Here is a 115,343-nt window from a genome sequence, read left to right on the forward strand (position 1 = left end):
CCGATGGCGAGCACCATGCCGAACATGGTCATCATGTTCACCGAGAAGCCCATCAGGTACATCATCATCAGCGTGCCCAACAGACACACTGGAACCACGATCGACGGAATCAGGGTGTAGCGGATGTTCTGCAGGAACAGGAACATCACCAGAAATACCAGGACCATCGCTTCGATCAGGGTATGAATCACCTTCTCGATCGCGACATCAACGAAACGCGAGGTGTCGTAAGGAACGGAATATTCCACGTCATCCGGGAAGTACGCCGACAGTTCGGCCAGGCGCTGCTTGACTGCGGTTGCGGTCTGGATTGCGTTGGCGCCGGGCGACAACTGGATCGCCGCTGCCACGGCAGGTCTGCCATTGAGACGCGAGTTGAAGTTGTAACTTTCCTGACCGATTTCCACGCGGGCGACGTCGCCCAGTTTGACCGTGGAACCGTCCTCGTTGGCACGCAGGACAATGCGTGAGAATTCTTCCGGATTGTCCAGCGTACCTTTCACCGCCAGGGTGGCGGTCAGTTCCTGCTGGCTGCTGGTCGGCGTACTGCCGAAGCTGCCGGCCGGCACTTGTACGTTCTGGCCGCGGATGGCCGCGCTGACGTCGTCGATGGACAGCCCGTAGCCCACCAGTTTCTGTGGGTCGAGCCAGACGCGCATCGCCGCTTCGGAGGAGAAGAACTGCAGCTTGCCGACACCCGGAACCCGGCGCAGCTCGTTGTTGATATTGCGCGCGGCGTAGTCGCCCAGTGCGGTGGTGTCGCTGTGCTGGGTGCCCTCCTTATAGTTCAGCGCATAGATCAGCAAGAACCCGGCACTGGTCTGCTCCACTTCCAGACCTTGGGTGAGCACGGCTTGCGGCATCCGCGCTTCAGCTTTTTTCAGACGGTTTTGCACGTCAACCTGAGCGAGCTGCGGGTCGGTGCCCGGCTGGAACGTCACCGCAATTTCGGCGATGCCGTTGGAGTTGTTGGTCGACTCGAAATACAGCAGATTCTTCGCACCGTTGAGCGACTCTTCGATCACGCTGGTGACCGAGTCCACCAGCACCTTCGCGGAGGCGCCGGGATAGGTTGCCGTCACCTTGATCTGCGGCGGCGCGACGTTGGGGTATTGCGCCACCGGCAGCATCGGAATGACCAGCAGACCGGCCAGAGAGATGAACAACGCCACTACCCAGGCGAAGTTCGGGCGTTTGATGAAAAACTGAGACATCGGAATATCCTCGCGGCGACGGCGCCCTTACTGTTTCGACTCAGGCGTCAGCGCCTGGGCTTGAGGCTGAGCAGGCGCGACCTTGGCGCCTGCCTGCAGGCCACTCAGGCCGCTGACAATCACCTGATCGCCAGCCTTCAGGCCTTCACTGATCTGCCAGCGCGAACCCTGCATGGAACCGGTCACCACAGTGCGCGCTTCGGCGCGGCCGTCGGCGCCGACCACCATGACTTGCGCCCCGCCATCGCTGCCGCGCTGCACCGAGCGCTGTGGCACGAGAATGGCCTGATTGTCGGTGCCTTGAGGTGTGCGCACGCGCACGAACATGCCCGGCAGCAACACACCGTCACTGTTGGCGAACTTGCCACGCAACGACACCTGGCCGGTGCCACGGTCAACGGCGACATCGGTAAACATCAGGGCGCCCTGACGCTCGTAAGCAGTGCCGTCGACACGAATCGACAACGCCTTGTTGTCGTCGGCGGAGAGTTTGCCGCCCTTGAGTGATTCGCGCAGACGCAGCGCGTCAGCGGCCGATTGGGTGAAGTCGACATACACCGGATCCAGCTGCTGAATCCGCGCCATCAACGTTGCGTCACCCTGACCGACCAAGGCACCTTCTGTGACCAGTGCGCGGCCGACACGCCCGGAAATCGGCGCGGTCACCGAGGCATAACCCAGGTTCAACCGGGCGCTTTGCAGATCAGCCTGGGCTGAACGCGTGGCCGCCTGAGCACTGCGCAAATCGGCCATGGCGCTGTCGTAGTCCTGCTGGCTGACCGCTTCGATCTTCACCAACGGTTCATAACGCTTGACCCGCGCCTGAGCCTCAAGGGCAACGGATTGCGCACGGGCCAGTTCACCCTCGGCGCGAGACAAGGCTGCTTTCAGCGGTGCCGGGTCGATCTGGAACAGCAGGTCGCCGGCTTTGACATCAGCGCCCTCTTCAAAACGCTTCTGCATCACGATGCCCGGCACCCGCGCACGCACTTCCGCAACGCGCATCGGTTCCACCCGGCCCGGCAGCTCTGACGTCAGTGCCAGTGGCTCAGTCTTCACTGCAAGCACCTCTACCGGACGCGCCACTTCAGCCATATCCGCCTGTTCATTCGCTGGTCCACACCCGGCCAGCGCAATGGCAACTGCCAACGACCCCGCCATCCCTACTGCACGCAAATTGCCCATAACTCACCCGAGGCTTGATTGAATTTGGTGCGAATGCTACTTTTCAAATCCTAATGAGTCAATAATGTCTCATCTGAGAAATATATGAATCTTACATTACGGTCGCTTGAGGCTTGGTGATGAACCTGATTTTCCATGAAGAACACCTGCTCAAATCGTTGACCGTGGCGGTCGTCAACCGGCCGAGGGCAACCATGAAAGAGCTGGCGCAATTGGCAGGCGTGAGCAAGGCCACCCTGCACCGCTATTGCGGGACACGGGAAAACCTGGTGCAAAAACTGGAAGAACACGCCGAAGCAACGCTCAATTTGATTATCCGCCGTGCCGGTTTGCAGCATTTGCAGGCGCTGGACGCGTTACGTCGATTGATCCGCGAACACCTCGCCCATCGCGAGTTGTTGGCGTTTCTGATGGCACATTACCGCCCCGACTTTCTCGATTTCGAACGGGGCGACACACGCTGGCAGTTTTACCTGGAGGCGCTGGACGGATTTTTTCTGAGAGGCCAGCAACAAGGGTTGTTTCGCATCGACATCACCGCCGCGATTTTCACCGAGCTGTTCATCACTCTGGTGTATGGCCTGGTGGATGCCGAACAGCGCGGGCGAGCCGCCAACGCCGATTCGGCACGCACCCTTGAGCAAATGTTCCTGCATGGCGCGCTGGCCGGTGGTCAATCGCGCGAGGACGCCTGCTTGCCGGAAAAAATGCTCTAACGCTCAAAAATGGGTGAAGGCATCACTGATGCTGGCGACCGGAGGGTGACTGGAATGATGGACAACGGTGTGGCCAGCTGGCCGGTGCTGCGAATACAGCGCACCCGAAACCAATGCGACCGCGAGCAAAGCAAACAGGAACCGACGCATCGAACACCTCCATCGTCCGGCCGCGGGCCGAACGCAGTTTTATTGTTATGGGTGCTTCGAGTCTGGCCCTCCGAGCGAGGTGAAAGCTTTGCAGATCGCGCCAGCGATTTTGCAAATCGTGCCAGTTCTTTCCGGCCAGCGGCGGCCGGTCATTCTGAGGGTTGAGCGGATGTCCACGGTTCGAGGTACTGCGCTGTTGGGGTTCAAGGCGTTTTGTGCCAGTCAGGGCATCGACCCGGCTTCGGCGCTGGCCGCGGTTGAGCTGCCTGAAGACCCTCTGGATGCTCGACTGTCCGGCGCGCAGTTCAATGCCTTGATTGACTTGTGCGCCCAGCGCTCGCACAACCCGCTATTCGGCGTGCAGTTCGGCTTGCGCCAGGGCACGCAAAGTCTCGGCACCCTGCTTTACGCCATGCGCAGTTCAGGCACGGTCGGCGAGGCGCTGAACCTGCTGACACGTTATTTCCATATCCATAGCGACGGCGCGCTCGTGCAGCTTGAGCGTCAGGCCGGTAACGCCCTGCTGCTATACGACGTCACGGATGGCACCTTTATTTCGGTCCGCCAGACCGTGGAACTGGCGATGGGTATCGCCAGTTGCCTGCTGCGCGAACTGCTCGGGCACGCCTGGCAACCAAAATCGCTGCTGTTGCGCCACAGTGCTCCGGCCAACCGCCTGGCCTATCGCGCCTTGCTCGGGGTAGCGCCGCGTTTCGACAGCCCGGTCAATGCCTGGGTGTTTGATGAGTCATTACTGACGACACCGCTGAGCACGACAGACGCCAGATACCAACAATTGGCCCGGCAACATATCGACGAACTGGCCCGCGTGACGCTGGAGGAATTGCCGTCTTACCTACAAAAAAGGCTGCGCAATGAACTGGCCCACGGCCCGGTCACGCTGCGCGACATGGCCGAGTACATGATGATCAGTCCACGCACCTTGCAGCGCTATCTTCGAGCGCAGGGCTCTGGATTTCAGGCGCTGCTGGACCAGACACGCCGGTCGATGGCCGCGCGCTACCTCTGCGATTCTTCGCTCAGCCTGACGCAAGTGGCGGGTCTGTTGGGTTACGCCGACCTGAGCGCGTTTTCCCGGGCATTCACGCGCTGGAACGGGGTCAGCCCGCAGCAGTGGAAACAACGCATGCAACACTTACCTCGGTAAATCGACATGGCTTGCAACCCGTTCATTCGCGCCATCAGCCTGACAGGTTTCGATCCATTTGCCCGGCGTCAGGGACTGGAGCCGAACCGGATGCTGCGCCAAGCGTGTCTGTCCGTAGCGTCACTGCAGCGCCCGGAAGACATCCTGTCCTTTCGCAATTACTGCCGCTTGTTGACACTGTGCCGGCAGCGCTCGAACAACGCATTGTTCGGTTTGGAGTTCGGCCTCCATCAGGGAGTCGACGTCTTCGGTGACATGTTTTTCCTGATTCACAACACCCGTACCGTCGGCGACGCGCTGCGCGAACTGCGCGCCAATTTCGCCATGTACAACGGCGCGGCGCATCTCTATCTGGAGGTGGCCGACGGCATCGCGTTACTGGGTTATCGAGCCGATGAGCAGGAGATCGACGGCCTCGCTCAGGCCGAAGAGCTGGCGTGCGGGGTCGGTCTGCGCCTGATGCAAACCCTGGCCAGTGCACCATGGCAACCCGAGGCAATCATGCTCCGCCATGCGCCTTTGGCGGATGAAGGCCTCTATCGGCAGGCGCTAAACATCACGCCGACGTTTTCAGCCGCCCACACGGGATTGCTCTTCAATGCCAGTGTGCTCGCGCAGCCGCTGGATTGCGCCAGTGAAGCCTTGCATCAGCTCATCGCTGAACATTTGGCAGGTATTGAACGTCTGTCCACCGATGCCATGCCGGGATACGTCAGGCAATTGCTGCGCAATCTGTTGCCCAGCGGACGCGCGACGATCGACAGAGTGGCCGATTGCATGGCCGTCACCCCGAGATCCTTGCAGCGCCACCTGGCTGAGGAAAACACCTCTTTTCAGCAGTTGCTGGACGAGACGCGCCAGCAATTGGTGCGCAAATACCTGCAGGTCCCGACGATCAGTCTGCCGCAGGTAGCGCACCTGCTGGGCTACGCCGATGTCAGTACATTCTCGCGGGCTTTTCATCGATGGTTTGGGGTGTCGGTGCTGGAGTGGTGCAGGCAATTCGGTGTGAACAGACAGCCCTTGCTGCTTCGAAATCGAGTGAAAGAGCGACCTTGAGCGTATTGAAACTGGAACTGTTTCGTATTGGAAGTCAGCACTTGTAGCAAGTTGATTGCAGTTAGGAGGAGTTATCGGCAAAAAATGGACGCTTGTGACAGGAAGCAATTGGACACGAGCCACCGTTGAGAATGTACCGCATCCGACCAACAGTCGCCCTTTCTCCTGGGAGAAGCTATCGGCCAATAGCGGCCTCCGGCAGCAACCGACCAAAAGCTGCCACGGTAACGGGTAGAAAGCGGGTAGAAAGCGGCAAAAAATAGTCGTTGGAGGAATGTCAACACGAAGTCGATGTCCATTTCATCGACCGCCGGAGGCGGCCGTTATGACACTCGCTGGTTTTGGCCCTAGTGACGTGAAGCTTGATGAAATAGCTTATTGGAAACGTTAGATAATTAGGAATATTCTCTGAACGCACTCATTTGAACCGCAGATCTATGACCAGCCAAGAGTTCTCTCAAGACATTAATGCTATCCACCGCATCAAAGCTGTGCCGGTGATATTGAGCATGGTCAAGCACGTCACTGGAATGCGGTTCGCCGCTGTCGCCAGGGTCACTGAAAAAAACTGGGTGGCGTGCGCAGTAGATGACTCCATTGAGTTCGGCTTGAAACCTGGCGACGAGCTGGTGCTTGAGTCAACGATCTGCCATGAAATTCGGCAGCACAGAAAACCGGTCATTTTTGGCCACGCCAGTGAACATCCCGTTTTTTCCCTGCATCACACGCCCAGTACCTATGGATTGGAAAGCTATATTTCTATTCCGATCATAAAGGCAAACGGCGAGTTTTTTGGGACACTGTGTGCCATCGACTCTGTGCCTGCTCATCTCGATGACCCGGCCATTGCCAACACACTTACGCTTTTCGCCCAATTGATAGCGTTGAGCCTCGATGCCCAGAATAATCTCGAGATTGCCCAAGCGGAGTTAGTTAATGCCCAGGAGCACGGAAGGTTGCGCGAGCAATTCGTCGCCGTACTCGGGCATGATCTGCGCACGCCATTGAGCGCCATTCGTATGAGCGCCGATCTGCTGGAAACCAAAACAACGGACAAAAGATCGCTTAGCTTAATTTCAGCCATTCGTACTAGCTCCACACGCATGGGAAACCTGATCGAAAACGTGCTGGATTTTGCACGGGGTCGAATGGGGAGCGGAATTCCAATCAAACGCCAACTTGTCGATGATCTGGGCAACACACTACGTTTGACTCTGAATGAGGTTCAAATCTCGCACCCTCGAGCTACATTTATTGAGTTGGTAGACATACCGGCCGGTGTCTATTGTGACCCTCTGCGTATCAGCCAGTTGCTTTCCAACTTGTTGGGAAACGCAGTCACCCACGGCTCATTAGCGTCGCCTATCACTGTTAAGGCCGACACTGAAGTGGACGAAATTGTTATATCTGTGACCAACCAAGGCCCCCCGATACCGCCGCACTTGTCGCCCTTGCTGTTTGAACCTTTCACCCGATCGGAGGCTGGACAACGTGGTGAAGGCTTGGGCTTGGGACTCTATATCGCCTCCCAAATTACCACTGCGCACGGAGGCAACCTGAGCGTGGTGTCCACACTCGAATCGGGAACTTGTTTCGTAGCAAGATTTCCCGCTCGTCTTAAATGTGCCTAAACAACGATCTTCATCCTTCAGATCATTGTTGAAGACGGTTAGGTCTTGATTCGGTTTCTCGCTCAGGTTCGATGGTGCTCACGAAAGCAAGATTTTATTCTGTTGGATTTAATTATAGATGAAATTATATTTCATAATGTAGCTACCTATTTTATTCGTGCGGGCACTCACCCACACGAACTGCATTCCCTGTTGTATATTTTTATCCAAATCCATTTTGTTCGTGCAAAGCTCAATCCAGCGATTTGTACTTTGATCCTCGATCCATAGACCTGCCTCGCAACGACCAAACTTACCCCTGGGAGGTCCGGGGTATCTCAGCTCATATGAAGATTTATAACTAACAATCTCGCCGGGCAAAAGATAGGCCGCGGTGGCATAACCATTCAGAGATAGAATAAATCCTAAACAGAACCATCCAGTGAAAGAGTTTAGAGCCTGTACTGCTGTCTTGCGCCCAGGCCGCTGGTAGAATGTTCGAATTGCAGCGGTAAGCCCAGTAATGGAGCTGATCAACAGGTATGTACTCCATTCGGGGATCTCGGGCATCAAAACTGTTCTTGCTGAAATTTTAGAAGCCCAACCTACATAATAAAGCCATGCGCCAAAAAGCAAAAATACTACCACTGTTAGAACTATTCTTTTTGATTTGCTTTCGGGTGAACTAGGTTCCATAAGCAGCTCTTGGGGGGGCATTAATTGTCGGAGGCAAAAATTTAAGTGGTGACGTCAGCGCGGGAAGGAAGAAGCTCATAAGTCAAGCCTGCCTCATAAAACACCGTTCGCCACTCTAGAAAACCCGGACGGTATTCGCACAGAAGACGAACGATCTGCCCATCCTCTCCGACATAGACTTCTTCCACCAAAGCGATATCTCCTGGCGCTGCCTCGCGGGAGTTAATCCAATCAGTTAAAACTATTTTCGCTTGGTCAGCGCTGATTAGTTTTATGAAATCGCCTTTAGACAGTGCCATGTACCTTCGCCTGGATTTTTACTGATAACAAGTACATGAGCCTATCGGCTTTTTAAGACAAAGTCCTTCTTTTAGTCCAAAGGCTTCCTTTAGACGATGTCCGCTTCTGGCTGTGGATTCAACCGGTCGACGCAACAGATTGGCTAAATCGTTCTGCCGGTGTTTCGTAGTCTAGCGTTTTCCGAGGGCGGCTATTTAGCTGCCTTGCCACTTCATTGAGCGTGGCTTGCGAGTGCTCCGCAAGGTCGGTTCCTTTCAGGAAGTACTGCCTTAACAACCCGTTGGTGTTCTCATTTGATCCTCGTTGCCAAGGACGATGAGGATCGCAGAAGTAGACCTTGATGTCGGTAGCCACCGTAAAGCGTTTATGGTCAGCCATCTCTTTGCCGCGATCCCAGGTCAGCGATTTGTAGAGTTCTTGGGGCAAGTTACGGGCGTTTTCAATTAGGGCGCTGATGACCGTCTCGCTATCCTTTCCGTCCAATTTCACCAGCATTACGTAGCGGGTATGTCGCTCAACAAGAGTGGCAATTTGGCTGTTCCTGCTACCGCACAGCAGGTCGCCTTCCCAGTGACCCGGAACCGCCCGATCCTTAGCCGCGGCTGGGCGTTCGCGGATCGATACCGCGTCAGTAATTCGACCGTGATTTTCTTTCTTCTGCGTGTGATGGCGCGAGCGACGCATGGCCCGCGTGCGCCGTAAATGCTCAAGCAACTCCTTCTTCAGAGCCCCGCGAGCCTGTATGAAGAGCGTGCGATAGATCGTTTCGTGTGACACCTGATAGCTCGCATCGTCCGGGTAGGTACGCTTCAACCAACCGGCAATTTGTTCCGGAGACCACTGTAATTGAAGCTTGTCTGCAACAATTTGCGCCACTGTTCGGTTCTCAACAAGCTTGCAAACCTTAGGTCGATGCGCGCGATCCCAGGCAGCCTGATCAGCTTGATTAGCCCGGTAGCATCCTTGGCCACCGTTGCGTCTGATCTCCCGACTGATCGTAGAGGCTGCTCGCCCTAGCAGCGCGGCCATGGAGCGGATCGAGTTTCCTGCCACCACTGCACGCGAAATCTCTTCGCGCTCAGCCAACGTCAGCGCCAATCTGGATCTGCGGCGTACAGAGGGTCTGATACCGCCTGTTTCCGCCAAAATGCGCTGTATCGATGAATGGTTTCGATCAAATAGTTGGGCTATGTGCTGGAGAGAGTCGCCTTTCTGCCAGTGATCCCACATCAGTTTTTTCTGGATTTCGGTGTAATAGATTCGAGGTCTCTGCTTCATCTGCAACACTCCTTCTGCTTACACAGAATTTAGTTGTGTTGCGTCGACCGGTTGAATCCACAGCCAGAAGCGGACGTTCAATTTATTCCGCTCCCGACCAACATTCGTTCAGACTAGGCGGTAGTAAACAACAGTTCAACCTATCCGTCTGAAGTGCCAAATAGCCTAAGCATTAGTGCAGCATAGAGAATTGGCGTACGGGGCATGGCATTGGAAGAAACCCGCTCAGGCTGTCATGGCACGATTGGTGGCAACTATTTGCTCGTGCGTAAACTGACTCCCGGGAGCCATAAACCTGGCGATCAGTGCGTCGCGGTTTTGAGGCGCCCGTACCTTGTCTGCCGCGTTCAGCGCCAATTTCAATTCCGGCAATGTCAATTCGGTACAGTACGCTGGTGTACCTGGTTGCTGGCGCCACGATTCTTCAAGGCTGCCAGCGGCAAGCGCGATAAAGCCAGTATCCTCAACAAGATCCTGCGCGATGGTTTCCGCGTATGTGTTTCCTCCAGCCACAGGTATGGCGAGGCGCGTTGGGGAGCCGACCGGCTGACCTTTGTCTGCGAGGGTCGCGGCGAGGACGGCGTTCCACGCCTTAACAACCGGGTGGCCAATCTGCTCACTTACCCAGATGCTTTCTGGCATGCCATCTTCGACCTCCTTGATTACCCCGTCACGCCCCGGATAATAATTTGATGTATCAATGACAACTGTCTTCTCCGGCACCTTGCTCATGATCGGTTCGAGATCAGGATAATTTGCAAAGGGAATCGAGAGGATAATCACCTCTACCCCGGAAACCGCTTCTTCCCTGGTCACCGCATGCACGCCGATTTCATTGGCAAGGCTTTGAATGCTCTGAGGGCCTTTCGAATTCGCCAGTTTAACTTCGTGTCCACATGCAGCGAGCTTTCGGGCCAAAGTAGAGCCAATGTTACCTGCGCCAATAATTCCGATTTTCATTTAAATAACTCCTCGCACTCATGTGAAATTGAAAAAAGTTCTGGCCGAGTACTGTTTGATTGGTTTGTATTCGACTATCAAGCACCATCAGAAAAAACACGGCGCGCTTATTTTATTAAAAAGCATATGCGCCTGAGACATTGTTAGTCTGCATAATGATTTAGAAACTTGATATGCATGGCGACCTTGCAGATCGTCATCCATGTGTCATCATAACGAGCTCACGCATAAATTAGCTTGGAAAGCTGAACAATGTAGTTGCGGCTTGGGTTTGTTCCAATATTGCCGAATCTCTCGTTATATACCGAAAAGAAGAGATCTTGGCGCTTTCGCGAGCGCGCCAGATCCGCGTCAGCCAGTGCCTGGGGCAGAGACTCAAGCGTCACCTCAGTGCAATAGCAGGGCGTGCCGCACTGTTGCTTCCAGGATTCAGCCAACGAACCAGCATAGTAGGCGTCGAATCCGGAATCCTCGACGAGTGCCATTGTCACAACGCGGTCATGATCACGATCAGCCGCGACAGGGACGGCAATGCGCTCCGGATCGCCAGCTGGCCTGCCAGCTTCATTTAGCGAGGCGGAGTAAATTGTATTCCAGGCTTTTGCGAGGGGACGGCCAACTTGTTCGGATGCCCATACACTGTCGGGCTGCCCATTCTCGATTGCATCCAATCGATCGTCCCGCGCAGGTATATAGTTGGATGTGTCGATGATCACGCTGTCTTCAGGAAGGCCTTCGAGAAGCGCTTTAAGATCTGGAATTCGTACAAAAGGTATCGAGAGAATTACGACGTCAGCACCCACCAAAGCCTCTTCTTTCGTGACTGCAATTGCACCCGTGGAGAGCACGTCAGGATCAATTGTATGCGGCCCGCGTGAATTTGAAACTCTTACTGTATGGCCAGCAGTGCTTAGCAGTCTTGCAAGCGTTCCCCCGATAAATCCGCTACCGATAATTCCGACGTTCATAGAGATTCCTCATCTTTGGAGCTGGATGTTCACAACATAAGCCTCAGCGAGTGCTAACAAACAGAGCCTCTCCCTACACGATCTGTTCTACAAATGCATCGCGGCTCGGAGAGCCGGTGTTTCATTTGTTTGTGGCATCACCTTAAAAGCTATGCCTCTGTCAGCTGCTTCTGAGGCAGGTATTAACTGATAGCCGGTCGCGCTAAACCCTCAAGCGTGCGATGAAGCTCCTGAAGGTCTTCGGGCGTGAGCTGGCACGCCGTTCTGATCTTGTCAGTGATGCTACGAAGTTCATCCTCCATGCCGCGGGCAGACGCCGTGAGGTCTATAAGCACTCGGCGTTCATCGACGGCATCACGTGTGCGTGTAATCACCCCGGCAGCTTCCAGCCTTTTGAGTAACGGTGTAAGCGTGCCGGTCTCCATGTCGAGACGTTCACACAAGTCGCTCACAGATCGAGGCGACCCGTTCAAGAGCTCAAGCGTGACCAGGTACTGCGAAAAAGTTAGGCCCAGTGGTTCGAGGAACGGCTTGTGCAATCGAACCATCCGGTTCGCGGCAGCGTTAAGCGCGAAGGAAAGTTCTGTGGCTACGCTTCGTTGCGTCGAACTCATATATATCGCCTGCTATTATGTAGTGTGCTACATAAATTATTCTCGACTCCTACAGGTGTCAACAGCTTCTGAAGCTTCCAATCTTTTTTCAGATGAAATGCCCTGGATCAGGCAGCGAAATTGTGAACACACCGATTGAGCGATTCGGCCTGCAGGTAAGCAGATGCAATCTGCTCACCTGGACACAGGGCGCGCTTCAGAGCAATGACTCATTCTGCCGGTGGTTTGTATCCCGCAAGCATTTTCAGCACGTCATCATGTGACCCGCTTGCCTCAGCAAACCGCAGGGGCTTAGCCCGCTCAACGACGAGTTCAGGTGGAGTGGGAGAAATCTTTAGCAGTTCGAAGACTTCATCCAAAAACTCCTCCAACGGCATCGCATGCTCGTCGTTTTCCTGGCCGAGCAATGTGGTACGCACACCCGGTGGCGCAAGTTCGATAACCTCAACTGGCGAGGCTTCCAGCTGCACTCGAAGACTTTGAGTGAACGAGTGAACTGCCGCTTTGGTTGCGCTGTAGGTGGGCGTGGCTGGCAGCGGGACAAATGCCAAAGATGAACTGACATTGATCACTGTCGCGCCAGGCTGCTTGATTAGTTGGGGAGTAAACGCATACACCATACGAATCGTGCCTAGCAGGTTCGTTGTCACGATATCTTCCGCTGTACTCAAGTATCCCGGATCAGTCAGATCCTCCCAATGCATGATCCCTGCGTTGTTGATGAGAACGTTAAGATTTGGATGGCTGATCGCAAGCGCTTCGCTGGTGCGCTGGATGGAATGAGCATCAGAAACGTCCAGCAATACTGATTCAATGCCAGGATTTTCCGACACGATTTTGTCGAGCAGAGCCTTGCGACGTCCCGCGATGATGACGTTGTTGCCCGCTTTATGAAGCCGTAGCGCCAGCCCGAGGCCTATGCCTGAGGTGCCGCCTGTAACCAGAATCGTGTTGCCAGTGCTGTTCATAGTAAACTCCAGAAACGATACTTAAGCGGACAAGTGTCCACTTGCAAACCGTACCGGACAGTTGTCCGCTTAGCAATGCAATGAGGGAAAATTATTCATGCCTGACGAGTTGGTGATGCGTTCTGACGCCAAGAAAAATCGGGAGCGGATTCTGGAGGTCGCAGTGGTTGAACTGACCAGCGATCCTGCAGTTCCGCTGAGTACGATTGCGAAAAAGGCTGGAGTAGGACAGGGAACTTTTTATCGCCATTTCCCTACCAGAGAGAAGCTGGTATTCGAGGTCTATCAGTTCGAAATGCAGCAGATCGCCTTGTTGGCACAAGAGCTGCTCGCAACAAGACCCCCGAAGGAAGCCCTCCGAGAGTGGATGGATAGCCTTGCCGAATATGCAATGACAAAGGCAGGACTCGCTACAGCAATCCAACAAGCGGCCTCCGTTTACGACTTCCCTGGCAAGTCGGGTTACGCTCCAGTTCAAGATGCAGCCGAGTTGCTTTTAAGAGCGAACGAAAACGCGGGGACGATTCGTACCGGGATCACTAACGATGACTTTTTTCTAGCCATCGCCGGCATCTGGCAAATGGATACTCAGAGCGAATGGCGATCTCGCTTGTCCAGATTGATGAACCTGGTGATGGATGGCCTATGTTTTGGGAGCCCTGAAAGCCTGAAAAACAAGGTCTAATACCCAACTGGAAAAGAGGGTCAGAGTTAATTGGGGACAGATCGCGTTCACCAGAAGCAGATGTTGCGCAAAGCTGGCTTGCCTCAGAAAACTCTCGCCGCCCCCTTACCATGTACGTCACCCGGAGAGCAGCCATATTGCCGGCAATTTTGAGCTCAATCCGCCCTACTTCTTCTTACTTCTTGAAGCGCACAAGATCCCTCGGCTGGCGACCTTCCAGACCCGCAAGCAAATTTTCCAGGGCTCGCTTGGCCATTGCGTTGCGGGTGTCAGTCGTCGCAGAGCCAATGTGAGGTACGGTGACGACGTTTCTCAGGTTAAAAAGCTCGGAGTTCGTCAGGGGCTCCTTCACATAAACGTCCAAACCAGCCGCCCGGATTGTCTTTTCTTGCAGAGCCTCGATGAGTGCGTCCTGATCCACGACAGGCCCACGCGAGATATTGATCAAAATACTTTCCGGGCCCATCAAAGCGAGTTCTTTGCGTCCGATTAGATTCCTCGTGGCGTCCGTCAATGGCACGACCGGACAAACAAAGTCAGACGCGCTTAAAAGCTCTTCCTGCGGTACAAACCTCGCACCAAGTCCCTGTTCAAGCTTTGGTTTACGACTGTTGCCGCTATACAAAATGGTCATGCCAAAACCAAAGCGGCCTCTGCGTGCGATGGCTTCTCCGATTTTTCCCAGACCGATAATGCCCAACGTCTTTCCATGAACGTCGCACCCAAATTGGGATGCATCGATGGTTTGTGTCCAGTTTCCCTCTTTAGTCCAGGAATCAAGCTCAGGAATGCGCCTTGCTGTGGCGAGGATCAGGGCCAAAGCCAGATCAGCAGTGGTTTCGTTCAGCACATCTGGTGTATTGGTCAACATGATCCCTCGGCGGTTGAAGTAGTCGAGGTCATAGTTGTCGTAGCCAACCGATATGCTTGAGACGATCTCAAGATTTACAGCCACAGCCAGCTCAGCTTCACCCAGACGACGACTTCCACCAATCAGCCCGTGAGCGTTCGAAATAGCGGCCTCGAACTGGGCGTCCATATCACCAAGCTCAGGGCTAATGATGATGACGTCGTAGTCGTCTTTGTAAGGTTCAAGCAGGCTGGGGGAGACCCGGCTGAAGGCCAGGATTGTCTTTTTCATGACGGCGTATTCCACCTGTTCCAATATCAATTTGAATCGTGCTCTGACTTCAAAAAGGTTTTTGCCCACTCACGATAACTGTCCGAGAGTGTGTATTTAGAAAGCAGCTCAGGAAGGGATAGCTCGCTCCCCTCCGTGCCGCTTTGTTCGCGTAGCGCCTCGTAGGTTGCTTTGATTGCGGACAAATAGGGGGCATGCCCATTGACCACGATCCGCACATTGGCAGCACTCAATTTTTCAACATTGCTCAGAGCAGGATTTCCATAGTTGATCAGCATGATCGGCACTCTGAGATGTGCCGTAAGTGCTTCTAGGTGCTGGAAGTCCTTAACACCGACCAGGCAAATAGCATCTGCTCCAGCCTTCTGATAAGCCGCAGTGCGAGCGATGGAGTCGTCCAAAGTGGTCACAGCCACATTCGTACGGGCGATGATGCTGAGTGCATCATCCGACCGGGCAAATCGCGCGGCATAGATTTTGGCTGCGGCTTCTTCCCTTTCAATAAGCACATGCGACTGCTCGTCGTACTTGGCCGGTAGATGGGTGTCTTCCAGTGTCAGGGCTGCAACGCCGGCCTTCTGTAACTCTGTGACTGTTCGCATCACATTCAGCGCGTTACCAAAGCCATGGTCAGCATCCCCAATGATCGGAATCTGGCTTGCCCGTCCGACCCTGGAAACCTGCTCGACATATTCATCCAGCGTGAGTAATGCAATGTCAGGTGCGCCGAGCACCTGAAGCGACGCAACGGAGCCGCCTTGAATGGCAACGTCAAAGCCAAGGTCGTATGCCATCCGAACTGAGATCGGATCGAATACGGAAGCTGCAAATTTGCAGGTGTCTCCCTGGAGTAACTCACCAAACACCTTGCGTAAATCATGATGTGATCGCTCTATCATGTTGGCTCCATCAATCTTTCCAATCAGGTCTCTCCACGCGGAAGAAGGCATGGAAAACACTACCGGTCATAACCGTTTAGATGGGAATGACCGGATCGCTTTGTAGTTTATTTATGCGCCAGCGATGCCTTGCTTGCCGCCTTTTCTTGCTTCATTGCGGCGATCTCACGTTCGCAAGCCTCGACATCGAACGAGTTGTCCCACTTGGCAATGGCGATGGTGCCGATGCCATTGCCGATCAGATTGGTCACGGCCCGCGCTTCGTTCAAGAAACGATCAATGCCCAAAAGCAAAACGAGTCCGACCAGAGGAATGGAGTGGATGGTCGTGAGTGTTGCAGCCAGCGTGACAAACCCCGCACCCGCGACACCAGCTGACCCTTTGGATGTCAGCAGGAATACGCCTAGCAGGATCATCTGATCAACGAAGGTCAGTGGCGTGTTGGTCGCCTGGGCGATGAAGATCGCGGCCATGGTGAGGTAGATGCAGGTGCCGTCTGCGTTGAAGGTGTATCCCGTTGGCAGCACCATGCCCACTACAGATTTCTTGCAGCCAAGTTTTTCAAGTTTCACCATCATGCGTGGCAGCACTGCTTCGGTTGAGCAGGTGCCAAGAGTGATGAGAATTTCGTCCTTGAAATAACGGAGAAACTGCATGAGTGGCATGCCTGACCATCTGGCCACCGTGCCTAGCACCACCACAATGAAAATCAAGGTTGTAATGTAGAGCGCGATCAGCAACTGACCGAGTGACAGCAAGGTGCCAATCCCGTACTTGCCGATAGTGAACGCCATACCTGCACCCGCACCAATCGGCGCCAAGCGCATGACCATTGCAACGATCTTGAACAGGCCTTGCAGGAACAAATCAATAGTGTTGATCAGCGGCTTGCTGGTTTCGCCCATCTGAACCAGGGCAACTCCCATCAAGACCGAAAGCAGAATGACCTGCAGCATGACGCCGTTGGAGAATGCGCCGAGGAACGTGTGGGGAATGATATTAAGGAAGAAATCAATTGTACCGCCTTGTTCACTCGCGGCCTGGCTGTACTTGCTGATAGCATTTCCATCGAGCGCGTTGACGTTAATGTTCATCCCGACGCCAGGCTTGACGATGTTCACCACGATAAGGCCTACGACCAAGGCGATAGTCGATAGAATTTCAAAGTAGATCAGCGCTTTTACGCCAATCCGTCCGACCTCCTTGATACTGCCCATTTTCGCGATACCGACGACGACCGTACCGAAGATAATGGGGGCCAGCAGCATTTTTATCAGCTTGATGAAACCATCGGCGAAGGGTTGGAGCTTGGCTCCAATATCAGGCACGAAGTAACCGATTGCTGCACCGATCACGATACCGATCAGCACCTGCACATACAGCTGGCTATACCAGCGGGACTTGGAAGTTTCCACGGAAGCACCTCATTTTATTTTTGTGATGGGCATGTGGCTTGGCATCAGTGGGTGACGCCTGACTCTGCGGCCTCCCTGAAGGAGGCCACAGATAGAGGAAAATCAGCCTTCGCCTAGCTCACGCATGACTGCGTACAAAGCGGATTTGGCTTCGAAGCCAACACCTGGAATATCAGGCAGACCGACATAACCATTTTCCACCTTGATTCCGTCAGCGAAGCCGCCGAAAGGCTGGAACACATCGGGGTAAGACTCGTTGCCACCCAAGTGCAGGCCTGCTGCGATATTGAGGGACATCTGGTGGCCGCCGTGCGGAACCACGCGACGGGAAGACCATCCCATTTCGTCCATCACTTTCAGGGTGCGCATGTACTCAACGAGTCCGTAAGACAGCGCGCAGTCGAACTGCAGAAAGTCGCGATCAGGGCGCATGCCACCGTGGCGCAGAAGGTTACGAGCGTCCTGATGGGAGAACAGGTTTTCCCCGGTAGCCATCGGCAGCTCGTAGTGATTGGCAAGCTCAGCCTGGAGTGCATAGTCCAGCGGGTCGCCGATTTCTTCGTACCAGAAGAGGTTGTACTTCTTGATGGCTTCCGCATAAGCAATACCGGTCTGAAGATCGAAGCGACCGTTGGCATCGACCGCCAGTCGACGACCGTCCCCAACCACTTCGAGTACCGCTTCGATGCGACGAATATCTTCGTCCAGTGGCACTGCACCGATCTTCATTTTGACAACGTCGTAGCCACGATCTAGGTAGCTCTGCATTTCTGCTTTGAGTTTGGTCTGGTCTTTGCCTGGGTAGTAGTAGCCACCTGCTGCGTAGACCCAGACTTTGTCATCGGCCACGCCGTTACGGTACCGATCAGCCAGCAGACGATAGAGAGGCTTGCCTTCGATCTTGGCAACGGCATCCCACACGGCCATATCAATGGTGCCGACTGCAACTGAACGTTCGCCGTGACCACCTGGCTTTTCGTTGGTCATCAGGGTCTTCCAGATGGCGAACGGATCCAGGTTGTTGTTCTCATGGTCGATAAGAGTATCCGGATCAGCTTCCATGATTCGCGCGAGGAAGCGATCACGCATCAACGCGCCTTGACCATAGCGACCGTTGGAGTTGAAGCCGTAGCCAATGACAGGTTTACCATCGCGAATCACATCCGTGACAACAGCAACGACCGAGCAGGTCATTTTCGAAAAATCGATGTAGGCATTGGCAATGGGAGAAGCGATAGAAACAGTTTTTTCGCGGATGTCTACGATACGCATGACGGGTTCCTCTTGTTGTTGGTGGCCCCACGTTATGCTTTGCGATGACACCCGCCCAATGCTATTAATGCCGCGCCCTATGCACAGGAGGCATTGCCCTTGGAACTCGTTTGGCTTGAGGATTTTTCAGCGCTTGCGGAGTACGGCAGCTTTGTGCGGGCGGCTGAAGCGCGCCACGTTACTCAACCTGCCTTCAGTCGCAGAGTCCGCGCTCTTGAGAATTGGATGGGTGTCGAATTGTTCATACGCACCCCCCAGGGGGCGACGTTGACCGAGGCTGGAAGACAGATTTTGCCTAGCGCCCAAGAGGCTGCCAGACGCTTGTACCGGATGCGCTCCGAGGCACAGGAAGTGGCTGGGATGGCCGCCAAAACGCTGCAGTTTGCAGCCACTCATTCGTTGTCATTTACCTTCTTCCCAAGGTGGTTGAGAAGTGCAGAAAATGGCGCGCCGATAGATGCCGTACGTCTGCATTCAGACAGCATGGCTGTTTGCGAGCAGATGCTGATACACGGCCAGGTTCAATTTCTGCTTTGCCATCGCCACCCCGACGTTCCACCCCTGCTGGCCCCTGATCAGTTCACCGGGAAAAAGGTCGGAGAGGATGTGCTCATACCCTTGGCGAGTGCCTCTGCCACGTTGGGTACGTCCCCGGAAACACTGCCTTATTTGGCATATACCCAGGAATCCGGTCTAGGCCGTATCGTCGCTCACCGACTCCACGGCAAGGAAGACTACCTTCACCTCAAGCCGCTTTTTAGCAGCCATCTTGCGGCGGTTCTGATGTCCATGGCACTGGAAAGCAAGGGCGTAGCGTGGTTACCAAAAAGCCTGACCGAGCAGGAAATGGCTGATGGGCGGCTGGTCAGAGCTCTCGACGAAAGCTGGGATATACCGTTAGAGATTCACCTCACTCGACCTAAAGCCCCCATTAGCTTATCTGCAGAAGAATTCTGGGCCAGGCTGGCTTAATAGATCCATCTTACTGACCTCCATTTTTCACTTTCTAACGGCGTTCTGGCGAGCCAGAAAACTTGGCTGTTAGTGACTGAGTGTCTCCTATTGGCCGATAGCAGTCGCTTCCGAGCGTCCGCTTATGGCCGATAGCGGTCGCTTTTGAGGGTTCTCTAATGGCCGCTAGCTGACACCTGCGGTTAGTCTTTAGGGTTGCTTGATGTCGGTTTTTTCTGACTCGCGGCTTGCGCTTGATCTCTGACAGCTGGCGTATCTGAATCAACTGTTGTTCTAAAGTTTCTGCGCGGGCCAACTGCGCCGCAGTACGTTGCTCCGCTTGGCTGAGCTCGCTCTGGGCCGACTCCAACCTACGTCGCAAGTCGTCGCACCTGCGGCTGGCTACTTTTGATTGGCTTACTGCGGCTGTCCCCTCCTCCCGGGCCCGATCAACCTCGCGGTGAGCCCGATCCTCAACGCCACGCAAATAGTTCTCCTGTGTGATTCGCTCCTGCTCGGCCTTGAGTCGTAGCAAGTGGAGTTCCTGTTGGAGAATTTGATTTTGCCCCTGGGCATCGTGCCGTTCACGCTTAAAGAAATCACGCTGTTGCTGGAGCTCCTCAATCTGGGCCTGCCGCTGCACCAACAGAAGGTCCAGGTCAGCCAAGCGAGATTCGGCCGCCTCAGGCACCCTGCGTACAACATGGCTGTGGCGCACCTGCGAGCGATCCAGGCTTTCTATTGCGAGGCGATTCTGGCTTTCTCGACGGTTACGCCATCTGGCTCCAAAGCGGCCGTCAAGCCGACAACCTGGTCGCCAGAATCGGCAATGCTGAAACGGCACCTTTTCCGCAGATCGATCCGCGTCCCAGTGACCTGTACCTCGCCGAGCAATTGCAACGCCCCGGCCCAGACGGCAAAAGCGTTGCCTATGCATCAAATGGAACAGGCGCTGCCACCATGCTTTTCAAGGTAGCGCTGATGTTCTTCATCTGCCTTTTGAAACTCACCCAGTGGCAGGATCACCGTAGCCACTGGCTTGCCCAACTGGCCACTGGCATCCAGCTGCTGCCTGGCGACAAGCGCCAGTCGGGACTGCTCGGCACTGTTGAAAAACAGCGCGGAACGGTATTTCGCCCCGACGTCCGCCCCCTGCCGGTCGACTGACGTGGGATCGTGCAGTGTCCAGAAGTGCTCGACGAGACGGCTGTAGGAAATGAGTCGGGGGTCGAAGTCGACTTGCACGACTTCGATCAGGGTGGCGTCGCCCAAGTCTGACCGTGCGAACCCGACGCGGGTGTCGAGCACACCCGGCAATGCCCGGAATGAGGCTTCCGCCCCCCAGAAGCAGCCGGCACCGAATGTCGCCTGCTCTGACAGAATCTCGCCTGAAAAATCACTCATGCGCGGCCTCCTCACCCTTTAGATACTGCAGGTGCAAATGCAACTGGGCGATATGCTCCGGGCCGATTCCACAGCATCCGCCGACAATGCTGGCCCCTGCGGCAACCCATGATTTCGACCAGTCCAGGTAAGACTCGGGGCCCAGATCGCGCCGAATTTCCAACAAATCGCTATTGGCCTCGGCTTTGGCACTGACAGGGGGGAAAGCATTGGCATAAACCCCCAGTTCGACAGGATGATCCAGGTTTTCAATCACAGCGCGTGCCTCAATCAAGGCCGCGGCCATCACTTCCGGCTGGCTGCAATTGAAGAGCACCGCCTTGGCCCCCAGCTCAGCCGCCACCTGAACCGCATCGGCAACGGCCTCGTTTGAGCGTAATCGCGGCTCCCGCCCCTCTTCGTCCAACAGCGTGAATGACACCCAAAGTGGCGCGGGATCCGTTCCGAGGGCTTCGACCACCGCCCGCACTTCAGCAATAGAGCTTTGCGTTTCGGCCAGCCAAACATCGACGTGCGTTCGCAATCCGGCAATCAGCTCGCGGTGGATCGCTACTGAACGCTGATGATCGAACAGATCCGGCCGGTACGACCCTAACGCCGGCGGCAACGACCCGGCCACGGTGACCTCATCGGTACTTTCGCCGGCGGCCTGCCGCGCCAGCCGTCCGGCGCGCTCAGCCAGCGCTCTTCCCTGCTCGGCAAATCGCTCATCGCCAATATGAAAAGGCACCACCGCATAGCTGTTGGTGGTGATGATCCGGGCGCCCGCTGTCACGAACGCTTGATGCGCCTGCAGCACATACTCTGGCGCTTCGATCAGTGCGAGGGCCGACCACTCCGGTTGACGGAACGGTGCGCCGATTCGCTTCAACTCGCGCCCCATGCCGCCATCGAGCACACGTACGTTCGCTCTGGTCATTGGGCTGAACTCACTTGCTGCGCCTTCCCTGCAACCCACTGGTCAACAGTAGAAGGGTTGGCTTGAACCCAGGCCTTGGCGGCGACGTCTGCTGGCTGTTTCTCCTTTTCGATCTTCTGGATCAGTCCGTTCAACTGTGCCGGGTCGATGGAGAAGTTGTGCAGGAACTCGGCAATTTTCGGCGCGCGCTTTTGCAGTGCGGTGGAAGCCAGGACGTACACCTTGGCATCCGGGAAGGCGCAGGTGATGTGGCTCTTGTTCAGCCAGTCGGGATCGACGGTCGGGCTGACGAATTTCCAGCAGCCATCCGCCTTGTAAAGAGGATCTTCTTTTTTGTTGTCCTGGGCGTAGCCATCGAACGCGGGCTCTTCCAGGCGACGCAGATCATAGGCCGAGAAAATCCAGTCAGGGGTGTAGGCGTAGAACACCACGCCGCGTTGCGCCTTGTAAGCCGAGGCCAGTTTGGCGTAAGTCACCGAGGCTTCCGTCGACACGGACTCGAATTTATCGGCGAAGCCGTAGTCCTTGGCCTTGATCTGGCCGATATACGTCGACTCCCAGCCCGCCGGCCCCACCAGCAGTTCGGCCTTGCCGCCGCCCACTGGCTCGAAGAGCTTGGCCACTTCCGGTTTTTTCAGGTCGTAGATCGATTTGACGCCGTACTTGTCTTGCAGATAACCGGGAATGTAGAAGCCTTGTTCGCCGGCATAAGGGTGAGCATTGGGCACCAGTGAGCGGGTGCCGCCGGTGACGTACTTGGCCCACGCCGCCGACTGATTGGGCAGCCAGATGTCCGTCAGCACATCCACAGAACCGTCGCCCTTGGCCGCCGCACTGAACAGCACCGGCACGTCCCCGGCCAGATACGACACATCACCGTCCAGACGGGTTTTGATCACCTCACCCAGAATGTGTTGAATGGCGATGGCCCCCGTCCAGTTCTGCTCGCCAATGACAATTTTGTCCTTGGCCATCACGCTGACCGGCACGATCAGGGAGGCCAGCACTGCAGCCGCACTCAAGTTACGCAATAGATGTTTTGCCACGATAAGTCTCACAGTTCAGTTATGCAGATGGTCTTGCTTGCGCAAGCTCGATTGAATGATTCGATCGGGGATCAATGCACACAGCACGATCGCCACGCCGGCCAGCACGCCCTCGCCGCCCTTGATATTGCGCAACGCCGTCATGACGTCGTAACCCAACCCTCCAGCGCCGATCAGGGCAGCAACCACCACCATCGACAGGCTCATGACAATGGTCTGATTGATCCCCAGCAACAGGGATCTTCGCGCCAGCGGCAGTTGCACCTTCACCAGGGTTTGCCAAGGGGTTGCTCCATGGGCGATTGCCGCTTCCACGGCATCCTTCGGGACTTCCTGAATGCCCAGGGACGTCAGACGAATCATCGGTGCCAGGGCAAAAATCACCGTCGCAATGACCGCCGGGGTCTTGCCCACCGAAAAGAACGCCACAGCGGGAATCAGATAGACAAAGGTCGGCAGGGTCTGCATGACATCCAGCAAAGGCGTGAGCAGCCTGCGGGCAAATGGCCGCTTCGCCAGCAGAATGCCGGTGGGTACGCCGATCACCAGTGCGATCAGCACCGACGAACCAACCAGCGCCAGCGTGGCAATTGTCCGCTCCCAAAACCCGAACAGGCCGATATACAACAACGCTGCGCTGCTGGTGAGCGCCAAGGCCAGGCCCGCCGAGCGCCATGCCAGCAATACCAGCGCCAGCGCGCAAACCGGCCAGGGCAGCCAACCGAGCAGGGATTCGATTCCTTCAATGACCGTGCGAACCGCAACGATCACGCCGACAAAAGCGCTCTCGAACGTCACCTGTGACCAACCGATAAAGTCATCCACGCTCTGTGCAGTCAGTAATAGCGCCTGGCGACTGGCTGGGAACTGCAAAAGCGCCTGGGTGGTATCGGGCGTCAACACCCGCCAGATCACCAATGCCTGACTGACCAGCAGCACCGCCAGCGGCAACGCCCAACTCGAAACGGCGCGCCGCACCGGTTGACGGCCCAGCGAATACGCGGTGAAACGGCTGGCCGCCAGCACGGCCAATCCCGCCACGACCGATATCCAGGATGCGCTCGCAATGCCTTGCACCGCAGTGGCCAGGGCCGCGAGTTCTGCGGCGAACCCGAGCCAGAACAACCCGCCTCGGCCCCGCGCCGCCAGCGCTGCCGGCCCGAGCAACAGGGCTTGCCAGCCGCGCAAGCCCGGCTGAACCGGTTGCTCCTTCGGTGCCGTTTCGGGAGCCTGACGTACCGCGCCACCGGCATCGTGCAATACCGGTGCGGCAGGAAGGCAATCGCGGAAAAAATCCGCGACCTCGGCATCGGCCGGCGTCTCGAGCAGCTGTTTCGGGGTGCCCGACTGCACCAGACGTCCCTGGCGCAATACCGCTATCCGGTCAGCGAGACGGACCGCTTCGGCAGGATCGTGCGTGACCAGCAACGTGGTGATCCCGCGCTCGCGTACCAAAGCCAGAAAGTGGCTTTGCAGGTCGCGCCGGATGGTCGGATCCAGTGCGCTGAAAGGCTCGTCCATCAGGAGAATATCCGGATCAGTCACCAATGCCCGCGCAAGACCGACCCGTTGCTGCATACCGCCGGACAACTCGTGGGGATAATGCTCGCCCCATCCCTCCAGGCCCATCGCCTGCAACTGTCGCGTGGCCGCTGTATGCCGGACGGCCTCGGATTCGCCGCGTAACTCAAGAGGCAACGCAACGTTGTCCAGCACCGTGCGATGGGGCAAAAGACCGAAATGCTGGAACACCATGCCGATTCGCCGCGAGCGCAAATCCCGCAACGCTTTGTGGCTCAAGCCGCTGATAGCCTGACCTTCAATCAAGACCTCACCGCTGGTGGGTTCGATCAAACGATTGATATGGCGAAGCAAGGTCGATTTGCCACTGCCGGAGGTGCCCATCAGGCACAGCACTTCGCCGCGCCGGACCTTCAAGCTGACATGGTTGACAGCCGGCAACGGCGACCCGCCTTTGCGCAGATAAGCTTTAGTGACGCCTCGCAGTTCGAGGACAACATCGCCCTCCTCGGCGCTATCGTCGATGGGTGGGGCCAATCGTTCAGGCAAGTCGATCTGTACCGTTGCCAAAGAGGTTTGAATAAGTGTCACGAGGGCTCCGGGCAACGAACCGCTGACGGCCTTATGGGTGGCCGATCAAGGGTAGAAAAAATGGACTGGGAGCTTTAGGCAATGACCTCGAAGAGGGTTGACCTGAAGCGAAAAAACGCAGCAAGCGAGGCGCCGCACGTTTCTTTTGTTAAAAGCTAAACGATCTTAAAAAGATTAAATAAATATCTTTTTGGAATGAGCTTAGGCCTTCCCGCCCGGTTTTCCGGAGGTGCTTTTCAAAGCGACTTTGTTTTGCTGCGTGCCGACGGCTGGCCGTGCTGCACACCGACAACGATCCTGTATCGCCGGCCCAAAGCTGTGCCGGTCAACGCTTGATCGACTCATCGACGGGCTGACGTCCAGCAGCAGACTCAGCCCGGTTTTGATGGAGTGTTCCGCGCCCGTGGCACGCGGCGCTCGCGGCGAATCTTCCCGTCCCCGTCAAACAGCGTTGCCGAAACGGAACGAGGCGCCATGGCGCCGACGCCGGCATCAGCTTGCCGCGTGGTTCATCTGCGGCCCAATCGGAATACGAGGATTTTTCTCGCAAGCATTGGCCATTCAGATGGCCGGGCTTCGCAGATTGACTGACGGTTGGCTGCTTCACCAGGGAACTGCCGATGCCAGGCGTCGTCCGAGCTTAAGCGTTTAAGCAAACTGCTCGCCACGAGGTTTCCGTTTGAAAGCTGCCATCGTCAAAAAATACCGCCTGATCATCAAGACCTTGGGCTACGTGGGCTGGTCTCTGTTCTGGTTGCTGCTGTGGGACATCGCCGTCACCGTCGACTTCATGCTGTTCCTCAACGCCAAGCTGAACCTGCCGCTGATGCCGCTGACCTTGCTGGGCTCGGCGTTGATCGTATTGATCAGTTTTCGCAACAGCAGCGCCTACAACCGCTGGTGGGAAGCGCGGACGTTGTGGGGGGCGATGATCAACAACTCCCGCAGCTTCGCCCGGCAGGTGCTGACGCTGCTGGACGACGTCGGCGGCGAGGTGAATCCGGTCAAATCCACTCTGCTGCGCCGCCACGTCGCGTATGTGAACTGCCTCGCCGCGCATCTGCAAGGTCAGCCTTGTCCTGACGAGGTGCGGGCGTTTATTCCCGCCGAAGAGTTCGCCCGCAGTGGCACGACCAATAACTTTGCCAACGATATCCTCACCGGCTCCGCGACTTTGCTCGCCAAGGAATACAAGGCCGGGCATCTGGACAGTATTCGCCTGGCGCGGCTTGAGTCGACGCTGGTCGACCTGTCCAACAGTCAGGGCGGCATGGAGCGGATCGCCAATACCCCGCTGCCCTACCCTTACGTCTATTTTCCGCGGCTGTTTATTTCGCTGTTCTGCTTGATCGTGCCGGTGGGACTGGTCGAATCCCTGGGCTGGTTCACGCCGCTGGCGTCGACCGTGGTGGGATTCATGCTGCTGGCCATCGAACGCATCGGCACCGATCTGCAAAGCCCGTTTCGCCACAGCGAACACCAGATTCAAATGGAAGCACTGTGCGAAACCATTGAAAAGAATTTGCAGTCGATGCAACGTGATTCGTTGGGTGATGTGCGCAGGCTTGAAGAGCACGCGTGAGGCGCTGCTTTAGCAGCAATGTGATAGCGGGTCTCCTCTTTGCTTTATCAGGTGCAGAGCGACTATTGATGAGACGAGCGGATCAACTGACCTGGGTGGAGTCAAAACCGGAGCGTACTCTATTTCCCACACTCGGCTAACACGCCCGGGCAGACTCACTACCTGCGAACAGATTCTGAATCAAGTCACTGTGACAACCGCATTCAACATCAACACCACAATCAAACCGACCACGGCTACGATGGATTGAACCACCGAAATGGTCTTGGTTGCTTCGCCCATCGTCATGCCGAAGGATTCCTTCACCATCCAGAAGCCCGCATGGTTCGCATAGTTGAAGAACAGCGAGCCGCAGCCGATGGACAAGGCAAGCAGAGGCAGGTTGAGGCCTGGATCAGCACCTGCAAGCGGCGCCAGCAAGCCAGCAGCACCAACGATACCTACAGTGGCTGAACCGGTAGATACCGAGAGCAGCATCGCAATCAACCAGCCCAGGATCAGCGGAGGGAACGCAGACTGTTGAGTCAGGTGCACAATGGCATCGCCCACCTTGGCGCTGGTCAGCAACTCCTGAAAGGCACCACCGCCGGCGATGATCATGATGATTGAAGCGATTGGCTTGAGACTCTTGCCCAGAGATTCGCGCAATTGCCCCGCATCGCCACCCCGCACGAGTACCAGACTCGCCCCTGCGAACAGAACGCCCAGAAGCATCGCTATCAGGGGATTGCCCAAGAAACTAGCCATCTTCAGGATCGCATTGCCCTTGGGTAATAGCATCTCAGCGACGGCATGAATCAGCATCAGGATCGCCGGTAGCAAGGCTGCCAGCACACCAAGGCACACGCTGGTGCTAGGTTGATCGTCGGCTTTTTCGGCGAGGGTGAACTGATCCAGCAAAACCTGATCCGGCCGAGTGCTCATACGCGGCGAAATGAATGCGCCATAAAGCGGGCCTCCTAAGATCATTGCAGGAATTGCCGCAAGGAAACCATAGAGCATTGTGGGCCCAACCGAGGTTTTGAGCGCAGCGATGGCCGTCAAGGGGCCAGGGTGCGGCGGTACCATCCCGTGCATGGCTGCAAGTGCCGCAATCACCGGAACACCTACATACACATACGCTGAACCTTTGAAGCGAGCCTGGCTTTCCAGCTTTCGCGCCACGCTGAAGATCAGCGGCAGCATGATCACCAGGCCCACCTCGAAAAACATGGGAATGCCAATTACAAATGCAACCATCATCATGGCCCAAGGAATCATCCGATCGGATGTTCGCTTGAGGATGACCTCGGCGATCTGCTCTGTGACGCCTGCGTCAGCAAGAATTTTGCCCAGCATCGCTCCAAGTGCGATGACGACCCCTACTGCCCCCAGTGTCTTTCCGGCGCCGGTCATCACGTGGGAGACGATGGCTTCCGGCTCCATACCGGTTGCAAAGCCAACGCCCACGGACACCACTAACAAGGCCAGGAGCGGGTGCATTTTGAGACGCGACACGATGAGCCCCACCAGCACCAGGACGCTCACCAATGCGGTCAGTAAGAGGTCTATATCTAAGGGAGTCATGAAAGGATCTCGGTTGGGCTGACGCTCAAACTGCAGTCAGATTTGAAAGAGAAGTTTGAAACCGTAACGCCTGTCGTTGCACGCGATAAACCAAACATCGTTTGGGTGCTTTCAACTTCGGCATTGGATGACGTGTCCATGGAATCTGCTCTGTTGTAATTGGAATTTGCTGCTACTGCACAGAACTTCTCGATGAGGCACGATAGGTTTTACTGCAACGTCGTACGTCGAACGTTCTGTAGGTATTCATTTAAATGGGTGAGATGAATGGACATCTGCGAATGCACGCGCAAGTCTCAGCTCTGGCCTTTTGCAAAACCGAATAACCTTCGAGGGACTTGTACCAGCAGCGAATCGCTAACCTGCGTCGAACACTCCAAGGCCTTTAACTGATCGACTACGGTGCGAAAACCGATGCTTTGCTCATGCTGCGTATGCGGCCAGTCGCTGCCCCACACCAACTGGCGAAGGCCAAAACTTTGTTCCAGCAGGGGTAATGCCATTCGAGCGAAATTGATGTTCTGTTGCGGCGTACCTCCCAAACGATAGATTCCCGATACTTTCATCCAGATCGAACCTTTCGACCCCAACTCCAGTAACTCGCAAAACCCGGGCTGATCGACGCCTGAATTGGCATCCGGCCGGCCGAAGTGATCGATCACCAACTTCAAACCGTACGGCGTCAATTGATGGATCAGCCCCGGCAGATCCTTTACCTCCCGATGCAACTCGACATGCCAGTCAAGATCAGCAATGTGGCTGAAAAACGCTCTCCAGGCACTGTTACGAAAATCAGGTAGCGCCTTACCCACCAGGTTCAAGCGGACGCCGACCACACCCAACTGATCCATCTCATTCAACATGACGCGACTGACGCCTGGCTCCAGCACCACGACCCCTCGCAACTGCTGTGGCGCCTGCCTCAACGCCGCCAACAAGTAGCTATTGTCGGTGCCTAGAAAGCTCGGTTGCACCAATACGCCATGACTCAGGCCATGAGCGTGCAAGTGCGTCAGATACTGCTCAAGCGTGGCGTCGTAATCAGGGGTATAGCGCCGTTCACCGATCAAATTCAGATCACGGCTGAACACATGAGCATGGGAGTCGATGCCAGTGATTGGTATAGAGCAGGTATCAGTCATAGCGTTCATCTAATAGAAGGTAATGGGCATCAGGCCCGCGCACTCTCGTTACCGTTGATCGTTACCGCCACAGATCTATTCGAAGCTTCGAGGCTGCGTCCACGGGTTTCCGGCAGACAAAGTGCCGCAATCACCGCAACGCCATAGGCAATCCCTGCGTCGATACCAATCGCAGATCCAAGGGACATGGAGTCGCTCATGTGACCGACGAGGAACGGGAACACCGCGGAAAGCACTCGGCCAAAGTTGTAGCAGAAGCCGACGCCGGCACCGCGCACGTCTGCCGGGTATAGCTCGTTGAATAACGCGCCAAGGCTTGCGGGAATACCGGCCGCAAAAAAGCCGAGCGGGAACCCCAGGAACAGCATCTGGGTATTGGTCAGCGGCAAGAACACATAACTCTGCACCGTGACGACACAGCAAAGCGCGAACAGGACGATGTTTTTGCGCCGGCCAATCCGATCGATCAAAAAGCCACTGACGACACATCCGCACCAGAACGCAAAAATGATCACCGCCAGGTAGCCACCAGAATTCAGTACGGACAGATTGCGCTCAGTCTTGAGAAACGTGGGCAGCCAGGTCATCACCGCGTGATAACCACCGTGCGCACCCAGCCCCAATAGACCGCCGAACAGCGTTACGCGGATCAAATCGGGGCGGAAGATGCCGGCCAGGGATTTGAAGAAACTTTGCGGGATGGCGTTTTCTTTTTGCAGACGCTGGAAGCTGTCGGGCTCCTCGACATTACGACGCACCCAGATAATCAGAAACGACGGTAGCAGCCCGACCAGGAACATCACGCGCCACGCCATGTCCTGCGGCACGAGGGAATAAATCAGTGTGAACACTCCGACCGCCAGCCCCCAACCCACGGCCCAGGCACTTTGTACGGTGCCCATCACTTTGCCGCGATACTGCGGATTGATGGTTTCGGCCATCAATACTGCACCCGCTGCCCACTCGCCGCCGATGCCGAAACCCTGGAGCGCCTTGACGATCAAGAGCTGGTTAAAACCGGTGACAAACGCGGAGAGAAAAGTAAAAAAGGAGAACCACACAATCATCCACTGCAGCGTACGCACCCGGCCGTAGCGGTCGGACAATGTCCCCCCTACCCAACCGCCGATAGCTGACGTGACCAGAGTCACTCCGCTGATCAACCCCGCATCGCCCTTGGTCAAGGCGAACGCGGCGATCAAAGCCGGAATCGCCAGGCCAAACATTTGTACTTCCAGTGCGTCGAGGGACCATCCGCCGAAGCAGGCCCAAAACGTTTTGCGCTCCCGAGGAGTGATTTGGCGATACCAGCTGAACATGATTCTTATCCTTATAGGCGGAACGTGAGGCAGCCGAGCGCGAACCGCGCCGCTTCGGGGCCAGTCATCTCAAACAAAACGATCAAACCAGCGGCGACCGACTCGCCGCTGAACGATCCGCTAACCAGGCACGGGGTTAGCGAATATCCACGCTGTAGCGAAAGTGTTCGGCATGCCCTCGGGAGCGGCGCCACTCCAGGGGCGTACCCGCGTAATCGCGCGCCAGACGCTCGATCACCACCACGGGGCTGCTGATCGGTACTTGCAGCAATCGCGCGTGCACCTCATTCACTGATTCAGCGGTGAGTGTTTCTTCGGCATAGGCGACGACCTGACCGCAAACCTCTTCGTAGATCGGATACAGCAGCGGCCCTTGGCGACTCAAGTCAATCTCCAGCAGCGGCTGGAAGCGGCTGCGCGGCAGCCAGATTTCTTCGGCGAGCACCGGCTGAACATCGAGCAGACGTACTCGGACAATGCGAATGACCGGCGCGTCAGGTGGCAGTCCTAGCGCCTGCGCCACCGCCGACGGCGCGATCATCGGTTCGATCGACAGGATGCGACTCTCGGGTACCTGACGTTCACCAGCAGCAGTCTGAAAACGGAAGAAACGGAATAACGAAGATTGAAATTGAGGCCGGCGAACGAAGGTGCCTCGACCTTGCTGACGCTCCAGAATGCCTTCACTGACCAGCGCGTCGACCGCTTTACGCACGGTACCGGTGGACAGCTGGTATTCCGCAGAAAGCGCGGCTTCGGTGGGAATGGCCTCCCCCGGGCGCCAGCGATTATTGGCAATCTGCTCAGCGAGGTGGTCACGCAAACGTTGGTAAAGCGGCAGGCGAACATCGCTGGAAAGAGAATTCATCGACTTTATTTACCTTGTTATCTAGTCATCTATATGAATTTTTGGTGAGTATTTCCTCCGACGACTTGACTGTCAAGAAGATGCACGGCCTCTTGCTGACGAATGGTGATCCATCGCCCGGCAAAGCCTACGTCAAGCAAGCTCTATGAGAGTCACTGCGCCCGCCACGACGCGTGACTCCCCCCTACCCTAAAGCGCCTAGTCGAAGCGGAACGAAGCCCCATAGGCCGACTCAGGCAGGTGACTGGAGCGGTCTTCCCGCAACCGCGAACGGAAAGTGCCACTCTGCGGTTGAGTCCGGTACAGCCCACGCTTTTGCAGTTCGGGAATCACCAGTTCGACAAAGTCCTCAAGGCTGCCTGGGCTGATCAACGGGTTGAGCATGTAGCCGCTGGTGCCGGAAATTCGCGCGTGCTCTTCGATGCGATCGGCGACTTGCTGCGGTGTTCCGACGAGAATCAGGTCGCTGCCACGGGTAACGCTGGCGAAGCGCTTTTTCACATCACCCGCCGTCAGCGGCTTGCCACTGCCATCGGGGCGCATGACGTATGAGGTCAGGCCTTCGGTGTGCGTCGATAGCGCATCGCTGTCGGCGTAGCGGCTGATGTCGATGCCGGTGTCGCCGGCGTAACTGACCAGTTGTGCCTGCAAGTGATAGTTGCTTTGCAGCTCGTCGTATTTGCGCTGGGCTTCGATTTCGGTTTTGGCCGTGACGATGCGCAATACCGTCAGCGATTTAACGTCTTCACGTTGACGCCCACGCGCCTGAGCCTGGGCCCAGATGTCTTCCAGGCCCTGACGGATTTCCTGCGGGTTGGATTTGGCGATGAAGATCAGTTCCGCATGCTTGGCGGCGAACTCTCGACCGCGTCCCGACCAGCCCGCCTGAATCAGCAACGGGGTGCGCTGCGGAGACGGAGCGGTCAGGTGCGGCCCGGCGACGCGATAGTGCGCACCCTCGTGATTGATCGGTCGCACCCGGTCGCCTCTGGCATACAGCTGGCGGGCCTTGTCGGCCACCACGGCGTCGTCGGCCCAACTGCCTTCCCAGAGTTTGTACACCACATCGAGAAACTCCTCGGCACGCTCATAGCGATCGTCATGCTTGATCATTTGCTCCAGCCCGAAATTGCGGGCGGCGCTGGAAAGGTAAGAGGTGACGATATTCCACCCCACTCGCCCATTGGTGAGGTGATCAAGCGTGCTGAAGCGCCGGGCGTGGGTAAACGGGTGCTCATAACTGGTGGTCACCGTGACACCAAACGCCAGGTTTTCCGTCACGGCCGCCAACGCCGGAATGATCATCAACGGATCGTTGGCCGGTGCCTCCACCGCCCATTTCACTGCCGCATCGGCGTTGCCACCCAGCACATCGTAGAAGCCCAGCACATCACCAAAGAACAACATATCGAGGTGCGCCTGATCGGCAATCCGCGCCAGGTTTGACCAGTAGCCCAGCGAATTGATCGCCAGGCGTTCGTCAGCCGGGTGCGTCCACAGACTCGGCGCACCGCCGCACCCGACGCTGGCTTGTTCATAAAGTGCAAACAGCAGAGGTTTAGGATCGGACATCTGGGTTCCTGCAAGAGATCATTTAACGGAATGGCTCAGCGCTGATGCTTGAAGCCTCTGCCGTAATGGCGTTCGAGGCGATGCTGGATCAGTTCGAGACCGATGGATAACAGCCAATAGATGGCGGCTGCGGTGGTCAGCATTTCAATGTAACGGTAGGACGAACGCCCGTACGACTGCGCCAGAAACATCACTTCCCAGACCCCCATGACCGAAATCAGGGAAGAATCCTTGAGCATCGAGATGAACTGGCTGGTGGTCGGCGGAATGATCGTGCGCATGGCTTGCGGCAGGATGATATGGATGAACGTCGCGGCCGGTCTCAGGCCCAGTGCGGCTGCTGCTTCGCGCTGACCAGGGGCAACCGCGAGAATGCCGGCACGAAAAATCTCACTCAGATAAGCCCCGTAGTTGAGCGACAGCGCGATGATCCCGGCGCTGATTGCACCCGGCACCACGCCCAACTGCGGCAGCCCCAGATAGATCAACAGGATCTGGATCAACAGCGGCGTGCCGCGAAAGAACGAGGCGTAGAAGCTGGCGATACCAAACGCCACGGCACTGCTCGACAGCCTGGCCAGCGCGGTGACAAAGCCCAGCAATAACGAAAACCAGATCGAGCAGAAACACAGGAATATCGTCAGCGCAGCGCCCTGCAAGAACCCGTTCGGGCCCAGATGCAGGCCGACCAGGTTGGGCCACTTCTCCAGAATGATCGAAAACTTCAGATCGAAGCGCATGAAAAACCACACGCCCAGACCCGACAGCGCCGCCCACGTCAGATACAGGCGCGTGCGAAAGCCGAACAGCTGACGTGTCAGTGGCGGCTGCTTTTGCGGGGTAACAGCCGCTTTGGCCGGATGCGGGTTAATGGCTGTCATTGGCTGATATCAGAACCGATCCACTTGCGGGATATTTTGCTCAGCGTGCCGTCAGTCTTGAGTTGTGCGATGACTTCGGTGACTTTCGCATTCCATTGCGGATCGCCTTTTTCGACCGCCACGACGTTCGGTTCGGCATACAGTGGATCTCCGGCAATCTTGAAGCGCGGATCCTGAGTGATGCGTTCACGCGCGGTGATCAGGTTGGTGACCATGGCATCCAGGCGCACGCCGGTACCCAGTGCGAGATCCTGGAAGGCAACGGTTTCGTTGTCGTAAGGGGCGATCTGGACATTGTCGAACGGATAGCTCAACGGTTTGTCCTCGGCCCCTTCAATGACCAGATCCTTGTTCAGATAGGCCTCATAAGTCGACGCACTGATCACACCGACTTTTTTGCCGGACAAGTCCTTGCCAGTGGCAATCTCCTTGTCCTTTGCATTGACCACGATCACCGCCGGCGACTGGTAATACTCCACGGGGAAGTCGAACACTTCGGCCCGCGCCTTGCTCGGTGTCATCGAGCACACGCAGATGTCATATCGACCGTTCCAGTGCCCCGCGGCAATCACGTCCCAGGAAGGCGTTTCAAGTTTCAGCTTGACCCCAAGGCGCTCGGCCACTGCTTTAGCGACATCCACATCAAAGCCGTCGAGCTGGTTCTGGTCATTGAGAAAAGAGAACGGCGGGTAACTCTCCATCAGGACACCGGTGAGTTCACCTTTTTGCGTCACGCGATCAAGGGTGGGCCCCGCGAATGCTGCAGAGCAACTGACGGCGAGCGCCAGGCCAAGTGTCAAATGTGTCGGGATCTTCAAGTGCGAATGCTCCAATCAGGAAAAACCTGATTAGATTAAAACGCACTATAAAATTAATATGAACTTCGTTTTGGGAATAAAAAGCTGCGCTTGGGCTATATGGAATCCTGGCCCTCAGCCTTAACCGACGCGCCTCCAACGCCAAGTCCTGTCGGGGTTGGAAAATGATTAACTTGTACGATGTCCTATCACAGGATATTACTAAGTCTCCTCAAAAAAAATAAAACCACGGAGATCGCTACATGGACTCATCCCTGGCCGCCAAGCCTGAAAGCCTCGAACAGGTAAAGGGCAATACCCGCCGCAGCTTCCTGAAAAAATCCCTCGCTGTTTCTGCCACTCTCGCCACCGGCAGCACCTTGCTGCCCAGTCTCGCTGAAGCCGCCGAACCGTTGAGTCAACGCTACCCGGATCCCCTGATTCACATCCTCGACGACAGCTTCCTCGACTTGCGTATTTTCAACGCCAGTGTGGAAAAACTTGCCACCGGCATGCGCTGGGCCGAAGGACCGGTCTGGATCGGCGATGGCCGCTATTTGCTGGTCAGCGACATCCCCAATAATCGCATCATGCGCTGGGATGAAATCACCGAGACCTTCACCGTCTACCGTGAGCACTCGAACTTCTCCAACGGGATGTGCCGGGATCGCCAAGGGCGGCTTATCGTCTGCGAAGGCTCTACCACCACCAGCGAAGGCCGCCGCATCACGCGCACCGAATACAACGGCACGACCACCGTGCTGGCCGACAGCTTCGAGGGCAAGCCCTTCAACTCGCCCAACGACATCGTCTGCAAAAGTGACGGATCGATCTGGTTTACCGATCCGCCATTCCAGACCGGCAACAACTACGAAGGCCACAAAATCACCCCGAGCCAACCCCACGCCGTTTACCGCATCGACGGTGAGAGCAGAAAGGTCACTCGGGTCATCGACGACCTGAACGGCCCCAATGGTCTGTGCTTTTCTCCCGACGAGAAGACCCTGTATGTCGTCGAAGGCCGCGCCAAACCCAATCGCTTGATCTGGGCAATTGCCGTGAAGGACGACGGCACACTGGGCGAGCGCCGCAAGCACATCGAGGGGCTGGACTATGCGGCAATCGACGGTATCAAGTGCGACGAAACGGGCAACCTGTGGTGCGGCTGGGGCGGCAATGGAGATCCCAGGGCCGACCTGGAAAAACTCGACGGCGTGCGGGTTTTCAATCCACAGGGCAAGGCCATCGGCCATATTTCGCTGCCAGAGCGCTGCCCGAACCTGTGCTTCGGGGGGCGCGAAGGGAACAGGCTGTTCATGGCAAGCAGTCACTCGATCTACTCGCTTTTTGTGAATACTCGCGGGACTACGTTTGCATTGTGAGCACGCCGTTGTGCTCTTGATCGCTTGCTGAGTCTCGAAACACTATCTTGCCGCGCAACCGGGGATGCGCGGCATTCAATCCTTGCAGTCCCCTGCCTCACCGATGCGGCCTGGGGCTTTCAATCGATAAGTGCCTGAGCCGTTGCTGCCAGCTGACTCCCCACACGGTCCTTCAAACTGTCGATAAAGCGTGTGATCTTGGCATCGACGAACTGTCGAGACGTGTAGACCGCATACACGTTTCGCTCATACGTATGGTAGTCAGGCAGAACCCGAACCAGTTGGCCAGAGCGAAAATCATCGATAGCGGTAAATCCAGCCAGCAAGCCGATACCGGCCCCTTGCCGAATGGCGACCGCCATCGCGTCCATGTCATTCACGCTGAAGCTCGGTCCGGTGGGAACGAAGGTCGCGTCACCTGCTTTGCTCTTGAGCTGCCACTCATCCCGCACATAGTCCACCGTTCCGAGCAGCAAGCATTGATGAGCGCTGAGTTCGTCAGGCGTGGTCGGGGTTCCGTGTCGTTCCAGATAGTCGGGCGACGCGGCCAGAACGCAATGACTGACGCCGATCTTCTGACTGACATACGCTGAATCCGGCAGCGTACGGGCAATCAGGATCGAGACATCCAACTGGTCCTCGAGCAGGTTGGGCATGCGTTGCGAGAGCATCAGATCCACGGTGACGTCCGGAAATTCATTGCGGTACGCCAGCACTGCGCCGGTCACCAGGTGCCGAGCAAGTCCAGGTACGCAGTGCACGCGCAAGGTTCCCCTGGGCTTCAAGGCTGCATTGCTCGCTTCTGCTTCTGCACTTTCCAGGTCAGCCAGGATCTTGATGCATCGCTCGTAGAACCGACGACCCGCGTCGGTCACCGAAAGACGTCGGGTAGATCGTTGCAACAGACGCGCATCGAGCACATTTTCAAGTGCCGAGACGGCGCGCGAGACATTGCCGACAGTGGAGTCCAGATGGTTCGCAACGGCCGTGAAACTGCCCATCTCGACCACTTTTACGTACACCGACATATTTGAAAGTTTATCCATCCTGATCGTCCTTCAGACCTGCAATCCGCTTGAGACAAGTGCGGATGCTACACCCTCCCCCGGCCCCCCGATATTACCTCTGGGGACAACAATGATTCCCTCGTGGCCAGCTAAATCAAGCGACTTACCTTCCATAGACTTGGCTTCACGGAGCGCTTGCCCGTCCCTGACAACCAACCAAAGGCCACACCATGAACAACTCCTACGATCAGCTTTATCTTTTCATCGGTGGTGAATGGATCGATGCGCAAGGTCGCTCTACGGCAGCCGTCGTCAACCCTGCGACCGGGCGTGAAATCGGACGTGTTCCCCTCGCCACTGCCGGCGACCTTGACCGCGCCCTGGAAGTGTCCCGAGTGGGCTTCGAACAATGGCGGCAAACGGTGCCGGACCAGCGCGCGAAAATCCTCAAACGCGCCGCCGATCTGATCCTGGAACGAGCCCCGCACATTGCAGCGCAGATGACCCTGGAAGAAGGCAAGCCACTGAGCGAAAGCATGGATGAAGTGGTGCGAGCCGCAGAGTATTTCGAATGGTTCGCCGAAAGCGCTCGGCGCATCGACGGCCGTGTTGTACCTGCCAACCGCCCCGGTGTACTGCAACTGGTCAAACGCCAGGCCATTGGCCCGGTCGCAGCTTTCACGCCGTGGAATTTTCCGGCTATCACGCCTGCACGCAAACTGTCGGCGGCCCTGGCGGCGGGTTGCAGCGTGATTCTCAAACCCGGAGAAGAAAGTCCCTCCACCGCGCTGGCCCTGGCACGGGCGCTGGACGACGCAGGCCTGCCCAAAGGCGTGCTGCAGGTGGTCTTCGGCGTACCGGATCAGGTGTCCAGCCAGCTCATTGCGTCTGCGATCATCCGCAAGGTGACGTTCACCGGCTCGGTGCCCATTGGACGGCTATTGTCGGCCCGCGCCGCCGAGGGCGTGAAACCCATCACCCTGGAACTGGGAGGCCACGGCCCGGTGTTGGTATTCGCCGACGCTGATGTTGAGAAAGCCGCAGTAGAGGGGGTCGCAAACCGCTTTCGCGGTACCGGCCAGGTGTGCATCTCGTCGACCCGGTTCATCGTTCAGCGTGGCGCCTATCAAGCGTTTGTCGATCACTTTGTCACGGCCACCAAAGCCCTGAAAATCGGCGACGGCTTCGATCCACAGACTCAGGTCGGACCGCTCGCCAACCCAAGGCAGTTGGTCAAGATGGAGCAATTGATAGCCGATGCCGTCGAGAAAGGCGCACGGGTCTTGGTCGGTGGCGAGGCGCTTCCCGGAGACGGCTTTTTCTTCCAGCCCACCGTTTTGGCAGACGTGCCCATGAACGCCCGCATCATGCACGAAGAACCTTTCGGCCCCATCGCCGTGTTGATGCCTTTCGACGAGCTGGCCGACGGCCTGCAAGAAGCGAATCGATTGCCGTATGGCCTTTCGGCCTACGCGTTCACTTCCAATGCACGAACAGCCATCGACGTGGCCGACGGACTGGAAGCCGGAATGATCGGGATAAACCAGTACCGCATCGTCGCCACCGAGCTTCCGTTCGGCGGCATGAAAGAAAGTGGTCACGGCTCCGAAGGCGGCGTTGAAGGCATCGAGCACTACCTCACCCACAAATTCATCAGCCAGGTTTAAGGGAGCTCCCATGTCCACGATCAATTTCAGCAGTCCTCGCGAAGCGGCCCGGGCGTTCACACCCAAGCTGTCGGATTTCGTCGACGCAACGCTTTATCCGCAAATCTGGGCCGATCCTGGATTGTCACTTCGCGACCGCAGCCTGATTACCGTCGCTGCATTGATTGCCGGGGGGCACTCAGAAGAATTGCCCGCTCACTTGCGCCGGGCAATCACCAACGGCGTCAGCCTGGACGAAATTGCCGCAGCGATTACCCACCTGGCGTTTTATGTGGGCTTTCCCGGCGCCATCACTGCATCGGCCATCGCCAATGCCACGTTTTCCGACTCGGAGAAGAACCCGCAATGAAAGCGATCAACATCAGAGAATTCGGCGCCGCAGATGTCCTGGAGCTCGTCGATGCGCCCGACCCCGAAGTCCGCCCCACCGACCTTCTGGTGCGGGTTTACGCCGCTGGCGTGAACCGTGCCGACCTGACCCATCGCACCGGTGGTTATGGGCATCCGAATTTCGGTGACTCGCTGATCATCGGACTGGAGATCGCTGGCGAGGTGATCGAGACAGGCAGCGAAGTGACCGGCTACGCCGCAGGAGACCGAGTGATGGGCGTCGTTGGTGGTGGCGCCTATGCCGAACTGGCGCGCATCGACTACCGCATGGCCATGCCGATCCCCGCGCAGCTGGATTATGTACACGCAGCGGCTATCCCGGAGGTGTTCGTCACCGCCCATGAAGCGATGATGCACCTGGCTCGCCTCAAGTCCGGCGACTCGGTGTTGATTCATGCGGCGGCCGGCGGTGTCGGCTCCGCCGCCGTGCAACTGGCCTACGCCACCGGCGCCACCGTGTATGCCACCACAGAGGGCAGCAAGTTATCGCGTGTCGAACATCTGGGGGCTGACGTCGCGATTGACTACAAGACCCAGGACTTCGCCCAAGTCATTGCCGACAAGACCGAGGGTCGAGGGGTCGATGTGGTCATCGACTTCATCGGCCAACCCTACTTCGCACGCAACATTGCCTCGCTTGCTCACGGTGGCCGACTGGTGCAGGTCGGGATTCTGGGCGGTGGCGGCCAGGTAAGCGTGGAGCTCGAACACATCCTCTATCGGCATCTGCAAATCATCGGCACGGTAATGAAATCCCGCACCCAACCGGAAAAGCACGCCATGATCCAGCGCTTCCGTGAGCATTGGCTCGATCGCTTCGACGGCGCAGGGAGCCTGGAACCGGTGGTGGACAGCACATTTGCGCTCGCGCGGGCTGCCGATGCTCACCGGCGAATGGAGTCGTCAGGGAATGTCGGAAAAATCATCCTGACCATGCGTCCGGAGGATTCGCCGTAACACACCCGAAGCGTTCAAGGATGAACATTCATTCATCGAAAACAGGGTTCGATGCGTCTAGTCTGCGGGTTACGACATAGTGACTACAGGAGTAACCCACCATGTTCTCGCACGAAAGCATCCCGCTGATCATCCTTTTCACCATCCTGCTGCTCGGCGTACTCACCGCCGTCCTTCATCCCGTGCATGCGTTCTACAGTTGGCTCCAGAGGCGCAGGGAAAGATCCGCTGCCGAGGCTGCGAGCGAGGCGGATTCGCACTGATGTGCATGACTGGCCCGGAGTAATCCGGGCCTTTTTCCGCCTGCTGGCGACAGCACCGCAAACCACAGTGAACACTATTCGCGCCCTCTCCCCGCTACCCAGGCAAGCCTTCAGCTTGTGATGTCGGTTCTGCGCATTTGCGCGAAAAAATTGCCGCTTGATTGTCAGGTGGCTTTTTTCCGCCTATCTTGAACAAAACCTATACAGAATTACCATCTTCGTACAATTATTTTGGGTACTGATCCGCCATGCCGCGCAAACCTGGCGCGGAAAAACGAAATTAGACGGCCGCAACCCTGTACGCGCGCTTCATGGCGTACAAGAAAGCATTTCCAGCGCGGTCCCTCGACCCCCTCTGCCATCAGGGAGTAAAGCAATGACTCGATTAGTGCTGTTACTGACACTGATACTCAGCATCGCAAGCTGCACCAACGTGGATGTCACTCGCTATGCCGATCAACAACCGGCGCTCGATCTGCAGCGTTTTTTCAGCCAGCCCGTCAAGGCCTGGGGGATGTTTCAGAAGCGCGGCGGCGAAGTGACCAAGCGTTTCGAAGTCAACATTGTCAGCCGCCGCGAAGGCAACAACCTGATTCTCGACGAGCGCTTCCTGTACAGCGATGGCACCCGCCAACACCGTGTATGGACATTGACGCCCGAGGGCCAGGGACGCTGGAGCGGCCGCGCCGGTGATGTCGTAGGGGTTGCCCAAGGCCAGGTGGCGGGCAACACACTTCACTGGCGTTATCGGCTGAACGTACCGGTCGACGACTCGACCTATGAAATGAGCATGGACGACTGGATGTACTTGATGGACGAGGACACGTTGATCAACCGCACCAGCATGTCCAAGTTCGGGGTCGAAGTCGGTCAGGTGACTTTGTTCTTCCGTCGCCAGGGCGCCGAATCAAGCCAATGAACCGTAAAACGCAGAGCTCCATTGAATGAACGTTACCCGCCGCTTGTGTCTGGTACTGGGCGACCAGTTGTCCTTCGACCTGGCTTCCTTACAGGCACTCGATGCCGAGCGCGACACGGTGTTGCTGGTTGAAGTCATGGAAGAAGCCAGCCATGTGCCCCACCATCCACAAAAGATTGCCCTGATCTTCAGCGCCATGCGCCATTTCGCCCAGGCGTTGCGGGATCAGGGTACGCGGGTTGAATACGTGACCCTGGATGATCCGGATAACAGCGGTTCGGTGCCCGGTGAGCTGAAACGCTGGCAAGCGTTGTTACAGGCCGAGCAAGTGCACATCACCGAGTGTGGCGACTGGCGACTGGAGCACTCGATCAACGAATGCGGTTTGCCCATCCACTGGCACGCCGATACGCGTTTTCTGTGCAGTCGCGAAGAATTTGCCGCATGGGCCGAGGGCAAGAAACAGCTGCGCATGGAGTTTTTCTACCGTGAGATGCGTCGCAAGAGCCGCTTGCTGCTCAATGGTGACGGCTCGCCAGTGGGCGGCGCGTGGAACTTCGATGCCGAGAATCGCAAGGCCCTGCCCAAGGGCGTCAAAGCGCCCTACCCGGCACGCTTCAAAAACGACGCCATCACCCGCGATGTACTGGCACTGGTCAAGGCGCGCTTCAGCCAGCACTACGGCGCGCTCGATGACTTCAACTATCCCGTCACCCATGCCGATGCGCAGGCACTCTGGGCGTATTTTCTTGATTATGGCCTGGCGGGGTTTGGCGATTACCAGGACGCCATGGCCAGTGACGAGCCGTTCCTGTTTCATGCGCGCATCAGTGCGGCGCTCAACATCGGCCTGCTGGATCTGCGCCAGCTGTGCAGCGATGTGGAGTCGGCGTACTGGGCCGGCAGCGTTGCGCTCAATGCCGCCGAAGGCTTCATTAGGCAGCTGATTGGCTGGCGTGAATATGTGCGCGGCGTGTACTGGCTGAAGATGCCGGATTACGCGCATGGCAACTCGTTCGGCAACACCCGGGCATTGCCCGAGTTCTACTGGACGGGTGACACCCAGATGAACTGCATGCGCCACGCCATCGGGCAAAGCTTGCAACACGCCTACGCGCATCACATTCAGCGACTGATGGTCACCGGCAACTTCGCCCTGCTCGCCGGTATCGCGCCGAGTCAGATCTGCGAGTGGTATCTGGCGATCTACATGGACGCCTTCGACTGGGTCGAGCTGCCCAACACGCTGGGCATGGTCATGCACGCCGATGGCGGTTATCTCGGTTCCAAACCCTATTGCGCCAGCGGCCAGTACATCAATCGCATGTCCGATTACTGCCGCGGTTGCGCGTACAAGGTCAGCGAAAGCACGGCGGACAATGCCTGTCCGTTCAATGCGCTGTATTGGCATTTCCTGATGCGCCACGGTGAACTGCTGCGCGGCAATCAGCGCATGAGCATGATGTACAGGAACCTCGACCGCATGCCGGAAACCAAACAACAGGCACTCTGGCAACGCGGCCAGGCACTGTTGGCGCGCCTGGATAACGGCGAATCGTTTTGAAATCAGTGTTCGCCCAAAACGACCTTGCTCCATCAGTGAAACTTAACGACGAAGCAACCTGTCAACGGATCAGCAGCCACAACGCTTCCCGATATTGACGGCACCTGTCGGGCATGCCCGACCCTCTGAATCGGCCCCTGAAAAATTCAACCAAGAAGGCGAGATGGACACCCTCAAACACCTTAGTCGCGAAGCGCTCGAGTCCGAGGTCAAGCGATTACGCGCCGCCTTGCAGAGCACTGTAGCCGACGATGAGCGCGACATCACGGCGCGACTGCACGCCAGTCAGGCCGCGCTCGCTCGTAGTGAGGCGCGGCAGCGCGCGGTTTTCGAGAGTGCAGTGGATTTCGCGATGGTCGTCACTGACCTCGGCGGATACATCACGGAATGGAACTGCGGCGCAACCAATGTGCTGGGCTGGTCCGCCGAAGAGGTTCGCGGCCAGAGCGCGGCCTGCTTTTTCACACCTGAGGACCGCGCCGCCGGCCGGGTCGAACAGGAAATGCAGCGCGCCCTTGTCGAAGGCCGTGCCTACGATGAGCGATGGCATTTGCGCAAGGACGGCGAGCGATTCTGGGCCTCTGGCGAGCTGATGCCGCTCTACGATGAAGACCAGACTCATTTGGGCTTCGTGAAAATTCTCCGCGACCGTACTCAGGAGCATCTGTACGGGCGCGCCATAATCGAAACCAAGGAACGCTATCGACTGGCCGTCATGGCCACCAGTGATGCGGTGTGGGACTGGGACCTGCAAACCAACCAGATCATCTGGAACCAGGCGTTGCAACAGGCGTACGGTTTCGCGCTGGAGAACGTTGATCCCAGTGGCGACTGGCGGTTCGCGCGGATCCATCCTCAGGATCAGGCGCGGGTGCAGGCATCGATCCACGCCGCCATCGAGGGCGACGGCACGACATGGAGTGCGGAGTATCGGTTCTGCTGTCAGGACGGTTCCTATGCCGAGGTGCTCGATCGCGGGCACTTGATCCGCAATCAATCCGGCCAGGCCGAACGCATGATCGGCGCGATGCTTGACCTCACGCGCTCGCGCAGTGCCGAAACGGCGTTGCGCCGGAGTGAAGAGCGTTTCAGTACCATTCTGGAAACCATCGAGTCGGCGTTTGCCATCGTCAAAGTCAAATTCGACGCCAACGACGAGCCTGTCGACTACTACTTCGTCGAGGCCAACCCGGCGTTCGAGCGCCAGTGCGGGGTCAACCTGCGCGGTAAATGGGTGACCGAATTCGCGCCCAATCTGGAACGCTTCTGGTTCGAAACCTACGGCCACGTGGCCAAGACCGGGGAGCCGGCGAATTTCGAGAACTACGCCAATACCTTCGAGCGCTGGTTCGATGTGCGCGCGGTGCGGGTCGGTGACCCGGCCGACCGGCAGATCGCGATCCTGTTCAACGACGTCACCGAGCGGCGCGCGGCAGAAGACCGCTTGCGAGCCAGTGAGGCGATCGCCCGGGAAAACGTCGAGCGCGTGCAACTGGCGCTCGCGGCCGGCGCCATTATCGGCACCTGGCACTGGGATTTGCTGACCGACCGTTTTGCCATCGACGAAGGCTTTGCCCAGGTGTTCAATCTCGACCCGGCACTGGGGCGTGAAGGCCTAAGCCTCGAACAAGTGATCACCAGCGTGCACCCCGACGACCGCGATAGCCTGACCACGGCAATCGACGAAGCCATTAGTCGTGGAGGCGCTTATTCCCATCAGTACCGTGTACGGCGCGAGGACGGCAGATACCAGTGGATCGAGGCGAACGGGCGTGTTGAATGTGCAGAGGACGCAACGCCGCTGCGCTTTCCCGGCGTGCTGATTGATGTCGAGGAGCGCCGCACCGTCGAGGCGGAGCGCGACCGGGCTATTGCCGCGTTGCGTTCGCTCAACGACACCCTCGAACAACGGGTGTCATCGCGCACCGCCGAGTTGATGCAGGCAGAGGAGAAACTGCGTCAATCGCAGAAGATGGAAGCGGTCGGCCAACTGACGGGAGGCCTCGCTCACGATTTCAACAACTTGCTGGCCGGCATTTCCGGCGCGCTGGAGTTGATGGGTGCGCGGATCAATCAGGGCCGCTTGAACGAAGTCGACAAGTACATGGTGACTGCACAAGGCGCGGTCAAGCGTGCCGCCGCCCTCACCCACCGCCTGCTGGCCTTCTCCAGACGCCAGACCCTCGATCCGCGGCCCACCGACGTCAACACGCTGATGACCGGCATGACTGAACTGATCCAGCGCACGGTGGGCCCGAGCATTCTCTTGGAAACCATCGGCTCGCCGGTGCTCTGGCCGACACTGGTCGATGCCAGTCAACTGGAAAACGCCCTGCTCAACCTGTGTATCAACGCCCGCGATGCAATGCCCGACGGCGGACGCATCACCATCGAGACCGCCAATCGCATCATGGATGCCGAGACCGCCGGCGCGCTGGACATGCCCGAGGGCGAGTATGTGTGTCTGTGTGTCACCGATACCGGCACCGGCATGTCGGCCGATGTCATCGCCAAGGCCTTCGACCCGTTCTTTACCACCAAACCGCTAGGCCAGGGCACCGGGCTGGGGTTGTCGATGATCTACGGGTTCGCCAAGCAATCCGGCGGCCAGGTGCGCGTGCACTCGCAGGTCGACCGGGGCACCACGATGTGCATCTACCTGCCTCGTCACCGTGGCGATCCCGTGCAGAGCCACGATGACAAGCACATCGCACCGGCGGTGGTGCCCAAGGCCAGCGAGACCATTCTGGTGGTCGACGATGAACCCACCGTGCGCGCCTTGTTGACCGAAGTGCTCGGCGATCTCGGCTACAACCTGCTTGAGGCGGGCGACAGCGTTGCCGGACTGAAGGTGTTGCAATCGAACGTGCGCATCGACCTGCTGATCACCGATGTCGGCCTGCCGGGTGGCATGAACGGCCGGCAGCTGGCGGATGCCGGCCGGGAGATCCGCCCGAACCTGACCACGCTCTTCATTACCGGATATGCGGAGAACGCAGTGATCGGCGCCGGTCAACTTGGCCCTGGCATGCAGGTGCTGACCAAGCCCTTCGCGGTCGACACACTGGTAGCGCGGGTCAGTGAATTGATGTGCTCAAGATCGGAATGAACGACCGCTGCGGCGGAGTAACCGAGGCAGACTGGCTGCGGCCAAGGAGTAAGAAATGGTGACTTTCCTGATTTTCCTGATCGCTTGCGGTGCGGCGGCCACCACCGGCATGGTTTTCCAGCCCGGCCAATGGTACGCGCAGCTCAACAAACCGAAGTTCACGCCACCCAACTGGGTGTTTCCGGTGGCGTGGACGACGATCTACCTGCTGCTGGCCTGGGTTGGCTACCGCTTGACCCTGATTCCCGGCAGCGAACAGGTGCTGGCATTGTGGGCGGCGCAGATTGCGCTGAACACGCTGTGGACGCCGGTGTTCTTCGGCGCGCAGCGGATCGTTGCCGCGATGATCATTCTCGTGCTGTTGTGGTTGGTCGTCGCAGCGATGGTGATCCTGGCCTTGCGCCTGGACGTGATCACCGGATTGATCCTGTTTCCCTATCTGGCCTGGCTGTGTGTCGCCGTGGCGCTGAATTTCTCGATCATGCGCAATAATCGGGCGGGTTACGGCTCATGATAAGACCCATCTATAACAAAACCGGTCATAACCCCTGTTCCACTCGAGCCGATGGTCGATTAGTTATCGCGCCGGACGACTTATTGAGTACAGGCTTTATAACAGCACCCAATATTGGGGACAGTTTCTGATCTAAATGAAAGCCGCGACCATAGTAGGCAGAAAAAGTTTCTTCCTTTCAGACAAAAGGGAAAACCATTAAAAAACAACGATTTGAATCTTGGCAAAATCATTACTGGATGGATGGCGTGTTTTTTGACTGGTAACGTTTGACAGACCGCAAAGACTGTCCGATAACTACCAAGGTTATTTTTTTACAGGGCGCGAGCAATCACTTACTCGCGCCCTTTCGCTTCAGGGGCAACTACTTAGTTACCTAACTTTAAGGCTGCGACGAACAGACCGTGCGGTAGCTTTGCCTTGTAAAAAGTTAAGCCGACAACACGTACATCAATGAAACACTTTGTGATTCATGATTGAAACACTTCACCCCTCCAATAATAAAAATACACTTTCACTGCCTGCCATTACTTAGCCCTCATTAGAGCTTCTGCCTGCCATAAACTTTCGATCATCAAAGAGTTTACAAGCATGCCAGTCATCAGCTCGGACCAACCTAATTGGTACCTTTTACAATGCAAGCCACGTCAGGATGAGCGTGCCCACCTCAATCTGCTTCAACAGAACTACGTGGTCTTTCACCCTCAACTCGTCAGTGAGCGCGTCATTCGCGGGAAACGACAGCGAGTGCAGGAATCCCTCTTCCCCGGGTACTTGTTCATCCAACTCAGTCGCGACGACAACTGGGCACCCTTGCGCTCCACTCGAGGGGTCAGTCGTTTCGTCGAATTCAACCATGGTCCCGCAACAGTGGCCGAGCACGTCATCGAACACTTGCGTGCACGTTGCCTTGAATCAACGTTATCGGAGCCGGATGAAGTGCTGAAACCCGGAGAGAACCTGCAGATCGTCAGCGGTCCGCTCGCGCCATTGGAGGGCGTATTCCTGGGGTTACACGGAACCGACCGCGTGATGATCCTCCTGCAGTTTCTTAACCGTGAGCAGCCGGTCTGCCTGCCACTCAGCGTGATTGAACGTCAACAACCTGGTTTTCACCCCTACAACTAACGACTTGCCTTATATGCCCTAGCTCAGGAGCTATAACATGGCTTTGAAGTCACGATGCCCTGTCGCACTGATGATGGCCTGTCTTTATCCGGAAATGGCCTGGAGCATCAATCCGCAAGCCATTGATGTTTACGGATTCGACTTCACGTCATCTTTCCTGTTTTCAGAAAGTTATGACGACAACTTTCGCGAGTTGGAAAACAGCAAGCAGTCCTCCATGGTCACCAAGTTGGCACCCTCTTTCGAGCTCAAGGCCGAGGATCGCAACAGCGCCACCCGGCTGATCTGGCAACCCACTCGCTACATTTATCACGACGAGTCGGATGCCTCGAACACGGCCCAACGCGTACGAGCGGACAGCATCATGGAGTTCACCGACCGGCATCGTCTGAAGCTCGACGCCGAATACCGCAAATGGGAGCGCACGGAATCCACGGCGGTCGAAGGCATCAACGACAAACTCAATAACAAACGCGTAGGTGGTATCTACACCTTCGGTGCGAAAAGCGCTGACAATCAGATCGATCTCGGGGCCAGTTACGCAGAACTTCGCTACGACAACGCCGATGGCATCAACGACGACAAGGAACGCAATACCACGGCCCTCACCAGCACCTGGTATCACCGCATCGGCAGTAATACCCGAGGGCTGGTGGAATATAACCACACCGATTTTGATTACCAGCAAGCCAACAGCCCGCGCAGCAGTAAATCCGATGCTGTCATGGCCGGTGCCGTATGGGATTTCACGGCACGCACGACGGGCAAGGTCCGTATCGGTTACGAAAAAAAGAACTTCGACAACAGCGAATCCAAAGACCTAGACAACCCGACCTGGCAAGTGGATTTGCAATGGAAACCGCGAACCTATTCGACGTTCACCTTCGTCGCGCGCCAGGCCCTCGCCGAGGGCGATGACGGCGCTGATGCCGTGAAGTCAACGTTCACCCAGGTGGGATGGCGCCACGGCTGGACCGAACGGATTACGACAGTGGCGCAAGCCGGTTACGGGCGTTATGTCTACGAAGGCCAAAGCCGTACCGACAATCTTCAGGACTACAACCTGGCAGTGGTGTACGCCATGCGCCGTTGGCTGGATATCGAACTGGGTTATCGATATCGCGACAACGATTCCGATGCCGACAATGAAAGCTTCACCCGCAACGTGTTCCAGATCAGCTTCAACGTCAGCCTTTAAGAGGGTCTCGACATGAACGCTCGCACACTTGTCCTTTTGTTCGCGTTGTTTCTCTTGCCTCACGTCCATGCGGCAGATCCTGCCACGCAATACAAACTCGCCGCCGGCGACGTGTTGCGAATCATCGTTTTCGGTGAACCGGAGTTGAGCATCAAAAAGATCCGACTCAGCGATGCAGGCACCTTCTCCTATCCGTTTCTGGGAGAGATTTCCGCGAAAGGACTGACCCCCGGCCAGGTCGAGAAAATCATCGTCGACGGGCTCAAGCAGGGTTATCTGATCGACCCGAAAGTCAGTCTCAGCCAGATCGAATACCGCTCGTTCTACATCAACGGCGAAGTGAAAAAGCCCGGCAGCTACCCGTTCGTGCCCGGACTGACACTGGAAAAAGCCATTGCACTGGGCGGCGGCCTGACCGAGCGCGCCTCGATGAAGCGAGTGACCATCTTGCGCGGTGATGGTGGCGCGACCGTGACCGATAACGTCACGCGCAGCACCACGATTGCCCCCGGCGATACCATTTCCATTGCACAAGGCTTTTTCTGATCATGGACAACAGCCCCAGCAACTACGTCGAACGTCCTCTTCAAGCGCATCTGCATCCGCAGCACGGCGACGACAAGGACACCCTGGATCTGCTCAATCTGTGGAGGATTATCTGGCGCGCCAAGTGGCGCATCGGCTGGCTGGTTCTGCTGAGTTGCGTATTGGCGGCCGTGGTGGTCTCCAATATCACGCCGCAATACATTGGCAGCACCACCCTGCTGTTCAACGACAAAACACCTCCGCTGATGTCGTTCCAGCAAGTCAAGGACTCAGGCGGCAACGCCACAGATTACTTGCAGACTCAGCAGGCGCTCCTGCAATCGCGGGACCTTGCCGAACGCGCGGTGAAAAAACTCGGCCTGACGACCCACCCGGTCACCGATCCACGCCAGCAGCCCCAACCCTGGTTTGCTCCGCGCCAATGGCTGGCCAACCTGGACCTTGATCAATGGATCCCGGGACTCGGTCGATATTTGCCGCAAAAGAAAGAGCAGCTCACGGAAGCGGACGTCTTCAATCAGGTCACGCAGAACCTCATGCTGCACACAAGCGTCAAGTTCGTTGGCAAAAGCCAGTTGCTCGAAATCGAAGTCGAACTGCCAGACCCTGTTCTGGCAGCGGCGGCGGCCAACGCGCTGGCTCAGGGCTTCACCGACAGCCAGCTCGATACCAGCGAGAAATCGTCGCAAACCACCACAGCCTGGATGAACACGCGTCTGATCAAGCTGCGCGACAACCTGCGTGCGGCCGAGAAAAAGCTTCAGGGTTACCGCGAAGAACAAGGTCTGGTGGATGTTGGCGGTGTTGCCACCATCAGCGCCAACGAACTGGAAATGACCGGTAATCGCATGGTCGACGCCCGGCGCAACCGTGCTGAAGCCGAGAGCGAGTACCGCCAGGCCAAGGCCCTGGGCAACGGCGATCTGAGCCGGCTCTCCAGCGTGCCTGCGGTCTTGAGCAATCCCCTGGTGCAGAAATTCCAGGCCGATCGCGCTGTGGCTCAGGCCAAGGTTGATGAACTGGCGGGCCGCTATGGTCCAAAGCACCCCAGCCTGATTTCCGCACAAACCGAGTTGCGCACCGCCACCACCAGCCTGCAATTGCAGGTGCAGCAAGTGGTGGCCGGTATCGAGCGGCAATACCAGCTCGCCACGGCGAGCGAAGCGTCGCTGCGTCAATCCTTCAACAGCAACAAGGCGCAAATCCAGGACATCGCGCGCAAAGAGTTCCAGTTGCGCGAGTTCCAGCGTGAAGTCGACAGCACGCGCGCACTGTATGAAACCTTCGTCACCCGCCTGAAAGAAACCACGGCCACCGCCGACATGGACTCGACGAAAGTGCGCATCGTCGACCCGGCCATTGTGCCTGTCGACGCCAGCAAGCCCCGCAAGACATTGATTGTCGGGATCGTCGGGCTGATCGCTGCGGTCATCGGCGTCGGGCTGGCACTGCTCTTCGAGAGTCTGAGCAATACCTTCAAAACCGATGAGACGGTCGAGAGCGTGTTGAATGTTCCACTGCTCAGCGTCGTGCCGTTGGTGGTGAAAAAAAGTCGCCGGCAACTGGCGCGCCTTTTCGAAGACAACGACAACCCGCGTTTTTCCGAGACCATTCGCAACCTGCGTACCTGGCTGATGCTGCAAAGCAGCGAAAAGCCCTCACAGGTGGTGCTCGTGACCTCCACGGTTGCCGGCGAGGGTAAAAGCACCATCGCCACCAATCTGGCCAGTTCACTGACGCCGCTGGAGCGCGTGCTGCTGATCGATGCCGACATGCGTCAGCCAACCCTGTCGCTGAACTTCGATTTCCCACCGGACAGCCCGGGACTGGCGAATGTCATTGCCGGCACGGCCAGGCTTGAAGACTGCATTGTTTCAGTGGGCAATCTGGACATGCTGCCGGCCGGGAAGGTCTTGCCGCCGTCACTGGATATGTTCGTTGCGCCGCGCCTGCCATCCCCTGGCGATCCGCTCAACCCGGTCCAGCCACCGCCACAGGACTTGCTCAGCTCGCCCCGCATGGCGCGCATGCTCGAGGCGCTCAGATCACGCTATCGCCACATCATTATCGACTCTCCCCCTGCGGAGATGATCAGTGACGCGCTGTTGCTGGCCAGACATTCCGATGCGGTGATCTATGTCGTCAAGGCTGACAGCACCTCGATCAGCCAGGTTCAGCGAGGGATTGCCATGTTGCAACAAAGCCATGTGCCGGTCTTTGGCACGGTGCTCAACCAGGTCGACCTGCGCAAGGCGCGCAAGTACGGCTACCACCATTCCCGGGCGTTCTATAACTACGATTTCGCGCCCAGGTAACCATCGGGCGGATACGCCCGCCGCTACGCCCTCTTCTGCCAACGCACCACTCGCTTCACCTCCGCCGAGCTACGGAAAAGCCATCGGGAGGCACGCCGTGCCCGCTCGATTCGCGCTGATGCATGAATGCTGTCTTGAGGTTAAGCCTATGACTTCGCTCTATACCGCTCACATGACACACCGCCGAGGCCTGACGTTCTGGGGCCAGTGGCTGTGCGCGCTGTCGCTGGTCACCGCGCTGTTGATATTGCTCGTGCACTGGCGCGTCGGCAGTCTGACCAGCGAATACCGCATCCTGATCATTCTGACGGTGCTCGGCTCGATACCGATCTACAGCGTGATGCAGGTCTACCACAAACGCCATGGCTTGCTGGTCGGGCTTGGCAGGTTGCTGGCCGGGTGGTTGACCCTGCTGGCCGTACTGGCGGCGATTGCGTTCTTCACCCAGACCAGCGCCATTTATTCACGCCAGGTGATCATGGTCTGGGCGGTGCTGGGTTTCGTGGTGCAGGCCTTGAGCTTTCTGCCCCTGCATTACCTGGCCCGCCTGTACTCGCGCAAGGTCTGCAACGGACGTCGTTCGGTGATCATCGGTACCTGCCCGACGGCCCATGAACTGGCGAAAAAACTGTCCCGACCGAACCGCGCGCTGGTGCTGGGTTTCATTGCCGCCGAGGACAGCTGCGGCCCTGCCCCCAGCATTCTGCCGTTGCTCGGCCACGTTTCCGCTATCCGCGAGATCATCACGGGCCTGGAAGTGCGTCGCGTCTATATCGTGCTGCCGATGGCCCATGCAGCAACCATCGAAGCGCTTTATATCGACCTGCTGGACATGAATGTCGACGTGGTGTGGATCCCGGATTTTGGCAGCATGGTGTTGCTCAACCATTCGATCTCGGAAATCGAGCGAATGCCGGCCATCTACCTCAACGAGAGCCTGATCAGTTCGCACCCCGCCAGCCTGTTTTGCAAGGATCTGTTTGAGCGAAGCCTCGCCGCCCTGGCCATTTTTCTGCTCAGCCCCGTGCTGCTGGTGGTCGCCGTTGCCGTCAAGCTGACCTCTGCAGGGCCAGTGCTGTTCAAGCAGAACCGTCACGGTTGCAACGGCGAAGTGATCAAGGTCTGGAAGTTTCGCTCGATGCACGTCCACGACGACCAGGAGGTACGCCAGGCCACCCGCAACGATGACCGCCTCACGCCGATCGGCGGTTTCCTGCGCCGCAGTTCGATCGACGAATTGCCACAGCTGTTCAATGTCCTGTCCGGCCGGATGGCCCTGGTCGGCCCGCGTCCGCATGCCGTCACCCACAACCTTTATTACACCGGCAAGGTGCGCGCCTACATGGCCCGGCATCGCCTCAAGCCGGGTATCACCGGGCTGGCCCAGATCACTGGCCATCGTGGCGAAACCGAGACCGTGGAAAAGATGCAGCTGCGCGTCGCCCAGGACCTCAACTACATCAACCAGTGGTCGCTGTGGCTCGACATCAAAATCCTCATCAAGACGCCCTTCACCCTGTTCTCGAAAAACATCTACTGAGCCCCTTTCCCGCGTCTGCCGCTCTCCTGCCCGACCGTTGATAACCGTCACGACGACCTGAGGTTCGACCATGAATGTGAGCGTATTCGGTATTGGTTACGTAGGCCTTGTCCAGGGTGCTGCATTGGCCGAGGTCGGGCACAACGTGCTCTGCGTCGACGTCGACGCCGGCAGGGTCGAGGCATTGAAAGAGGGCACGCTGCCGCTCTACGAGCCGGGCCTGAAAATCCTGGTGCGCGACAACTACCAAAGCGGCCGACTGCAGTTCGGCACAGACCTGGTGGACGCCGTTCACCATGGCGATGTGCTGTTGATCGCCGTCGGCACACCGCCCGACGAAGACGGTTCGGCGGATCTCCAATACGTGTTGAGCGTGGCGCGGACCATCGCGCTGAACCTGGACCGGCACCAGATCATCGTCGACAAATCCACCGTGCCCGTCGGTACCGGCGATCGGGTGCGAGCCTGTATCGAGCAAGTATTGGCCGACAACGGTCGCGGCGATCTGACGTTCGACGTGGTTTCAAACCCGGAATTTCTCAAGGAAGGCTGCGCGGTCGAGGACTGCATGCGCCCGGACCGGATCATCATCGGCACCGACAGCCCGCGTGCCGAAGAGGTCATGCGCGAACTGTATGAGCCGTTCAATCGCAGCCGCGAAAAAATCATTGTCATGGACGTTCGCAGCGCTGAACTGACCAAGTACGCCGCCAATTGCATGCTGGCAACCAAGATCAGCTTCATGAACGAAATGGCCTGCCTCGCTGAAAAGCTCGGCGCCGACATCGAAAAGGTGCGCCACGGCATCGGTGCCGACCCGCGCATCGGTTACCAGTTTATCTACCCAGGTCTGGGCTACGGCGGCTCGTGTTTTCCCAAGGACGTGAAGGCGCTGATACAGGCGGCCGACGGTGTCGACATCGACGCCCGGGTGCTCAAGGCCGTGGAAGCGCGCAACCAGGAACAGAAAGCCAGCCTCTATCGCAAGGTATTCGATCACTTCGACGGTCACCTTCGCGGCAAGACGTTTGCCCTGTGGGGGCTGAGTTTCAAACCCAATACCGACGACATGCGCGAAGCCCCCAGCCGGGTACTGATGGAGGCTTTGTGGCAAGCCGGCGCCAGCGTGCAGGCGTTTGATCCCAAAGCCATGGAAGAGGCCCAGCGCCTTTACGGCTCGCGCGATGACCTGACCCTGACAGGCACCAAGGAAGCGGCGCTGAAAAATGCCGACGCCCTGATCATCGTCACCGAGTGGCAATCGTTTCGGGCACCGGACTTCGACCAGCTCAGCCGGTTGCTCAAACAGCCGTTGATTTTCGACGGGCGCAATCTGTTCGATCCGCAGCGTTTGAGCAAACGCGGTTTCACCTACGTCTCCGTGGGTCGGCAGACCCCTTCAGTCCTCTGAAAGGAGCCGCGCCATGTTGAAACTGGAGATAGTCGGCCATTACTCGGCGAAATTACTGGAGGCCAACCAGGCCTATTCCTTCATCAACTTTGCCTCGATCGGCAGTTTTTTCGAGCAAAATCCGAGCAGCGTTGCCTATTTTTGCGACGGCATGCTGATGTCAACCTTCATGTCTCGCATTACCGGCAGACCGATTGGTCGGGTCAGCTTCGACTTTACCTCGATAGCCGACGTCGTGCTGCGCAGCGCCGAGCAACAGGGCAAACGCGTCTATTTCGTCGGCGCTCGGCAAGCCGAGCTGGATCTGTTCATCAGCAAGATCAAGGCCCTTTATCCGCAACTGAGCATCGCCGGCTATCACAACGGCTATTTCGACGCTGCCCAGGCCGAAGACATTCGGTACGACATCTGTCGCAGCGCAGCGGACATTCTGATCGTCGGCCTGGGCGCCGGACGGCAAGAGCAGTTCGAGCAGGATGCCCTGCGCGCAGGCTTTCGCGGAGTCGCCTTCACCTGTGGCGGTTTCATCCGGCAAGAAGCCCTGGCGACGCGGCAGTACTACCCGGCGCTGATCAATCGTCTGCACCTGCGCGCGTTCTATCGCATGTACCGCGAGCCCCACACGATCAAACGCTACCTCATCGATTACCCGAGCAACTTCCTGCACCTGCTGAACATGATCGTTCGACACAAAGTCGCCATCAGCGTTGGGGAATGACCATGCACATCCTGTTTACTCTCAAGGATTTCAAGCCGGGCGGTGGCGTCGAGCGCGTTCAGCAGCGGCTGTCCGAGCAGTTTCTCAAGGACGGTCGGCGCGTGAGTTTTTTCGTCATGAACGCAGACATGCCCGACACCCGGGGCATTCAATGCTACAGCGGTGGCGGCAACGGCCTCCTCGGCCTGTTCAAGTCCATCGTTTTGCTGCGCCGGCTCATACGGCACGAAGGTGTCACCCATCTCATTTCCGCCAAGGAGCAGGCCAACCTCTGCACGTGGTTCGCCACCCTGGGCAGTGCCTGCAAAGTCATCTACAGCCGCCATGCGACCCTCGACTGCAGCGAACAGAAAACCGGCCCCTCAAGCCTGCGTCTGCTCTACGCCTTGTACCTGTGTGGCAGTGGCAAGGTGGTGACGGTTTCGTCGGCTTTGCGCCAGACCCTCGCCGATGCCGTGCCCTGGGGGCGGCAGCGCATTCGTTATTGCCCCAACGCGGTCGTCACCGATCAACTGTTTCAAGCCGCCCAGGCGCCCAGGCCGGCCGGATTGCCCCGCAACTACTGGCTGAGCCTGGGGCGTCTGGTCGAACCCAAGGGGTTTCATCTGCTGCTCGATGCCTACGCCTTGGCGCTGCGCAGCGCGGCGCTACCGGATCTGGTGATCGTCGGTGATGGCCCGTTGCGCGAAGCCTTGGTCACCCAGGCCAGGCAATTGGGTATCGCGCAACGGGTGCATTTCAGCGGTTTTATGAGCAATCCCTATCCCGTGCTCAGGCACGCCCGGCTGTTCATTCTGAGTTCCCTGCAAGAAGGCATGCCGACCGTGCTGATCGAGGCGTTGGCACTGGGCACGCCGGTGCTTGCGTGCGATTGCGAGACCGGGCCCAGAGAACTGCTGGACCACGGCCGACTCGGTCAACTGGTGATCGTCAACGACGTACAGGCACTGGCCGAGGGAATGCTGTGCAACCTGACCTCAGGTCATGCCGTCGCTCCCGGCGAAAAGGCGCTCACTGACACCCTGCGCCCGTACACCAGCCAGCACGCGGCGCAGGCGTACTACCAGGTCTGGAATCAATGAAAAAATTACTGATCATCCTCCACGACCTCAGCGCCGGCGGTGCTGAAAAAATGATGGCGCGCCTGGCCAAGGCGCTGGTGGATGCGGGCAATGACGTGACGTTGCTGATGCTCACCGGTGGCGGCACTCACGCAGCCCATCTAGACCCGCGCGTGAAAAAGGTTGAATTGCACAGCCCGCGCAGCGTCCGTGCGGTGCCGGCACTGACGCGATTCCTGCGTGACAATCGCTTTGACGCCCAGCTGGCGGCCCTCACCCACGTCAACGTGGTGGCGATCGTCGCGGCGGCACTGTCCGGTACGCTGGCCCGACTGCACGTCAGCGAGCGCAATGCCTTTTCCCATGACCGGCACGTGAACCCCGATTTCATGGTGCGCATGGCATATCGGGTGGCACCGCTGCTGTATCGGCTGATTCCCAATCCGGTGATCTGTGTTTCGCGCGGCGTCGCCCAGGATCTGGTCGATACCACCCTCGCCCGACGCCGGGACGTGACCATTGCCGACAACCCGGTGCTCGACAACGACTTTCGCGAGAAGACGCCGGGACTGCCCCGCCACCGCTGGCTGCTGGATAAGTCCGGCACAGTGATTGTCGCCGTGGGGCGCCTGGCGCCGCAAAAAGGTTTCGACACGCTGATCACAGCATTCGCCGCACTGCCGGATCGCGATGCCCGCCTGATCATTTTTGGCGAAGGCGCCCTCCGGGCCGAACTGCTTCAGCAGGCGAAACAGCTGGGGGTCGCGGAGCGCTTCGATCTGCCGGGCTATACCAACGATCCCCTGGTAGAAGTAGCCGCAGCCGATTGCTTCGTGTTGTCGTCGCGTTTCGAGGGCAGCCCCAACGCGCTGGTCGAGGCGTTATCCACCGGCACGCCGGTGGTGGCGACCCGCTGCCCCCATGGTCCGCAAGACATCCTCGTCGGCGGTCTGGTGGCGCCGCTGGTTGCTGTCGATGATCCGATCGCCCTGGCACAGGCCATCGTCGAGCAATTGTCCATACCGCGCGATCTGCAGCGTCAATCACGCCTCGATGCGGCCGCGCGATTCATGAGTGCCAGTGCAGTGCAGACCTACCTCAAAGCACTGGTTGGAGACCCGTCACCATGAGCCCCCTGACGATCCGCTATTCGACACTGCGCGACGCCTTCACCCTGTTCGGCATCCTGTTCTACATCCAGGTGATTACCTTTGTCCTCGGTCTGGGCAGTGCCGCGAGCTTCGGCGATATCAACAAAGACCTCGAAGGCAATGTCGCCAATCAGGTCTGCGGCCTCATCACGCTGCTGGTACCGTTGTTCTTTTTCATCCGCAACAAGGTATTCCTCAGCAAGACCTTTTATCGCAGCAACTTCTTTCTGCTGGTGTTCCTGCTCTGTGTCATCGCGTCGATCGGCTGGTCCCACGACCCGATGCTCAGTCTCAAGCGGTTTATCGCCCTGCTCGGCGTGGTGTTTTTTGCAGGCTTCATTGCCTATAACTACTCCCTTGAAAAAATCGCCTTCATGCTCGGCTGCGCTATTGGCATCGCGGCGTTGATCGGGTTGTTGCTCGCCGTGGTCATGCCTGAAGTGGCGTTTCTCTCCGGGGGCATTCGCGACGGCGCGTTCAAAGGTGTTTTCGCCGAAAAGAATGCCGGCGCCCGACTCAATGCGATCGCCATCATGCTGTTGCTGCCGATGATCCGGCAGCGCAATCGCTGGGCGCTCTTCTGTTCGTTCTTTTCGCTGGTCGCGATCCTGCTTGCCCAGTCAGCCACCGGCGTGGCGCTGATCATTTCCGGCACGATCAGCTACTGGTACTTCCTCACAATGATCCGTTTGGGGATCAATCGCTCGCAGCTGATGTTCCTCGGGTGCACCCTCCTTTACCTGCTGGTTTGCCTGTTTCTGTACAGCAACTTTGCGGTGCTGCTGGAAATGGCCGGGCGCGATCCGTCACTGACCGATCGGACCCTGATCTGGGAACTGCTCGCGCCTTTCATCGACAGCCAGTTACTCAAGGGCTACGGCTTCGGCGCCTTCTGGGCAAGTCCCGATGCCGATGCGTTCATCACCCGCTGGGGTTACATCGGCAACGCCCACAGTGGCTACATGGAGACCTTGCTCAACGGCGGCCTCATCCAGTTGACGGCGCTGGCATTGATGTTGGGTGAGGCACTGTTCAAGCAATACCGCGCGGTGACGGCGAATCAGGCCGCTCGATTTCGTGCCAGTGCGCTGGTCATCATCGGCCTGTTCGCCGTCACCAATTATGTGGCGTACGTGATCCCCAACTACCGCTCCGCCGAGTTTCTGGTGTTCTGCACCCTGGCCCTGACCTTCCGGCACCACCACGCGACCTCCCCCGAATCCTCACCGGCAGCGCTGCGTCAGCGTTCGTCGGGCAGCGCACTACCGCGCGATTCCGCCCGCGCGTAACCCAAGGAGAATCACCGTGCCAAACCAAGCTCCCCGTTCAGCAGATTCAGTGTGCGTCATCATTCCGATGTACAACGGCGCCGACAGCATCGAGCAGACACTGACGTCCCTGGCCCGGCAAACCCGACTGCCCGATCACGTCATCGTCATCGACGACGGATCCACCGATGACGGACCACAGCGGGTCAGAGACTTTGTCGCGCCGTTTCGCTTGACGCTGTTACAGCAACCCAACGAAGGCCAGGCCAGCGCCCGTAATCATGGGATGCGGCACTCCGAAGAAACGTTTGTGGCAATGCTCGATGCCGATGACCAATGGCATCCGCGAAAGCTGGAGTTACAGCTGGCACTGTATGACGAACTCACCCGCCAGGGCCGGCCGGTGGGGCTGATCGACTGCTATGCGCAGGTCAATTACAGCGATGGCAGACGTCAGCTGGACGACCGGTTGAAGAACGGCAGGCACTTCTACGATTTCATCCACGCCAATGTCGTCAATGGCGTCTCCACCGCGCTGGTCAAACGTGACGTGATCATGCAACTCGGCGGCTTCGATGCCAGCCTGCGCTATTCCGAAGACCGCTTCATGTGGACCCGGATCGCCGAGCACTGGGAGATCCACACGGTGCCGGAGGTGCTGCTGGAGCGCACGGTCAATGGCGGCAACATGACCGCGAATCCGAAAAAGTACTACCAGAACAAAATCCGCTTCATCGAGGTGTACCTCGCCCGCTACGGCGCGCAGCTGACCCGGCAGCAGCGGATCGATTTCGTGCTGGGCAACCACACCGATTTTCTCGAGGCGTTTTCCCGACGTGGCGAGCATGACCAGGTCCTCGGCGTATACCGGCGAATGCTGGATTGCTCCTGGCAGGCCCTGATCTTCGCCAGCGGCAAACCGACCTTGCGCTACCTGTATGCCCGCGCCAGAACCTTGCGCAAGGCAACGGCGTCAACCACGGCTCATTGATCCGGTATCCGCCATGGCCAACCACCGTCTGACGACATTGACCTGGATCTTCACCGAGAAATTCGGCCTGATCCTGCTGTCGATGATTACCTTTGTCGCCTACGCCAGGCTGCTGTCGCCAGCCGAGCTGGGTGTGGGCACGGTGATCATTGCCATCGTCGAACTGATCGGTCTGGTGTACTCGTCGGTGCTCGAAGACCCGCTGGTACGGCTTGAGCGGCTGGAAGACAAGCACATCTCCACCGCCTACTGGGCGGCGGTGCTCGTCAGCCTGGCGAGCATCGGCGTCATTTCGGGCGCGGTCATGCTGTACACCCCCGACCCGCTGCTGCAATGGATGACGGCGATAGCCTCGATAAAGATCCTGTTCACCATGATGGCGCGGGTCTATGTGGCGCAGATGCGCCGCAGCAGCAACTTCAGGATGCTGGCGTCGCGCACGCTGCTGGGCAAAGTGGCGGGCGGCATCGGCGGGATTGCCGTTGCGCTTTGGGGGCTGGGGGCGTGGGCGGTCATTGCCCAGGCGCTGATCATGGAACTGGTGTCGATCATTGTGTTGATGCGCGCCGACCCGCGGCGCATCCCCTTTCACATCGACGGCCCGACCCTGCGCGAGTTGTTGAGGTCAGGCGCACCGGTTGCCGTCAACGCGCTGAGCTCGCAAACCCTGCAGCGCGGGGTCAATGTGGTGCTGGGCATCACCGCCGGCGCGAACGCGGTCGGCATGTTCAACATGGCGATGCGCATCATCGAACTGCCACGCACTGCAATCTACAACGGCCTGCTGAGCTATGCGCTGCCGGCGTTCTCCCGGCGCAGCGCAGAGCCCAGACGATTGATCGGGATCATTGGCGATTCAACCGCCGTCAGCGGTTTTCTGCTGATGCCGCTGTTCATCGGCATCGCACTCACGGCAAACGACCTGATCCTTTTGATATTCGGCGCCAAATGGGCTGAAGCCATTCCTCTGCTGCAAGTGCTGGCCTGCACGGCAGCCATCGGCAACACCGCCATGTACGCCACCACCGCACTGGTGGCGGTCAACCGCAGCCACCTCACGATCAAGGCCGAAGTGCTGACCACCGCGCTGGCCCTGGCGCTGGTCTACACCCTCGGCAACCTGTACGGCGGCATGGCAGCAGCCGTCGCTCTGCTGGCGCGCATGCTGGTCATCACGCCGTTGCAAATCCGCGGCCTGAACACGGCGATCGGCTACAGCTGGCGCGGCTTTTTCGAAGCCAGTTACCGCAGCATGATCGCTTCCCTGGTCATGGCTGCAACCGTGCTGCTGGTGCTACCGCAGCTGGGTCTCCAGGGTTACCTGCATTTGATCGGCAGCGTCGTGCTCGGCGCACTGAGTTATGCCGTGGGTTACAGCGCCCTGCACCCGCACTGGCCACAGGAATTCAAATCGGTTTTCACCTCCCGCTGAGTTCAGCCCTGAGACAGGAAGGCCTCACCATGCGCAAAACCACGTTGATTACTGGCGGAGCCGGCTACATCGGCTCGCATACGGCTCTGGCCCTCATTAACGCCGGCCACAAGGTGCTGGTGCTCGACAACCTGTGCAACAGCTGTCGAGAGTGCATCCGGCGCCTCGAGCAACTGACCCTGACCCGCGTCGACTTCATCAAGGGCGATATTCGCGACCCGGTCCTGCTCGACGATATCTTCAGCCGATACAACATCGACGCCGTGGTGCACTTTGCCAGTCTCAAATCCGTCGAGGAAAGCGTGCGCAAGCCGCTGGACTACTACGTCAACAACGTTGCCGGCACCCTTGGCCTGTGTCAGGCGATGGCCCGCAATAACGTATTCCGGCTGGTGTTCAGCTCGTCAGCCACGGTGTACGGGGAGCCGACGCGCACGCCGATTGCCGAAGATTTCGGCACCGGCAAACCGGTCAATCCCTATGGCCGCACCAAGCTGATGATCGAAGAGTTGCTGACGGATCTGTGCAACTCCGATCCGCGCTGGAGCATTGGATTATTGCGTTACTTCAACCCGATCGGCGCCCACGAAAGCGGAATGATCGGCGAAGACCCGAGCGGCCGACCCAACAACCTGCTGCCTTGCCTGACCCAGGTTGCCATAGGCCGGATACCCGAACTCACGGTGTACGGCAGCGACTATCCCACCGTGGACGGGACCTGCGTGCGCGACTACATCCACGTGGTCGACCTGGCCATCGGTCATCTCAAGGCACTGCAAGTGCTGCAGCACGACAATGGCATTCATTTCTGGAACCTCGGCACGGGCGTCGGCTACAGCGTGCTACAGATCATCCACAGTTTCGAGGACATCACCGGCATCAGCATTCCGTACCGCTTCGCCCCTCGACGTCTCGGCGACATCGCCAAGTGCTGGGCCGATCCGGCCAAGGCAGGACGCGAACTGGGCTGGAGCGCGCAGCGCGGCCTGGAACAAATGATCACCGATAGCTGGCGCTGGCAGTCGTGCAATCCGCAGGGGTATCAATCTTCATTCAAGATTCCGGCACCCGTTGCGGTGAAGTGATGCCGATGTTCAGAGAATGTCTGCTGGCCGTGCTGTTTTCGGTTGCGCTGCCAAGCAACGCAGCGCAGGCGCCTCCTGCGGTGCCGACCACCGGCCTGGTGTTGTGGCTGGACGCGGCCGACGTGACATCGATGAACCTGGATGCGCAGAACCGGCTCCAGCGCTGGAGCGACAAATCTGCCAAGGCCAATGACGCGACGGTCGCTGACGCCACCTCACCGCCACTGCGGATGGAGAGCGGCTTGAATGGGCACTCGGTGGTGCGCTTCGACGGCAACTCGGGATTACTCGGCCGGACCCTGCGCACGGCTAAAGGATCGGCGACCGTACTGATCGTGTCCCGTCGGCTGCCGGAACAGGCCGGGGTCGATCCCTGGCAACGGTTGTTCAGTTCAAGGCCGCAGGCCGCCAGCAACGATAACGTGCTGCCGAATTTCGCCGTGAGCCTTGCGCAAACCGGTGCTTATGAGCCGACGGTTTCTGTCCTTGAGCTGCAGGACGTCCCACTGGGACCGTATGGCGTGGGGCGCAATGCCGTCGGCAATGCCGAAAACTTTCGCGGCGACATCGCCGAAGTCCTGGTGTATGACCGGCCGTTTGCCTCGCTCGCGGAGCGCCAGCGCGTATTTCGCTACCTGGCAGACAAGTGGTCCGTGGCCATGCCGGTTCAGGCCGATACTTGGACACGTGTCGGCCCGCTGGACGCTCTGCCATCCCACATCCATGCCGATCTGCCATTGTCCGATCAGGCCAATGCCGGCCGGTGGTTGCTCAACACCACGCTGTCCGACGAGTTCGATGGCACCACCCTCGACCGCACGCGCTGGCACGTCAACAATGCTATCGGGAACGAATCGCTGGGACGCAAGCCGGCGTTGTTCACCGAGCGCAATGCCAGCGTCAGCAACGGCTATCTGAAGATTGTCTTTCGCAAGGAAACCCTGCCGCCGAAATACGTGCAGCTAGGTTTCAAGGATTACACCTCGGCGATGGTTCGTACCCTCGAACGTGGCTTCTACGGCTATTACGAAACACGGGCCAAACCCATGAACTCTGCGGCTTCCAGCGCGTTCTGGCTGGCGTGGACAGGCATGGCCGACAACGCCACCGAAATCGATATCTTCGAAATCGGCGGCAAGACCAAAGAGGCGGCCTCGGACCGCGCCTACAACATGAACGCCCACCTCTGGGCCACGCCACAGAGCACCGAACATATCGCCGACGGCAGCACCTGGACCAGCCCCTGGCGGCTGGCTGGCGACTTTCATGTCTACGGCTTCGACTGGCAACCCGACACCCTGCGCTGGTACGTCGATGGCGTTCTGGTCAGGGAGTCGAAGAACAACCACTTTTTCTACCCCATGCAGATCGTCTTTGACAGTGAGGCCATGTGGAAATGGTTCGGTGTGGTCGACGATGCTGACCTGCCCTCCACGTTCGAAGTCGATTACATCCGCATGTGGCTACGCAGTCCTTGAGCACCCTACGCCGCTTTGGCCTTGAGTCGGATGTCATACGACACAGTCCTCAGTTTTCGATCCGCGCTGACGAGTCTGGAGCGCCTGTACATGAACAACCGGCGACTGAACGAGCTGGATTTGCTGCGCTTCCTTGCGGCGTTCGCCGTGGTGATTTTTCACTATGCATTTCGCGGGTATGCGAGGGGGGACATGTCCGTGATGCCCTACCCCATGCTGGCTGACGTAGCCAAATACGGTTATCTGGGCGTCGAGCTGTTTTTCATGATCAGCGGATTCGTGATCCTGATGACCGCTTCGAGCAACGACCTCAAAGCGTTCTTCATTTCCCGCGTCATTCGCCTCTGCCCGGCGTTCTGGGTGTGCTGCACGATCACTTTTCTCGTCACGCTGGCCATTGGGCAGCCGAGATTTTCGGCTGACCTTTATCAATACGTGATCAACCTGACATTTCTGGGCGACGTGATCGGTGTGCCACCCATAGACGGGGTCTACTGGTCGCTGTTCGTCGAGATAAAGTTCTACTTCATGATCGCCATTCTGTTGGCTTTCAAGAAAATAGAGAAAATAGAAACCTTCCTCGTACTCTGGCTGCTGATCTCGGCCGCAGCGGAAGTCTTTGCTTTCGAAAAGCTGCGCTCGGTACTGATCACCGACTACGCGGCCTATTTCATCGCCGGCGCGACGTTCTACATCATTTGGGACAAGGGTTTTACCAAGTCCCGTATTTCCCTGTTGGCCGCTGCGCAGGCATTGGCCAGCTTCAACGCGATCAAGTGGGCCGAATCGATCGAACTGAAATATTCGACCGAATACGATTCGTTGATCATCTGCGGTGTCATTGCCCTGTTTTTCATGACGTTTCTTTTTATCTCGACGCATAAAACGTCAGCCATCGGGAGGTTCGACTGGACAGCGTTGGGCGCCCTGACGTACCCGCTTTACCTGCTGCATCAAATGATCGGTTTCATGATCTTCAATGTCGCTTATCCGGCCATGAATCCACACGTCCTGCTCTGGGGCACCATCGCTTTGATGATAGGTGCGTCCCATGTCATCCATAAAGAAATAGAAACCCCGATGGCCAGACTGATGAAAAGATCCCTTTCGTCCTCCTTCAAGCGTCTCAGAGTTGGTTAGTCGGTAACGCAACAGGCTTGGCAATATCGGCAGATGAAAAAGGCGGGAGAGGCTTCGGTGAATACCGAAACCTCTCCCGCCTTTTTTTGTTTGTGGCGCAGAGCGCCCGTCACAAGGACGATGAACGCTTCAACGTCTCGCTCGGCAACTCCTTGAACAACGTTCGATAACTGCTTGAAAAACGACCCAAATGCCAGAATGACCAGTTCATCGCCACTTCCGCCACCGTGGTGTCTGCCGGCGATCGTTTGAGCAATTCCCGCCGCGCACTGTTGAGCCTGCGCAACCGCAGCCAGTGGCTCGGCGACATCCCCGTGTAAGCCTTGAAGGTCTGCTGCAACTGGCGCAGGGAAACCCCGGCGACCCGCGATAACTCAAGCAGATTGACGGTTTCTTCCGGCGAATCCGCTGCCCACTCGCCCACGCGTTTGAGGGTGATTCGCTCTTCGGCGCGCCGCTGCAAGCCACCGCCGTCCAGGCACACGCTCGCGTTGTCGAGGATGAACAGGCAGTCCTCCAGCAACTGTTGAGTCAGTGCTTCTTTGCTTGGCTGATCAAGGGTTTGCGACAACTTCGTGAGAGTGGAGCTTAACCAGCGGCTGAACAATCCATTCTGCGCGCCATTGAGCGGCGCCATGAACAGACCTTCCAGCCTGGCCACGTCCAGGCCATTGCGCTGGACGAAATCCGGGCCGAACACCACGGCGATTTCCTGGTAGTTCTCTGGGGTGATCCAGATGTTGCGGCTCTCTTCATTGAGCAGATAGAGCGCGTTGTCGCTGCGATCGAAACAGAACGCCAGCGCCCCTTCCGGCGCACTGAAATTCTGCTCGACCCGAGTGTTCATCTGTTCTTCGTAAACCTCCACACCCTGCAAATCCAGATAGCGGATCTGCCCGGCGAAATGCCCCGGCGACATCTGCTGGTAATGCTGAACCCAACCCGGCGTGGCGCGGATCTGTTCGGTGACATCGGCGGTGTTGAACGCTTGAACCTGAAGCGGATTGCACGTCGTCATGGGGAACCTTGCGCACTCTTTTGGTGCGCTTTGGTGCTGCTGAAAGTGGATAGATGGAACGGCAAGGCCCGCCCAAGATAGTCGTCAACGCGCCACAGGGGAAGCCTGCGAAAGATGAAATCGCTTTTCCCCCGCGTCAACAAAACCAACGACGAGGTCTTTATGAATGCCCCTTTCGATCAGCTGTTCACGTGGCTGAAAGATCACAAGATTACCGAAGTGGAATGCGTGGTCAGCGACCTGACCGGCATCGCCCGCGGCAAGATCGCACCGACCAACAAGTTCCTGCATGAGCGAGGCATGCGCCTGCCGGAAAGTGTGCTGCTGCAAACGGTAACCGGGGATTTTGTCGACGACGACATCTACTACGACCTGCTCGACCCGGCCGACATCGACATGGTCTGCAAACCGGTGAGCGACGCGGTGTACGTGATCCCGTGGGCCATCGAGCCGACCGCCATCGTCATCCACGACACCTTCGACAAGTTCGGCAACCCGATCGAACTGTCGCCGCGCAACGTGCTGAAGAAAGTCCTGCAGCTGTACACCGACAAAGGCTGGAAGCCGATCGTGGCGCCGGAAATGGAGTTCTACCTGACCCAGCGCTGCGAAGACCCGGACTTGCCATTGAAAGCACCGCTGGGCCGTTCCGGTCGCGCCGAAAGCGGTCGTCAGTCGTTCTCCATCGACGCCGCCAACGAATTCGATCCATTGTTCGAAGACGTCTACGACTGGTGCGAACTGCAAGGCCTGGACCTGGACACGCTGATCCACGAAGACGGCCCGGCGCAGATGGAAATCAACTTCCGCCACGGCGACGCGCTCGATCTGGCCGACCAGATCACCGTGTTCAAGCGTACCCTGCGTGAAGCCGCCCTCAAGCACAACGTGACCGCGACTTTCATGGCCAAGCCGATCGGCGACGAGCCCGGCAGCGCCATGCACCTGCATCAGAGCGTGGTCGAGATCGCCAGCGGCCAGCCAATTTTCGCCAATGCCGACGGCAGCATGAGCGACCTGTTCCGCCATCACATCGGCGGCCTGCAGAAGTACATTCCGAAGGTGCTGCCGATGTTCGCGCCGAACGTGAACTCGTTCCGCCGCTTCCTGCCGGACACCTCGGCACCGGTCAACGTCGAATGGGGCGAAGAAAACCGCACCGTCGGCCTGCGGGTGCCAACCTCCGGACCTGAGGCGATGCGGGTTGAGAACCGTCTGCCCGGCGCCGACGCCAACCCGTACCTGGCCATCGCCGCGAGCCTGCTATGCGGCTACATCGGTATGGTCGAAGGCGTCGAACCGAGCGCCGCCGTCGAAGGCCGGGCTTACGAGCGCCGCAACCTGCGCCTGCCGATCACCATCGAAGAAGCCCTGACCCAGATGGAAGAGTGCGACACCGTCGCGCAATACCTGGGCAGCAAGTTCGTACGCGGCTACGTCGCGGTGAAACGCGCCGAGCACGAAAACTTCAAGCGCGTGATCAGTTCCTGGGAGCGGGAGTTCCTGTTGCTGAGCGTTTAAGCCTGAGACCTGATCGCTCCCGGACACTGTCCGGGAGCGATCCCTACCGACTTTACGAGCATAAAAAATCCAACTCGAAGAGGTGTCGATATGCGTCTGTTGAAATCCATGATCCCCGCCGCGCTGGCCCTGGCGTGCAGTGCCGGTGCCTTCGCCCAACCCCAGGTCAGCGTCTACAACTGGACCGATTACATTGGCGAAACCACCCTCGCCGACTTCCAGTCCTCCAGCGGGATCAAGGTGATCTACGACGTCTTCGACTCCAACGAAACCCTCGAAGGCAAACTGCTCGCCGGTCGCACCGGTTACGACGTGGTGGTGCCGTCCAACCACTTCCTCGCCCGTCAGGTAAAGGCCGGTGCGTTCCTCAAACTGGACCGCTCGCAACTGCCGAACTGGAAAAACCTCGACCCGAAACTGCTGGCCCTGCTTGAGAAAAACGATCCGGGCAACGAGCACTCGGTGCCGTACCTGTGGGGCACCAACGGCATCGGCTACAACGTCGACAAGGTCAAGCAAGTGCTGGGCATCGATCACATCGATTCCTGGGCCGTGCTGTTCGAACCGGAAAACCTGAAGAAACTCACCCAGTGCGGTGTGTCGATGATGGACTCGGCCGATGAAGTGTTCCCGGCCATCCTCAACTACATGGGCATGGACCCGCGCAGCGAGAAACCCGAAGACTACAAGAAGGCCGAAGAGAAACTGCTTAGCATCCGGCCGTACATCACCTATTTCCATTCCTCGAAATACGTGTCCGACCTGGCCAACGGTGACATCTGCGTGGCCTTCGGTTACTCCGGCGACGTGTTCCAGGCCGCCAATCGCGCCAAGGAAGCCAAGAACGGCGTGAACATCGCCTATTCGATTCCCAAGGAAGGCGCGAACCTGTGGTTCGACCTGCTGGCGATTCCCGCCGATGCCGGCAACACCAAGGAAGCCCACGCCTTCATCAATTACCTGCTCGATCCGCAAGTGATCGCCAAGGTCAGCGCCTCGGTGGGTTACGCCAACCCGAACCCGGCGGCCAAGCAATATATGGATCCCGAGCTGGTCAACAATCCCGAGGTCTATCCGTCTCAGGAAGTCCTCGACAAGCTCTACATCTCCTCTACCCCGCCCCAGTCGATCATGCGTCTGATGACCCGGTCCTGGAGCAAAGTGAAGTCGAACAAATGAATCAGTACACCCAGGAACACGCCCAGTCCTATTACGCCGCGTCGGCCCGGGCCAGCACACCCTATCCGGAACTGGCGGGCGACCTGATCGCCGATGTCTGCGTGATCGGCGGCGGGTTCACCGGCGTCAACACGGCCATTGAACTGGCGCAGCGCGGGCTTTCGGTGATTCTGCTCGAAGCCCGGCGCATCGGCTGGGGCGCCAGCGGGCGCAATGGCGGGCAGCTGATTCGCGGGATCGGCCATGACGTCGAAGGTTTCTCACGGCATGTCGGCAGCGAAGGCGTGCGCTATCTGCACCGGGCCGGGATCGATTCGGTGGAGCTGGTGCGCCAGCGCATCACCGACAACGCCATCGAGTGCGACCTGCGCTGGGGCTTCTGCGAGCTAGCCAACACCCCGGCGCAGTTCGACGCCTTCAAGGCCGAGCAGGACAGCCTGGCGCAGCTGGGTTACCGCCATGAAACGCGGCTGGTCGCCCCTGAGCTGATTCGTCAGCAAGTTGTGAACGCGGGCGTCTACAAGGGCGGCCTGATCGACAAGGGCTCAGGGCATCTGCACCCGCTCGACCTGGTCCAGGGCGAAGCCCGACTGGCAGCCTCCCTCGGGGTGCGGATTTTCGAGCAGAGCCCGGTGCTGGAAATTCTCCACGGTTCGACCGTTCAAGTCCGCACCCAGAGCGGCACGGTGCGCGCCGGCAGTCTTGTGCTCGGCTGCAACGCGCATCTGGATGAACTTGAACAGCAACTCAGCGGCAAAGTGCTGCCCGCTGGCAGTTACATCATCGCCACTGAACCGCTGTCGGCGGAACGCGCCGCCGAGCTGATTCCGCAGAACCTGGCGCTGTGCGATCAGAAAGTCGGCCTCGACTACTACCGGCTCTCGGCGGACCGGCGCTTGCTGTTCGGCGGCGCCTGCCATTATTCGGGACGGGACCCGGCGGACATCGCCGCGTACATGCGACCAAAGATGCTCAAGGTCTTCCCGCAACTGGCGGATGTGCGCATCGACTATCAGTGGGGCGGCAAGATCGGCATCACCGCCAACCGCTTCCCACAGGTCGGCCGTTTGAAGCAGCACCCGAACGTGTTCTACGCCCAGGGCTATTCCGGTCACGGTCTGAACGTCACCCACTGGTGCGCCAGGCTGCTGGGCGAAGCGATTCATGCCGGCCACAGTCAGGGCATGGACGTGTTCAGCAATGTGCCGCACATGACCTTCCCCGGCGGCCCGGCGCTGCGCTCGCCACTGCTGGCACTGGGTATGTTCTGGTATCGCCTGCGGGAGCTGCTGGGATGACGCTTCGCGGTTAAAGCATCCTGCACATTTGCTCTATCGCGAAGCACTTCTATATTGATGAAGTGCTTTTGCGTTCCTGACGCTCAGTGCCCACACACCCTGGAGGTCATGGATGGAGTCGTCAGCCGCCGATCAACCGCGAGCGCCCGGCCAGGCGCCGGTCAAGACCCGGCGTTTCAGCATTTCGCTGGTGTGGATCGTGCCGATCGTCGCGGTGCTGGTGGGCCTCTCGCTGGTGGTGCACAACCTGATGCAGGAAGGCCCGACCATCACCGTCACCTTCAAGACCGGCAGCGGCCTGACCGCCAACAAGACCGAAGTCAAATACCGCAACGTGGTGATCGGCCAGGTCACGGATGTCGAACTGAGCGACGACCAGAAAAGCGTCAAGGCCACGATCAAACTGGCCAAGCAGGCCGAAACCTTCACCCGTGAAGACTCGCAGTTCTGGGTCGTACGCCCGCGCATCGGTGCGGGCGGCGTCTCGGGCATCGACACGCTGCTGTCCGGTGACTACATAGGGGCCGACATCGGCCAGTCCAATTCGCGCGCCAAACACTTCAAAGGCCTGGAGAACCCGCCGCCGATCACCTACGGCGAACCGGGCAAACGCTTCAACCTGCACGCTTCGGATCTCGGCTCGCTGGACATCGGCTCGCCAGTCTATTACCGCAAGATCCCGGTCGGCCAAGTCGTGGCCTATGCGCTGGACGCCGATGGCAAAGGAGTGAACATCGAGGTGTTCATCCATGCGCCGAACGACGCCTACGTCACGGAAAACACCCGGTTCTGGAACGCCAGCGGGATTGATGTCAACGTCGGTGCCAACGGTTTTGCGGTGAAAACCGAATCGTTGTCGACCTTGCTGGTGGGCGGCATCGCCTTCCGAGCGCCGGAGTACAGCCCCAACGATGTCGTGGCCGCCGAAGAAAGAACCTACGACCTGTTCGACGACCAGCAAACCGCCCTCGCCCCGCCCAACGGCAAAGCGCAATACCTGACCCTGCGTTTCGATCAGGCCCTGCGCGGGCTGAAGGTTGATGCACCGGTGGAATTCCTCGGTATCGAGATCGGCCGGGTGGTGAGCGTCAACCTGGACTTCGACGCAAAAAAACGCAGTTTCCCGCTCAACGTCGGCATCGTGATCTACCCGCAACGCCTCGGCCAGGCCCATATCAAGATGCTCAAGGCACTCGAGCACAATCCGGACGACGAAGCCGCTGCCGTGCGCCTGATCGGCACCTTTATCGACAACGGTCTGCGCGCCCAGGCCCGCAGCGGCAACCTGCTGACCGGCCAGCTGTACATCGCGCTGGATTTCTTCCCCAAGGCCGAAAAAGTCGCGTTCGACCCGACCGCCCGCCCGATCAGCGTTCCGACCGTCCCCGGCAGCCTCGAACAATTGCAGGAAAAACTTGAAGCGATGATCGACAAGCTCAACAAGCTGCCGGTGGAGCGGATTGCCGGCAACCTCGACAGCAACCTCGTGGAATTGCGCAAAGGCCTGACCCAGTTCAACGCCAAGACCCTGCCCGGCGTGCAGACTACCCTCGCCGACGTGAGCAAGACCCTGCAGTCGGCCAGTTCGACTCTGGCCGAAGATTCGCCGCAACGCGAACAATTGACTCAGACCCTCGACGAACTCGGGCGCATGTCGCGTTCGCTGCGTGAGCTGTCCGATTATCTGGGCCGTCATCCGGAATCGTTGATTCGCGGCCGTCCCGACAACGCCGCGCCGCTGGACCTCAAAGGGCCGCCGCGCAACTGAGCACAGGAGCTGTCCCATGGCTTTAAAGCTGAAGTTCACCGTGCTCGCGATCGGCCTGCTGCTGGGCGCCTGTAAAAGCGCTCCGATCAGCTTTCACACCCTGACACCGACGCAACCGATGACCGGCCGCGCCGGCTCGGAAATCACCATCGAAGGCATCAGCGTGCCGCCCCAGGTCGACCGGCCGCAAATCGTGATCCGCCAGGGCAACAGCGGCCTGGCGATCCTTGAGACCGAATGGTGGGGCGCGAGCCTCAGTGATGAATTGCGCAGCGCGCTGGTGGATCAACTGAGCAATGCCGGCGGTCCGCGCAAAACCTCGGTGCGCATTGATGTGCAACGCTTCGATTCGATACCCGGGCAATACGGGCTGATCGACGTCAAATGGCGCCTGCGCCAAGCCAACGCCGGGGACGATGCCCTGATCGCCTGCCGGTCGCTGCTGCAAACCCCGTCCGGGCCGACCATCGACGATCTGGTGGTGGCCCAGCAGAACAACGTTAAGCGCCTGGCCGCGTTGATCGGTCAGGCGGCGGGCACTGCGCGGGGCTGTCCACCGGCGTCCTGAGCGTCCGTCTTCAAAAGGACGGTAAAACGACAACCGTGGGGCTCACGGGTTGTCAGGTCGACCTGCCAGTGCTCGCGATTGCAAATCCGCTGCACCAGTGACAATCCCAGCCCAAGCCCCTCGCCTCGACGCTCGTCACCACGCACGAATGGCTGGAACATCGCTTGTCGGCGTTCTTCGGGAATGCCGATGCCACTGTCTTCAACCACAAATCCGCATTCCCCGACGGTCAGCCTGACAAAGCCCTGATCGGTGTAATGCCAGGCATTGCGCAGCAGGTTACCCATCACTGACTGCAGGAAGGTCTGGTTGTAGCGAGCCGTGCCGGCCGGATTGATGTCGCAGAAAAATTCCAGCCCTTTTTCGCGGATCAGCCGCCCCCAGATCTCCGCCTGAACGCGTGCAACTTCCCCAAGGGAAACGCAAATGTCGCCACCGGTATCTTCCTGGGCGCGGGCGAGCATCAGGAAGGTATCCACCAATTGACGCATTTCATGACTGGCCCGTGCGATGCGGTTGACCTGCGCGGCCGAGCGGGTATCGAGCGACGGATTGGCGAGCAGCAACTCGCAGGCGCCGCCGAGCACCATCAACGGAGTGCGAAGTTCATGACTCACGTCGCTGGTGAACAGTTTTTCCCGGCTCAGCGTTTCGCGCAGGCGACCCAGCGTCTGATCGAACGAGAGTGCCAGTTCTCCGACTTCGTCCGCCGCGTAGTCCGGATGCAGAGGCGGCGCCAGCACCAGTAACTGGTCGCGGTGACGCACCTGGCGCGCCAGACGGATGACCGGAGCCATTACCCGTCGTGCCAGCAATCGGCCCAGCACAATCGCCAGCAGAATGCTCAGGATGAACCCGACCGCCACCACAATGAACAACAGACGCTCACGCTGTTCGAGACTTTCCTGGTCACGCAACAGCACGTACTTGCGTCCGCCCACCATCTCGACCATGGCGAAAAAGCCATCGCCCTCGAACATGACCTCCTGAAACCCCGGCGAAAGAGCCGCCAGTGACGGGACGAGCGCCATGGCGCCCGGTCCGCCTTCGAAGAAAAACAGCTCGCTCTTTTCCGGTCGATGGCTCCAGCGACTGATGTCATCCATTGCCAGCAAACGATGCAGACCGCCCATCAAGGTCGTGGCCGTCAACTTGTGTTCCACCACATGCACGGTGGCTACGATTCCCAGCGCAAATACGCCGGCCACCAGCGCACTCATCGAGGCGAATACGATGACGATCCGTTTCGTCAGGCTTTGCTTGAAATCCATTCGGCTGGAGGACTCCACCTCGGTTATCAGACTCGGCGGTCAACATCAGGTGTGCACTCAATAGATGGACCGAACAGATTCAGCTTCACCTCAAACAGCAACAGTTGTTAAGCCAGCCCGGTAAAAAAAGCGTATTTGAGTCTGGTTATCAGAAACTTGATAAATTGCACATTTTCAACGCCCGCAAATTTTTCACATGTTCTTCACTGCGGCCCGACGTGAATAGCCCCAACATTCAGCCAGCATTCAAGTACGCAACCATAAAGTTGATTAAATCGCGGGCCAGTTGCGCCTGCGAAGTTAAGGGGCATGGCGTGGAGCGACAGATGCAATTAACGGCAGTCTATAAACAACGTCGAATATTGCGACCTGGAAAACTGCTGACAGTCATCGGTGCAGGGGTGGCGATTGCACTGGTCAGCGGCTTTGTCTGGGTCACCCGCTCACCCATTGATCTGGGCCAGGCGGGCAAGGCGGCAAGGGCTGACTGGACCAGGGCCTGGCAGGCGGGCGAAGTGGTGGCACTGGTGCGCCATGCTGAACGTTGCGACCGCTCCGACCATCTTTGTCTGGGCCCGGACGATGGCATCACTCAGGTAGGCAATGACTCGGCTGCGCGGGTGGGCAAGGGTTTCACGAGCCTGGGCATGCAGCAGGCACAGGTGTTCACCAGCCCGCTGACCCGGACCGTGCAAACGGCGCGTGCCATGTTCGGGCAGGACGCTACTGCCCAGACCTGGCTTGAATCCTGCGGTTCGTCGCTGCGTAACGAGGTGGTGGCGCACAAAGTTGCACAGCGCAATCTGGTGCTGGTCACCCACAGCGGCTGCATCAGCGACTTTGAAAAACAGACCGGTTTCCCCCACGCGATCGCCGCTGATTATGGAAGCACGCTGTTTGTTCGCATTGATGCCAAGGGGCAACTTAAAGTGCTGGGCATTCTGAATGCCGAGGCCTGGTCTCAACTCAATAGTGATTAACGCCTTGGACAGCTAATTGACAGTTCCGGGCTGTTTTCAATTAAACAAAGCATACTTCATTAAATTGTAATGAGAGATGTATCTGCCCTCCGACTTACTGGACAGCTGGTTTTTTTAGACTTGGCTATATCGCGGGAACTTCGGCCCGGAGGTACGTCAGTTCTCTGGATACAGGAACTGCCCCGACACCTGCATTCATTCAACACGATGACGCGCCCGCTCAGGAACACGCCGGGCAGGTCATCGACATCAGAACTTCGTACGGTACCAAGGCTTTGTCATGACGTCTGAAAACAACCCGCTGCGACACACTGCCCTTTTCCCTTCGACGACTGCGGTCGAACGCTGGGCCATCCCCGGCCTTATTCTGGCGTTCGTGATGTTTTACCTGCTGCCATTGATGAGCCACGGCCTGTGGATCCCCGATGAAACCCGCTACGGCCAGATCAGCCAGGAAATGCTGCTGAGTGGCAATTGGGTAGCCCCGCACTTCATGGGCATCCGTTATTTCGAGAAACCGATTGCCGGCTACTGGATGATTGCCATCGGCCAGGCAATTTTCGGTGACAACCTGTTCGGCGTGCGTATCGCTTCGGCGCTGAGTACCGGCGCCAGCGTCTGGCTGACCTACCTGATGGCCCGCCGGCTCTGGAACAACCCGCGCATCAGCCTCGCAAGCGCCCTGCTGTACATGAGTTTCGGGCTGATTGCAGGTCAAGCCGGCTATGCCAATCTCGATCCGCAATTCACCTTGTGGGTCAACCTGAGCATGGTGGCTGTGTGGTTTGCCATCGACAGCCGCACGCCCCGCGCTCGCCTGGGTGGCTGGGCGCTGCTCGGTGTCGCTTGCGGCATAGGGCTGATGACCAAAGGGTTCCTGGCCCTGCTGTTGCCGGTGCTGATCGCCCTGCCCTACATGCTCTGGCAACGGCGATTCGGTGAGCTGGTGCGTTACGGACTGGTCGCCGTGGTGCTCTGCGCCCTCGTCAGCCTGCCGTGGGTGTTGGCAGTCCATTACCGGGAACCGGACTTCTGGCGGTTCTTCTTCTGGCACGAACACATCCGTCGTTTTGCCGCCGGTGACGACGCGCAACATGCCCGCCCGTGGTGGTTCTACCTGCCGTTGCTGTTTGCCTCGACCCTGCCGTGGGCGCTGCTTCTGCCTCCGACCTTGCTGCGCATGTGGCGCGAAAAGCGTGAGGCAAAAACCGCCTACCTGGCACTGTGGTTCCTGCTGCCACTGGCCTTTTTCAGTCTGAGCAGCGGCAAACTTCCTACGTACATCATGCCGTGCCTGCTGCCCGTCGCGCTGTTGATGGGACAGACCGTAGTCAAGTGGCTGGATCAACGCAGTGGCCGGTTCCTGCGCCTGAACGGTGTGTTCAACACGGTACTCGCCAGTGTTGCGCTGGTGGCCCTGCTCTATCTTCAGGCCACGAAGGAAATCTACGAAAACACTGAGATGTTCAGCCTGTCGCTGGCCTATATCGTGGTGGTGGGCTGGATCATCGCCAACGCCTTGCAAGTGCTGCGGCCACTGACATTGTGGGCAATGCCGGCGCTGGGCATCGGCCTGCTCGTGGCGTTGCTGCCCGCCGCCATGCCGGCGCAGATCGTCAACAGCAAGATGCCGGATCAGTTCATTGCCGAGCATCAACGGGAACTGAGTGAAACCGCGTCGCTGCTGAGCAACGACCTGGGGGCGGCCTCCGCGCTGGCATGGCGCCTGAAGCGTCCGCAGGTGGATCTGTTCAACACCATCGGTGAGCTGAAGTACGGCCTCGAAGACCCGGCCATGGAAGCACGTAAAGTCACTATGGACGGCGTCGGCCAGTGGATGACCGAAGCGCGGAAAAAAGGCGCCGTCGGTGTGGTCTTGCGCGTCAACAGTACGCAGGAAGAACAGGAAGTTGAATTGCTGCCCGTGGACGGCAAGCATTATCGGCGCGGCAATCTGCACATTTTCATCTTTGCGCAGAAACAGCCATGACGGTGCGCAACAACGACCGCGCCGCCCTGTTGCTCCTGCTGGCGGCCAGCGCCCTGATGTTGCTGTTCGGTCTGGGCAGCCGTGAACTCTGGGGCGCGGAAACCCGCTGGGCCAACATCGCGTTGCAGATGCTGCAAAGCGGCGATTACTTCGACCCGTACCTCAAGGGCGATCCCTACTACGACAAGCCGCTTTTGTCGTACTGGCTGATCACCGCGACCGCCTGGCTGACCGGCAGTCTCGATCACTGGTCGCTGCGCCTGTCTTCGGTGGTGTCCGCGTGGCTCAGCATCTGGCTGGTATATCTGCTGGGCGAGCAGTTGTTCCGCAAAGGCACGGGGCTGATCGCCGGCTGGATGCTGGCGACCACCTTCTATTTCGTGTTCTGGGCGCGGGTCGCCACGGCCGACATTCTGACCGTGTGCGGGGTGCTGGCAGCGGTCTGGTGGTATTGGCGCGGTCCTGAAGACACCCGGTTTTCGCGCTACGTGGTGTTCTGCGGTTTGCTGGCCCTGACCTCACTGTTCAAGGGGCTGATCGGCTTTATCCTGCCGGGGCTGGTGCTGCTGCCGCACCTGTTGCATGAAGGCCGCTGGAAGCGTCATCTCAATCTGAGACTACTCGCCGCGCTGGTGATTGCCGGTGCGTTCTACATGACGCCGTTCCTGCTGTCCCACCTCTACGGCGCGCCGAATTACGGGGAAAGCGGCCTCGGGCTGGTCTTGCGGGAAAACGTCGTGCGGTTTTTCCAGCCATTCGACAACATTGGCCCGATCTACACCTATTTGCTGTACCTGCCGATTTATACCTTGCCCTGGGCGCCGTGCTGGATCATTGCCTTGTGGGTCGCGGTGCGGAACTGGAAACGCATCGAACCGGACACCCGCTGGCTGATTCAGGGCCTGGGGTTATTAATGCTGTTCTTCACGGCCAGCGGCAGCCGGCGCAGTTATTACGTGCTGCCACTGGTGCCGTTCGCGCAACTGCTCGGGGCGTGGTGGATTACCCGGCGCCTGGCGGCTCGAAATGCCGAAGGCCCGTTCGGCGGGCGTGGCCTGAAAATCGGTTTCGGCGTGGCCACTGTCCTGCTGCTCGGCATACTCGGTGTGCTTTACCCGTGGACCAACAGCGGAGGCGGCGCAATCCGTTTCGGCGAAACCGTGCGTCTGCAAGCCAGCCAACGCGCACCGTTGAGCCAATGGCATCTGGTCATGGTCGAGGTCGACAATAAAGTGCCGATGTATCTACAGACCGGCGGTGCGCCGTTCTACTACGTGCCGCAGAGCCGGGATTTCCCGCGCGACGGCGATACCGCAGCCATGTTCGCCTGGCTGGAACGCACCAGCGGTCAGCACTGGGACCCGCAACGGACAATCTTTGTCGCCCAGTACCGCACCGGCGATCCCATACCGCTGAATCACCTCAGCCGCGACCATCAAGTCATTACCACCACGCCCACCCGCGGCGAACAGTTGTTCCACGGTCGCGAGGATCAAAGCGTGGCCTACCTCCCCCAAGGCTCCTGAAAGACGGCGCCGGGTTCGCCCGGCGTCCCCGCCAAGTGACTGCTAACCTGAATGGCAATGACATGTATTAACGGTTGTTTTGACGTTTTTTTCTCATTTGCCTCTCTACATTGCCAGCCAGCCAACATATGCAAATCATTCGCATTGAAACTCCCGCGAATGCTTGCCCATAACGCCTAAAAACAGGAGCTGCCCCCGCTATGAGTCCATCCCTTCCGTCCTTTCTGAAACAGGCCGCGCTGGCGACTGCGCTGCTCGCTGCCGGGCAGACCTTTGCCGCCGACTCCGTCGGCCTTGTGGTCTACAACGCCCAGCACGAAACCCTGACCAAGGCCTGGGTCGCCGGCTTCACCGAGGAAACCGGGATCCCGGTCACCGTGCGCAACGGCGACGACACGGAAATGGGCAATCAGATCGTGCAGGAAGGTGCGGCGTCGCCGGCGGATGTGTTCCTGACGGAAAACTCCCCGGCCATGGTGCTGGTGGACAACGCCAAGCTGTTCGCGCCGGTGGCTCCGGCAACCCTTGAGCGAGTCGATGCGGCTTATCGACCGGCCCACGGTCAGTGGGTCGGCATCGCCGCGCGCTCGACGGTGTTCGTCTATAACCCGGCCAAACTGCCGGAAAAGGACCTGCCCAAATCCCTGATGGACCTCGCGACCCCGGCCTGGAAAGGTCGCTGGGCCGCGTCGCCTGCCGGTGCGGATTTCCAGGCCATCGTCGCCGCCGTGCTGGAACAGAAAGGCGAAGCCGCCACCCTCGAATGGCTCAAGGGCATGAAAGCGAATTTCACCGCCTACCGGGGCAACAGTTCGGTGCTCAAAGCGGTGAATGCCGGGCAAGTCGACAGCGGCGTGATCTATCACTATTACGCGTTCGTCGATCAGGCCAAGACCGGCGAAAACAGCAAGAACACTGCCCTGCACTACTTCAAGCATCAGGATCCGGGGGCGTTCGTGAGCATTTCCGGTGGTGGCGTGCTGGCTTCCAGCAAACACCAGGAGGACGCGCAGAAATTCCTCCAGTACATCACCGGCAAACAAGGCCAGGAAGTCCTGCGCACCGGCAATTCCTTTGAATACGCCGTGGGCAAGGACTCGGCCTCCAACCCCAAACTGGTGCCGTTGAAGGATCTGGACGCGCCGAAAGTCGATGCATCGAAGCTCGACAGCAAGAAAGCCGTCGAACTGATGACCCAGGCAGGACTGCTTTAATTGGTGCCTGAAACTCTGTCGGCGGGGATCGCTACGGCGCCCTCCGCCCATTTGTCACGCCGGACCCGCGCCCTCAATGGGCGCGGGAGTCCATGGGTGGTCGTGCTGGCCATCGCGGTGTCGCTGCTGTCATTGGTGCCGATCGGTTTTGTGGTCGGCGTGTCGTGGTACACCGGCTGGGCGACTATCGAAGCCTTGGTCTTCCGTCCGCGGGTCGCCGAGCTGCTGATCAACACCGTGCTCTTGGTGCTGATCACGCTGCCGATCTGCATCGTGCTCGGCACCACGCTGGCGTGGCTGACCGAACGCACCGACCTGCCGGGACGGCGATTGTGGTCACTGCTGGCGGTTGCGCCGCTGGCGGTACCGGCGTTCGTGCACAGTTACGCATGGGTCAGCCTGTTTCCGTCGATTCATGGGCTGCCGGCCGGGGTGCTGGTGTCGGTGATCGCCTATTTCCCGTTCCTCTATTTGCCGATTGCGGCGACGTTGCGTCGTCTCGATCCGGCGATTGAAGACGTGGCCGAATCCCTCGGCCTGAAACCGTGGGCCGTGTTCTTCCGGGTGGTGCTGCCGCAATTGCGGCTGGCGATCTGTGGCGGCGCGTTGCTGGTCGGCCTGCACTTGCTGGCCGAATATGGCCTGTACGCAATGATCCGTTTCGACACCTTCACCACGGCGATCTTCGACCAGTTCAAATCGACCTTTAACGGCCCGGCCGCCAACATGCTCGCCAGCGTTCTGGCGTTGTGCTGCCTGGCGATGCTGGTGGTGGAATCCGGCGCCCGTGGTCATGCGCGATACGCCCGCGTCGGCTCCGGCAGCGCTCGAGAACAACGCACCGTGCGCCTACAACGGCGCACCGCCGCGCTGGGGTTGTGCCTGCAAGGCCTGACCTGCCTGCTGGCGCTCGGCGTGCCGTTGCTGACCCTCGGCAAATGGCTGATCGCTGGCGGTGCCGAGGTCTGGCAGGGCAATGAGTTACTGCCGGCGTTGCTGCAGACACTGTCGTTCGGCGTGGCCGGCGCGCTGTTGACCAGCCTCGCGGCAATTCCGATTGCCTGGCTGTCGATCCGGGCGCCCGGCAAGCTGCAACGCCTGCTTGAGGGTTGCAATTACATCACCAGCGCATTGCCCGGGATTGTCGTGGCGCTGGCGCTGGTCACCGTGACGATCCATTTCGCCCGACCGATCTACCAGACCACCATTACCGTGCTGCTGGCCTACCTGCTGATGTTCCTGCCCCGGGCGCTGGTCAGCCTGCGCGCCGGGTTTGCACAGGCACCGGTGGAGCTGGAAAACATCGCACAAAGCCTCGGCCGTTCACCGTTGCGCGCCCTCTGGCTGATCACCTTGCGTCTGGCGGCGCCCGGTGCGGCGGCGGGCGCGGCGCTGGTGTTTCTGGCGATCACCAATGAACTGACCGCGACCCTGCTGCTCGCGCCCAACGGCACGCGCACCCTGGCAACCGGTTTCTGGGCCATGACCAGCGAAATCGACTACGCCGCCGCAGCGCCTTACGCCCTGCTGATGGTGCTGCTGTCGCTGCCGCTCACGGCCATCCTCTATCACCAATCCAGGCGCAGTGCCGGCCGATGAACGCTCTCGACATCATCAATCTCAGCAAATCCTTCGGCGCACAGACGGCGCTGGACTCCATCAACCTGTCCGTCCCGACCGGCAGCCGCACGGTGATCGTCGGCCCGTCCGGGTCCGGCAAGACCACCCTGTTGCGGATGATCGCCGGGTTCGAATTCCCCGATGCCGGCAGCCTCACGCTGAACGGCCAGACCCTGGTCGACAGCACCCACGCCGTACCCGCCTATCAACGACAAATCGGTTACGTGCCACAGGATGGCGCGCTGTTCCCGCACATGACCGTGGCCGACAACATCGGCTTCGGGCTGGCGGAAACCGGCAGCGCCCGAACCGAGCGCATTCAGGCGCTGATGGACAACGTCGCCCTGAACGCCGACATGGCCACACGCTGGCCCCACGAGTTGTCCGGCGGCCAACAGCAGCGGGTGTCCCTCGCCCGGGCACTGGCCCAACGTCCACGCCTGATGCTGCTCGACGAACCCTTCTCCGCCCTCGACACCGGCCTGCGCGGCGCCATGCGCAAAATGGTCGCGCGCCTGCTGGAGGATGCCGGAGTGACCACGATTCTGGTGACCCACGATCAGGGCGAAGCGCTGTCGTTCGCCGATCAGTTGGCGGTCATGCGCGACGGTCGGCTGGTGCAGTCAGGCCATCCGATGGACCTCTACCGCTACCCCAACGATGAGCAAACTGCGCATTTTCTCGGCGACGCCGTGGTCATGCCCGCCCGGATCGAAGCCGGCTGGGCGCACTGCGACCTGGGCCGGGTGATGGTCAACAGCAACGGGTTTGCCGGCGCCGCGCAGATCATGCTGCGGCCCGAACAACTGCAACTGTCGGACATTCCCGCCGATCCGGACGGCTGTCACGCGGTGGTCACTGATCGGGACTTCGGCGGCAACGTCTGCACACTGACGGTGGAACTTCGCACGCAAGCCAGCCCCGGTCGCTCACTGCTGGTGCGCAGCTCCGGCATGCACGCGCCACCGGCCGGCAGCGCCGTGCAGTTGTCCATTCTGGGGGCGGCCCACGTCTTTGCAACGCCCTGACTACAGGTCGAAGCGATCCACCGCGCGGCGACGCTCGTTGTCGTCGCGCACGTCGTAGTTGGCGGTTGTCTGGATATTGCTGTGGTGGGCCAGCTTCTGGGCAATCGACAGGTCGTGTTCTTCGATCACCCGGGTGATGAACGAACGGCGGAAATCATGGGGCATGATCTTCACCCCGACCTGGGTGCCGCGCTGGCGGGCGATGTAATAGATCGCGTGCTTGGTGATGCGCTCGCGGGTGATATGGCTGCCACGGCGGATGCGGTTGAACAGAAACGCGTCGTCGCTCTCGCCTTCCTTGAGTTCCGAGCGACGAAACTCCAGCCAGGCATTGAGTTTGGCGAACGCCCAGGCTGGCGCGTATTTGATCAGTTGTTTATTGCCCTTGGCAGTCACGCACAGACTGCGCTCGTTGAAATCGACCTGATTGAGATCCAGATCCACCGACTCCGACTTGCGCATGCCAGTGCCGTACAACAGCGCAATCACCGCCGCATCGCGCAAACCTTGTGGCCGTGGATCAGCGGCGCAGACTTCCATCAATTCATGAATCAGCGTGCGCTTCAAATTGCGCCCCTGAGACAGTCGTGTGCCGGCAATGCCTTTGACCGAGCGCATTTTCAATAGATGTTCCTGGCTGATCAGGCTCATGCGCCAGGCTTCATTCATTACACCGCGAATGGCGTTTACATACAGCGAAGAAGTATTCGGTGCGTAATTGTCGGCGCGCAATGCAGCGACTAATGCAACCACATCTTCCGGTTGCAGCGCATGCCAGGGAATTTCTTCGACGTTCATGTCTTCGAAACCGAGACGGTCGGCGGCATCTTGTAAAACGTAACGCATGGTGAGTTGGCTGGAGGGAGCCAGACGCGCCAGATACACGGTCATCGGGTTGGTTTTCAGGGGTTCGGGGGATGCAACGGGTAAGTCAATCAAACGTCGGGCCTTGAGTAAAAACAGTTCAACACAGCAACTAACAACTGCAACATTCTTAATATAAGGGGAACACTTCCGTAGGACTTTTCTACTAAAAACCGCGATAAACGGTAGAAGTCTGAACAGTGGCTGTATGGGTTTCAGATAAACGATTCGCCGACCGGTTTTTCATGTTCCTTTCACAAAAACGGGCATAACCTTAATTCCACTGAGTCCTGTGCCGGCGCCGCCCAAGCTGCCGGGCAATGCCTGAAAAGTCAACCGAACCCGACGTTATGTCGTCTTGGCAACTTATTGATGCAAAGGATTTTTTCGCGTCTACGCTTTGATTGGATCCGATTTTTCTGTGGATCTATTTCTTTTTTCTTTGCAATGAGGTGTGCATGAGTCAGGCGTTTCTCCCCTTCTCCCGCCCCAGTATCGGTGATGAAGAAATTGCCGCCGTGGAGCAAGTCCTGCGCTCCGGCTGGATCACCACCGGGCCGAAAAACCAGGCCCTCGAAGAACAATTTGCCCAGTACGTCGGCAGTCGTCATGCCGTGGCACTTTCCTCGGCCACCGGTGCCATGCATGTAACGTTACTGGCGTTGGGAATCGGCCCCGGCGATGAAGTCATCACCCCGTCGCAGACCTGGGTGTCGACCGCCAACATGATCTCGCTGCTCGGCGCCACGCCGGTGTTCGTCGATGTCGACCGCGACACCCTGATGACCGACGCCGCGCGCATCGAAGCCGCCATCACCCCGCGCACCAAAGCAATCATTCCGGTGCATTACGCTGGCGCCGCGTTTGATCTCGACCCGCTCTACGCGCTGGCCGACAAGCATGGTATCGCCGTGATCGAAGACGCCGCCCACGCCGCCGGCACCCGCTACAAGGGTCGTCACGTCGGCTCGCAAGGCACCGCAATCTTTTCTTTCCACGCGATCAAGAACATGACCTGCGCCGAAGGCGCGATGTTCGTCACCGACGACGAAGCCCTGGCCAACCGCGTGCGCATGCTCAAGTTCCATGGCCTGGGTGTCGATGCCTACGACCGCCTGACCCACGGCCGCAAACCCCAGGCCCAGGTGATCGAGCCCGGTTTCAAATACAACCTGGCCGACATCAACGCCGCGATTGCGCTGGTGCAACTGGAGCGTCTGGACGCGATCAACGCCCGTCGCACCGAACTGGCCACGCAATACCTGCAAAAACTCGAAGGCCTGCCGGTGCAACCGCTGGCGGTGCCTGCCTACGCGCAAACCCACGCCTGGCACCTGTTCATCCTGCGCATCGACAGCGAGCGCTGCGGCATGGATCGCGAAGCCTTCATGAAGGGTTTGCAGGAGCTAGGCATTGGCACCGGCATCCACTTCATCGCCACCCACCTGCACACCTGGTATCGCCAGCGTGATCCGCACCTGTCCCTGCCCGACACCGAGTGGAACTCGGCGCGGCTGTGCTCGATTCCCTTGTTTCCCGACATGACCGACCAGGATCTGGACCGGGTCGTCGGGGCCATTGAACACCTGATGGGGAAACGCCCGTGAGACCTTATCCGATTCATTGCGTGTCGATCGTCATCCCGGTCTACAACGAAGAAGACAGCCTGCCGGAACTGCTGCGCCGTACCCAGGCTGCCTGCAAGCAACTGCGTCATGACTACGAAATCGTGCTGGTCGACGACGGCAGCCGCGACGCCTCCGCGCAATTGCTCGAAGAGGCGGCCTCGGTCGTGGACAGCCCGTTCGTGGCAGTCATCCTCAACCGCAACTACGGTCAGCACGCGGCGATCATGGCCGGTTTCGAACAGTGCAAGGGCGACGTGGTGATCACCCTCGACGCCGACCTGCAGAACCCGCCGGAAGAAATCCCGCGCCTGGTGGCCGAGGCCGAAAAGGGCTTTGACGTGGTCGGCACCGTACGCGGCAACCGTCAGGATTCGGCGCTACGCCGTTATCCGTCGAAACTCATCAACCTCGCGGTGCAGCGCTCCACCGGCGTCGCCATGAGCGACTACGGCTGCATGCTGCGCGCCTACCGCCGCACCATCATCGACGCGATGCTCGCCTGTCGCGAGCGCAGCACGTTCATTCCGATCCTTGCCAACAGCTTCGCCCGCCACACTACGGAAATCCCCGTGGCCCACGCCGAGCGCGAACACGGTGATTCGAAATACAGCCCGATGCGCCTGATCAACCTGATGTTCGACTTGATCACCTGCATGACCACCACGCCCCTGCGCCTGCTGAGCATTGTCGGTTTCGCCATGGCCGGGCTCGGCGTGCTGTTCGCGGCGGCGCTGATCTTCATGCGCCTGGCGTTTGGCGCCGGATGGGCCGGCGATGGCCTGTTCGTGCTGTTCGCCGTGCTGTTCGTGTTCACCGGCGGCCAATTCATCGGCATGGGGCTGCTGGGTGAGTACCTGGGCCGCATGTACAGCGACGTGCGCGCCCGCCCGCGTTTCTTCATTGAAAAAGTCCTGCGCGGCCATCCCGCCACGCCGGCCCCCGCCATCACCGTTGACGGCCTCACTTCCAACTCCACGTCTGATCAGGTTCTCTCATGAGCGCAAAAACCGTTGTCTTCGCTTACCACGATATTGGCTGCGCCGGCATTCAAGCCCTGCTCGACAGTGGCTATGACATTGCGGCGGTGTTTACCCATGCCGATGACCCCAAGGAGAACACCTTCTACGCCTCGGTCGCGCAACTGTGCGCCAACAACGGCATCGCGGTTCATGCACCGGAAGACGCCAACCATCCGCTGTGGATCGAGCGGATCGCCAAGCTCGATCCGGATTACATCTTCTCGTTCTACTATCGCAACCTGCTGAGCGAGCCCTTGCTGGCCCTCGCCAAAAAAGGCGCGTTCAACCTGCATGGCTCGCTGTTGCCGCGTTACCGTGGCCGCGCGCCGGCCAACTGGGTGCTGGTCAACGGCGAAACCGAAACCGGTGTCACCCTGCACCGCATGGTCAAACGCGCCGACGCCGGCGCCATCGTCGCCCAACAACGTGTAGCCATCGAACGCAGCGACACCGCGCTGAGCCTGCACGGCAAACTGCGCACGGCCGCCAGCGACCTGCTGCGCGACGCGCTGCCAGCGATGCTTCAGGGCAAGATCACCGAAACCCCGCAGGACGAATCCCAAGCCACGGTGTTCGGTCGTCGCACCCCGGCGGACGGCAAACTGGTCTGGGCGCAACCGGCCGAGCAACTGTTCAACCTGGTGCGAGCCGTGACCCGTCCGTATCCGGGCGCCTTCTGCGCCGTGGGCGAGCACAAGCTGATCGTGTGGAGCGCCGACGTGGTCAAGGGCAACGAAGGTCAGGCGCCGGGCCGAGTCATCAGTGTCGATCCGCTGCGTATCGCCTGCGGTGAAGATTCGCTGGTGATCAACGCCGGCCAGCGCAACGACAACGGGCTGTACCTGAGCGGCCCGCAACTGGCCAGTGAACTGGGTCTGGTGGACGGCTCGCTGCTGCGCGGTGCCGAATCCGGTCGCGGGCCACGCCGCACACGGGTGCTGATCCTCGGCGTCAACGGTTTCATCGGCAACCATTTGTCCGAGCGCCTGCTGCGTGACGAGCGCTACGAAGTCTATGGCCTGGACATCGGCTCCGATGCCATCGACCGCCTGCGCAGCCACCCGCGTTTCCACTTCGTCGAAGGCGACATCAGCATTCACTCGGAGTGGATCGAGTACCACATCAAGAAATGCGACGTGGTCCTGCCGCTGGTGGCCATCGCCACGCCGATCGAATACACGCGCAACCCGCTGCGGGTGTTCGAGCTCGACTTCGAAGAAAACCTGAAGCTGGTGCGCTACTGCGTCAAATACAACAAGCGCGTGATCTTCCCGTCGACCTCGGAAGTCTATGGCATGTGCCAGGACAAGCACTTCGACGAAGACCGCTCCAACCTGACCGTCGGCCCGATCAACAAGCAGCGCTGGATCTACTCGGTGTCCAAGCAATTGCTCGACCGGGTGATCTGGGCCTACGGCGCCAAAGGCCTGAACTTCACCCTGTTCCGTCCCTTCAACTGGATGGGCCCGCGCCTCGACCGTCTGGATTCGGCCCGTATCGGCAGCTCCCGCGCCATCACCCAGTTGATCCTCAACCTGGTGGAAGGCACGCCGATCCGCCTGTTCGACGGCGGCGAGCAGAAACGCTGCTTCACCGACATCGCCGACGGCGTCGAGGCACTGGCGCGGATCATCGATAACGACAACGACGTCTGCAACGGCCAGATCATCAACATCGGCAACCCGGACAACGAAGCCAGCATTCGGCAGTTGGGCGAAGAACTGCTGCGCCAGTTCGAGGCTCACCCGTTGCGCAGCAACTTCCCGCCGTTCGCCGGTTTCCGCGACGTGGAAAGCAAGGCGTTCTACGGCGCCGGTTACCAGGACGTCGAGCACCGCAAACCGAGCATCGCCAACGCCAAGCGCCTGCTGGACTGGACGCCGACCGTGGAAATGCGCGAGACGATCGGCAACACGCTGGACTTCTTCCTGCGTGAGGCCATGGCCGAAATCGAGAGCAAGCGTTAATGCAGGCCGGTTTGCGCATCGACGTCGACACCTTTCGCGGCACCCGCGAAGGCGTGCCGCGCTTGCTGGAAATCCTCGATGAAGCGCAGATCAAAGCGACGTTTTTCTTCAGTGTCGGCCCGGACAACATGGGCCGGCATCTGTGGCGCCTGATCCGTCCGCAGTTCCTCTGGAAGATGCTGCGCTCCAACGCCGCCGGCCTGTACGGCTGGGACATCCTGCTGGCGGGCACGGCGTGGCCGGGCAAGCCGATCGGCCGCGACCTCGGGCACCTGATGCGTCAGGCCCGGGCCGCCGGCCACGAGGTCGGCCTGCACGCCTGGGATCACCACGGCTGGCAGGCCAATGCCGGGCACTGGAGCGCTGCGCAACTGGTCGAGCAGATCCGTCAGGGCGTCGATACCTTGAGCGACATCCTCGGAGAAAAGGTCACGTGTTCAGCCGCCGCCGGTTGGCGTGCGGACGAGCGTGTGATCGAAGCCAAGCAGGCCTTCGGCTTTCGCTACAACAGCGATTGCCGTGGGCAGCGGGTGTTCCGTCCGTTGCTGGCCGATGGCTCGGTCGGTGCGCCGCAGATTCCGGTGGACCTGCCGACCTTCGATGAAGTGGTCGGGCCGAGCGTGGCAGCGAAGGATTTCAACGCCTTCATCCTCGACCGGTTCCGCCCTGAAAACCTCAACGTCTACACCATTCACGCCGAAGTAGAAGGGATTCTGATGGCCGATGATTTTCGTCGACTGCTGGCCGAGGCACGCCAGCAAAACATTCACTTCCAACCGTTGGGCGATTTGCTGCCCGAGTTTCTCAACTCCTTGCCCGTCGGCCGCGTGCAACGCGGCGCCCTCGAAGGCCGCGAAGGTTGGCTGGGAGTGCAAGGCGCATGAGCAAACGCTGGGCATTGCCGCTGTTGCTGGGGATTTTTCTGCTGGCTTATCTGCTGCCGCTGGGCAGCCATGGTTTGTGGATTCCCGATGAAACCCGTTATGCGCAGATCAGCCAGGAGATGCTGCTGAGCGGCAACTGGGTGTCGCCGCATTTCATGAACCTGCGTTACTTCGAAAAACCGGCGGCCGGTTACTGGATGATCGCCATCGGGCAGGCCTTGTTCGGCCAGAACCTGTTCGGCGTGCGGTTTGCCTCGGCCCTGAGCACCGGGCTGAGCGTGCTGCTGTGCTTCCTCATCGCCCGCCGTTTGTGGAACGAACCGCGCAAAAGCTTCGTCTGCGCCCTGCTCTACATGAGTTTCACCATCGTCGCCGGCCAGGCCGGTTACGCCAACCTCGATCCGCAATTCACCTTCTGGGTCAACCTGAGTCTGGTGGCGCTGTGGTTCGCCCTCGACAGCCGTTCCAATGGTCAGCGGATCGCCGGCTGGGCGGTGCTGGGTCTGGCGTGCGGCATGGGGTTCATGACCAAGGGTTTTCTCGCCTGGTTGCTGCCGGTGCTGATCGCCTTGCCGTGGATGCTCTGGCAAAAACGCTGGAAGGAATTGCTGCTGTACGGTCCGGTGGCCATCGCGGTGGCGATCATCGTCAGCCTGCCGTGGGCGCTGGCGGTGCATGGTCAGGAACCGGATTACTGGCGGTTCTTCTTCTGGCACGAACACATCCGCCGCTTTGCCGGCGACGATGCCCAGCATGACGCGCCGTGGTGGTTCTATCTGCCGCTGCTGGTGGCGTTCAGTCTGCCGTGGGTCGGGATGTTGCCGGTGGCATTCAAGCAAGCGTGGCAGACCCGCCGCGAAACCGGCATCGCGTTTCTTGGCCTGTGGCTGCTGATGCCACTGCTGTTCTTCAGCCTGAGCAACGGCAAGCTGCCGACCTACATCCTGCCGTGCCTGCTGCCGCTGGCGTTGCTGCTGGGCCACGCGCTGGCCGATCGCTTGCGTCTGGAGCAAGGCCGGGCGCTGGGCCTCAATGGCATGCTGAACCTGTTGCTGGGACTGGTCGCGTTGATCGGGCTGGTTTACGTACAGCTCAAGCGTCCGCTGTACGACCACGAATTGCACAGTCTGGTGCTGGTGTTCATCGCCCTGACCGGCTGGATCATCAGCAACCTGCTGCAAGCGTTTCGTCCTTTGCAATGCTGGGCGGCGCCGGCGGTCGGCAGTTTGCTGCTGATCGCGTTACTGCCAGCGGCGCTGCCCAGATCGGTGGTGGCGAACAAGATGCCCGACCAGTTCGTCCTCGCCCACCAGAAGGAACTGGCAGCCACCACCCACCTGTTGAGCAACGACCTGGGCGCCGCCTCGGCCCTGTCCTGGCGGGTCAAACGCCCGCAGGTGGCGTTGTACAACACGATAGGCGAACTGAAATATGGGCTTGCCTATCCTGACGGCATACAACAACGGGTCGATCCCGATCAGGTGCAACAGTGGATGCGCGAAGCCCGCAAGACCGGTTCGGTCGGCGTGGTGATGCGGGTCAAGGGGCAAGACGAACTGGACGAACTCGACAGACTGCCCAAGGACGGCGTTCGTTATGAACAGGGCAACCTGGTGATCATGATTCTGCCGCAGGAGGCCTCATGAGCCTGTGGCTGCTGTTGCTCGCCTGCCTGCTGACCTGCCTGGGCCAGGTTGCGCAGAAATGCGCTGTCGAGAACTGGCGCGGCGCGGACCTGTCGTGGTCGCGCAAATGGCGCTCGCCGTGGCTGTGGCTGGCGCTGTTTGCCCTCGGCTCCGGCCTGCTGGTATGGCTGCTGGTGTTGCAGCGCCTGCCGGTCAGCGTCGCCTACCCGATGCTCAGCCTCAATTTCGTGGTCATCACCCTGATCGCCCGCTTCGTGTTCAAGGAACCCGTCGACGTTCAACACTGGTTCGGCGTGCTGCTGGTGATCGGTGGCGTGGCGCTGTTGGGGCAACAGTCATGAACCGGCGTCGTGGAATCCTCTTCGCCCTGGCCAGCGTGCTGCTGGTCAGCGTGGCGCAACTGAGCATGCGCTGGAGCATGACGCGCCTGCCCCGACCGGATCAGTGGCTGGCCACGCCCAGTGTCGACTCAGTCGCGCTGGCCGTGGTGCTGGCGGCGATCTTCGCCTACGCACTCTCGATGCTCTGCTGGCTCGCCGCCCTGCGCGATCTGCCGCTGGGCCGGGCCTATTCGCTGCTGAGCATCAGCTATGCGCTGGTGTATTTGCTGGCCGCCAGCCTGCCGCTGTTCAACGAATCCTTCAGTTTCTCCAAATCGCTGGGCGTGGCGCTGGTCATGCTCGGGGTCATCACTATCAACACTCGTCCGGCCCGTGCGCCGGAGTTGAGGAGTTCGCCATGAAAATCACAGTATTTGGTAGCGGTTATGTCGGTCTGGTGCAGGCTGCCGTCCTGGCCGAGGTGGGTCACGACGTGGTGTGCATGGACATCGACGAGAAAAAAATCGAACTGTTGCGCCAGGGCCACGTCAGCATCTTCGAGCCGGGGCTGGCCAGTCTGGTCCGCGAAGGCCTGGATGCCGGGCGCCTGCAATTCACCTGCGATGAAATACTTGCGGTGCAACATGGCAAGGTTGCGTTCATTGCCGTTGGCACCCCGTCCAACGAGGACGGTTCGGCCGACCTGCGTTATGTGCTGTCGGTGGGCGACGCCGTGGCCCGGCACCGTGAGAAACCGCTGATCCTGGTGGAGAAATCCACCGTACCGGTCGGCACCGGTGACACTTTGCGTGCGCATCTGGATAAAGCCTTGGTCAAGGCCGGACGTCTGTTGCAGTTCGATATCGTCTCCAACCCGGAGTTTCTCAAGGAAGGTTCGGCCGTCGCCGACTGCCGCCGGCCGGACCGGATCGTCATCGGTTGCGAACGCGAAGAAGTGCGCGACGTGATGCGCGACCTGTACTCGCCGTTCAACCGCAACCACGACCGCATCATGTTCATGGACCTGCGCAGCGCCGAGCTGACCAAATACGCCGCCAACGGCATGCTGGCGACCAAGATCAGCTTCATCAACCAGATCGCCGAACTGGCCGAGCACCTGGGCGCGGACATCGAATCGGTACGCCAGGGCATCGGCGCCGACAGCCGCATCGGCTACCACTTCATCTACCCCGGCTGCGGTTACGGCGGCTCGTGTTTTCCCAAGGACATGCGCGCGCTGATCCACAGCGCCGAAGAGGCGCACTGCTCCAGCGACTTGCTGCAAGCCGTGGAAGCGATCAACCAGCGGCAGAAACACAAGCTGTTCGAACGGATCAACGCGTTTTACAAGGGCGAACTGCGCGGCAAGACCTTCGCGGTCTGGGGCCTGGCCTTCAAGCCGAACACCGACGACATGCGCGACGCGCCAAGCCGGGTCTTGCTCGAATCGCTGTGGGCCGCTGGCGCCAATGTGCGGGCGTTCGACCCGGAAGCCATGCAGGAAACCCAGAACCTGTACCCGGACGAATCGAAGCTGATGTTGATGGGCACCCCGGAATCGGTACTCGCCGGTTCCGATGCGCTGATCATCTGCACCGAATGGCAGCAGTTCAAGGCGCCGGACTTCGACCTGATCCAGCAACGCCTCAAGGCCCCGGTGATCTTCGATGGCCGCAACCTCTACGACGCCGAACGCCTGGCCCGTAACGGCTTCCACTACTTCCCGATGGGCCGTGGCGAATCGCGCACCTTGCCGATTCCGTTGCAGCAATGGCCGCACGCCTCGGACGTGGCTTGATCGGGTTGTCCTGTGCCATTCGCCGGCAGTCCCTGATCGCAGGGCTGCTGGCGTTTGTGCTGTTCATCGCCGGCGTGTACGGGCAGGCGCCCATCGGTTTCGACTCGCGCTTCGTGCTGTTCGCCCAGGAAATGCTGCGCCACGGGCCCAGTGTATTTCCCACCACCTATGGTGAGCCGTACGCCGACTATTCGGCGCTCTCGACGTTGTTCATCTGGCTGCTGTCGTTGCCCTTCGGCACGGTCAACAGCCTGACAGCGTGGCTGCCGAGCGCGGTTGCCGGCGCGGTGATCGTGACGTTGATGTATCGCTTGCTCGCGCCCTCGTCCGTGCGCTGGGCGATCGTCAGCATCGCCTTGCTGATGCTCACCAGCACCTTCATCACCGAAACGCGCGCGGTGTCGCAGGACCTGATGCTCGCCGCCGTGGCGTTTTCGGTGCTCTACCTCGGCTATGCCCACGATCATTTCGCTGCCGGTCGGCGCTGGCCGCTGGTGTTCATTCTGTTACTGCTGGGGTTCGGTATTCGCGGGCCGATCGGGCTGGTGGTGCCGACCGGCATGCTGTGCAGCTATTACCTGCTGGATCGCCAATGGTCACGCCTGTTGCTCTTCGGGGTGCTGGCTTCGCTGCTGCTGGCGGCCTGCGTCGGGCTGTTGTTGTGGCTGGCGGAGGTCAGCGGTGGGCCGGCGTTTCGTCAGGACGTGATCCGCATGCAGTTCATGGGGCGCATGGACGGCAGCGAAGGCGTCAGCGGTTCGCTGTATTACTTCACCAGCTCACTGGGCAACTACGCGCTGGCGTATCCGCTGGCCTTGCTGGCACTGGCGGCGGCATGGTTGAGCAAGCCCCGGCAACGCGGCCCGGCTTTGCGACTGGTGCAGTATTGCGCCGCTGCGGGGTTGATCGTGATGCTCGGGCTGTCGATTCCACAGGCGAAAAAGGCCCGTTACCTGCTGCCGATGCTGCCCATGGCGGCGATCATTGCGGCGTATCCGTTTCAGGTGTTGCACGGCCGGGTGTTTGCCTGGCTGCGCGTCGCCATGCAGGGATTGTGGTTGTTGATTCCCGCGTTGCTGATCGTCCTGTTATGGGTGGCGAAGCGACGGTTTCCCGAGTCGTTGACCGGCCTGACGTCGGTAATGATCGTGCTGGGATTGCTGCAAGTAGCCGCGTTGTCGCGGTTGTGGCTGCCGCGCTGGCGAACCGAAGTCCTCGCGTTCAGCGCTGTTCTGGCGGTCTGGTCGGCGTACGCGCTGGTGTTCGAGCCGGTGGAGCGCCAGCTGTATGACACGCGATCCTTCAGCCAGGCAGCCATGGTGCGGATCCACGAGCAACCCGCGCCGCTGGTGCTGCACGGCATGGGCAAGGATGCCAAGGCGATCAAGTTCATGGTCAACGTCGAGCAGGATCTGCAACCGCTGTTCACTGAAACCACGCAAGCGCTCGAAGCACTCAAGGGGCCGGCGTGGCTGATGATGGATCACAGCGACTATCAAGCCCTGCAAGGCACGCCGCCCGGGGCGCTGCAACCGGTGCTGAGCGGGCGTTTCGATAAAAACGATTATGTGTTGCTGTGGCTGACGCCTTAACCTGCGCGGCGTGATTTCCACAGGGACCGCTGACTGATGACCTTTACCGTGCGACAGGCCCTGGCAGCCGATGCCATCGCCCTTCCCGCCATCGAGCGTTCGGCCGCCGAGTTGTTTCGCCTTGACCCGTCACTGGCCTGGTTGGCAGATGCCGACGTGCCGAAGGCCTCGGCGCATTTACCGGCTATTGAGCGGGGCGAACTGTGGGTGGCGGAAAACAACGACGGACAACTTGCAGGTTTTTTAAAGGCGGTGACTGTCGATCAACAGTTGCACATTGAGGAACTGTCCGTCAGCCAACACTTTCAGGGCCGGGGCGTCGGTCGCAAGTTGCTGTTGGCGGCGATTGAACAGGCGCGTCTGCGGCAACTTCCGGCGGTGACGCTGACGACGTTTCGCGATCTGGCGTGGAATGCGCCGTTCTATCAACGCATGGGTTTTGCGCTATTGAACGCCGACGACAGCGACGAGCGTCTGAACGAAGTATTGCGCGATGAAATCACTCACGGATTGCCCGGCGAGCGACGTTGCGCCATGCGCCTGATGCTCACGCCGTCGCCTTGAGATCAACCCCCAGCGCCTGGGCAAACGCCTTGACCAGCGGACTGCGCACGGTGTTGTGGCGCAGGATCAGATTGAATGGCGTGTCGAAGTGGATCAGCTCCGGGCACACCGCGCGAAACTGCCCGGCGGCCACCAGCGGGGCGGCGTAATGCTGCGGCAGAAAGCCCACGAAACGCCCGGTCTTGATCAGCAACGCGACCGCTTCGACCTGGGTCGCCGAGGCGGAAAAACTGTCGTAGCGGGCGAAGTTGAGCTTGTCGCGATGGATCGCGTAGCGGTGGTTGATGCACTCGTAATCCTGCAGCACGTTACCGCCCATCTGCTCCGCCGGCATCTCGAACAACGGGTGGCCGACCGCGCAGTAAGCCTGCGAGCGTTCTTCATAGAGCGGGTAATAATCGAACTCTTCGCGTTTCTGATATACCGGGACTATTCCGGCAACTAAGCGACCTTCCACCACGCCTCTTTCCACTTCATCCAACTGGGTCGACTGAAGTTGAAACCTTACTTTCGGAGAATGTTCATTTATCTTTCTAAGCGCGGCAACTAACGGTGAATTATCGTCGCTAATCGTATTATCGATCACCCCCACTCCGAGATCACCGATAAGTTCATTCTGCGCCGAACTAAGCCGGTCACGAAAGTTGTCGACCGAGGCAAACAGATCGATTGACGCCTGATACACCAGACGCCCTTCCTCGGTCAGGTGAAACCCTTCGCGGCCACGGGTGCACAGGCGCATGCCGATGCGGATTTCGAGGTCGGAGATCTGCTTGCTGATCGCGGCCAGGCCCACGTTCAGCTCGTTTTGCGCCGCGCTGAAGCCGCCGGCCTCGACCACCGCCTTGAACACCTTGAGCAGTTTGAAATCCAGTCCGCTGAGGGCCAACGGTGCCCGGTGAGCGGTTTTGACCGGTGGGTTTCCGGAATTGGAAAGTGGGGTTTCCATAATGCTGATTTACCTCTGGCGCAATGTTCAACAATCTGTGTCCAACAACAAAAACATCGCCGGCTAATAATAATGATCACAGAAAACCAGCCTTGGCAACCGCCAGAAAATTCCGAACATCAGTGCCAACTCACTGATCGCCAAACATTAAAAGCTGACACTTCGATCAGCTCTTGTCACTTTGCAACTGCCCTCTTGAAAACTGCTTTGGCCTGATTCCGTCTGCCGATTGTTCGGCACGTTTTTTCAGGGCCATGCACACCGATTTCAGTTCGCGTTACCGACGAGGAAAACAACAAATGTCTCAAACCACCGACCGTCTCTGGGGTGCCCGTTTCAAAAGCGGCCCGTCCGCTGCCCTGGCGGCCCTGTCCCGTTGCCCCGAGCGCTATTTCCGCCTGACGCCGTACGATCTGGCCGGCTCCAAGGCCCACGCCGGGGAACTGCAACGTGCCGGTCTGCTGGACGAGCAGGAAACCCGCACGATGATCGAAGCCCTGGACGGCATCGGTGCCGATTTCGCTGCCGGGCGCATCGCCCCGACGCTGGACGACGAAGACGTTCACACCTTCATCGAGCGCCTGCTGACCGAACGCCTCGGCGCACTGGGCGGCAAGCTGCGCGCCGGCCGTTCACGCAACGACCAGACCGCCAACGACCTGCGCCTGTTCCTGCGTGATCACGTCCGCACCCTGGCCGTGGAAGTGCTGGCCCTGCAAACGGCGCTAGTTGATCAGGCCGAGCAGCACGTCGAAAGCATCTGCCCGGGCTTCACCCACTTGCAGCAAGCGCAACCGATCGTGTTCGCCCATCACCTGTTGGCCCACGCGCAATCGATGCTGCGTGACGTGCAGCGACTGATGGACTGGGACGCCCGCACTTCGCTGTCGCCCCTCGGTGCCGCAGCCATGGCCGGCTCCGCGATCGCTCGTCAGCCGCAACAATCGGCCAAGGAAATGGGCTATGCCGGGGTCTGCGAAAACTCCATCGACGCCGTGGCCAGCCGCGATCACGTCGCCGAATTCCTGTTCATCGCCAGCATGCTCGGGATCAACATCTCGCGTCTGGCCGAAGAATTCTGCCTGTGGTCGTCGCGCCAGTTCCGCTGGGTCGATCTGGACGACGCCTATGCCACCGGCAGCTCGATCATGCCGCAGAAGAAAAACCCCGACATCGCCGAACTGGCCCGCGGCAAGGCTGGGCGTCTGATCGGCAACCTGACCGGTCTGCTGTCGACCCTCAAATCCCTGCCGCTGTCGTACAACCGCGACCTGAGCGAAGACAAGAACGGCGTGCTCGACAGCGTCGACACCCTGCTGCTGGTGCTGCCGGCGATGGCCGGGATGGTCGCGACCATGACCGTCAACGTCGAGGAACTGCGCCGTCAGGCACCACTGGGTTTCACCCTCGCCACCGAAGTCGCCGACTGGCTGGCGGTGCGCGGCGTGCCGTTCAAGGAAGCGCACGAAATCACCGGCGCACTGGTGCAGGCCTGCGAAAAACACGACCTTGAATTGTGGGAAGCCTCGCCGGCATTGCTGGCCGAGATCGACCCGCGCCTCACGGCAGACGTGCGTGACAGCCTGACCCTGGAAGCCGCCATCGCGGCCCGCAGCGGCTGGGGCGGCACCGCGCCGCAACAGGTGCGCGAGCAGATCGGCCGCCTGAAAACCGCCCTCGCCGCGCAGCAGCAGTGGACCGAAAACTACCAGGGCTTCCGCCTCTAAGCCGGGTCCCCCTCCCACCGGGAGGGGGTTGATCGAAAAGTACAGTGTACGGAGAAACACCATGAGCCAGACTCAGGCAGAACGACTCCAGGCGGAGCGCAAACTGGCGGAAAACCAGTTCGACATTACCCAGTACCAGCATGTGCCACGGCGTTATTACGGGCGGATCTTCTTCGCCACCGTGATCGTCATCGCCATCATCGGCCTGGTGCGGGCCTTCGCCGAAGGCAAGATCGAATGGTCGTACATCGGCCAGTTCCTCACCTCCGAAGCGATCATGTGGGGCCTGTTCAACACGATCATCATGGCCGTGCTGGCCATGGCACTCGGCATCGTGTTCGGCGTGATCACCGCGATCATGCGCATGTCGGCCAACCCGATCCTGCGTTACGTGGCAGTGACCTACACCTGGCTGTTTCGCGGTACGCCGCTGATTCTGCAACTGCTGTTGTGGTTCAACCTGGCGCTGATCTTCCCCACCATCGGCATTCCCGGTCTGTTCGAACTCGACACCGTAAGCCTGATGACCCCGTTCGTGGCCGCCCTGCTCGGCTTGAGCATCAACCAGGGCGCCTACACCGCTGAAGTGGTGCGCGCCGGCCTGCTGTCGGTGGACACCGGCCAGTACGAAGCGGCCAAGTCGATCGGCATGCCGCGCCTGCAAGCGCTGCGCCGGATCATCCTGCCCCAGGCCATGCGGATCATCATTCCGCCGGTCGGCAACGAATTCATCGGCATGGTGAAAATGACCTCGCTGGCGAGCGTCATCCAGTACTCGGAACTGCTCTACAACGCCCAGAACATCTACTACGCCAACGCCCGGGTCATGGAGCTGCTGATCGTCGCCGGTATCTGGTACCTGGCCACCGTCACCGTCCTGTCCTTTGGTCAAAGCCGTCTGGAGCGTCGTTTCGCTCGCGGCGCCGGCAAGCGTTCTTGAGGAGTCGAACATGAGAAGCATCGTCAAGGCCGTGAGCCTGAACAAATATTACGACCAGTACCACGCGCTCAAGGACATCAACATCGAAGTCGAGCAAGGCGAAGTGCTGTGCATTATCGGCCCGTCCGGCTCGGGCAAGAGCACCCTGCTGCGCTGCGTCAACCAGTTGGAAAAGATCGACAAGGGCGGCCTCTGGGTCGACGGCGAACTGGTCGGCTACCGCGTCGTCGGGCACAAACTGCACGAACTCAACGAGTCGCAGATCGCCCGCCAGCGCCTGGCCACCGGCATGGTGTTCCAGCGCTTCAACCTGTTCCCGCACATGACCGTGCTGCAAAACATCATCGAAGGCCCGTGCCAGGTGCTCAAGCGTTCGCCCAAGGAGGCGCACGAAGAAGCCCTGGAACTGCTGGCCCGGGTCGGCCTGGCCGACAAACGCAACAGCTACCCGATCGAACTGTCGGGCGGTCAGCAGCAACGGGTGGCGATTGCCCGCGCCCTGGCCATGCGACCCAAGCTGATGCTGTTCGATGAACCCACTTCGGCACTCGACCCGGAACTGGTCGGTGAGGTGCTGTCGGTGATGCGCGATTTGGCGCAGACCGGCATGACCATGATCGTCGTCACCCATGAACTGGGCTTCGCCCGGGAGGTTTCCAACCGCATGGTGTTCATGGACGGCGGGCAGATCGTGGAGGCTGGAAGCCCCGAAGAAATACTAATAAGTCCGCAAAACCCGCGCACCCAAAGCTTCATTTCTGCCGTTCGAACCTGAGGCCCCTTTGGCCTTCACAACACTCATAAGAGAACGTCCATGAAGAATTTCGTCATTCCAGCAGTACTCACCTCCCTGATGTCTTGCGGTGTCGCCGTGGCCGCCGAGTTGCCGGCCAGCATCAAGGAAAAAGGCGAGATCGTCGTCGCGATCATGCCCAACTATCCGCCGATGGATTTCAAGGACCCGGCCACCAACAAGCTCACCGGCCTTGACTACGACCTGGGCAACGCCCTGGCCGAACGCCTCGGGGTGAAGATCAAGTGGCAGGAAACCGGCTTCGAGCAAATGATCAACGCCCTGACCACCGAGCGCGTGGACATGGTTCTGTCGGGCATGACCGACACCGCCGAGCGCCAGGCCAGCGTGACCTTCGTCGACTACTTCACCAGCGGCCCGCAGTTCTACACCTTGCAGAAGAACGCAACGACCAATGAAATCATCGACCTGTGCGGCAAGAAAGTCGGCACCAGCCGCCGCACCACCTTCCCGGCGGAAATCGCTGCGTGGAGCAAGGAAAACTGTGAAGCGGCCGGCAAACCTGCAATCAACGTGATCGGCACCGAAGGCTCGGCCGACGCCCGTGCGCAACTGCGCCAGAGCCGCATCGATGCGGCGATGCAGGGCAGCGAAACCCTGTCGTACCTCAAGACTCAGGAAAAGGACATGTACAAGACGGTCGGCCAGCCGATCTCCGTGCAGTTCACCGGGTTGGGTGTGAGCAAGAAGAAGCCGGAGCTGAGTGAAGCGGTGAAGGTGGCGTTGCAGAGCATGGTGGATGACGGCAGCTATGGCGCGATTCTGAAGAAGTGGGATCTGGAGCTGGGTGCGATCAAGGATGTGACCATTAACGCGGGCAAGTAAACCGGTCAGCGCCGACCCAACCGGTCGGCGCCTTTTTCATGAACAGCCGGAGCGCCCTTGATGTCCTCCTTGCAATCCATCTGGCCCGACCAGCACAAAGCCTGCCTCGCCCTGGCCTTCGACCTCGACGGCCCGACCGGCGACGCCATGCTCAACAACTCGATCTGGCACAAACCCGAGTACTTTGGCTTCGGCGGCTACGGCCCCTACCGCGCCCTGCCCCGCCTGCTCGACCTGCTCGACGCCTTCAAGATCCCGACCACCTTCTTCGTCCCCGCCTGGGTCGTGGAAAACTGGCCGAAACAGTGCCAGGCCATCGTCGAGCGCGGTCATGAAGTCGCCTACCACGGCTACAAACACGAATCCTTCTACGCCCTGACGCTGGACCAGCAGCAGGCCGTGATGAACAAATCCCGCGACGTGTTCTGGCAATACCTGCACATCCGCGCCGAGGGCTTTCGCACCCCTTCCGGCGACTGGCGCGCCGAAACCCCGGCGATGCTGGCCGACAACGGCGTCATCTATTCCAGCAGCATGCGCGGCGATGATCGCCCGTATCTGGTCAACGTCCCCGGCCACGACACCCCGCTGGTGGAAATCCCCGGCCGCTGGGAAATGGACGACTACGCCTCCCTCGCCTACACCCGCGCACCGAACTTCCCGTCCGGCCTCGACCGCACCGCCAGCTACGAACTGACCCTCGACAACTGGCAGCGCGAGTACGACGGGGCGATGGACGAAGGTCTGTGCCTGACCACCCTGTTCCACCCGAAAATCACCGGCAAACCGGGGCGCATCCTGTTGCTGGAGAAACTCTTCGAACACATGCGCCAGCGCGATGACGTGTGGTTCGCCACCTGCCGCGACGTCGCCCGTTGGTGGCTGAAGGAGCATCACCATGGCTGACGCCAACAACCTCTGGCCCGCCGGCAAACGCTGCGCAGTGGTGCTGACCGTCGATTACAACGACATCCACGGCATTCTCACTCAGGCCCCGGAAGTCGCCGGGCGCGACAAGACACTGTCGGTGTGGCGCTACGGCACCCAACGCGGCGTCGAGCGATTGCTCGGCCTGTTCAGGGCACTCGGGGTGCGCAGCAGCTGGTTCGTGCCCGGCATTGTCGCCGAGGAAAACCCGCAGCAGATCACCGCGATTCAGGCTGACGGCCATGAAATCGCCTGCGCCGGTTACCGCCACCAGGATTACGACACGCTGGATCTGTCGGCGCAGAGCGCGGAAGTTGCCAAGGGCTGTGCAGCGCTGCAAGCATTGACCGGCGTGCGTCCAACCGGTTTCCGTATTCCGGCGGGCAACGGCGCGCCGGGCTTCATCGAAACCTTGAAAGATCACGGCATTCTCTGGTCTTCATCATGGCGTGGCGATGACCTGCCGTTCTTGCACCCGACGGCCCCCGAGGTGGTCGAGTTGCCGCTGCATTACGAACTGGAAGACGAGCCTTACTTCGCCTTCAATCTGAGCCCGGCCGTGCCGCCGGCACAATCGCGAATCGCCTCTTACAGCCACACCCTGGGCAACCTGCAAATGGACTTCGCTGGATTCCACCGTTTCGGCCTGTGCTACGTGCTGCGCCTGCACCCGGAAATCATCGCCACGCCGGGGCGCATCGGTGTGCTGCGGGAATTGCTGCAAGGCATTCAGCAGCATGACGACGTGTGGATCGCCAGCGGTGCCGAAGTCGCGCAGTGGTGGGCGCAAACGGCGGCGCCGGTTGCGCAGGATCATCCGGCGTCGGTGTATGAGCGACATTATCGGGACTATCTCGTATGACCAAACGCATGCAGCGGCTGGCGCAGTTTTGCGTCGAAACGCGCTTTGAAGATCTGCCGCCAGCGTTGGTGGAACAGGCCAAGCGACACATTCTCGACACCTTCGGCGCAGCACTGGCCGGGGCCGACAGCGCGGTGGCGCTTCAGGCGCGGCAGGTGTTCGGCGCCGAGCCGGGCACCGCGCTGGTCTGGGGTTCGTCGTTGCGGGTCGGCGCGGGGCATGCGGCGTTGCTCAACGGCATCGCCGCCCACGCGCTGGAGCTGGACGACACCGGCGGGTGCGATCACTCCGGCGCGGTAGTGCTGCCGGCGGTGATGGCGGCGCTGTCACTGGTGGATCGGCCGGTGGACGGTCGCGAGTTAATCACCGCCGTGGTGATCGGCTACGAAATCGGCCGGCGGGTGCTGGAAGCCTGCGGCAGTTATTCGGCGCACAACGGCGCTGGCTGGCATTCAACCGCCACCTGCGGCGTGTTCGGCGCGGCGGCGGCCTGTGCGCGGATCTTTGCCTTGGATGCAGGGCAAACCGTATCGGCGCTGGGCATCGCCGGCAGCTTCAGCGGCGGGTTGTGGGCGTTCATTCACGACGGCTCGCAAAGCAAGAAACTGCACAGTGGCCGTGCGGCCGAGGGTGGCTTGCTCGCGGCGCGTTTTGCACGTGAAGGCGTCAGTGGGCCGTCGGTTTTGTTCGAGGATGTCTGGGGTGGATTCCTCAAGACGCTGGCGCCGGGCAGCGCGCAACCGGATGCGCTGGATGCCGATTTGGGGAAGGTCTGGAAACTCGCGCGCTGCTCGATCAAACCCTACGCCGCTTGCCGTGGCACCCATTCGGCGATTGATGCGCTCGGGCTGTTGCTGGAGCAATTGCAGGTCGGCGCGGATCAGGTGGAAGACGTCCAGGTGAATCTGTGCGGCTTTCTGCTCGACATGTGCGGCGGTCGCGACACCCGCAGTCTGGCCGCTGCGCAGATGAGCCTGCCCTACGCCCTCGCCGCGCGACTGGTGCACGGTCATTGCCGACTCGAGGCTTACGACGAACAGCCGCGCAACGATCCGCGCATAGCCCACTGGCTGACGCGCATTCGCCTTGAAGTGGATGAGCGACTGTCGGAGGATGGCGAGCCGGTGGTCATTGTTCGAACCCGCGACGGGCGTGAGGCGAGTCTGTGTGTCGAGGTGCCGCTGGGCGCGCCGGGCAATCCGCTGAGCGAGGCGGCGCTGGAGCAGAAGTTTTTCAGTCTGGCATTGCGGATAATTTCACCGGTCAAGGCCGAGCCGTTACTGGCGCAGCTGCGGCAACTGCAAACGCTGGATTCCGTGCGCGATCTCGAGCACCTGTTAACCAAATAAGGACATTTGATTTTCCGTGGCTACCTACTCGCTCGTTATCCGCCGCCTGATGATCGTCTCGCTGACCATCGTCGTCAGCCGCGCCATCACCAGTCCGTTGCTCACCTTGTTCTTGAGTAAGAAGCTCGGCCTCAACCAACAGGACGTCGGGTTGTTGCTGGGCATCGCGGTGTTCATCGCCACCCTGCTTGCGCTTTACGGCGGCTACATCATCGACCGGCTCGAGAAGCGCCGGTTGCTGATTCTGGCGATGCTCTCCAGCGCCATCGGCTTCGTACTGCTGACCTTCGCCAAAAACCTGTACCTGACGACCGCCACCCTGGTCATCACTGAAACCGCCTCGGCGTTGTTCCTGATCGGTTCCAAGGCGATCCTCAGTGAAAACCTGCCCATGGGTCAGCGGGCCAAGGCGTTTTCCCTGCGCTACACCCTGACCAACATCGGCTACGCCACCGGCCCGATGCTCGGTGTGGTGATCGCCGGGGTGTACCCGATTGCGCCGTTCCTGATTGCTGCCGGTATCGCTTTCGGCAGCATCTTCCTGATGATCGGCATCCCCAAGGACGCCAGCCCGATTGCTGCCATCGGCCAGCCGCAAAGCTTCCTGAAAACCCTGATCACCCTGAAAAACGACCGCACGTTGATCATGTTCACCTGCGGCTGTCTGCTCAGCACCGTGGTTCACGGGCGTTTCACGTTGTACCTGTCGCAATACCTGCTGGTGGTCGAAGACTCGCAGCGCGCGTTGCAAACCATGGCCGCCCTGCTCGCCTGCAATGCCATCGCGGTGATCCTGCTGCAATACCAGATCGGTCGCTTCCTCAACCGGGAAAAACTGCGCTACTGGATCGCCGCCGGCACCAGCCTGTTCATCCTCGGCCTGATCGGTTTCAGCCTCGCCGACAGCCTGGTGACGTGGTGCATCGCGATGTTCATCTTCACCCTCGGCGAGATGATCATTTACCCGTCGGAGTTCCTGTTCGTCGACACCCTGGCACCGGAAGAACTGCGCGGCAGCTATTACGGCGCGCAGAACCTGGCGGCGCTGGGTGGCGCGCTGAGCCCGGTAATTTGCGGCTTCCTGCTGATGCACACGCCGGCGCCGACCATGTTCTACGCCCTCAGCGCGCTGACCGCGATGGGCGGGTTCCTGTGTTTCATGAGCGGGCGCCGTGTAGCTTTACTGCATAAATAATGCACTGAAACTGCATTTATATGAATTTGTCAGCATCGTGAATGCTTGGCACACTGTGCGCGTTCCTCCCCCAATAGTTGGAACACTTCGAAGGACTTTCCGCGTTTACGGACAAGTCCTTTTTTTTGCCCTGAATTTCGCAAAGGATCGATTCTGCATGCTCGCTCGCTGGTTGCCCGCCGCCATCAACACCCGCCCCACCGAATGGAGCCGCGCCGCCATCGGCATGGCCCTGGGCACGTTGTTCAGCGTATGGGCGTGCAGTCAGGTATTCGGCATTGAAGTGGCTTACCACTTGATCGGCCCGCTGGGCGCCTCGGCGGTGTTGCTGTTCGCTGTGTCCTCCGGCGCCCTCGCCCAGCCGTGGTCGATCATCGGCGGCTACCTGTGTGCAGGCGTGGTCGCGTTGCTGGTGGCCCACGTCCTCGGCCGAACCCTCGGCAGCGCGTGCCTCGCGGCAGGCATGGCGCTGATCCTGATGTGCTGGCTGCGCTGCCTGCACCCGCCGGCCGGCGCCGTCGCGTTGACCATGGTGCTGGCCGACCCGATGACCATCGCCATGGACTGGAAAGCCCTGGAACCGGTGATGCTCAGCGCCGCCTGCCTGCTGCTGGCCGCACTGGCCTACAACAACCTCACCCGCATCCGCTACCCGAAACGCCCTGCGGAGCCCGCGCCGGCTGTGGCACCGGTCGACATTCAGGCCATCACGGCCGAGGACCTGAAACTGGCACTGGCGGACATGGAGGCCTTCATCGATGTCACGCCGGAAGATCTGGAGCAGTTGATTCATGCCAGTGAACTGCACGCCAGGCGGCGCAGTATTGGTGAAGTGCTGGCTGGTCGCAGGTAATACGTGATCCGACCGAAGGTTGTCGAACGCCCTTGCCAAGACATGACCAACGACTACCTTTCAGCTTTGTACCGCACAGATTTGTCTGCCTTTCACTTGGAAGTCTGGCCCGCTGTAATGTCCAGTAGCGATGACATCGGTAGTCTGGCTATGGAAAAACGCTCAACGTTGTTGAGAAGCGAGCTGGCTTTGCGCTTTGACTGAAACGTTACTTTCCTCAAACACCGCATTTCTGCGTAACCAGCAGTCCGCCCAAATGCCCCGCCTGTAGCATGCGGGCACGTGTGTTTTTCGCCAGCTCCGTGAATCTGGTGGTTTTCGAATCCATGGTTTCGAAATCTGCGAGAGGAACGTTTCATGAGCGACCCATTGCTGAAGTTGCTGCAAAAGCCCCTGTTCGACCCCGAAAAGCGCCATCGCGTGTCTCTGCGCGAATACATGGATCTGAATATCGATCGGATGCGCGCAATCATCGGCAACGGGCTCATGACCAATGCCATGTGGCTGAGCCAACCCCGTCAGTCTGAATTCCGGTTGATGCTTGAACGTGCAGCATTGATCGGTGCCGTGGATTACTCCCTGCTTGCCTGCATCGTCGACCACTTCATTGCCGGCGACGCATTTTTTGCACACGGCAGTCAGCACCAGATTGCGCAGTACCACCAGGAAATCTGCCAACTGAAAGCGGTTTACGCCTTTGGTTGCACGGAGATCGCCAGCGGCTCCGATGTGGCTAACCTGCAAACCACGATCAACTACGACCCACACAAACATTGCCTGATTCTGAACTCACCCACGCCGCAGTCCTGCAAGTTCTGGATCGGCAACGCATTGCACGCGGCGGTGGTGGTCATGGTGCTGGGACGTCTGATCGTCAAGGGTGTGGATGAGGGCTTGCACTGGTTTCGGGTACGCATTCGCGAGCAAGAGAATGGCCCGCTCCTGCCAGGTGTCAGGATCACCACCTGCGATCCCAAGGGAGGGATTCACGCCAATCAAGTTGCCGGCATCCGTTTTTGCAACATGAAGCTGCCACTCGACGCACTGATGCAACGCTATGCCAGGTTTTCTGCGCAAGGCGTTTTCAGCAGTGAGATCCCGCCAAAGGAGCGCCTGAAAAGCGCTATGCAGACATTCATCCAGGAGCGCCTGTTCCTCATCGCTGGCGCCCGTGGTGCCGCCAGCATGTGTGTTTATCTGGCGTACCGTTTCGCTTGCCATCGCCTGGTCAAGGGGAACGAGGGAAGCCAGTCTCTCCTGACCAAGGCACTTTTCCGACAACGGCTGTATGCCGAACAACTTAAGGTATTGGCCCTGAAGTTGCTGGAGCAGGCGGTTCTGTCGCGGTTCGAAGCGTGCTGGCATCAGCCAGCACGGCGAAAGGAGCTGCATATTCTCGCCGCTGTCGTCAAAAGTGTCGGCACCTGGCTGGGTCTCGAAGTCATGAGTGCATGCAGGGAGCTTTGTGGTTCGCAAGGCTTCCACCATCACAACCGAATTGTCACCTTGGTCATGGATCACGGCATCAGCACCACCTTCGCGGGCGATAACAACATCCTGTGCTGTCAGGTTGCACGGGACGCCATCAACCGGCCACGATTTGCCAACGAGAACATCGCCCAGCGAATTGAATCGCTGATTGTCGATCAGTGTCGCCGTGCCGGCGATTTTTCCCATCGCCAGGCGGTTGCGCTCACCTATGCTCGAGCGCTGGATCTGATCATCAATGAGGGTAAACACCATCCGCTCGTGACATCCGAGATATTCGAAGACATCGTCCACGTCTTTTCGCCGAAACTTTACGAATGGGAGCTTGTTGCCAGCACCAAGCTGGAGCAGAACGCCACCGAAGCTCAACTGATCTTGTTAAACAAGCTGCTCAAACCGCCGTCAGAGCTGGTCAGGGCCCCCATCGACAAAAAGAACTACGTAAAGCACTTCACAAAACCGCTGTACGACAACAAGCCGGACTTCTCGAACCGCAACACGATTCGTAACCCTTACCGGGCGTATACGTGGCTGCGAAAACATCAGCCGGTGTACTGGTGCGAACACTTACAGGCCTGGTTTTTGACCCGTTATTGCGATGTCATCGCCGCACAGGCCGATTCCCGACGATTTTCTTCAAACCGTATGCAACAACTGATCGACGCACGTGTACCTGAAAACAAGCGCACGCATCTGAACGAATTCATCAAGCTGGCGTCCAGGTGGATGTATTCCCAGGATGGCGATACTCACAAGGCCAGTCGCCACTTGCTGGGCAATGCCTTTACCCCTCGCTCCATCGAGTCCTTGCGGACAGTCATTCAAGACATCACTGATCGAGAGCTGTCCCGCCTGCACGGACAGACCGATTTGAAGACCGCGCTCTTCGACCGGGTCCCCGCCCGGATTCTGGCCAGGCTTTACGGCATGAAGGATGACGAGGCATTGAGGCTTCGCCACTGGACACGAGACATCGTCATGTTTCTAGGCGGCAGCCAGGACGCGGATCAGGGACCGGACCAGGCCCTGGAAGGCATCAAGGAAATGTACGCCTGTTTCGCTGAGCTCGTTGAACAGCGGCGCAGGCAACCCGGGGATGATCTCGTGAGCCGGGTACTGGAGAGTGGCCAGAACAGCGCCGCCAGTCTTGATGAGGTGCTGGCACAGATCGTGTTCATTCTGGTGGCAGGCTACACCACCAGTGCAGACCAGATGTGCCTCGGCCTGTTGCATTTACTGAAACATCCTCAACAACTCGAAGCCCTACTGGCAGACCCGACATTGATCGGCTCCTTCATTGAAGAAATGCTGCGCTTCGATCCTGCCGGTTCACTGAGCCATCGGATCCTCTTGGAAGACGTCACCATTGACAACGTTACGATGAAAAAGGGGAATCTGGTTTACCTGATACGAGCCTCCGCCAACCGAGATCCGGAAAAATTCCACGCCCCCAACACATTCGACATTCGTCGAGCAAGGAACGAACACCTGACGTTTGGCAAAGGCGAACATTTTTGCATGGGCACGTCGCTATTCAGGCTTGAGGCCGAGATCGTGTTCACCTCGCTGTTAAAACGCTTCCCCGACTTGCAACTCATCGCGCGCCGGCCTGCCAAGTGGCGCAACAGCAACCTGCAGTTTCGGGGGCTGAAGACGCTTCCGGTCGATCTGGGAACAGGAGTCTGAACCATGAAATTCAAACGTGTTTATTCCGGAGCGCCTTGGGAACGCCTCGCCGGTTACTGCAGAGCCGTGAAGGTTGGCAACACTATTCTGGTTGGAGGTACGGTGGCATTTCGCAAGAACGGCAAGCCTTTCAAACCCGGCGATGCCTATGCCCAGACACGGCGATGCCTGAAAATCATCGAACAGGCGCTGAAGCAACTGGGTGAGGATCGTACCCGCATCATTGCCACGCGCATGTACACCACCAATATGGATCTCTTGCCAGAAATCGCGCGGGCGCACAAAACGTTTTTCGAAGGGCATCCACCGACGACAATGTTGCTGGAAGTCTCTCGACTGGTCAGCCCTGAATACGTTATCGAGATCGAGGCAGAGGCCCGTTCGGGCAGAGGCTGCGGCCATGGATGAAACTTCGTTGACTGTAGAGGACGCCAGAACGGCGTTGCGGCAGGCGCAAGTCACCTGTGTTCATGATCTGGCGATCGAGAGCCATGGCCGTTCACTGCCGCTGCGCCTCTACACACCACCCGGCAAGGGACCGTTTCCCGTGCTGGTTTTCTTTCATGGCGGGGGCTGGGTCACAGGAGACCTGGACACGCATGACGGGTTCTGTCGGTTTATGTGTGAGTGGGCTGGTTGCGCCGTGGTCGCCGTTGATTTCGCCCGCCCTCCGGAACACTTGTTTCCGGCAGCCCTGGAAGACTGTTGGACAGCTTTCAAGTGGGTGACACGGCAAGGCGCCGGTTGCGGACTGGATACTTCAAGCATTGCAGTCGCAGGAGGTGGTTCAGGAGGCGGGATGGCCGCCGTCATCAGCCAGCGCGACGCCGAATGTGACGAACCATGCATCTGCTTTCAGCTGCTGCTTTACCCTTTGCTCGACTGCAACACTCGCCGCAGCTCCCACACGAGATTCGGGCAAGGACATGGACTGACTGTCGATCTGCTCGAATGGTACCTCGGTCACTACCTGCCGCCCGGTACATCGCGCGTGGACAGACGGCTGTCGCCCCTGCTCAGTGACTCGCTGCATGGACTGCCCCGAACGTTGATCATCACCTGCGGACTTGACGTTCTTCGTGATGAGGGACGTGCCTACGCCAAGCGATTGCGAGCAGCAAATGTCACTGTCGAACACAAAGAGTTTTCGGGGATGCGTCACGGTTTCATGAACTACCCTGCCGCGCATGAAGAGGCCAGACGCGCCCTGCTGCTTTGCGCCCGGACCCTTCAGGCACAGCTTCGCGGCGAATGATGGCCGGGACTGGAATCAACGTCTGCGAGCGGCTTTCCAGACAAGGCAAAAATGCAGACAGCCCGTGCACATATCCCCGTTGTACACGGCAAATTTGCACTGTTACGATCCGCTAACGCTCGCGCGCGAGCTTCTCGAATAAAGACAATAAAAGCAGGGAGTTAGTGATGACTGCTCAGGCTTCATCCCCGCGGACTTCGTCCATGGATGCCACGCCGCACGAAGTGCTGGCCGAGGTTCGCAATCACATCGGTCATCTGACCCTCAACCGCCCCGCCGGCCTCAATGCCTTGACCCTCGACATGGTGCGCCAGCTCCAGCAACACCTGGACGCCTGGGCCGCCGATGCCGATATCCACGCGGTCGCGCTACGCGGTGCCGGCGAGAAAGCCTTCTGTGCCGGTGGCGACATTCGATCCCTGTACGACAGTCATAAAAACGGCGATACGCTGCACGAAGATTTCTTCGTCGAGGAATACGCCCTCGACCTGACGATCCACCATTACCGCAAACCGGTGCTGGCGCTGATGGACGGTTTCGTTCTCGGCGGCGGCATGGGCCTGGTGCAAGGCGCCGATCTGCGGGTGGTCACCGAGAAGAGCCGTCTGGCGATGCCGGAAGTGGCGATCGGCTATTTCCCGGATGTCGGCGGCAGTTATTTCCTGCCACGGATTCCCGGCGAGCTGGGGATTTATCTGGGCGTCAGCGGCGTGCAGATCCGTGCGGCGGATGCGCTGTATTGCGGCCTCGCCGACTGGTATCTGGACAGCAGCAAACTCGGCATCCTCGACGAACAACTCGATCACCTGGAGTGGCACGACACGCCGCTTAAAGACCTGCAAAACCTGCTGGCCCGCCACGCCGTGCAAACCCTGCCGGATGCGCCGCTGGAAGCCTTGCGCCCAGCCATCGACCACTTCTTCGCCTTGCCTGATGTGCCGAGCATTGTCGAGCAACTGCGTGCCGTGACCGTCGCCGACAGCCACGAATGGGCGACCACTACCGCCGACCTGCTGGAAACCCGCTCGCCGCTGGCCATGGGCGTGACCCTGGAAATGCTGCGTCGCGGCCGCCACCTGAGCCTGGAACACTGCTTCGCCCTCGAACTGCATCTGGATCGCCAGTGGTTCGAACGCGGCGACCTGATCGAAGGCGTACGCGCCCTGCTGATCGACAAAGACAAATCACCGCGCTGGAACCCGCCGACCCTGGCTGCGCTGCACGCCGAGCAGGTCGAAAGTTTCTTCCACGGTTTCGCTGAAAGCGGGAGCTGAGCCATGCACGATCTCGAATTGACTGAAGACCAGGTAATGATCCGCGACATGGCCCGGGACTTTGCGCGCGGCGAAATCGCGCCCCACGCGCAAGCCTGGGAAAAGGCCGGCTGGATCGATGACGGTCTGGTGGCAAAGATGGGCGAACTCGGTCTGCTGGGCATGGTGGTGCCGGAGGAATGGGGCGGCACCTACGTCGACTACGTGGCTTATGCGCTTGCGGTGGAAGAGATTTCCGCCGGTGACGGCGCCACCGGCGCGTTCATGAGCATTCACAACTCGGTGGGCTGCGGGCCGGTGCTGAACTACGGCAGCGAAGAACAGAAGCAGACCTGGCTGGCGGATCTGGCCAGCGGTGCAGTGATCGGCTGCTTCTGCCTGACCGAGCCCCAGGCCGGCTCCGAAGCACACAACCTGCGCACCCGCGCCGAACTGCGCGACGGCCAATGGGTAATCAACGGCGCCAAGCAATTTGTCAGCAATGGCAAGCGGGCGAAACTGGCGATCGTGTTTGCGGTGACCGATCCGGATCTGGGCAAGCGTGGCATCTCGGCGTTTCTTGTGCCGACCGACACGCCGGGTTTCATCGTTGACCGGACCGAACACAAGATGGGCATCCGCGCCTCCGACACCTGCGCGGTGACGCTGAGTAATTGCAGCATTCCTGAAGCGAATCTGCTGGGTGAACGTGGCAAAGGCCTGGCCATTGCCCTCTCCAATCTCGAAGGCGGACGCATCGGCATCGCGGCGCAAGCACTGGGCATCGCCCGTGCAGCGTTCGAAGCGGCGCTGGGTTATGCCCGTGATCGGGTGCAGTTCGGTAAAGCGATTGTCGAGCATCAGAGCATCGCCAACCTGCTGGCGGACATGCAGATGCAGATCAACGCGGCGCGCTTGATGATCCTGCATGCGGCGCGGCTGCGTACGGCGGGTAAACCGTGTCTGTCGGAGGCTTCACAGGCCAAGCTGTTTGCGTCGGAAATGGCCGAGAAGGTGTGCTCGTCAGCGATTCAGATTCATGGCGGGTATGGGTATCTGGAGGATTACCCGGTTGAGAAGTACTACCGGGATGCGCGGATTACCCAGATTTACGAGGGATCGAGCGAGATACAGCGGATGGTGATTGCTCGTGAGCTGAAGAACTATCAGTTGTGATCGTGTCGGCCCCTTTCCCTCACCCCCGCCCTCTCCCGGAGGGAGAGGGAGCCGACCGAGGTGCCTGGCGTCATACATCGGCCTGAAAGATCGAGTCGATTCTGGATTCACAGGCGATCTTTCAAGTCGGCGTATCTCTTCAATATCCCCCGGTCAGTCCCCTCTCCCTTTGGGAGAGGGTTAGGGTGAGGGGCTCTTGATTTTGCCGTTTTACTTGCCCTGAAATTCAGGCGCACGCTTGGCCACAAACGCCGCCATCCCTTCCTTCTGATCCTGCGTCGCAAACGCCGCATGGAACACCCGGCGCTCGAAGCGCACGCCTTCGGTCAGGTTCACTTCAAACGCGCGGTTGACGCTCTCCTTGACCATCATCGCAATCGGCAGCGATTTGCTGGCGATCACTGCGGCGACTTTCAGCGCTTCGTCCAGCAACTCGGCACTCGGCACGATCCGCGCGACGATGCCGCAGCGTTCGGCTTCCACCGCGTCGATCATGCGGCCGCTCAGGCACATTTCCATGGCCTTGGCCTTGCCCACCGCGCGGGTCAGGCGCTGGGTGCCGCCCATGCCCGGCAGCACGCCGAGGTTGATTTCCGGCTGGCCAAATTTGGCGTTGTCGCCGGCCAGGATGAAGTCGCACATCAGCGCCAGCTCACAGCCGCCGCCGAGGGCAAAACCGTTGACCGCGGCGATGATCGGCTTGCGCCGGTTGGCCACGCGATCGCTGTCGCTGAACAGGTCGTCCATGTAGATCTGCGGGTAGGTCAGATCGGCCATTTCCTTGATGTCGGCGCCGGCGGCGAAGGCCTTGGTCGAGCCGGTGATGACGATGCAGCCGATGTTCGCGTCGGCTTCAAATCCATCGAGCGCGCGATTCACTTCGCTGACCAGTTGCGCATTCAGGGCATTCAGCGCCTGCGGGCGATTGAGGGTAATCAGGCCGACGCGGCCATGGGTTTCCAGCAAAATCGTTTCGTAACTCATGTGCAGATTCCTTCTCAAAGATTGCGCGAAATGACCATGCGCTGTATGTCGCTGGTGCCTTCGTAGATCTGGCAGACCCGCACGTCGCGGTAGATGCGCTCCAGCGGGAAGTCGTTGAGGTAACCGTAACCGCCGAGGGTTTGCAAGGCCATGGAGCAGACCTTCTCGGCCATTTCCGAGGCGAACAGTTTGGCCATCGACGCCTCGACCAGTGCTGGCTGACCGCTGTCGCGCAGGGCGGCGGCGTAATGCACCATCTGCCGCGCCACGGCGATCTGGGTCGCCATGTCCGCCAGGCGGAACGCCACGGCCTGATGCTCGATGATCGGCTTGCCGAAGGTGTCGCGTTCGCGGGCGTAATCGCGTGCCGCTTCGAACGCGGCGCGGGCCATGCCCACCGATTGCGAAGCGATACCGACACGGCCGCCTTCGAGGTTGGCCAGAGCGATCTTGTAGCCCTCACCCTCCTCGCCCAACCGGTTGGCCACCGGCACTTTCACGTCTTCGAACAGAATCTGGCAGGTGTCCGAGGCGTGCTGGCCGAGCTTGTCTTCGACGCGTGCGACTTTGTAGCCCGGCGAGTCGGTCGGCACGATGAACGCGCTGATCCCGCGCTTGCCGGCACTCGGATCAGTCACGGCAAACACGATCACGATCCCGGCGTTCTGCCCGGAAGTGATGAACTGTTTGCAGCCGTTGAGCACGTAGTGATCGCCTTCCAGCCGCGCACGGGTTTTCAGGCTACTGGCATCGGAACCGGCCTGGGGCTCGGTCAACGCGAAGGCACCGAGCATCTCGCCGCTGGCCAGCGGCTTGAGGAAGCGTTCGCGCTGGTCGTCGTTGCCGAACTTGAGGATCGGCACGCAACCCACCGAGTTGTGCACGCTCATGATCGTCGAGCAGGCGCCGTCGCCGGCGGCGATTTCTTCCAGGGCCATGGCGTAGGCCAGGTAACCGGTGTCGCAACCGCCCCACTGCTCCGGCACCAGCATGCCGAAGAAGCCCAGCCCGGCCATTTCGCCGATGGCTTCTTTCGGAAAGCGGTGCTCGCGATCCCACTCGGCGGCGAACGGTTTGAGCCGTTCCTCGGCAAACTGCCGGGCCATGTCGCGGATTTGTTGTTGGTCGTCATTGGGAATCATGGCAAATCCTTAACTCGGGTTCAGACGCACTCGACAGCCATCGCCGTGGCTTCGCCGCCGCCGATGCAGATCGCCGCGACGCCGCGTTTCAGGCCTTTCTGGCGCAGGGCCGAGAGCAAGGTCACCAGAATCCGCGCGCCGGACGCACCGATCGGGTGACCGAGGGCGCAGGCGCCGCCATGGATGTTGAGCTTGTCGTGAGGGATTTCCAGGTGGGTCATCGCCGCCATGCCGACCACGGCGAAGGCTTCGTTGACTTCGAACAGATCGACCTGATCCAGCGACCAGCCGGTTTTCTTCATCAGCTTCTTGATCGCGCCAATCGGTGCCACCGGGAACAGGCCCGGGGTGTCGGCAAACGCCGCGTGTCCGTGAATCACCGCCAGCGGCTTCAGACCCTGCTTTTGTGCTTGCGACTGACGCATCAGCACCAGCGCAGCGGCGCCGTCAGAGATTGAGCTGGAGTTGGCAGCGGTCACGGTGCCGCCTTCGCGGAACGCCGGTTTAAGCGAAGCAATCTTGTCCAGCTTGGCTTTTGGTGGCTGCTCATCGTTGCTGATCACAACCTGTTCCTTGCCGACGGTCACGGTCAGCGGAACGATTTCGTCCTTGAAGCTGCCGTCCTTGATCGCCTGCTGGGCGCGGGTGGTAGAGGCGATGGCGAAAGCATCCTGAGCCTCGCGGCTGAAGTCGTTGGTTTCAGCGCAATCCTCGGCGAAGGTGCCCATCAGGCGGCCCTTGTCGTAGGCGTCTTCGAGGCCGTCGAGGAACATCGAATCCAGCACCCGGCCGTGGCCCATGCGGTAACCGGCACGGGCGCGATCCAGCAGATACGGCGCGTTGGACATGCTTTCCATGCCGCCGGCGATCACCACATCGGCGCTGCCAGCCAGCAGCATGTCGTGGGCCAGAATGGCGGTTTCCATGCCCGAACCGCACATCTTGTTGACCGTGGTGCAGCGGGTGGACTTGTCCAGCCCGGCGCCCAGTGCAGCCTGACGCGCAGGCGCCTGACCAAGACCGGCCGGCAACACGCAGCCGAACAACACTTCATCGACCGCATCGGCGGCCACACCGGCACGCTCAACCGCCGCCTTGATTGCAGCGGCGCCCAGTTGCGGCGCGGTCAGGCTTTTCAGTTCGCCCTGGAAACCGCCCATCGGGGTGCGGACGGCGCTGACGATGACAATCGGATCGTTGGAGATGGTCATGGGAAATCCTCCTTACTTGGCAGCCATGCGCAAGGCACCGTCGAGACGGATCACCTCGCCGTTGAGCATGCTGTTTTCAATGATATGCCGCACCAGCGCGGCGTACTCGGCAGGTTTGCCCAGACGCGGCGGGAACGGTACGCCGGCGGCCAGCGAGTCGCGCACTTCCGGGGTCATGCCGGCCATCATCGGGGTTTCGAAAATGCCCGGGGCGATGGTCATCACGCGGATGCCGAAGCGCGCCAGTTCACGAGCGGCAGGCAGAGTCAGGCTGGCGATCGCGCCTTTGGACGCCGAATACGCGGCCTGGCCGATCTGGCCGTCGAACGCCGCAACCGACGCGGTGTTGATGATCACACCACGCTCGCCGTCGGCGTTGGCTTCGCTTTCGGCAATCGCAGCGGCTGCCAGACGCAGCATGTTGAAACTGCCGATCAGGTTGACGTTGATCACCTGGGCGAAGCTGGACAAGGCGTGCGGGCCGTTCTTGCCAAGAATCTTCTCGCCGCGAACGATGCCGGCGCAGTTCACCAGCCCGTTGAGGCTGCCGAAGGCTTTAACGGTCGCCTGCACGGCGGCTTCGGCGGCGGCTTCGTTGCTGATGTCGGCCACCACGCTTTGCGCGCCGAGGCGCTGGGCCTGAGCGGCGACGGCTTCGGCGTTCATGTCCACCAGCATCACTTTGGCGCCGGCGGCAACCAACAGCTCAGCGGTGGCTGCACCCAGCCCGGACGCACCGCCGGTGACGATAAA

Annotated in this window: 100 protein-coding genes and 1 pseudogene (2 of these 101 running past the window's edge); 66 read left to right on the forward strand and 35 right to left on the reverse strand. The window is 59.4% G+C overall.

The window, feature by feature from the left end:
• Together QRN46_RS16230 and QRN46_RS16235 are read right to left on the reverse strand one after the other, a co-directional pair.
• On the reverse strand, positions 1–1,214 hold the 5' end (the start) of the coding sequence (locus tag QRN46_RS16230) for a multidrug efflux RND transporter permease subunit (protein ID WP_011334170.1). It extends 1,918 nt beyond the left edge of the window; 1,214 of the gene's 3,132 nt are visible here — the first part of the coding sequence; its start codon is at positions 1,212–1,214; the stop codon falls past the left edge of the window.
• Between the two features lie 27 nt (positions 1,215–1,241).
• Positions 1,242–2,399 (reverse strand): MexC family multidrug efflux RND transporter periplasmic adaptor subunit, encoded by a 1,158-nt coding sequence (locus QRN46_RS16235; protein WP_039768489.1) that lies wholly within the window; start codon positions 2,397–2,399, stop codon positions 1,242–1,244.
• A gap of 119 nt (positions 2,400–2,518) precedes the next feature.
• Between QRN46_RS16235 and QRN46_RS16240 the strand changes: the two genes are divergently transcribed.
• On the forward strand, positions 2,519–3,115 hold the full coding sequence (locus QRN46_RS16240; protein WP_285355868.1) for a TetR/AcrR family transcriptional regulator: 597 nt from the start codon (positions 2,519–2,521) through the stop codon (positions 3,113–3,115).
• Between the two features lie 3 nt (positions 3,116–3,118).
• Here the strand turns inward: QRN46_RS16240 and QRN46_RS16245 are convergent, their stop codons facing one another.
• Complete coding sequence (locus tag QRN46_RS16245; protein WP_164872147.1) at positions 3,119–3,265, reverse strand: hypothetical protein; 147 nt, start codon at positions 3,263–3,265, stop codon at positions 3,119–3,121.
• A gap of 169 nt (positions 3,266–3,434) precedes the next feature.
• On the opposite strand from QRN46_RS16245, the gene QRN46_RS16250 reads away from it, so the two are divergent.
• The 3 genes from QRN46_RS16250 (at position 3,435) to QRN46_RS16260 (ending at position 7,123) form a co-directional block, all read left to right on the forward strand.
• A complete protein-coding gene (locus QRN46_RS16250) occupies positions 3,435–4,433 on the forward strand; it encodes an AraC family transcriptional regulator (protein ID WP_074690576.1) in 999 nt (332 codons plus the stop codon).
• 6 nt (positions 4,434–4,439) lie between these two features.
• Positions 4,440–5,492 carry an AraC family transcriptional regulator gene (locus QRN46_RS16255; protein ID WP_285355873.1) on the forward strand — a complete coding sequence of 351 codons (1,053 nt, stop codon included), beginning with the start codon at positions 4,440–4,442 and terminating at the stop codon, positions 5,490–5,492.
• A gap of 437 nt (positions 5,493–5,929) precedes the next feature.
• Complete coding sequence (locus QRN46_RS16260; RefSeq protein ID WP_041475277.1) at positions 5,930–7,123, forward strand: GAF domain-containing sensor histidine kinase; 1,194 nt, start codon at positions 5,930–5,932, stop codon at positions 7,121–7,123.
• 108 nt (positions 7,124–7,231) lie between these two features.
• Here QRN46_RS16260 and QRN46_RS16265 read toward each other — a convergent pair whose 3' ends face one another.
• From QRN46_RS16265 to QRN46_RS16295, 7 genes are all read right to left on the reverse strand, one after another.
• On the reverse strand, positions 7,232–7,798 hold the full coding sequence (locus QRN46_RS16265; protein ID WP_111539342.1) for a hypothetical protein: 567 nt from the start codon (positions 7,796–7,798) through the stop codon (positions 7,232–7,234).
• A gap of 41 nt (positions 7,799–7,839) precedes the next feature.
• Positions 7,840–8,097: a hypothetical protein gene (locus tag QRN46_RS16270; RefSeq protein WP_011334177.1), complete on the reverse strand. Its 258-nt coding sequence runs from the start codon at positions 8,095–8,097 to the stop codon at positions 7,840–7,842.
• 118 nt (positions 8,098–8,215) lie between these two features.
• Complete coding sequence (locus tag QRN46_RS16275; RefSeq protein ID WP_011334178.1) at positions 8,216–9,376, reverse strand: IS30 family transposase; 1,161 nt, start codon at positions 9,374–9,376, stop codon at positions 8,216–8,218.
• Between the two features lie 225 nt (positions 9,377–9,601).
• Positions 9,602–10,336, reverse strand: a complete 735-nt coding sequence (locus tag QRN46_RS16280) for an NADPH-dependent F420 reductase (protein ID WP_011334179.1) — start codon at positions 10,334–10,336, stop codon at positions 9,602–9,604.
• Between the two features lie 221 nt (positions 10,337–10,557).
• A complete protein-coding gene (locus tag QRN46_RS16285) occupies positions 10,558–11,304 on the reverse strand; it encodes an NADPH-dependent F420 reductase (protein WP_011334180.1) in 747 nt (248 codons plus the stop codon).
• A gap of 182 nt (positions 11,305–11,486) precedes the next feature.
• Positions 11,487–11,918, reverse strand: coding sequence for a MarR family winged helix-turn-helix transcriptional regulator (locus QRN46_RS16290; RefSeq protein WP_011334181.1), 432 nt, complete (start codon positions 11,916–11,918; stop codon positions 11,487–11,489).
• A gap of 209 nt (positions 11,919–12,127) precedes the next feature.
• Positions 12,128–12,886 (reverse strand): SDR family oxidoreductase, encoded by a 759-nt coding sequence (locus tag QRN46_RS16295; RefSeq protein ID WP_011334182.1) that lies wholly within the window; start codon positions 12,884–12,886, stop codon positions 12,128–12,130.
• A 97-nt stretch (positions 12,887–12,983) separates the two neighbouring features.
• Here QRN46_RS16295 and QRN46_RS16300 point away from each other — a divergent pair, with 97 nt between their 5' ends.
• A complete protein-coding gene (locus tag QRN46_RS16300; RefSeq protein ID WP_011334183.1) occupies positions 12,984–13,571 on the forward strand; it encodes a TetR/AcrR family transcriptional regulator in 588 nt (195 codons plus the stop codon).
• A 175-nt stretch (positions 13,572–13,746) separates the two neighbouring features.
• On the opposite strand, the gene QRN46_RS16305 is transcribed toward QRN46_RS16300, so the two are convergent.
• The 4 genes from QRN46_RS16305 to QRN46_RS16320 all read right to left on the reverse strand — a co-directional run bounded on the left by QRN46_RS16305 (position 13,747) and on the right by QRN46_RS16320 (position 18,298).
• Entirely contained in the window at positions 13,747–14,712 is a 966-nt protein-coding gene (locus tag QRN46_RS16305; RefSeq protein ID WP_201818573.1) for a 2-hydroxyacid dehydrogenase, read from the reverse strand.
• 26 nt (positions 14,713–14,738) lie between these two features.
• On the reverse strand, positions 14,739–15,611 hold the full coding sequence (locus tag QRN46_RS16310) for an isocitrate lyase/PEP mutase family protein (protein WP_011334185.1): 873 nt from the start codon (positions 15,609–15,611) through the stop codon (positions 14,739–14,741).
• A gap of 107 nt (positions 15,612–15,718) precedes the next feature.
• Positions 15,719–17,026, reverse strand: coding sequence for a C4-dicarboxylate transporter DctA (dctA, locus tag QRN46_RS16315; RefSeq protein ID WP_011334186.1), 1,308 nt, complete (start codon positions 17,024–17,026; stop codon positions 15,719–15,721).
• A gap of 102 nt (positions 17,027–17,128) precedes the next feature.
• A complete protein-coding gene (locus QRN46_RS16320; RefSeq protein ID WP_064598755.1) occupies positions 17,129–18,298 on the reverse strand; it encodes a mandelate racemase/muconate lactonizing enzyme family protein in 1,170 nt (389 codons plus the stop codon).
• A 99-nt stretch (positions 18,299–18,397) separates the two neighbouring features.
• Between QRN46_RS16320 and QRN46_RS16325 the strand changes: the two genes are divergently transcribed.
• On the forward strand, positions 18,398–19,270 hold the full coding sequence (locus QRN46_RS16325) for a LysR family transcriptional regulator (protein WP_064598756.1): 873 nt from the start codon (positions 18,398–18,400) through the stop codon (positions 19,268–19,270).
• Between the two features lie 208 nt (positions 19,271–19,478).
• Here QRN46_RS16325 and QRN46_RS16330 read toward each other — a convergent pair.
• The 5 genes and pseudogenes from QRN46_RS16330 to QRN46_RS16350 all read right to left on the reverse strand — a co-directional run.
• A pseudogene (locus QRN46_RS16330) lies at positions 19,479–19,934 on the reverse strand (DNA-binding protein); the annotation flags it as partial.
• A gap of 251 nt (positions 19,935–20,185) precedes the next feature.
• Positions 20,186–20,653, reverse strand: a complete 468-nt coding sequence (gene msrA / locus QRN46_RS16335; protein ID WP_285355885.1) for a peptide-methionine (S)-S-oxide reductase MsrA — start codon at positions 20,651–20,653, stop codon at positions 20,186–20,188.
• Positions 20,646–21,572, reverse strand: coding sequence for a homocysteine S-methyltransferase family protein (locus tag QRN46_RS16340; protein ID WP_201818568.1), 927 nt, complete (start codon positions 21,570–21,572; stop codon positions 20,646–20,648). Before QRN46_RS16340 ends, msrA begins: the two co-directional genes overlap by 8 nt.
• The gene (locus QRN46_RS16345) at positions 21,569–22,546 is read right to left on the reverse strand and encodes an ABC transporter substrate-binding protein (protein ID WP_502942405.1); all 978 of its coding nucleotides are present in this window, start codon (positions 22,544–22,546) and stop codon (positions 21,569–21,571) included. Before QRN46_RS16345 ends, QRN46_RS16340 begins: the two co-directional genes overlap by 4 nt.
• 87 nt (positions 22,547–22,633) lie before the next feature.
• Positions 22,634–24,694: an ATP-binding cassette domain-containing protein gene (locus tag QRN46_RS16350; RefSeq protein ID WP_285356114.1), complete on the reverse strand. Its 2,061-nt coding sequence runs from the start codon at positions 24,692–24,694 to the stop codon at positions 22,634–22,636.
• 715 nt (positions 24,695–25,409) lie between these two features.
• Here QRN46_RS16350 and QRN46_RS16355 point away from each other — a divergent pair.
• Positions 25,410–26,312 carry a bestrophin family protein gene (locus tag QRN46_RS16355; RefSeq protein ID WP_285355889.1) on the forward strand — a complete coding sequence of 301 codons (903 nt, stop codon included), beginning with the start codon at positions 25,410–25,412 and terminating at the stop codon, positions 26,310–26,312.
• Between the two features lie 180 nt (positions 26,313–26,492).
• On the opposite strand, the gene QRN46_RS16360 is transcribed toward QRN46_RS16355, so the two are convergent.
• From QRN46_RS16360 to QRN46_RS16390, 7 genes are all read right to left on the reverse strand, one after another.
• Entirely contained in the window at positions 26,493–27,878 is a 1,386-nt protein-coding gene (locus tag QRN46_RS16360) for a GntP family permease (RefSeq protein ID WP_221614639.1), read from the reverse strand.
• Positions 27,879–28,174: 296 nt separating this feature from the next.
• Positions 28,175–29,020, reverse strand: coding sequence for an amidohydrolase family protein (locus tag QRN46_RS16365; protein ID WP_221614638.1), 846 nt, complete (start codon positions 29,018–29,020; stop codon positions 28,175–28,177).
• Positions 29,021–29,049: 29 nt separating this feature from the next.
• Positions 29,050–30,339 (reverse strand): MFS transporter, encoded by a 1,290-nt coding sequence (locus QRN46_RS16370; RefSeq protein ID WP_221614637.1) that lies wholly within the window; start codon positions 30,337–30,339, stop codon positions 29,050–29,052.
• A 136-nt stretch (positions 30,340–30,475) separates the two neighbouring features.
• Complete coding sequence (locus tag QRN46_RS16375) at positions 30,476–31,207, reverse strand: GntR family transcriptional regulator (protein ID WP_011334211.1); 732 nt, start codon at positions 31,205–31,207, stop codon at positions 30,476–30,478.
• Between the two features lie 198 nt (positions 31,208–31,405).
• Positions 31,406–32,779, reverse strand: a complete 1,374-nt coding sequence (locus tag QRN46_RS16380; RefSeq protein WP_285355895.1) for an LLM class flavin-dependent oxidoreductase — start codon at positions 32,777–32,779, stop codon at positions 31,406–31,408.
• Positions 32,780–32,814: 35 nt separating this feature from the next.
• Positions 32,815–33,660 carry an amino acid ABC transporter permease gene (locus tag QRN46_RS16385; RefSeq protein WP_011334213.1) on the reverse strand — a complete coding sequence of 282 codons (846 nt, stop codon included), beginning with the start codon at positions 33,658–33,660 and terminating at the stop codon, positions 32,815–32,817.
• On the reverse strand, positions 33,657–34,478 hold the full coding sequence (locus QRN46_RS16390; RefSeq protein WP_285355898.1) for an ABC transporter substrate-binding protein: 822 nt from the start codon (positions 34,476–34,478) through the stop codon (positions 33,657–33,659). Before QRN46_RS16390 ends, QRN46_RS16385 begins: the two co-directional genes overlap by 4 nt.
• A gap of 242 nt (positions 34,479–34,720) precedes the next feature.
• Between QRN46_RS16390 and QRN46_RS16395 the strand changes: the two genes are divergently transcribed.
• A complete protein-coding gene (locus QRN46_RS16395; RefSeq protein ID WP_285355899.1) occupies positions 34,721–35,839 on the forward strand; it encodes an SMP-30/gluconolactonase/LRE family protein in 1,119 nt (372 codons plus the stop codon).
• A 119-nt stretch (positions 35,840–35,958) separates the two neighbouring features.
• On the opposite strand, the gene QRN46_RS16400 is transcribed toward QRN46_RS16395, so the two are convergent.
• A complete protein-coding gene (locus tag QRN46_RS16400) occupies positions 35,959–36,885 on the reverse strand; it encodes a LysR family transcriptional regulator (protein WP_011334216.1) in 927 nt (308 codons plus the stop codon).
• Between the two features lie 191 nt (positions 36,886–37,076).
• Here QRN46_RS16400 and QRN46_RS16405 point away from each other — a divergent pair, with 191 nt between their 5' ends.
• The 23 genes from QRN46_RS16405 (at position 37,077) to QRN46_RS16515 (ending at position 64,691) form a co-directional block, all read left to right on the forward strand.
• Complete coding sequence (locus QRN46_RS16405) at positions 37,077–38,513, forward strand: NAD-dependent succinate-semialdehyde dehydrogenase (RefSeq protein ID WP_011334217.1); 1,437 nt, start codon at positions 37,077–37,079, stop codon at positions 38,511–38,513.
• A 10-nt stretch (positions 38,514–38,523) separates the two neighbouring features.
• On the forward strand, positions 38,524–38,862 hold the full coding sequence (locus QRN46_RS16410; protein ID WP_011334218.1) for a carboxymuconolactone decarboxylase family protein: 339 nt from the start codon (positions 38,524–38,526) through the stop codon (positions 38,860–38,862).
• Positions 38,859–39,860 (forward strand): NAD(P)H-quinone oxidoreductase, encoded by a 1,002-nt coding sequence (locus QRN46_RS16415; RefSeq protein ID WP_201818540.1) that lies wholly within the window; start codon positions 38,859–38,861, stop codon positions 39,858–39,860. The genes QRN46_RS16410 and QRN46_RS16415 overlap by 4 nt, the downstream gene beginning before the upstream one ends.
• 101 nt (positions 39,861–39,961) lie before the next feature.
• A complete protein-coding gene (locus tag QRN46_RS16420; RefSeq protein ID WP_165369533.1) occupies positions 39,962–40,123 on the forward strand; it encodes a hypothetical protein in 162 nt (53 codons plus the stop codon).
• 376 nt (positions 40,124–40,499) lie between these two features.
• Positions 40,500–41,042 carry a DUF3833 domain-containing protein gene (locus QRN46_RS16425; RefSeq protein WP_285355905.1) on the forward strand — a complete coding sequence of 181 codons (543 nt, stop codon included), beginning with the start codon at positions 40,500–40,502 and terminating at the stop codon, positions 41,040–41,042.
• 25 nt (positions 41,043–41,067) lie between these two features.
• Positions 41,068–42,606, forward strand: a complete 1,539-nt coding sequence (locus QRN46_RS16430; protein WP_285355907.1) for a cryptochrome/photolyase family protein — start codon at positions 41,068–41,070, stop codon at positions 42,604–42,606.
• Between the two features lie 163 nt (positions 42,607–42,769).
• Positions 42,770–45,715, forward strand: coding sequence for a PAS domain-containing hybrid sensor histidine kinase/response regulator (locus QRN46_RS16435; RefSeq protein ID WP_285355909.1), 2,946 nt, complete (start codon positions 42,770–42,772; stop codon positions 45,713–45,715).
• 55 nt (positions 45,716–45,770) lie between these two features.
• Positions 45,771–46,229: a tryptophan-rich sensory protein TspO gene (gene tspO, locus QRN46_RS16440; protein WP_285355911.1), complete on the forward strand. Its 459-nt coding sequence runs from the start codon at positions 45,771–45,773 to the stop codon at positions 46,227–46,229.
• A 591-nt stretch (positions 46,230–46,820) separates the two neighbouring features.
• Positions 46,821–47,357, forward strand: a complete 537-nt coding sequence (gene rfaH, locus QRN46_RS16445; protein ID WP_221614632.1) for a transcription/translation regulatory transformer protein RfaH — start codon at positions 46,821–46,823, stop codon at positions 47,355–47,357.
• Positions 47,358–47,394: 37 nt separating this feature from the next.
• Positions 47,395–48,555, forward strand: a complete 1,161-nt coding sequence (locus QRN46_RS16450; RefSeq protein WP_285355913.1) for an outer membrane beta-barrel protein — start codon at positions 47,395–47,397, stop codon at positions 48,553–48,555.
• A 12-nt stretch (positions 48,556–48,567) separates the two neighbouring features.
• Complete coding sequence (locus tag QRN46_RS16455; RefSeq protein WP_011334226.1) at positions 48,568–49,101, forward strand: polysaccharide biosynthesis/export family protein; 534 nt, start codon at positions 48,568–48,570, stop codon at positions 49,099–49,101.
• Between the two features lie 2 nt (positions 49,102–49,103).
• Positions 49,104–51,416, forward strand: a complete 2,313-nt coding sequence (locus QRN46_RS16460) for a GumC family protein (RefSeq protein WP_011334227.1) — start codon at positions 49,104–49,106, stop codon at positions 51,414–51,416.
• Positions 51,417–51,564: 148 nt separating this feature from the next.
• Positions 51,565–52,956, forward strand: a complete 1,392-nt coding sequence (locus tag QRN46_RS16465) for an undecaprenyl-phosphate glucose phosphotransferase (protein WP_011334228.1) — start codon at positions 51,565–51,567, stop codon at positions 52,954–52,956.
• Between the two features lie 70 nt (positions 52,957–53,026).
• Positions 53,027–54,367, forward strand: coding sequence for a UDP-glucose dehydrogenase family protein (locus tag QRN46_RS16470; RefSeq protein ID WP_011334229.1), 1,341 nt, complete (start codon positions 53,027–53,029; stop codon positions 54,365–54,367).
• Positions 54,368–54,380: 13 nt separating this feature from the next.
• On the forward strand, positions 54,381–55,085 hold the full coding sequence (locus QRN46_RS16475) for a WecB/TagA/CpsF family glycosyltransferase (RefSeq protein ID WP_285355918.1): 705 nt from the start codon (positions 54,381–54,383) through the stop codon (positions 55,083–55,085).
• A 2-nt stretch (positions 55,086–55,087) separates the two neighbouring features.
• Positions 55,088–56,167, forward strand: coding sequence for a glycosyltransferase (locus tag QRN46_RS16480; protein WP_011334231.1), 1,080 nt, complete (start codon positions 55,088–55,090; stop codon positions 56,165–56,167).
• Complete coding sequence (locus tag QRN46_RS16485) at positions 56,164–57,276, forward strand: glycosyltransferase (RefSeq protein ID WP_285355922.1); 1,113 nt, start codon at positions 56,164–56,166, stop codon at positions 57,274–57,276. The genes QRN46_RS16480 and QRN46_RS16485 overlap by 4 nt, the downstream gene beginning before the upstream one ends.
• Entirely contained in the window at positions 57,273–58,586 is a 1,314-nt protein-coding gene (locus tag QRN46_RS16490) for an O-antigen ligase family protein (protein WP_285355924.1), read from the forward strand. The genes QRN46_RS16485 and QRN46_RS16490 overlap by 4 nt, the downstream gene beginning before the upstream one ends.
• Positions 58,587–58,602: 16 nt before the next feature.
• Positions 58,603–59,556, forward strand: a complete 954-nt coding sequence (locus tag QRN46_RS16495) for a glycosyltransferase family 2 protein (RefSeq protein WP_102686119.1) — start codon at positions 58,603–58,605, stop codon at positions 59,554–59,556.
• A gap of 13 nt (positions 59,557–59,569) precedes the next feature.
• Positions 59,570–60,988, forward strand: a complete 1,419-nt coding sequence (locus QRN46_RS16500; RefSeq protein WP_285355927.1) for an oligosaccharide flippase family protein — start codon at positions 59,570–59,572, stop codon at positions 60,986–60,988.
• A gap of 29 nt (positions 60,989–61,017) precedes the next feature.
• Positions 61,018–62,073: a UDP-glucose 4-epimerase GalE gene (gene galE / locus QRN46_RS16505; RefSeq protein ID WP_085667012.1), complete on the forward strand. Its 1,056-nt coding sequence runs from the start codon at positions 61,018–61,020 to the stop codon at positions 62,071–62,073.
• Positions 62,074–62,078: 5 nt separating this feature from the next.
• The gene (locus QRN46_RS16510) at positions 62,079–63,551 is read left to right on the forward strand and encodes a family 16 glycosylhydrolase (protein WP_285355930.1); all 1,473 of its coding nucleotides are present in this window, start codon (positions 62,079–62,081) and stop codon (positions 63,549–63,551) included.
• Between the two features lie 90 nt (positions 63,552–63,641).
• Positions 63,642–64,691, forward strand: coding sequence for an acyltransferase family protein (locus QRN46_RS16515; protein WP_011334238.1), 1,050 nt, complete (start codon positions 63,642–63,644; stop codon positions 64,689–64,691).
• Positions 64,692–64,800: 109 nt separating this feature from the next.
• Here QRN46_RS16515 and QRN46_RS16520 read toward each other — a convergent pair whose 3' ends face one another.
• A complete protein-coding gene (locus QRN46_RS16520) occupies positions 64,801–65,709 on the reverse strand; it encodes a helix-turn-helix domain-containing protein (protein WP_201818526.1) in 909 nt (302 codons plus the stop codon).
• Between the two features lie 162 nt (positions 65,710–65,871).
• Here QRN46_RS16520 and QRN46_RS16525 point away from each other — a divergent pair, with 162 nt between their 5' ends.
• The 5 genes from QRN46_RS16525 (at position 65,872) to QRN46_RS16545 (ending at position 72,043) form a co-directional block, all read left to right on the forward strand.
• Positions 65,872–67,230, forward strand: a complete 1,359-nt coding sequence (locus tag QRN46_RS16525) for a glutamine synthetase family protein (protein ID WP_041475556.1) — start codon at positions 65,872–65,874, stop codon at positions 67,228–67,230.
• 90 nt (positions 67,231–67,320) lie between these two features.
• Complete coding sequence (locus tag QRN46_RS16530; protein ID WP_285355934.1) at positions 67,321–68,409, forward strand: polyamine ABC transporter substrate-binding protein; 1,089 nt, start codon at positions 67,321–67,323, stop codon at positions 68,407–68,409.
• Positions 68,406–69,707: an NAD(P)/FAD-dependent oxidoreductase gene (locus QRN46_RS16535; protein WP_011334242.1), complete on the forward strand. Its 1,302-nt coding sequence runs from the start codon at positions 68,406–68,408 to the stop codon at positions 69,705–69,707. Before QRN46_RS16530 ends, QRN46_RS16535 begins: the two co-directional genes overlap by 4 nt.
• Before the next feature lie 112 nt (positions 69,708–69,819).
• A complete protein-coding gene (locus QRN46_RS16540; RefSeq protein WP_221614626.1) occupies positions 69,820–71,475 on the forward strand; it encodes a PqiB family protein in 1,656 nt (551 codons plus the stop codon).
• Positions 71,476–71,491: 16 nt separating this feature from the next.
• Positions 71,492–72,043 (forward strand): PqiC family protein, encoded by a 552-nt coding sequence (locus QRN46_RS16545; RefSeq protein WP_201818522.1) that lies wholly within the window; start codon positions 71,492–71,494, stop codon positions 72,041–72,043.
• Here QRN46_RS16545 and QRN46_RS16550 read toward each other — a convergent pair.
• On the reverse strand, positions 72,001–73,314 hold the full coding sequence (locus QRN46_RS16550) for a sensor histidine kinase (protein WP_011334245.1): 1,314 nt from the start codon (positions 73,312–73,314) through the stop codon (positions 72,001–72,003). The genes QRN46_RS16545 and QRN46_RS16550 overlap by 43 nt on opposite strands.
• A 326-nt stretch (positions 73,315–73,640) precedes the next feature.
• On the opposite strand from QRN46_RS16550, the gene pmrG reads away from it, so the two are divergent.
• From pmrG to QRN46_RS16580, 6 genes are all read left to right on the forward strand, one after another.
• Positions 73,641–74,294 carry a lipopolysaccharide core heptose(II)-phosphate phosphatase PmrG gene (gene pmrG, locus QRN46_RS16555; protein WP_285356116.1) on the forward strand — a complete coding sequence of 218 codons (654 nt, stop codon included), beginning with the start codon at positions 73,641–73,643 and terminating at the stop codon, positions 74,292–74,294.
• 280 nt (positions 74,295–74,574) lie between these two features.
• A complete protein-coding gene (gene arnT / locus QRN46_RS16560; protein ID WP_285355939.1) occupies positions 74,575–76,284 on the forward strand; it encodes a lipid IV(A) 4-amino-4-deoxy-L-arabinosyltransferase in 1,710 nt (569 codons plus the stop codon).
• A complete protein-coding gene (locus QRN46_RS16565; protein WP_285355940.1) occupies positions 76,281–77,810 on the forward strand; it encodes an ArnT family glycosyltransferase in 1,530 nt (509 codons plus the stop codon). Before arnT (QRN46_RS16560) ends, QRN46_RS16565 begins: the two co-directional genes overlap by 4 nt.
• A 200-nt stretch (positions 77,811–78,010) precedes the next feature.
• Positions 78,011–79,024 carry an iron ABC transporter substrate-binding protein gene (locus tag QRN46_RS16570; RefSeq protein ID WP_285355942.1) on the forward strand — a complete coding sequence of 338 codons (1,014 nt, stop codon included), beginning with the start codon at positions 78,011–78,013 and terminating at the stop codon, positions 79,022–79,024.
• 3 nt (positions 79,025–79,027) lie between these two features.
• The gene (locus QRN46_RS16575; protein WP_201818516.1) at positions 79,028–80,623 is read left to right on the forward strand and encodes an ABC transporter permease; all 1,596 of its coding nucleotides are present in this window, start codon (positions 79,028–79,030) and stop codon (positions 80,621–80,623) included.
• Positions 80,620–81,672 carry an ABC transporter ATP-binding protein gene (locus QRN46_RS16580; protein ID WP_285355944.1) on the forward strand — a complete coding sequence of 351 codons (1,053 nt, stop codon included), beginning with the start codon at positions 80,620–80,622 and terminating at the stop codon, positions 81,670–81,672. The genes QRN46_RS16575 and QRN46_RS16580 overlap by 4 nt, the downstream gene beginning before the upstream one ends.
• On the opposite strand, the gene QRN46_RS16585 is transcribed toward QRN46_RS16580, so the two are convergent.
• A complete protein-coding gene (locus QRN46_RS16585; RefSeq protein WP_011334252.1) occupies positions 81,673–82,563 on the reverse strand; it encodes a site-specific integrase in 891 nt (296 codons plus the stop codon).
• A 431-nt stretch (positions 82,564–82,994) separates the two neighbouring features.
• Here QRN46_RS16585 and arnB point away from each other — a divergent pair, with 431 nt between their 5' ends.
• Genes arnB through QRN46_RS16635 form a run of 10 tightly spaced genes read left to right on the forward strand, consistent with a single transcriptional unit; the run spans position 82,995 to position 93,954 of the window.
• Complete coding sequence (arnB, locus tag QRN46_RS16590; RefSeq protein WP_285355946.1) at positions 82,995–84,143, forward strand: UDP-4-amino-4-deoxy-L-arabinose aminotransferase; 1,149 nt, start codon at positions 82,995–82,997, stop codon at positions 84,141–84,143.
• Positions 84,140–85,162, forward strand: coding sequence for an undecaprenyl-phosphate 4-deoxy-4-formamido-L-arabinose transferase (gene arnC, locus QRN46_RS16595; RefSeq protein WP_285355948.1), 1,023 nt, complete (start codon positions 84,140–84,142; stop codon positions 85,160–85,162). The genes arnB and arnC overlap by 4 nt, the downstream gene beginning before the upstream one ends.
• Positions 85,159–87,150, forward strand: a complete 1,992-nt coding sequence (gene arnA / locus QRN46_RS16600) for a bifunctional UDP-4-amino-4-deoxy-L-arabinose formyltransferase/UDP-glucuronic acid oxidase ArnA (protein ID WP_201818513.1) — start codon at positions 85,159–85,161, stop codon at positions 87,148–87,150. Before arnC ends, arnA begins: the two co-directional genes overlap by 4 nt.
• Positions 87,150–88,034 carry a 4-deoxy-4-formamido-L-arabinose-phosphoundecaprenol deformylase gene (gene arnD, locus QRN46_RS16605; protein WP_011334256.1) on the forward strand — a complete coding sequence of 295 codons (885 nt, stop codon included), beginning with the start codon at positions 87,150–87,152 and terminating at the stop codon, positions 88,032–88,034. Before arnA ends, arnD begins: the two co-directional genes overlap by 1 nt.
• Complete coding sequence (gene arnT / locus QRN46_RS16610) at positions 88,031–89,680, forward strand: lipid IV(A) 4-amino-4-deoxy-L-arabinosyltransferase (RefSeq protein WP_285355952.1); 1,650 nt, start codon at positions 88,031–88,033, stop codon at positions 89,678–89,680. The genes arnD and arnT (QRN46_RS16610) overlap by 4 nt, the downstream gene beginning before the upstream one ends.
• Complete coding sequence (gene arnE, locus QRN46_RS16615) at positions 89,677–90,021, forward strand: 4-amino-4-deoxy-L-arabinose-phosphoundecaprenol flippase subunit ArnE (protein ID WP_285355954.1); 345 nt, start codon at positions 89,677–89,679, stop codon at positions 90,019–90,021. The genes arnT (QRN46_RS16610) and arnE overlap by 4 nt, the downstream gene beginning before the upstream one ends.
• Complete coding sequence (arnF, locus tag QRN46_RS16620) at positions 90,018–90,422, forward strand: 4-amino-4-deoxy-L-arabinose-phosphoundecaprenol flippase subunit ArnF (RefSeq protein ID WP_285355956.1); 405 nt, start codon at positions 90,018–90,020, stop codon at positions 90,420–90,422. Before arnE ends, arnF begins: the two co-directional genes overlap by 4 nt.
• Positions 90,419–91,798: a UDP-glucose dehydrogenase family protein gene (locus QRN46_RS16625; protein ID WP_221614616.1), complete on the forward strand. Its 1,380-nt coding sequence runs from the start codon at positions 90,419–90,421 to the stop codon at positions 91,796–91,798. The genes arnF and QRN46_RS16625 overlap by 4 nt, the downstream gene beginning before the upstream one ends.
• Positions 91,771–93,390 (forward strand): ArnT family glycosyltransferase, encoded by a 1,620-nt coding sequence (locus tag QRN46_RS16630; RefSeq protein ID WP_285355958.1) that lies wholly within the window; start codon positions 91,771–91,773, stop codon positions 93,388–93,390. The genes QRN46_RS16625 and QRN46_RS16630 overlap by 28 nt, the downstream gene beginning before the upstream one ends.
• 36 nt (positions 93,391–93,426) lie before the next feature.
• Positions 93,427–93,954 (forward strand): GNAT family N-acetyltransferase, encoded by a 528-nt coding sequence (locus tag QRN46_RS16635; RefSeq protein ID WP_285355961.1) that lies wholly within the window; start codon positions 93,427–93,429, stop codon positions 93,952–93,954.
• On the opposite strand, the gene QRN46_RS16640 is transcribed toward QRN46_RS16635, so the two are convergent.
• Positions 93,938–94,903, reverse strand: coding sequence for a LysR family transcriptional regulator (locus QRN46_RS16640; RefSeq protein ID WP_285355963.1), 966 nt, complete (start codon positions 94,901–94,903; stop codon positions 93,938–93,940). The two genes, QRN46_RS16635 and QRN46_RS16640, sit on opposite strands and share 17 nt — an antisense overlap.
• Positions 94,904–95,202: 299 nt before the next feature.
• Here QRN46_RS16640 and argH point away from each other — a divergent pair, with 299 nt between their 5' ends.
• The 14 genes from argH to QRN46_RS16710 all read left to right on the forward strand — a co-directional run bounded on the left by argH (position 95,203) and on the right by QRN46_RS16710 (position 111,253).
• Positions 95,203–96,630, forward strand: a complete 1,428-nt coding sequence (argH, locus tag QRN46_RS16645; protein ID WP_011334264.1) for an argininosuccinate lyase — start codon at positions 95,203–95,205, stop codon at positions 96,628–96,630.
• Between the two features lie 61 nt (positions 96,631–96,691).
• Positions 96,692–97,570 carry an amino acid ABC transporter permease gene (locus tag QRN46_RS16650; RefSeq protein ID WP_011334265.1) on the forward strand — a complete coding sequence of 293 codons (879 nt, stop codon included), beginning with the start codon at positions 96,692–96,694 and terminating at the stop codon, positions 97,568–97,570.
• 10 nt (positions 97,571–97,580) lie between these two features.
• The gene (locus QRN46_RS16655) at positions 97,581–98,345 is read left to right on the forward strand and encodes an amino acid ABC transporter ATP-binding protein (protein WP_007951284.1); all 765 of its coding nucleotides are present in this window, start codon (positions 97,581–97,583) and stop codon (positions 98,343–98,345) included.
• 39 nt (positions 98,346–98,384) lie between these two features.
• Positions 98,385–99,209, forward strand: a complete 825-nt coding sequence (locus tag QRN46_RS16660) for an ABC transporter substrate-binding protein (protein ID WP_285355966.1) — start codon at positions 98,385–98,387, stop codon at positions 99,207–99,209.
• A gap of 57 nt (positions 99,210–99,266) precedes the next feature.
• The gene (locus QRN46_RS16665; RefSeq protein WP_221614611.1) at positions 99,267–100,115 is read left to right on the forward strand and encodes a polysaccharide deacetylase family protein; all 849 of its coding nucleotides are present in this window, start codon (positions 99,267–99,269) and stop codon (positions 100,113–100,115) included.
• On the forward strand, positions 100,108–100,998 hold the full coding sequence (locus QRN46_RS16670; RefSeq protein WP_285355968.1) for a polysaccharide deacetylase family protein: 891 nt from the start codon (positions 100,108–100,110) through the stop codon (positions 100,996–100,998). Before QRN46_RS16665 ends, QRN46_RS16670 begins: the two co-directional genes overlap by 8 nt.
• Positions 100,995–102,347: an MmgE/PrpD family protein gene (locus QRN46_RS16675; protein ID WP_285355970.1), complete on the forward strand. Its 1,353-nt coding sequence runs from the start codon at positions 100,995–100,997 to the stop codon at positions 102,345–102,347. Before QRN46_RS16670 ends, QRN46_RS16675 begins: the two co-directional genes overlap by 4 nt.
• Positions 102,348–102,363: 16 nt before the next feature.
• Entirely contained in the window at positions 102,364–103,542 is a 1,179-nt protein-coding gene (locus tag QRN46_RS16680; RefSeq protein ID WP_285355973.1) for an MFS transporter, read from the forward strand.
• Between the two features lie 157 nt (positions 103,543–103,699).
• Positions 103,700–104,395 carry an HPP family protein gene (locus QRN46_RS16685; protein ID WP_221614607.1) on the forward strand — a complete coding sequence of 232 codons (696 nt, stop codon included), beginning with the start codon at positions 103,700–103,702 and terminating at the stop codon, positions 104,393–104,395.
• 357 nt (positions 104,396–104,752) lie between these two features.
• A complete protein-coding gene (locus QRN46_RS16690; protein WP_221614606.1) occupies positions 104,753–107,569 on the forward strand; it encodes a cytochrome P450 in 2,817 nt (938 codons plus the stop codon).
• 3 nt (positions 107,570–107,572) lie between these two features.
• Positions 107,573–107,977 (forward strand): RidA family protein, encoded by a 405-nt coding sequence (locus QRN46_RS16695; protein WP_011334273.1) that lies wholly within the window; start codon positions 107,573–107,575, stop codon positions 107,975–107,977.
• Positions 107,970–108,824 (forward strand): alpha/beta hydrolase, encoded by an 855-nt coding sequence (locus QRN46_RS16700; RefSeq protein ID WP_221614605.1) that lies wholly within the window; start codon positions 107,970–107,972, stop codon positions 108,822–108,824. The genes QRN46_RS16695 and QRN46_RS16700 overlap by 8 nt, the downstream gene beginning before the upstream one ends.
• 167 nt (positions 108,825–108,991) lie before the next feature.
• On the forward strand, positions 108,992–110,098 hold the full coding sequence (locus QRN46_RS16705) for an enoyl-CoA hydratase/isomerase family protein (protein WP_221614604.1): 1,107 nt from the start codon (positions 108,992–108,994) through the stop codon (positions 110,096–110,098).
• 3 nt (positions 110,099–110,101) lie between these two features.
• Complete coding sequence (locus QRN46_RS16710) at positions 110,102–111,253, forward strand: acyl-CoA dehydrogenase family protein (RefSeq protein ID WP_201818501.1); 1,152 nt, start codon at positions 110,102–110,104, stop codon at positions 111,251–111,253.
• Positions 111,254–111,463: 210 nt separating this feature from the next.
• On the opposite strand, the gene QRN46_RS16715 is transcribed toward QRN46_RS16710, so the two are convergent.
• The 4 genes in view from QRN46_RS16715 to QRN46_RS16730 are tightly spaced (at most 20 nt apart) and all read right to left on the reverse strand, a layout consistent with a single transcriptional unit that may run on beyond the window.
• Positions 111,464–112,237: an enoyl-CoA hydratase gene (locus tag QRN46_RS16715; protein ID WP_221397406.1), complete on the reverse strand. Its 774-nt coding sequence runs from the start codon at positions 112,235–112,237 to the stop codon at positions 111,464–111,466.
• A gap of 14 nt (positions 112,238–112,251) precedes the next feature.
• Positions 112,252–113,379 carry an acyl-CoA dehydrogenase gene (locus QRN46_RS16720; RefSeq protein WP_011334278.1) on the reverse strand — a complete coding sequence of 376 codons (1,128 nt, stop codon included), beginning with the start codon at positions 113,377–113,379 and terminating at the stop codon, positions 112,252–112,254.
• 20 nt (positions 113,380–113,399) lie between these two features.
• Positions 113,400–114,590 (reverse strand): acetyl-CoA C-acyltransferase, encoded by a 1,191-nt coding sequence (locus QRN46_RS16725; RefSeq protein ID WP_011334279.1) that lies wholly within the window; start codon positions 114,588–114,590, stop codon positions 113,400–113,402.
• A gap of 12 nt (positions 114,591–114,602) precedes the next feature.
• Positions 114,603–115,343, reverse strand: partial view of an SDR family NAD(P)-dependent oxidoreductase gene (locus tag QRN46_RS16730; protein WP_011334280.1) — the 3' portion only. Its footprint extends 21 nt past the window's final position; the window shows 741 of its 762 coding nt (coding positions 22–762); its start codon lies off the right edge, out of view — the gene reads right to left on this strand; it ends in the stop codon at positions 114,603–114,605.

Origin of the sequence: Pseudomonas sp. lyk4-R2A-10, assembly GCF_030209075.1 — a bacterium.
GTDB lineage: Bacteria > Pseudomonadota > Gammaproteobacteria > Pseudomonadales > Pseudomonadaceae > Aquipseudomonas > Aquipseudomonas glycinae.

Excerpts from the sequence above, each read along its gene's own strand:
- QRN46_RS16300 (WP_011334183.1), top strand. The coding sequence starts at position 12,984 with ATGCCTGACGAGTTGGTGATGCGTTCTGACGCCAAGAAAAATCGGGAG.
- QRN46_RS16625 (WP_221614616.1), top strand. The coding sequence starts at position 90,419 with ATGAAAATCACAGTATTTGGTAGCGGTTATGTCGGTCTGGTGCAGGCT.
- QRN46_RS16255 (WP_285355873.1), top strand. The coding sequence starts at position 4,440 with ATGGCTTGCAACCCGTTCATTCGCGCCATCAGCCTGACAGGTTTCGAT.
- QRN46_RS16285 (WP_011334180.1), bottom strand. The coding sequence starts at position 11,304 with ATGAACGTCGGAATTATCGGTAGCGGATTTATCGGGGGAACGCTTGCA.
- arnB (WP_285355946.1), top strand. The coding sequence starts at position 82,995 with ATGAGTCAGGCGTTTCTCCCCTTCTCCCGCCCCAGTATCGGTGATGAA.
- QRN46_RS16295 (WP_011334182.1), bottom strand. The coding sequence starts at position 12,886 with ATGAACAGCACTGGCAACACGATTCTGGTTACAGGCGGCACCTCAGGC.
- QRN46_RS16635 (WP_285355961.1), top strand. The coding sequence starts at position 93,427 with ATGACCTTTACCGTGCGACAGGCCCTGGCAGCCGATGCCATCGCCCTT.
- QRN46_RS16700 (WP_221614605.1), top strand. The coding sequence starts at position 107,970 with ATGGATGAAACTTCGTTGACTGTAGAGGACGCCAGAACGGCGTTGCGG.
- QRN46_RS16305 (WP_201818573.1), bottom strand. The coding sequence starts at position 14,712 with ATGAAAAAGACAATCCTGGCCTTCAGCCGGGTCTCCCCCAGCCTGCTT.
- QRN46_RS16430 (WP_285355907.1), top strand. The coding sequence starts at position 41,068 with ATGAACGTTACCCGCCGCTTGTGTCTGGTACTGGGCGACCAGTTGTCC.
- QRN46_RS16515 (WP_011334238.1), top strand. The coding sequence starts at position 63,642 with ATGAACAACCGGCGACTGAACGAGCTGGATTTGCTGCGCTTCCTTGCG.
- arnE (WP_285355954.1), top strand. The coding sequence starts at position 89,677 with ATGAGCCTGTGGCTGCTGTTGCTCGCCTGCCTGCTGACCTGCCTGGGC.
- QRN46_RS16675 (WP_285355970.1), top strand. The coding sequence starts at position 100,995 with ATGACCAAACGCATGCAGCGGCTGGCGCAGTTTTGCGTCGAAACGCGC.
- QRN46_RS16630 (WP_285355958.1), top strand. The coding sequence starts at position 91,771 with ATGGCCGCACGCCTCGGACGTGGCTTGATCGGGTTGTCCTGTGCCATT.
- QRN46_RS16585 (WP_011334252.1), bottom strand. The coding sequence starts at position 82,563 with ATGACCGTGTATCTGGCGCGTCTGGCTCCCTCCAGCCAACTCACCATG.
- pmrG (WP_285356116.1), top strand. The coding sequence starts at position 73,641 with ATGCAATTAACGGCAGTCTATAAACAACGTCGAATATTGCGACCTGGA.
- QRN46_RS16460 (WP_011334227.1), top strand. The coding sequence starts at position 49,104 with ATGGACAACAGCCCCAGCAACTACGTCGAACGTCCTCTTCAAGCGCAT.
- QRN46_RS16685 (WP_221614607.1), top strand. The coding sequence starts at position 103,700 with ATGCTCGCTCGCTGGTTGCCCGCCGCCATCAACACCCGCCCCACCGAA.
- QRN46_RS16570 (WP_285355942.1), top strand. The coding sequence starts at position 78,011 with ATGAGTCCATCCCTTCCGTCCTTTCTGAAACAGGCCGCGCTGGCGACT.
- QRN46_RS16485 (WP_285355922.1), top strand. The coding sequence starts at position 56,164 with ATGAAAAAATTACTGATCATCCTCCACGACCTCAGCGCCGGCGGTGCT.
- QRN46_RS16275 (WP_011334178.1), bottom strand. The coding sequence starts at position 9,376 with ATGAAGCAGAGACCTCGAATCTATTACACCGAAATCCAGAAAAAACTG.
- QRN46_RS16360 (WP_221614639.1), bottom strand. The coding sequence starts at position 27,878 with ATGACTCCCTTAGATATAGACCTCTTACTGACCGCATTGGTGAGCGTC.
- QRN46_RS16695 (WP_011334273.1), top strand. The coding sequence starts at position 107,573 with ATGAAATTCAAACGTGTTTATTCCGGAGCGCCTTGGGAACGCCTCGCC.
- QRN46_RS16265 (WP_111539342.1), bottom strand. The coding sequence starts at position 7,798 with ATGGAACCTAGTTCACCCGAAAGCAAATCAAAAAGAATAGTTCTAACA.
- QRN46_RS16690 (WP_221614606.1), top strand. The coding sequence starts at position 104,753 with ATGAGCGACCCATTGCTGAAGTTGCTGCAAAAGCCCCTGTTCGACCCC.
- QRN46_RS16540 (WP_221614626.1), top strand. The coding sequence starts at position 69,820 with ATGGAGTCGTCAGCCGCCGATCAACCGCGAGCGCCCGGCCAGGCGCCG.
- QRN46_RS16580 (WP_285355944.1), top strand. The coding sequence starts at position 80,620 with ATGAACGCTCTCGACATCATCAATCTCAGCAAATCCTTCGGCGCACAG.
- rfaH (WP_221614632.1), top strand. The coding sequence starts at position 46,821 with ATGCCAGTCATCAGCTCGGACCAACCTAATTGGTACCTTTTACAATGC.
- QRN46_RS16385 (WP_011334213.1), bottom strand. The coding sequence starts at position 33,660 with ATGACAGCCATTAACCCGCATCCGGCCAAAGCGGCTGTTACCCCGCAA.
- QRN46_RS16535 (WP_011334242.1), top strand. The coding sequence starts at position 68,406 with ATGAATCAGTACACCCAGGAACACGCCCAGTCCTATTACGCCGCGTCG.
- QRN46_RS16240 (WP_285355868.1), top strand. The coding sequence starts at position 2,519 with ATGAACCTGATTTTCCATGAAGAACACCTGCTCAAATCGTTGACCGTG.
- QRN46_RS16435 (WP_285355909.1), top strand. The coding sequence starts at position 42,770 with ATGGACACCCTCAAACACCTTAGTCGCGAAGCGCTCGAGTCCGAGGTC.
- QRN46_RS16260 (WP_041475277.1), top strand. The coding sequence starts at position 5,930 with ATGACCAGCCAAGAGTTCTCTCAAGACATTAATGCTATCCACCGCATC.
- QRN46_RS16475 (WP_285355918.1), top strand. The coding sequence starts at position 54,381 with ATGTTGAAACTGGAGATAGTCGGCCATTACTCGGCGAAATTACTGGAG.
- QRN46_RS16290 (WP_011334181.1), bottom strand. The coding sequence starts at position 11,918 with ATGAGTTCGACGCAACGAAGCGTAGCCACAGAACTTTCCTTCGCGCTT.
- QRN46_RS16375 (WP_011334211.1), bottom strand. The coding sequence starts at position 31,207 with ATGAATTCTCTTTCCAGCGATGTTCGCCTGCCGCTTTACCAACGTTTG.
- QRN46_RS16500 (WP_285355927.1), top strand. The coding sequence starts at position 59,570 with ATGGCCAACCACCGTCTGACGACATTGACCTGGATCTTCACCGAGAAA.
- QRN46_RS16280 (WP_011334179.1), bottom strand. The coding sequence starts at position 10,336 with ATGAAAATCGGAATTATTGGCGCAGGTAACATTGGCTCTACTTTGGCC.
- QRN46_RS16650 (WP_011334265.1), top strand. The coding sequence starts at position 96,692 with ATGAGCCAGACTCAGGCAGAACGACTCCAGGCGGAGCGCAAACTGGCG.
- QRN46_RS16400 (WP_011334216.1), bottom strand. The coding sequence starts at position 36,885 with ATGGATAAACTTTCAAATATGTCGGTGTACGTAAAAGTGGTCGAGATG.
- QRN46_RS16410 (WP_011334218.1), top strand. The coding sequence starts at position 38,524 with ATGTCCACGATCAATTTCAGCAGTCCTCGCGAAGCGGCCCGGGCGTTC.
- QRN46_RS16525 (WP_041475556.1), top strand. The coding sequence starts at position 65,872 with ATGAATGCCCCTTTCGATCAGCTGTTCACGTGGCTGAAAGATCACAAG.
- QRN46_RS16470 (WP_011334229.1), top strand. The coding sequence starts at position 53,027 with ATGAATGTGAGCGTATTCGGTATTGGTTACGTAGGCCTTGTCCAGGGT.
- QRN46_RS16660 (WP_285355966.1), top strand. The coding sequence starts at position 98,385 with ATGAAGAATTTCGTCATTCCAGCAGTACTCACCTCCCTGATGTCTTGC.
- QRN46_RS16565 (WP_285355940.1), top strand. The coding sequence starts at position 76,281 with ATGACGGTGCGCAACAACGACCGCGCCGCCCTGTTGCTCCTGCTGGCG.
- tspO (WP_285355911.1), top strand. The coding sequence starts at position 45,771 with ATGGTGACTTTCCTGATTTTCCTGATCGCTTGCGGTGCGGCGGCCACC.
- QRN46_RS16235 (WP_039768489.1), bottom strand. The coding sequence starts at position 2,399 with ATGGGCAATTTGCGTGCAGTAGGGATGGCGGGGTCGTTGGCAGTTGCC.
- QRN46_RS16450 (WP_285355913.1), top strand. The coding sequence starts at position 47,395 with ATGGCTTTGAAGTCACGATGCCCTGTCGCACTGATGATGGCCTGTCTT.
- argH (WP_011334264.1), top strand. The coding sequence starts at position 95,203 with ATGTCTCAAACCACCGACCGTCTCTGGGGTGCCCGTTTCAAAAGCGGC.
- QRN46_RS16640 (WP_285355963.1), bottom strand. The coding sequence starts at position 94,903 with ATGGAAACCCCACTTTCCAATTCCGGAAACCCACCGGTCAAAACCGCT.
- QRN46_RS16550 (WP_011334245.1), bottom strand. The coding sequence starts at position 73,314 with ATGGATTTCAAGCAAAGCCTGACGAAACGGATCGTCATCGTATTCGCC.
- QRN46_RS16480 (WP_011334231.1), top strand. The coding sequence starts at position 55,088 with ATGCACATCCTGTTTACTCTCAAGGATTTCAAGCCGGGCGGTGGCGTC.
- QRN46_RS16510 (WP_285355930.1), top strand. The coding sequence starts at position 62,079 with ATGTTCAGAGAATGTCTGCTGGCCGTGCTGTTTTCGGTTGCGCTGCCA.
- QRN46_RS16720 (WP_011334278.1), bottom strand. The coding sequence starts at position 113,379 with ATGATTCCCAATGACGACCAACAACAAATCCGCGACATGGCCCGGCAG.
- QRN46_RS16340 (WP_201818568.1), bottom strand. The coding sequence starts at position 21,572 with ATGACCAGAGCGAACGTACGTGTGCTCGATGGCGGCATGGGGCGCGAG.
- QRN46_RS16405 (WP_011334217.1), top strand. The coding sequence starts at position 37,077 with ATGAACAACTCCTACGATCAGCTTTATCTTTTCATCGGTGGTGAATGG.
- QRN46_RS16345 (WP_502942405.1), bottom strand. The coding sequence starts at position 22,546 with ATGGCCAAGGACAAAATTGTCATTGGCGAGCAGAACTGGACGGGGGCC.
- QRN46_RS16380 (WP_285355895.1), bottom strand. The coding sequence starts at position 32,779 with ATGTCCGATCCTAAACCTCTGCTGTTTGCACTTTATGAACAAGCCAGC.
- QRN46_RS16250 (WP_074690576.1), top strand. The coding sequence starts at position 3,435 with ATGTCCACGGTTCGAGGTACTGCGCTGTTGGGGTTCAAGGCGTTTTGT.
- QRN46_RS16415 (WP_201818540.1), top strand. The coding sequence starts at position 38,859 with ATGAAAGCGATCAACATCAGAGAATTCGGCGCCGCAGATGTCCTGGAG.
- QRN46_RS16365 (WP_221614638.1), bottom strand. The coding sequence starts at position 29,020 with ATGACTGATACCTGCTCTATACCAATCACTGGCATCGACTCCCATGCT.
- QRN46_RS16465 (WP_011334228.1), top strand. The coding sequence starts at position 51,565 with ATGACTTCGCTCTATACCGCTCACATGACACACCGCCGAGGCCTGACG.
- QRN46_RS16710 (WP_201818501.1), top strand. The coding sequence starts at position 110,102 with ATGCACGATCTCGAATTGACTGAAGACCAGGTAATGATCCGCGACATG.
- QRN46_RS16420 (WP_165369533.1), top strand. The coding sequence starts at position 39,962 with ATGTTCTCGCACGAAAGCATCCCGCTGATCATCCTTTTCACCATCCTG.
- arnF (WP_285355956.1), top strand. The coding sequence starts at position 90,018 with ATGAACCGGCGTCGTGGAATCCTCTTCGCCCTGGCCAGCGTGCTGCTG.
- galE (WP_085667012.1), top strand. The coding sequence starts at position 61,018 with ATGCGCAAAACCACGTTGATTACTGGCGGAGCCGGCTACATCGGCTCG.
- QRN46_RS16320 (WP_064598755.1), bottom strand. The coding sequence starts at position 18,298 with ATGCGTATCGTAGACATCCGCGAAAAAACTGTTTCTATCGCTTCTCCC.
- QRN46_RS16245 (WP_164872147.1), bottom strand. The coding sequence starts at position 3,265 with ATGCGTCGGTTCCTGTTTGCTTTGCTCGCGGTCGCATTGGTTTCGGGT.
- QRN46_RS16270 (WP_011334177.1), bottom strand. The coding sequence starts at position 8,097 with ATGGCACTGTCTAAAGGCGATTTCATAAAACTAATCAGCGCTGACCAA.
- QRN46_RS16425 (WP_285355905.1), top strand. The coding sequence starts at position 40,500 with ATGACTCGATTAGTGCTGTTACTGACACTGATACTCAGCATCGCAAGC.
- arnT (WP_285355939.1), top strand. The coding sequence starts at position 74,575 with ATGACGTCTGAAAACAACCCGCTGCGACACACTGCCCTTTTCCCTTCG.
- QRN46_RS16670 (WP_285355968.1), top strand. The coding sequence starts at position 100,108 with ATGGCTGACGCCAACAACCTCTGGCCCGCCGGCAAACGCTGCGCAGTG.
- QRN46_RS16490 (WP_285355924.1), top strand. The coding sequence starts at position 57,273 with ATGAGCCCCCTGACGATCCGCTATTCGACACTGCGCGACGCCTTCACC.
- msrA (WP_285355885.1), bottom strand. The coding sequence starts at position 20,653 with ATGAGTGATTTTTCAGGCGAGATTCTGTCAGAGCAGGCGACATTCGGT.
- QRN46_RS16370 (WP_221614637.1), bottom strand. The coding sequence starts at position 30,339 with ATGTTCAGCTGGTATCGCCAAATCACTCCTCGGGAGCGCAAAACGTTT.
- QRN46_RS16520 (WP_201818526.1), bottom strand. The coding sequence starts at position 65,709 with ATGACGACGTGCAATCCGCTTCAGGTTCAAGCGTTCAACACCGCCGAT.
- QRN46_RS16655 (WP_007951284.1), top strand. The coding sequence starts at position 97,581 with ATGAGAAGCATCGTCAAGGCCGTGAGCCTGAACAAATATTACGACCAG.
- QRN46_RS16310 (WP_011334185.1), bottom strand. The coding sequence starts at position 15,611 with ATGATAGAGCGATCACATCATGATTTACGCAAGGTGTTTGGTGAGTTA.
- arnD (WP_011334256.1), top strand. The coding sequence starts at position 87,150 with ATGCAGGCCGGTTTGCGCATCGACGTCGACACCTTTCGCGGCACCCGC.
- QRN46_RS16705 (WP_221614604.1), top strand. The coding sequence starts at position 108,992 with ATGACTGCTCAGGCTTCATCCCCGCGGACTTCGTCCATGGATGCCACG.
- QRN46_RS16455 (WP_011334226.1), top strand. The coding sequence starts at position 48,568 with ATGAACGCTCGCACACTTGTCCTTTTGTTCGCGTTGTTTCTCTTGCCT.
- arnT (WP_285355952.1), top strand. The coding sequence starts at position 88,031 with ATGAGCAAACGCTGGGCATTGCCGCTGTTGCTGGGGATTTTTCTGCTG.
- arnA (WP_201818513.1), top strand. The coding sequence starts at position 85,159 with ATGAGCGCAAAAACCGTTGTCTTCGCTTACCACGATATTGGCTGCGCC.
- QRN46_RS16530 (WP_285355934.1), top strand. The coding sequence starts at position 67,321 with ATGCGTCTGTTGAAATCCATGATCCCCGCCGCGCTGGCCCTGGCGTGC.
- QRN46_RS16395 (WP_285355899.1), top strand. The coding sequence starts at position 34,721 with ATGGACTCATCCCTGGCCGCCAAGCCTGAAAGCCTCGAACAGGTAAAG.
- QRN46_RS16545 (WP_201818522.1), top strand. The coding sequence starts at position 71,492 with ATGGCTTTAAAGCTGAAGTTCACCGTGCTCGCGATCGGCCTGCTGCTG.
- QRN46_RS16725 (WP_011334279.1), bottom strand. The coding sequence starts at position 114,590 with ATGACCATCTCCAACGATCCGATTGTCATCGTCAGCGCCGTCCGCACC.
- QRN46_RS16715 (WP_221397406.1), bottom strand. The coding sequence starts at position 112,237 with ATGAGTTACGAAACGATTTTGCTGGAAACCCATGGCCGCGTCGGCCTG.